Source organism: Neopusillimonas maritima (assembly GCF_003576595.1).
GTDB classification, from domain to species: domain Bacteria; phylum Pseudomonadota; class Gammaproteobacteria; order Burkholderiales; family Burkholderiaceae_B; genus Neopusillimonas; species Neopusillimonas maritima.
Window position 1 is genome coordinate 115,344 of record NZ_NQOU01000004.1, and the last position, 115,343, is coordinate 230,686.

A 115,343-nucleotide genomic window follows, 5' to 3' on the forward strand; every position below is an offset into this window, starting at 1 on the left:
GACAAATAAACGTAAGGCAGGGGATACACAACATGAGTGAAGAACAAGCGAAACAAGACAATGCTGCCGCCCCTTCGGAAGGCGGCTCCCTTATCGATCAGCTACTGGAAACCACCAAGGTAAGGCCCGGCGACGAATCCTACGCCATCACCAAACAGGGCATTCAAACCTTTATTTCCTCCCTGCTTGATCCTTCCCGCACAACCGACCGCATCACGGCCTCACTGGCCGACGACATGATTGCCGAGCTCGACAAAAAGCTCTGCGCCCAGGTCGATGAAATTCTCCACCACGCCGACTTCCAGCGCCTCGAGTCCTCGTGGCGCTCACTGAAGTTCCTGATCGATCGCACCAACTTCCGCGAGAACATCAAGATTCAGATCATGAACGTCAACAAAGACGATCTGCTCAGCGATTTCGAAGACTCGCCGGAAGTCACCAAGTCGGGCCTGTACAAGAATTGCTATACCGCAGAATTCGGCCAGTTTGGCGGCCAGCCTTTCGGCGCCATTATTGCCAACTATGAATTCGGCCCCGGATCATCCGACGTGAAACTGTTGCAATACTGCGCCAGCGTTGCCTCCATGAGCCATGCCCCTTTCATCGCTGCCGCCGGCGCGCAGTTCTTCGGCCTCGAAGATTTCTCGAAACTGCCCGACCTGAAAGACCTGTCGTCTATCTTTGAAATGCCGCAATACACCAAATGGAACGGCTTTCGCGAAAGTGAAGACGCACGCAACGTGGGGTTGGTACTGCCACACTTCCTGCTGCGTACCCCGTACGGTAACGACACCACTCCTTCAAAGAAATTCAACTACGAAGAAGATGTGTCAGCCGGCAGCGACGCTTTCTTATGGGGCAATGCGGCCTTTGCCTTTGCCTCACGCCTTACCGCCAGCTTTGCCGACTACCGCTGGTGCGCCAACATTATTGGCCCGCAAGGCGGCGGCACCGTAGGCGACTTGCCCATTTACAACTACGAAGCCATGGGCGAAATTCAAACCAAGATTCCTACCGAAGTGCTCATTTCGGAACGCCGGGAATTTGAATTGGCTGAGCAAGGCTTTATTGGTCTGGCCATGCGCAAGAACAGCGACAACGCGGCATTTTTCTCTGCCAACTCTTGCCAGAAGCCCAAATTCTTCGGGAATACAAAAGAAGGGAAAGAAGCCGAAACGAATTACAAACTGGGCACGCAGCTACCATACATTTTTGTGGTTAGCCGCCTTGCCCATTACATCAAGGTTTTGCAACGTGAAAACATCGGGACCTGGAAAGAGCGCGCCGACCTTGAAGGTGAACTCAACAACTGGATCCGGCAATACGTGGCAGACATGGATGCCCCTGGGCCTGAAGTACGCAGCCGTCGTCCTTTACGCACAGCACAAATCAGCGTTGAAGACGTTGAAGGAGACCCAGGCTGGTATCGCGTATCAATGCTGGTTCGCCCTCATTTCAAATATATGGGGGCATCGTTCACGCTGTCGTTGGTTGGCAAACTGGACAAAAAATAAAGTTGAAGCAAACTTGTATCAATCGCTCGTTCAACAGGCATAAAGGAGACCGAAAATGCCCATGCCAGGTTATCTGACACTTACTGGTCAGACGCAAGGAAAGATTGAAGGTAGTTGCACCATTCAAGGCCACGAGAACACCATTCTTGTACAGGCCGTCGACCACACAATTGAAATTCCCAAGTCGATCCAAACCGGCTTACCCACCGGCAAGCGCATTCATGGTCCGCTTACCATTACCAAGGAAATCGACAAATCGTCACCCAAGCTTTTTCAGGCCCTTACCTCGGGCGAGCAGCTTAACGACGCCAAACTTGAGTACTACCGTATTTCACCGCAAGGTAAAGAAGAGCTTTACTACACGGTTGAAATCAAGAACGCCATTATTACCTCGATGCACAAATTTGTTCCCATGTGCCTCGACCCGGCGAACAAGTCTATGGGACATATGGAGGCCGTTTCCTTCACTTACGAAACCATCATTGAAACATTCACGCCCGATGGTATCGAAGCCGAGGATTCCTGGAACCAACCTAAATCCTAAGGCCTTCAAAAAGCCGTTCGAACAAAGGGTGTTCGAACGGCTTTTTATTTTTAGGCCGGCTATACCAATTCTCAGAATAAAACAGCCGCCACCGGAGCATAGGCGTTACGAGGCGGTCTTTCTTCCGTCAACACGCAGTTACTTATCCGGAACACCCCATGCAAATTGTCGAGTTCAAATCACTGGTCGACCGTCTTAACCCGACGTGCCGCGACGCGCTTGAAAATGCCGCAGGAATTTGTCTGAATCGCACCCATTACGAAATCACGATCGAGCACATGCTGGTTCGTCTTATCGAAGATCCGCGAACCGACGTTCACTTAATACTCAAACAAGCCGGCATTGATCCAGGCCGCGCACAACGTGCGCTGGAGCAAGTGATTGAAAGCTTCAAAAGCGGTAACAGTGGTCGCCCGCAGTTCTCTGCTTTATTGCCCGACCTGTTCTCTGATGCATGGCTTATTGCCTCTGTCGATTTGTATGAAGGCACGATCCGTTCAGGCGCCTTATTCGCCGCCTTCGTTGCCCGGTCCTCGTTTTACGCCAGCGGAACCTATGCTTCGCTGCTGGCCGACCTTGATAAAAACAAAATCATCGAATTATTGGGCCAGGTCGCCAGCGCATCGAAAGAAAACGCAGAGGCCGTGGGAATGGGGGGCGGTCAAAGCGCGGCAGGAAGCACTGATGCAGCCCGGTCGGGATCGGCCATTGAACGCTTTTGCGAAGACTTCACGACAAAGGCCGCAAACGGCAAAATAGACCCGGTTTTCGGTCGCGATGCCGAAATTCGCCAGATGGTCGACATCCTTGCCCGCCGCCGCAAAAACAACCCCATTTGTGTCGGCGACCCCGGCGTGGGGAAAACCGCCGTCATTGAAGGGCTGGCGTTGCGCGTTACCGAGGGCGACGTCCCGGAAATCCTGCAAGGCGTCACCATTCTGGGCCTGGATATGGGCGCACTGGAAGCCGGTGCCGGCGTTAAAGGCGAATTTGAAAACCGTTTGCGCGGTGTCATCAACGAAATCAAGGCATCAACCAAACCCATCATTCTGTTTATCGACGAAGCCCACACCCTAATTGGTGCGGGCGGGTCGGCCGGTACCAGCGACGCAGCCAACCTATTGAAACCGGCGCTGGCCCGGGGCGAGTTGCGCACCATTGCCGCAACCACCTGGAGCGAATACAAAAAATACTTCGAGAAAGACGCCGCCCTTGCACGCCGTTTCGAACTGGTCAAACTAGACGAGCCAACCGTCAACATGGCGGTACAAATTCTGCGCGGGCTGAAAGACCGCTACGAACAAGTTCATAAAGTACTGATTCGAGACGACGCACTGGTCGCGGCCGCTGAGCTGTCGAACCGATACATCACCGGGCGCCAGCTTCCCGACAAGGCAATTGACTTGCTCGATACCGCGTGCGCGAGAATCAAAGTTAACCTTTCTTCAAAGCCGGACTTCATTGAAGATCGCGAACGCCAGTTGCAAATGCTGGAACGCGAGAAAAACGGGTTGCTGCGCGACGTTGAGAACCACGTTGAAATCAATCCAGATCGGCTAAAAGAAATCGACGATGAAATGACAGCGGTTCAAAGTGAACTCGATACTTTACAAGCCCGCTTCAATGAACAGTTTGACGCCGCCCGCAAAGTGCTTGATCTGCGCTTGCAGCGAGCCGACACAACCGATGTCAACGACGATCTTGAGCAACAACTAATTAAAGCCGAGCAACAGTTCGCCCAACTCCAAGCCAATGAAAAACTGATCTTTGTCGACGTCTCTCCCGACACCATCGCCAAGGTTGTCTCCGACCGCACCGGCGTACCGCTGGGCAAAATGATGCGCGACCAAGCCACGGCAGCGCTTACATTGGAAAGCACCCTGGGCGAACGTATCAAAGGGCAGGATTACGCGCTCGAAACGATTTCCGAGGTGCTTAAATCAGCGCGGTCGGGGCTGCAGGACCCCAATCAACCTATGGGAATTTTTCTGTTGGTCGGCCCTTCGGGTACGGGCAAAACGGAAACAGCGCTATCAGTCGCCGACACGATGTTTGGTGGCGAGCACTCGCTGGTCAACATCAACATGTCGGAGTTTCAGGAAAAGCACACCGTCAGCCGGCTTATCGGATCGCCACCAGGCTATGTGGGGTTCGGCGAAGGCGGCATTCTTACCGAGGCCGTGCGCCAGCGGCCCTACTCCGTTGTGTTGCTCGACGAAGTGGAAAAAGCCCATCTCGACGTCGTCAACCTCTTTTATCAGGTATTCGACAAGGGCGTGCTGTCGGATGGCGAGGGGCGCGAAATCAACTTCCGCAATACGGTTGTATTTTTAACCTCGAACCTGGCGCTTGATGTCATTACCGAACTCTGCGCAGGCGATGAACCGCCGCCGATGTCTGCGGTTCAGGCAGCCATTCGACCAATTCTGTCGAACCATTTCAAACCCGCGCTGCTGGCTCGCATGACAGTCGTGCCGTTTGTCACGCTGAAAGACGACGCCCTTCGCGGCATTGTGAGCCTGAAACTTGGCAAGTTGGCGGACCGCATGCAACGCAACAATAAAATCAAACTTGAAATCCCGGATGCCGTGGTTGACACCATTACCGCCCGTTGTACGGAAGTGGAAACGGGTGCGCGCAATATCGACTTCATTCTGCGGGGTAATATCATGCCCATGCTGTCCAACACGCTGCTTAAACATATGTCGGAAGCCAACGCGCTCTCGAAAGCACGATTGGAAGTAAATGAACAGGGCGAGTTTACCGCCACGTTCTCTTGAGGAAATCATGACAGATAAATGCGCCTGGATTATTAACCTGGGGGCGAACGATGCGCCGGCCCAGGCGGCGGCCATGCAGTTGGCCCAGTATGGGCTTACGCCCAAAGGGCAACGCTGGCCGACCGACAACGAAAACGCCTGGATGACCAGTGCGCAGGAAGCGGCCGAGGCGAATGCGGCGATTGTCATTTTGATTGGCTCCGCGCAAGAGTTGAGTAGCGAAAAAAAACGGCGTGATCTCGCCCTATTCCGGCTGTCATTGCAAGCACTGCAACGCAAGGCGGTCAACGGTCTGGCACTGGTCTCGGGCGAGCCCCTTCCCGGCAATGCGCCGGAGCGAGCGGGACTATTAACCGACTGGCTTACGCCGGCCGATGCCCGCTGGCCTGCCAAAGCGGTAGCTCGTGCTCACGCACCCGTTGCACCCAAATGGCCTGCCCGCCTTGGGCTTTATGCGCAAGAGCGCTTAGGCGTGTGGCTGGAAGTTCATCCCGCACCAAATGAGACATCATCTGGTGCGTTAGTAGGTGTTTCGGGCAACGAGGCAAGCATCAGTTTCCATGCCACAGGGCCGGCCGGCTCACTACCGGAGCGCAGCGTGAACGAATACGAATTACAAGGCCTCAAGTTCGATATCGGTAGCCTTGCGTTTGAGGCGTGGGGCTTGCAAAACACCCTTGGGCCGGAACAAAGTTATTACGTGCGCATTGAAGGCAAACCCAGCTACCTGGCTGTCGGTGCTTTACCTGAAGGGCAACTGGAAGAAGTTCACGTCATTTCACTGCTGTCATGAATATTGATGTTACGCCGCTGCTGACACCGATTTCAGAAAGCGCTCCGGCGGGCGAAGAAGCGCGCGCTACCGAAAGCTATGAAGCCATTGCCGCTGAAATAGAGAAGATGACCAGCCTGTCCGGGGCTTCTCCGATCGACTGGGCGCTGGTTGAACAACAAGGCACAAACTTGTTAAGCAGCCAAACAAAAGACTTCATGCTGGCTGCCTGGGTGAGTGCCGCGTGGATGGAGCGTCATGGCTTGCAAGGGCTTCAGGCCGGACTCGAACTGCAGGCAGGTCTCATCGAGACATTTTGGGAAACCGCCTTTCCCCCGGTTAAGCGTCTAAGAGGACGACGCAATGCCTTGTCGTGGTGGACCGAGCGTGCATCCAACTGGTTGGAAAACAACGAACTACCGGCTATTGATTCCGCTCTACACGCAAAAATGGTGGATGCAGCGACCCGTATGGATGGCGCTCTAGCGGAGCGCGATCCGGATGCCCCTCCATTGCTCACCTTCGTTCAGCAAATCAAAAGGCTAGACGTCATACCCGAAGCGGGCGCCGACAATAAGGCGAACGGCACGCCAACCGTTGAAACGAACCCAGCAGACAATACACCGTCAGACAACGCAAGCAACGCGGGCGCGGCTCCGGCAACCGCTTCTCAACATCCCGCCACCGCGCCGCATGCTTCCACCCCCGCCCTGCCCGACCAGTTGTCAACGCTCGATGATATCGTGCATGCGTTGCACCCCATTGCAGACGCTTTGGGCCATATCAGTGCCGCGCTGATCAACATCGACCGCTTCCAACCTCTCATTATCGAAATCAATCGCTTTGCCGCACGTGCCGCTTTATTGTCGGCACCGCCTGCGGTAAGCGGTGCCACCTCTTTAAATCCACCGCCCGCCCCCATCATGGACGCTTTTCAAACCATATGCGGCGCAGGCAATGCCGATGGCATAATCGAATTTTGTGAGTCGCGCATTCTAACGTTCCCGTTCTGGCTCGACCTGGATTACCAATCGGCGCGCGGCTATGAAATGATGGGCGAACAAGGCGCCCGAATGCGGCAGGCTGTCATCAAGAACACGCTCACCTTCACCGAGCGGCTACCTGGACTGGAACACCTGACGTTTTCCGACGGTACACCTTTCGCAAGCGATGAAACTCAGCAGTGGCTCCGCGACTGTCGTGCGCTTAATAGTGGCGCGACGGCGACCGACCCATTCGAAAAAACACAGCAAGAGGCGCGCGCTGCCACAAGCAACGGACAACATGACCAGGCAATGCAGCTTTATCAAGATCTGCTTCAATCAACCTTTAGCGGACGCGACCAGTTCCGCGCCCGTATTGCCCTGTTGGATTTATTCATGAGTGCAAACGGTAGCGCCGACCCCATGCCGTTAGCCCAACCCATTTTCCAAGACTGCAAAACAATGAACTTATTTCAGTGGGAGCCAATACTTGCCGGCAATGCTTTGCAAACCGTTTTGAAAGCCTGCAAACAAGCGTTGTCAAACTCCGCTGTTTTCGATGACACGCCGCGGCGCGAAAACTACCAGCGACTGCAACAAGAAACTTTGCAGCAACTTGCCCGCATCGACTTTCCCGCAGCGAGTCGTTTTTCGCGATAGCGTTAAACAGCCAATTACTTTTTTGACCTTACGTTTTCATTAATCTTTTTTATAGACATTAGGAGTACACGCAACATGCCGATGCCAGGCTACCTGACGCTCAGTGGTCAGACTCAAGGAAAAATTGAAGGGGGTTGTACGATTAAAGGCCACGAAGGAACCATTCTGGTTCAGGGGGTCGACCACACCATTGAAATCCCCAAATCCATTCAAACCGGCCTTCCCACCGGGCGCCGCATTCATGGGCCGTTAACCATTACCAAAGAAATTGACAAGGCTTCGCCCAAACTGTTTCAGGCTTTGACATCGGGCGAGCAACTTACCGATGCCAAGCTTGAGTACTACCGCATTTCTCCGCAGGGCAAAGAAGAGCTTTATTACACCGTTGAAATCAAAAACGCGGTCATCACGTCGATGCATAAGTATGTGCCCAATTGCCTGGACCCAGTCAACAAAAGCATGGGACACATGGAAGACGTCTCCTTTACGTATGAAACCATCATCGAAACCTTCACACCGAACGGTATCGAAGCACAAGATTCCTGGAATACGCCCAAGTCGTAACCTTAATACCAAGGGCGTTATCAAGGAAAACACGTAGTTGACGCCCTCTCATACCTGCGTTAATCTAAATCGTCAGTTAACCGTACTATTTGTTGCAGTTATCAGTACTATTCAAGCAAATTATTATAGAAGTAACTGCCTGTCCGTCGCGGTAGGCAGAGGAGACTCTTAGATGCAGGAAAAACAGCAGGATTCCGCTGTCCGGCAGTTCGACGCCATTGTTGTCGGGGCCGGGTTCGGCGGCGTATACGCCGTCTATAAGTTCCGCCAAATGGGCATGTCTGTACGTGTCCTGGAAGCGGGCGACGGTGTTGGAGGAACGTGGTATCACAATCGCTATCCCGGCGCCCGATGCGATATTGAATCGCTTGATTATTCCTTTTCGTTCTCAAACGAGCTGCAACAGGAATGGAACTGGTCGGAACGCTACGCAAGCCAACCTGAAATCCTGGCGTATATCAACCATGTCGTGGACCGCTTCGACCTGGCAAAAGATATACAGTTGAATACCCGCGTCACGGGGGCCACATTCAACGAAGAGTCGAACCGCTGGCTTATTACAACCGAGCAAGGCGAAACGTTCTCAGCCAAGTATGCAGTGATGGCCACCGGCGTTTTGTCGGTGCACCAGGTTCCCAATATGAAAGGCCTGGAAACCTTTGAGAAGCAATGGTTCCATACAGGCGATTGGCCAAAAGAAGGTGTGGATGTCAGTGGAAAACGGGTAGGCGTCATTGGGACTGGCTCGTCTGCGACTCAGCTTATTCCCATTGTTGCGCAAGACGCGCAACATTTATATGTATTCCAGCGCACACCCAACTACACCATGCCGGCGCAAAACCACCCCATGAAGCCGGATGTGGAAAAAGAATGGAAAGCCACCTACCCTGAACGCCGCAAGTTTGCGCGCCAGTCGGGCTTCGGCCACAACCAGGTCAGCAACCACCAATCGGGTAAAGAGGTTAGCAACGAAGAACGCCGGGCCGAACTGGAACGACGCTGGGACCTGGGTGGCCTTTACATGATGCGCGCCTTCAAGGATATTCTGACCGACCCCGAAGTGAATCATGAGGCGGCGGAGTTTGTGCGCAACAAAATCCGCAGTATTGTGAAAGATCCGGAAACGGCGGAAGCACTATGCCCCCCTGGAGAGCTTTACATCGGCACAAAACGTTTATGTTCAGGAACGCAATACTACGAAACGTTTAACCGCGACAACGTGTCGCTGGTTAATGTGCGCAAGAACGCCATCGACCGCATCACCCCGAAAGGCGTATTGCTGCAAGACGGCACGGAGTACGAACTGGATATGATTATTTTTGCCACCGGCTTCGACGCCATGACCGGCGCGATGAATCGTATCAATCCGGTGGGACGTAACGGCCGCCGGCTTAAAGACGAGTGGGCGGCGGGCCCGCGCACTTACCTGGGCATGACCGTGAACGGTTTTCCCAATATGTTCATCATCGCCGGCCCCGGCAGCCCGTCGGTGTTCAGCAATATGGTGACATCCATTGAGCAACACGTGGAATGGGTAACCGATTGCGCAAAATACATGGAGGCCCATAATATCGCCACCATTGAAGCCTCTGTCGAGGCTCAGGACACCTGGACGGAGCATGTAACAGAAGCCGCCAACCGAACGCTTTACGCCTACTCCAAAGACACGTGGTTTTATGGTTCAAACACACCCGGCAAACCCGTTGTGTTCATGCCGTATGTTGGCGGGGTTGGCAATTATTACCAACGTATTTTGAAAGTCGCGCAGGACGGCTACGAAGGTTACACACTTAGTCCGGCAACACAATCTTCCAACAAAGTAGCTTAGGCATCGTGCCATCAGGTTATCGCAACGATGGCGGTAACCCCTTTATAACCAAATCAGGATGAGACAATGAAGACAAAGCTTTTATCTAAATTGCTGTTAAGCGCCTGCCTGGCAGCGCCCATGGCCATGACCGCACACGCAGCGGAAGAAACCTACGAAATGCGGGTTGGCAATATTACGTCAAATGACGCGCAAGAGCGCAGCGGCCAGATTTTTATCGACCTGGTCGAGAAAAAATCGGGCGGCAAAATCAAAGGCAAGCTTTATTCAGGTGGTTCGCTGGGCAGTAACGACGAAGTGATGCGCGGCCTGCGACTGGGCTCCATTCAAGGCAACATCAACCCCAGCGGTTACCTGAGCCAGTTTGTAGCCCAGGCCGGTGTACTGACACTGCCATGGCTTTTCCCCGGCAAGAATGCGGAAGAGCAAATCGAAAACATCACCAATATCATGGAAGGCCAGGCCGGCGACAAGATCAAGGAGCTTGCCGACGAACGCGGCTTCCATGTGGTGTCTTTGTTTGGGTTGGGACCCAACCAAATCTATCTGCGCGAGTACGACAAGAGTAAAAGCGTAATGGAGAATCTGCAGGATAAACGGATTCGTACCATTGGTGGCCAAGAGCACACCCAAACCGTCAATGATTGGGGTGCACGCGCCATTCATATGTCCTTGCCCGAGGTCTACACCTCAATTCAGCAAGGCGTGCTGGACGGCTTCGACTTACCCGCCGCCGTAACAGTGCGGTTGAAATATCATGAGCAAGCACCTAACGTCCTGCTAACCAACCACATCGTGCTTACGCAATACATTGCGGTTAGTAAAGCCTGGTACGACTCTTTACCCGACGACCTGAAGAAAGCGGTTGATGAAGCCGGCAAAGAAACCGAGGCACTGGGAACTCAGGAGTACGTTGACGAGCAAAACGAAGCGCTTAACCTGTTGGCTTCAAATGACAAGTTCACCGTTATTGAGTTAACTGACGCCGACCGCGCCGCCCTTCAAAAACTGAACAAAGAAGGTGTGTGGGCCGAGGTGGCGAAGAACCCCGCCAAAGCGGAAATGCTCAAACTGCTTGAAGAAGATATCAAGAAACTGGCCAAGTAACGTTTTGGCATAATAGCGCCCCCTCTCCTGATCAGGTTTGGGGGCGTTCTTGACTCGCGTGCACCGGCGAGCGACATTATTGAACCCACTTCTTCATTTCGGACATTATCGTGACCCCATCCGACAACTCGGCACCGCCGTCATCACCAGGCCTATTCTCGCGCATCGACCGCGCATGCTTTGCCGTGCTTAAGTTTCTGGCCGGCCTAAGTTTCTTGCTGATGATTTTTTCCGTCTTTATCTCAGTTGCGTTGCGTGAGGTTGGGCTCATGCCCTATCCATGGGTTGAAGAAGTTTCGCGCTACCTGGTTGTATGGTCGGTTTTTCTAAGCGCCGCGGTTCTGGCCCGCCGCAACGAACATATCAGCATCGACGTCTTCTACGCGCATGTGTCCCGCCCCGTCCGCAAACTCATCAACATCGCTTCCGCACTATTGGGCGTTGTCCTTATCGGTTACTTCGCCTACATGGGCTGGGGTTTTTCATATACGGCATATCGCTTTAACGATATGAGCCTGAGCGGCTACATACCCGTTTGGCTGGCCTACGCAGCCATTCCTGTGGGCTTGGGGTTGACCGCGCTTGCCTATCTGTTGTGGGGGGTCGATATTCTCGGCAATCGTACAAACGAACCCGATTCCGCCACCGACATTATCAACATACAACAAGGCATTCAAAAATGATCTCCGTCGGCGCCACCCTTCTTGTTATCCTGCTGCTGATATTGGGCTTTCCTTTGTGGCTGGTTTTTCTGTCTGCAGGCTTTGCCCTGTTAACGTTAACGGGCGCAGGCATTCCACCCGACATGCTGGCTTCACGCATGTTCAGCAGCCTGAATGTCTATGCGTTACTGGCCGTGCCGGGTTTTATTTTTGCTGCCGAACTGATGGTGCGAGGCGGCATGTCGAACCGGCTCATTAACTGGGTAACCGTTTTGCTCGGCCGCGTTCCCGGGGGCGTACCCGTCACGACGATTGTAGCGAGCGAAGTTTTCGGGGCGATATCGGGGTCAAGCACCGCCACGGTGGCCGGTATCGGTAAGGTACTTTATCCAGGCTTAAGGCAAAGCGGTTACGGCGAGAATTTTTCGCTGGGCCTGATTACCTCAATGGGCGCGATTGCAGTCATTGTGCCGCCCAGCATCACCATGATTCTTTATGGGGCGGTCGCCTCCGTTTCAGTGGGCGACTTGTTTCTTGCGGGCATCGGCCCAGCCATATTAATCGGCATCCTGATTACGTTGTACTGCATCTGGTATGCCCTTCGCCACTCCATCACATCGGAAGCCGGAAAATGGGACGCCGCAGCCGTTTGGCGGGAAACCAAAAGTGCAGCCTGGACGCTGGGCGCACCCGTTATCATCTTTGGCGGCATCTATTCCGGATTTTTCACGCCGACCGAAGCCTCAATGGTGTTAAGCGTCTATGCATTAATCGTTACCACTTGCATTTATCGCGACCTGTCGTTCAAAGGCGTGTGGGAAGTGGCGGTTGAAGCTGCGCTGCTTACCGGAAAAATCTTCACTATTGTCGCCGCCGCGTCGGTCTTTTCGGTGGTTCTCGTCATTGAAAACATCCCCGACACCATGGTTGGAGCGCTCACCGGCTGGAACATGAGCCCATTCATGATTTTGCTGATGCTCAACCTGATTCTGTTGATTGCCGGTATGTTCATGGACCCCAACTCAGCCATCGTGGTGCTGGTTCCTTTGCTGCTGCCCATCGCCGTTGCCGCCGGAATCGACATGATTCATTTCGGCATCATCATGACGGTTAACCTGGCCATTGGCATGTTTACCCCGCCGTTTGGTTTGAACCTGTTTGTCAGTACCAGCATATTCAATGTTTCAGTAGGAAAAGTCGTACGTGGCGTTATTCCCTTTATTTTGGTTTACCTGGTTTCGTTACTTGTCATTTCCTACGTACCCGACATTTCCCTGTGGATTCCAAATGCGTTGAAATAGTGCAATAGCCGTCAACCAACTCTGAAACAGGTGCTTGTGCGCCTGTTTTTTTTCGTCGGAACAGCTTGACGCAAGGATAATTCATATTTAATATTCGACTAGTTAGTCGATTTATTATTTAAATCGTACCTGACAGGATTTAATATGAAAGTCCAAGAGAAGTGGATCCAGGCATTCGAAACTGTTTTCCGCAAATGCAAAGTCGAGCCCGGCGAAATCGTTCGCTTGCTGTGCGAAACGGAAAGCCGAAGCATCAACGTACAACTGGCTGAGCTTGCGTTGGCGCGCATGGGTGCGGTTCCCGTACAAATCACGGTACCTTCTCTGCCCGTTACCACACCCGTGCCCGTTCGCTCCACAGGCGCCTCGCATGTCGTTCAAAACATGCCGCCGGTAATCAACGCGCTATCGGGGCAGGGGTTGGTTGTCGATCTCACGGTAGAGGGCTTATTGCATTCACCTGAGTTACCCCATATTCTTGAATCCGGCGCACGTGTACTAATGGTCAGCAACGAGCACCCGGAAATACTCGAACGCCTCACCACCACGCTGGACCTGACCAAACCCGTTAAAAACGGCGTACGCATGCTGGCAAAAAGCAAATACATGCGAGTGTCTTCGGCTGCCGGAACGGCGCTCGACATCAACCTGGAGGGCGCCAAAGTCGGCGGCGTATGGGGCGGCGCCGACCGTCCTGGTCTTGTCCAGCATTGGCCGGGCGGCCTTTGCCTTGCATTTCCGTCCCGTGGGTCGGTAAATGGAAAGCTGGTACTGAACATCGGCGACGTTAACCTTACTTTCAAACGTTACCTGGAGACGCCGGTTACCCTGCATATCGAAAACGATTACATCACCCGCATTGAAGGCACCGGTCTTGATGCCGAACTGATGCGCAGTTACATGCAGGCCTGGCAAGACCGCGATGCCTACGCAGTAAGCCACGTAGGTTGGGGAATGAACCCACAGGCACGCTGGGATGCCCTGCAGATGTTCGACAAAAACGATACGAATGGCACCGAACTGCGCGCGTTCGCGGGCAACTTCTTGTATTCAACCGGCGCAAATGATGTGGCGGGGCGACACACACTGGGTCATTTCGACCTGCCCATGCGCAATTGCACCGTTGAATTGGACGGCGTGGTGATTGTTGATGAAGGCAAGCTATGCGACGTCTTCCAGTAAATACCGTGCCTACCTGGCTGGCATCGGGCCACAATCGAACGCCATTAATCCTGCTTCACGGCATGGGGTCCACTGCTAGTGTCTGGCTGCCGCAATTAGATGCATTTGGCCCATCGCGCCAGGTTATTGCCTGGACAATGCCCGGCTATGGCCAGTCGCCCATATTGCCCGCTTTAAGTTGGAGCAACCTGGCGGCTGCGCTGGCCAACATGCTGGACACTTTAAGCATCAACAAGGCACACATTCTGGGCCATTCAATCGGCGGCATGGTGGCACAAGAGTTCTATCATCATTTCCCCTGCCGCGTAGCCAGCCTGATACTCTCATCAACCAGCGCAGGTTTCGGCAGCGCCGACCCGGAATGGAAAGAGACATTTCTTCGCCAACGCACCGAGCCTTTGTCGCAATTCGAGAGCTTTGCCCAGGCCGCGCCGGTACTGCTCGACCACTTTCTGGGGCCAGGAACATCACCTGCAATGCGCAACCTTGCCACATTATCGGCACGCGCTATCGAGCGCGAGCGTTATATCGATTACATGCGTCTACTGGTCACGTTCGACCGCAAAACAGAACTGGGCAACATCACGGTTCCCACACTGCTGCTGGCCGGAGAACTGGACGACCAGGCGCCTCCTAAAGGCATGCAGCGCATGGCAAACCGACTGCCCAACGCAAGCCTGCACCAATTCCTGCAAACCAAGCACATGGCCAATCTGGAGTCGCCCGACGCATTCAACCGTGTCGTGACCGATTTTCTGGCCTCTATATGTACCTCAACATGCCGCAACGCGGCATAAGCAAAACACGCAACAGGATCCCTTTATGGACAGCAGCTACCTGAATGAATACGCCCACTCCGCCGACAGCAATGCCCTGTTCAACGGCGCCCCCCTTACCGGGCAGCAAAAAGAACTGATCGCCAAAGTAGATGAGTACGGCGTGAAATGGGCGGAACGCGCATTCAAACACGACCTTGAAGCCAGCTTCCCTACCGAGAATTACAACGACCTGAAAAACATGGGGTTCCTGGCCCTGTGCGTGCCCAAACGCCTGGGGGGACTGGGTGCCGACTACCGAACATATGCTTTGGTGGCGACGCGCATTTCATACTATTGCGCCAGCACGGCCAACACGTTCAACATGCATAATGCCAATTCGCTTTGGACCGCCGACATGGTGGATGCACTGGAACTCACATCCGAACAACGTGAAAGCCACGAGCACAATCGCACCATTCACTACAACAACATGCTCGAAGGCAAAATCTATTCACAACCTTTTTCGGAAGGCAGTGGGGCCGCGGCAGGCAAACACCCCTTCGGCACCATCACCACACGTTCAGGCGACGGCTGGATCATTAACGGCAAGAAGATTTTTGCATCGTTATCCGGCTCTGCAGACTACTACGGCGTGCTCTGTACTGAAGATATTCCTGGCGCCACGTTAGCCGACACCATGTTCATGGCCATTCCGGCCGATGCGCCCGGCGTATCGGTGGTGGGCGACTGGGACCCAATGGGCATGCGCGGAACCGTATCCCGTACCTTGATTTTCAAAGATGTGTTTGTGCCCGATACCGCACAACTGATGCCGCGCGGCGTATACATAAAAGCGGCCTCAAAATATCCGCATATGTTCATGACGCTCACCCCCACTTACATGGGGCTCGCTCAGGCAGCGTACGATTTCGCCGTTGCCTATTTGCGTGGTGAAGTCGCCGGCGTTAACGTTAAACGGCGCATGTACCCCACCAAACAATACAGCATCGCCGAAATGTACATTAAGCTGCAACAGGCGTGGGCTTTGTTCCACCGGGCCACCTCGGAATTCAAGCGCAGCCCCTCGCGTGAAGAACGCATGCGCGCCTACGCGTGTCAGTATACTGTTATGGAATATTGTGCTGAAATTTGCTCAGCGGCAGTGCGCGTATGCGGCGGTCAAGCCATGCTTAAAACCTTTCCGCTGGAACGCATGTATCGCGACAGCCGCTGCGGCGCGCTCATGCTGCCCTGGACATCTGAAATCTGCATCGATCGCCTGGGCCGAGGCCTGCTCTACAAGGAGGGTGAACGTGATGATTGAAGCCAAACCGGAGTTGCGTCACGCATTCGGGCGATTCGCTACCGGTATCGCCGTTGTCACTACACTGAATGAAGAGAACGAACCCTACGGGCTCACCATCAACTCGTTCGCTAGCGTCTCCATGGCTCCTCCCATGATTAGCTGGAATGTCATACGCGGCTCCACGGCACATAACACCATTTGCCAGACAAAGCGTTTTGTTATCAACATTCTGGCGAAAGAGCAACGCCATATTGCCCAGCAAATGACCGGCCCCATCGAGCACCGCTTTCATTGTTTGGCCTGTGAATGGTCCGACAGCGGCCTGCCGGTTATCCCCGGTGCCCTGGCCACATTCGTGTGCTCCACTCACGCCTTGGTCGAGGCGGGTGATCACGACATTGTGCTAGGTATTGTGAACGACTTTTCCCATCGCGACGGCGCCCCCCTCGTGTACTGGAAAGGGGAGTATGCTAGCGCCATGCACGATTCCGTATAAGACTTTATATTTAAAGTGTTGTTGTAAAACCTGATAACGTTATCCAAAACAAGGAGACACTCCATGCAACTGCGTTCCAAACTTCTGGCTTTGGCAGCCGGGCTTGCTTTCGCCGCCTCTGCCCAGGCCGACATCAAAATCGGTGTTATTTCGTCGGCAACCGGGCCGGTTTCATTAATTGGTATTCCGCAAAAGAACACGGTCGCTTTAATGCCAACCGAAATTGCGGGCGAAAAAGTGGAGTACATCACATTCGACGACGCCAGTGACCCCAGCAATACCGTCACACTCATCAAAAAACTGATTTCGGAAGAAAACATTGACGCTTTGGTAGGCCCCTCAAGCTCACCCAACGCAATGGCGGTTCTCGACTTCATCGCCGAAGCAAAAGTCCCCACCCTGGCGCCGGTAGGCACAATTGCAATTGTGCTTCCCATGGATGACAAACGCCGCTGGGTTTTCAAGACCACCCAGAACGACGGCCTGGTTGCCGACAAGCTCTTCAAGCACATGAAGGAAACAGGCAAGAAAACCGTTGGCTTCATTGGTACCGGCGATACTTTCGGGGAGACCTGGTACAAAGTTGCGCAAGACTACGCCAAAAAATACGGTATTGAAATCGTCGCCAACGAGCGCTTCAAGCGCCCCGATACATCGGTAACAGGCCAGGCTCTGAAAGTGCTATCGGCCAAACCCGATGCCGTGCTTATTGCTGCGCCCGGCGGCCCGGCCGTATTACCGCAGGCAACTCTCACCGACATGGGCTACAAGGGTACTTTCTATCAAACTCACGGCGCGGCTTTGAAAGAGTTCATCAAACTCGGCGGTAAAAAAGTTGAAGGTACGATTCTGGGCGGCAGCCTGATGCTGGCACCTGAAGACGCCCCCGACAGCAACCCCGCCAAGAAGGTCGCGCTTGAGTACATCAACGCATACAAAGACAAATACGGTGAAGTCCCGGCAACCTTCGGTGGCAACATGTACGATGCCGGCTTGCTGCTCGAACGAGCCGTGCCCGCCGCATTGAAGAAAGGCGAACCAGGCTCTGAGGCATTCCGTGTTGCCTTGCGCGACGAGCTGGAAAAAGTCAAAGACCTGGCCGGCACTCAAGGTGTTTACAACATGACACCGGAAGACCACAGCGGCTTTGACGAGCGTGGCGTTGAGCTGCTTACCATTGAGAACGGCGAATTCCAACTGGTTAAATAAGCACCAACCCTCCATCCGTTTTCTGCAGTTTCGGATCCGGCCGCCTCAGGCCGGATCCCCCTCCCAAGCCAACACCATGACTCACGCATCCAAGCTATTTGCGCTTCTATGCAATGCATACGGCGCGCCTCCACACATCCAAACAGTGGCTCTGCCCGCAGCGGCACCGCTGAGTGAAAACGACGTGCGTCTGCAAGTGCATTATGCAGCGTTCAATTTCACAGACCACCTTTTGGTTCAGGGTCGCTACCAAGACAAACCCGACATCCCCTTTGTCCCAGGACTCGATGCCGCAGGAGTGGTGCTGGAAGCCGGTGCAAACGTAACGCAATTCAAACCCGGCGATCAAGTCGTTTCAAGCGGCGTGGTTGGGGCCTGGGCATCGCAGCTGACCGCCCCGGCCCATCGATTGGTTCACATACCGCCCGGGTTAAGCCAGGCACATGCCGTGGCCTCAATCAATTCACATTTAACCGCATATCACGGCCTGGTCGATCGTGCCCAATTGAAAGCGGGGGAGCGCGTATTAGTGTTGGGCGCGAACGGCGCGGTAGGCAAAGCCTGTATTCAAATTGCAGAACATTTCGGCGCCCGTGTCGTGACCGTTGAACGCCACGACACAAACCAATTGGCAATCAAAGACCTCACCCACCCCACTACGGCAACAATAATCGATAAAACAGCGTTGAAAGCGGGAATCCGAACGGTACTGGGTCGCCACGGTGCCGACATCGTCGTCGACCCTGTTGGTGATTTCTACACCGAAGCGGCGGTGCGCAACCTGGCCTGGCGCGGCCGACTATTGATTGTGGGCTTTGCCGCCGGCGACATACCAAAAATTTCAACCAACTTGTTGCTGCTTAAAGGTGCATCTTTGGCAGGCGTTTATTGCGGCGGCCTGCTCTTTCAAGAGACACCATCGTTCACCCGCCAAATGGCCGACATGTTTCAGTTAATGGCAAACGGCGTGTTAACGCCATTGCCCTATGAAAGCATGCCGGCACACGACTTCAAACCAATATGGTCCCGCTTTTCCTGCGCCGAAAAAGGCAGCAAAATACTCCTTAACTTTCAAACCGAAACGGGCAATACAAATGAGCAGTGAAGAGTTAGACACGCTGATTGCAATTCAGAATCAACGCCCTGATGCCCCCTTCCGAAAGCTTGAGTTCGCCCCGGTTAGTATCGCACTGACCGCCCGCGAAGACGGCACCCAGCTGCTGATCAACCGGCAGCCCCTGGGCCCCCTGCCGGTTCAGCAGATTGGAGAGTATTTGCGCTTGCACGCCCGGAACCGGCCTGAGCAGGTCTTTCTGGCCGAGCCGGCAGCCGACGAGGGCAATTGGCACACATTAAGCTACGCGCAAGCGCTGGCTAAAGTGAATGCGTTATCGCAATGGTTATTGAATCAGTCTTTGCCCGCTGAACAGCCGATTTTTATCTTAAGCGAAAACAGTATTAATCAGGCGCTCTTGCAATTTGCCGCCATGCAGGTTGGCATTCCGGTCATGCCTTTGTCGGCCGCTTACAGCTTAATGTCAAAAACCTGCGGCAAAATTGCCGACCTCACACAGCGCTTTGTCCCCGCGCTTATTTACGCTGAAGAGGGTGAACGTTTTCAAACGGCTATTCAGGTCGCGCAAAAGCACGCGCCCCACGCCAAAGTTTTGTGCCATCGCCCCGGCCCAATTACCCAAGCCGCACAATTAAATGACGCATTCGCAACGACGCCGACAATCAAGGTTGATGAAGCCTTCAATAAGGTTAACCACGACACGATTGCACGGCTGTTGCTGACATCAGGATCCACAGGCAGCCCAAAAGCGGTCATCATGACGCAACGCAATATCATTGCCTCGGGCGTACTGTGGGACCAAGTCTGGCCTTTCCTGAAAACACAACCGCCCATTATGCTCGACTGGCTCCCATGGAACCACACGGCCGGCGCACACGGCGCGTTAGCCATGGTACTGCGCCATGGCGGCACGCTGTACCTGGACGACGGCAGGCCTGTACCCAAGCTCATCGACCGAACCATTCGACACCTTCGCGAGATTAAACCGAATGTCATGGTGAACGTACCGCGGGGGCTTGATATGCTGGTTGCGGCCATAGAAGAAAATCCCGAGGCCGCAAAAGATATTTTTACCAATCTGCAAATTATCGTTTACGGCGGGGCGGCGCTTTCCACTCAAACATTGCTGAAACTCGAGCAACTCAGCGCGCAGGCAACCGGTAAACGTATCCCTATTTCCGCTTCGCTGGGCTCAACCGAAACAACCATGCCCGCCACACTCATATGGTGGCCGCCCCAAATACTGGGCACGCTGGGCTTGCCGGCGCCAGGGGTCGAAGCCAAGCTGATTCCAAACGAGGATCGATACGAGATTCGTTTTCGCGGACCCAACATCACGCCCGGTTACTTCAATGACCTGCAGGCCAACGAAAAAAGTTTCGACGAAGAGGGGTTCTTGAAAACCGGGGACGCAGTGCAATGGGTGAACCCAAACGACCCTACCCAAGGCCTGGTGTATGCCGGACGCATGTCGGAAAACTTCAAGCTGACCAGCGGGACCTGGGTGTCGGTGGCCACCGTTCGCGGGCATTTATTGCCCCAGCTTCACCCCTTTGTTTCCGACGCGGTTCTAACCGGACACAACGCCGAACAACTGGGCGCCCTCCTTTTCCTGAATGCGCATCAAATCCGCAAACGTTTCCCGGAACTGAAAGATGCCACCGACCCAGCGCTTACAACCTACCCGCCGTTACTTGAACAACTGGCGCAAGGCATAGAGCGACACAACCAAAACTACCCGGGCAGCAGCACCCGAATCTGTCGCGCCTTGTTGCTCGATTCGCCACCCAGCATTGATGACAATGAAATCACCGACAAAGGCTACATTAATCAATCGGGTGTATTGAAAAAGCGTTCCCTCTCGGTAAAGCGGCTGTATGAATGCAAGGCCTCGGCGGGCGACTGCCTGGTTTGCAACTAGGGAGAAATAATGCACGAACCCGCACGCCTTTTCGGCACCCCCCTAAGCAACTACTACAACAAGGTGAAAATTGCTTTGATCGAATTGGAGCGCCCCTTCACGGAAGTACTGCATTTGCCTGGCGAACAATGGCCCGACAAGGGCAGCCCAAGCGGAAAAATTCCGTTCCTGGAAACCGCAGACGGCTTCATTTACGAGTCGCAGGCAATCGTCGAATACCTTGAGGACACGACACCGGACCACTCATGCTACCCTTCTTCCGCGACGGAAAAAGCACGTTGCCGGGAACTGACTCAAACGATTGAGTTGTACATTGAACTGCCCGCCCGCAGACTTTACCCCGCCGCTTTTTGGGGTCGCCCATTCCAGCAAAACCTGGCCGATGAGGTGCTTCAGGAAGTTTCGCATGGCTTGCGTATATTAGGCCGGCGCGCATTGTTTAGCCCATGGATTGGCGGCAACAACTTCACCCACGCCGACGCGGCCTCATGGACTCATTTAACAACCGTCAGCAACGCACTGCGTGCACTTAAACAGCCCGATGTTCTAAGCGAAGGAATACCCAACCTTCGCGATTACCTTAAGCACGCATTGACCCGCCCAAGTATCGAACGCGCTGACAACGACTTACGCCAGGCATGGCACAATCGCAACCAGAAAACGACTTCCTAATCTAACAGGCACAACATTATGGCGCGCACCCGAGCACTGGATTATGAAGACCGCAAGAAAGATATTCTGAAAGCGGCGGCGGTTCTATTTGCCCGCAAGGGTTATAGCGAAACCCTGCTGGAAGACATCGCGGAACAATGCGGCATGAAAAAATCGTCGCTTTATCATTATCACCGTTCAAAACACGCCATCCTGCATAGCCTGATCAGCTGGAAAATTGAAGACCTGGCCTGGAAGGTTGAAGCGGCGGTTGAGCAAGAGCAAAGCGCCGAAAAAAAACTGCGCGCGTTCACGCAAACCCTGGTCAGCGAATACATTCGCGTTCCGGAGGAGGTAACCGTGCTGCTCACGCAAATGCGCTATTTGAATCGTCCTGCAATGCGGTCGGTTATTGTTATTCAGGAACGCATTATCAACCGGGCGGTAATATTGATTCAAGCCTTGCGCCCCGATGTGGAAATGACCCGCAAAAAGGTCACTGCGCTGGCCATGATGTATTTTGGCATGACCAACTGGATCCACGTTTGGTACAAACCTTCAGGCTCCATTAAACCGGCAGATCTTTCTGCATTAATAGTGGATACGTTTGTGAATGGCGTACAGAATTTGCCGGTTGAGCAGTTGAACTAGCGCCCCTGCATACGCACCAGAAACTGGCGCCCGAGGCGGGTGGAAATTGCCAGACCAATAAGCGAACAGACGGCGGGAATTGTCCAGGCCATCGACCATCCGCCGGCCAGCGTGGCCACCCACGCAACCAACGGCGGCCCGGAAAACTGCCCCATTGCCATTCCTTGCTGCATCCAGCCCATGGTCGGCGCCAACGTACGACGCGAAGGGGCCAACTCCATCACCATGTAATACAAAGTGGCGGGAATCAGGCCGCCTGTCGCCGAAAACAAAACAATCAGCGCCAATTGCAACGCAGTGGGGATCGGAAAAGCAAAAGCCAGGAAGGCACACACACCCATGGCCACGAAAGCAAAGTTATTCAACCAGTGGGGCTTCCATCCACGGTGCAACAAACGTCCCGCCGAGAAACTGCCCACGGCATTGCCCGCAGCAATGACGGTTGTCATGGCACCCGCCATAAAGCCGGAAAACCCCGCTTCCACATAAATGGTAGGCATGAAGGCAACAATGGCCATCCATTGACCGGAATACACCGCGAAACATAAACCCAGAAACCAGACATTCAAAGAGCTCAGGGTTTCCATCGCCAGAGCGAAAAACGAAGGTTTCTTTTCTAGCGGCGTGCCCGGTTTCGAACTTTGTTTCTGTGCCTCTGGGGCGGGGTCGGGTGGAATCTTGCGCCACACTATATAAGCGACGGCCGCCGTCAATATCGACAAGATCCACCACAAGGCGCGCCATCCGCTTAAGCTTAGAATCAGCGAGCCGCCCAACAAGGCAATGACTGTCGCAATAGGCACATAGCCACCCCAAACTCCCAGAATACGGCTTAAAAACGCCGTGTCTACCAGGCGTCGAATCAATGCCGGAGCCGGCATGGTTACCATTAGAAAGCCCACCCCTTCCATCACGCGAAAACCCAGTACGGCAGTGCGCATATCAATGGTGGGTGCCAAAAACGAACCAATCGACAACAGTGTTAAGCCAATCAAGACACAGCGGCGCAAACCTATTTTTTCGGCAAACAAACCGACAATCAGGCCCAGAAACATACCCGCTGTTTGCACCATGGAAAGCAAAAAACCCGACTCCACCAGCGTCAGGCCCAATTGTGCCTGCAACACAGGCAAGGATGGAGGCAGCTTCCAAACATGTAAGCCGGCCACGACGCCGGCAATTACGACCAGATAAGCCAATCGGTTTGAAGCGCCGCTTGCGGGCGCGACGGTGGGAGTCATCATAAACGGTAGATAAATGAACGGGCATCAATAGACGCCACATTAAATCACAATGTCTTCATTTTGAATAAACGCTACAACAAACTTTGGCAATCGCGCCACAAAGGCGCATAATGTGGCACATTGAATAAATTGAGACAAAGTTTTTGTAGCTGGTTGTCATGCAGAACTCTTCAAATGCTTCAACCCGCCGGGAAACCGCCGCTTCCAGCCCCCCTGCCGCCGGCAACGGAAGCCTGAAATCAAAGCTTTTCCTGGTTTTTGTTATTGTTTTTATCGCAGCCAACCTGCGCACGGCCTCTATTGCGGTGGGGCCGGTCATCGAATCCATTCAGGCCAACCTGTCGCTGTCGGGCTCCGCGGTGGGTTTGCTTCTTACCCTACCCATTCTTTGCTACGGCGCATTTGCACCACTTGCGCCCAAAATGTTGCGCTATACGTCGGCCGAACATCTCATTCTTGTAGGTTGCATCATTTTCGCGTTCGGTTTGGTGCTACGCAGCCTGTTCGGCACCTTCGGCCTCTACTCCGGCACACTGATCGCCGGCGCCGGCACCAGCGTTGTCATGGTGGTGCTGCCCGCCATTATCAAGAAAAACTTTCCCGATAAAGCCGGCATGATGATGGGGTTTTATTCCACCGCGCTCTGTTTGGGCGCTACGATTGCCGCCGCATTCACGGTACCGCTTGAAAATGTGCCGGGAAGCGATTGGCGTTGGGCGCTGGGCTTTTGGACACTGCCGCTGATCGTCTCCATCTTCATGTGGGTACCCTACACAAAAGGACAAAAACCGAATACATCGCGGGCCCGCTCAGCGTCGCCCCGGCTTCGCAAATGCTGGCTGGCTTGGCAGGTCTCACTGTTTATGGGCATCCAGTCTTCAATCGCTTACTGTGTATTCGGCTGGCTGCCGGTGATGCTCATTGAACGCGGCATGACGGCCCTGGCTGCCGGTTTCATCTTGTCTATTACGCTGGGTGTGCAACTTATTACGTCGCTCACTGCACCCTGGATTGCCACACGTGGTAAAGACCAACGCGCTACGATTGCCGTCATGCTGTCAATGGCTGTGTTCGGGCTCATGACCACCATTTACGGGTCGATGAGCCTAATGTGGCTATGGGCCACTGTTTTGGGGCTGGGGCTGGGCGGCATGTTCAGCATTGCCCTGTCGCTACTCGTGTTGCGGGCACCCACCCCTCAGTTGGCAGCGTCGCTTTCCGGCATGGCACAGGGTGTGGGCTACATCGTGGCCGCCATCGGGCCGGTGATTGTCGGGCTTTTGCACGAGCTTACAGGTGGGTGGGACGCCGTTGCCGTGTTCTACCTGATCCTTGTGAGCGGCTCATGCTTTTTTGGTATGGGGGCCGGGCGCGCCAAATACGTTAGCTCGCCTGACTCAGACTCTTAAGCGCCACCTGCGGGTCGGCCGCTTGCTCAGGTTCAACCTCAATCGCCGATGAAATCAGCTTCCGGGCCGCCATATGATCGGCCGGCATATTTACCGACTCGGTACAAGTCAGTTTATTGTCGTCGAAATACAGTACAGAAAACTTATCGTCGGCAGGGTTGCCACGCACCAACCGCACATGCGAAGCATGGGGGACCCCGGCAATTTGAATTCGTACCCCCCCCTGGTCGGACCAAAACCAGGGCAAGGCGGTATAAGGCACTGGATCATCAAAAATAGCGCGTGCAGCACAACGCGCCTGGTCATTGGCATTCTGAACCGACTCCAGACGCAGGTGGCAATTCAGCGCCTGGTAGGGGAAGTTGGTGCAATCGCCAATGGCATAAATCGACTCATCGGATGTTTGCATGAAACGATTGACCAGAATACCGTTGTCGCACTCCAAACCCGCTTCCTGGGCTAATTCAACGTTGGGTACGGCACCGATACCCACCACGACCACATCGGCGTCATAGCGCGTATCCCCCACCCATGCCGCAGTGATTCGTCCGTCTTTCTCATCGACCTTATCGACCTTGGCGTCGAGCAAAATCTCAACCCCTTCACTACGGTGTTTGTGCAAAAGGTACTCTGAGACCTCAACCGAAACCGAACGGCCCAGTAGCCGGGGCGCCGCCTCCAGCACACTGACATTCTTACCCATGGCACGCGAAGTGGCGGCAATTTCCAGCCCAATGAACCCACCGCCGATCACCAATACATTGCGTGCATCGCCTATTTGCGCACGCAAACCGTTGGCATCGTCGATATTGCGCAAGGTAAACACATTTGAATAGCGGTTTTTATCGAAAAGGTCGTGCGCCCGCGCCCGCGTACCGATAGCCAAGACCAACACATCGTAGGAAAACGTATCGCCTGAATTCACCGAGATCGACTTTTCCTCACGATGAATCGCCGTAACGCAGCTATTCATGTGAATATTGATCTGGTTATCGGCGTAGAAACTGGCAGGCCGCAACCATGCGGGTTGTGGCTCAGCTTCCTTGATATAGGTTTTCGACAAAGGCGGACGCTGATACGGCAAATGTGTCTCTTCCGTGATCAGCGTAATCTCAACCGCTTGCTTGGTCTCCAATACCGACGCGCAGAACTGCGCCGCGGCGTGTCCACCTCCGGCCACAACAATTTTCTTCACAACTTTTTCCTTTCATTATCAGCTTCACGTTCGCCTATATGATGCTCACGCAAATAACGTTGGGTCGCCCTTTCCACTTCCGGCAAATTGGCATGCAAGCGCAAAAGCATATGGGTTAAGGCATCGGCCTCTTGCTGCGAAAGACACCCTATAAAAGCGCGTTGCCGCTCTAACGCAATGGCCTTGATTTGATTATGCTTTTGCCAACCCAGTTCGGTGAGGGTCGCGTAACGCACGCGCCCATCTTTCGGGTCGTGCGAAAACGTAATCAACCCCTTTTCATGCATGCTTTTAAAACAACGGCTCACGGAACCCTTATCCATACCGATCAGCTTGCACACCATGTTAACCGACACTTTTTCTTCAAGCGCGAGCATGACCAGAACACGCCATATTTCGATCCCCACACCGAAGTGGCGACGGTAAACCGCCGCCGCGCCGGACGCCAACTTGGTGGCGATGAAAGTAAAGTAAGCAGGGTGGTAGGTTTCCAGCTCGATACCTTGAGCTCGCGGGCCGGCGTTGTCGGCCGCCGGGCGCGCTTCCTTCTGTTTGACCAAGACCATTCCCTTCCTTGCTGAATCTATTGTTGCGATTCAGGCAAATATACCGTGATTTCATCACCGTCATCTGTTACGAACAATTGACAGCTTAAACGGCTGGTTTCCTGAACCGGGCTGGTGGTGCACTCCAGCATTTCCTCTTCCGGCGCCGATTTGGGGTCGAACTTGCCGACGTCTTTTTCGTCGACATAAACATGACAGGTCGCACACATAGCCGACCCACCGCACTCCCCAACAATACCATCCACACCGCCGTTTACGGCGGCTTGCATCAGGTTCACGCCCGGTGACACATCCAATTCCGTTACCGTGCCTTCAGCACTAATGTATTTAACAACAGCCACTTTTCTACCTTTCAAAAATCAACGTGGAACCAGCCGCACCGGCAAAGAGTCCAGCGCGCGCAATGTATTGTTCAAACGACGCGTAGGCTCGCCAATTTGTTCAATTCGCTTTACCTTGTTGGCCAGCGCAGTGAGAATCAACTCGCCCTCGAGGCGCGCAATGGCTTGCCCCACACAACCATGGATACCGGTTCCGAACGCCATGTGCCCGGTTGCCTTGCGGTCGATGTCGAACACATCGGGATTTTCCCATTTGCGTGGATCGCGATTCGCCGCCGCCAAAAAGAACAAGACCTTGTCATTCTCTTTCATGGGCGCACCGGCAAACTCAACATCGCGATTCACGGTGCGGAAAAACGTTTGAACCGAAGACTCAAAGCGCAGCGTTTCTTCAAATGCAGGCCGTGCACGTTTGGGTTCGGCCGCCAGTTTATCGTATTGCTCCGGAAACTGAGCAAAACAATATATTGCATTACCGATACCGTTCACCGTAGTGTCAACGCCTGCCGACAAGAAGGAACGTACCAGCATCGGCGCTTCTTCCAACGTAATCTCACCTGCGTCGGCTGCTTGGTAAATTTGATCTCCGAACCCGCCGGGGCGCAGTTCTTCACGCCGGCATTTGTTCATAATCCACTCGCGCACGGGCTCATACTTTTCAACTGCACGCTGAAAAATATGATTACGCGGCCCGAACGAGTTGAACACCATGTCGCCGTACAACAATAAAATTTCGCGCTCGTCGTCGGCCAGGCCAAGCGCATCCGGAAAGACTCGCAAGGGATACACTTTGGCCAAATCGTTCACCGCATCGATTTCCCCTTGCTCCAACAAGCGGTCGATCAATGCTTCCGCCTTCTCTTGAAAGTCGCCGCGAATCTGCTGCACGACCTTGGGCGACAGGATACGCGAGAGAATGGCCCGCGCCTTGGTGTGATCAGGTGGGTCTGCCTCCAGAATCAGGCTGGGCGGGCGAAACGGTTTTTCCACGCGGAAGTTGGCCAGCCCCACCCCGGCGGATGAAATAAAGTTTTCCCAATCACTGAGCCCGGCTTTTACCTGTTCGTAACGCGTGAACGCCCATAAGCCGTAGCTGTCCAGCCACACAGCCTCGCCTGCTTCACGCATTTGCTCGTGATACGGATAGGGCATGGTAAGGAAATCGTCGCCGAATGGGTCAATATCCAGGCGCGGAACGGAGTCCGGTGGTGTTGTGGTTGAAGTTGAGGTAGTCATTTTGTCTCCTGTCAGAATGGGCTGCATCTATTCCGCAACCGCAATGTAGCGGTCGAGAATGGTGGGGTTATTTATAAGCTCGGCTGTGCCGCTTTCATGAACAACCGCCCCGTGATCCAGCACCAGGGCACGCTGCGCAAACTTCAGCGCCTCTTGTACTTTTTGCTCTACTAAAACAATCGCCACATGCTGCTCCCGACTGAGCTTGTCGAAAGCATGCATCAATTCTTCACAAATAATGGGCGCCAGCCCTTCCAAAGGTTCATCGAGCAATAACAATTGCGGCTCGCCCAGTAAAGTTCGCGCCACCGACAGCATTTGTTGCTCGCCGCCCGACAAGGCCTGACCGCCATTGTTGCGACGCTCATAAAGACGGGGAAACAACTCATACGCTTTTTGCACCTCTGAACGCGGCCGGTTACGTAAACCTGCAATCAGGTTTTCCTCTACCGTAAGAGAGGGAAAAACGTCTCGTGTTTGCGGTACATAACCAATACCCCTTCGGGCACGTTCAACCGTGCTAAGGCGCGTAATATCATGCCCCTGCCAGTACACCGAACCCGCGCGATATTGAGTCAAATTCATCACGCTTTTCAACGTGGTGGATTTGCCCACACCATTGCGGCCCAACAAACACACCCGCTCGCCTGGCGCAACGGAAAACGACACTTCGTGCAAAACAGTCAGCGGACCGTATCCGGCTTCCAGCGCTTTAACCTCCAGGAGCATACTCATACTTGCGCCTCGCTTCCAAGATACACCTGTCGCACCACTTCGTTACGTCGAATTTCATCGGGCGTCCCGTCGGCCAGCACTGCGCCGTTTGCAAGCACCAAAATTCGTTGGGCAAAGCGAAAAACCAAATCCATATCATGCTCAATAATGACAACCGCCAAATCCGCCGGCAATTTATCCAATGCATCCAGAACCAGTTGCGCCTCGGAGCGCGGCACACCGGCCATCGGTTCATCAAGCAAAAGTACTTTCGGCTTCAAGGCCAGCGCCAATGCAATCTCAACCAGGCGTTGATCACCGTACGCCATCTCGGCAGGCGAGTGCCGGGCAACACGCGACAATTGCAAGTCGGCCAAAATGTGCTCGGCCTCCTCAATAACCGCCGTGTAGGCATTCTTGTTGCGCCACATATGCCCAATAGACCCATCGCGCTGATGAATGGCCAGCGCCACCTGGTCCAGCGCGGGGATGTCCGGCGCCAGGCGCGAAATCTGAAAGGTACGAATCAGGCCGTGACCCACCCGGCGATGGCTGGGCCACTCAGTGACGTTGACGCCGTTTAAATGAATGCGGCCGCTATCGGAACGCAATACCCCGCCAATTTGATTAACCAGCGTTGTTTTACCGGCGCCGTTAGGGCCGATAATCGCCATGCGCTCACCGGCGCTCAGCGCAAAGGTCACGTCATCGGTAACCGTCAGCCCGCCAAAAGCTTTGTTTAAATGCTCAACCTGCAGCACAGTCATGTGCCCCTCCCGATCAAAGAAAGCACGTTACGGCCAATGCGATTCATAAAACGGTTCAAGATCCCTTTGGGCAGGAATACGACCAACATGAGCAAGCCACCAATCACAAACAGCCAATGGAACGGGTTCGCCGTGGCGGCGTAGTGGTGAATAACTGAATATAAAGTCGTACCAATAATGGCGCCGTTCAAGGTACCCAATCCGCCCAGTACCAACATGACCAAAGCCTCTGCTGACAGTTCAAAGCCAAGGCTGTCAAGGCTCACCACTTGTGTCACCTGGGCGGACAGCGCACCGGCCACACCGGCAAAAAAGCCGGCAATCACATACAGACGCACCAAATGCGGATAGATCCGGGTGCCGTTTGCCGCCATACGCTCGCGGTTCTCGCGAATACCAACACAACACAAACCAAATGGCGAGCGCATAATCCGGCGCAGTACGGCATAGCAAACCAGCATTGCGATCATGCTGTACCAGTAACCGGTCACACCGAACATATCGAAGTTGAACTGCCCAAGAAGCGGTGAAATGTCGTAGCCCGTTAAGCCGTTATCACCGCCCGTTATCCCTTGAAAGCTATTGGCAAGGCTTTGCAGAATTAACGTAACGGCAATCGTTAACATCAGAAACGCCAACCCTTGGTAACGCACCAGGAAAAGACCGGATATAAAGGCAATCAGCGCACCCGAACCGGCCCCCACCAGCAAGCCAAGCAATGGATCGGGCGAAAAATGTTTGGCGAACAGACCCGCACTGTAAGCCCCCATGCCGAACATGGCGGCATGGCCTAATGTCGGCAAACCGGCGTAACCCGTTACCAAGTCCAGCGACATGACCAAAATGGCCATAATGGCGATATGGGTCAACATGAGAAGGCTGCCTGGTAAAAACCAATACAGCGCGAACATCACTACCAGTGCCAGGACATAGCCCAGCCAGGCAAAGCGTGCCCTGTTTGCACCGGCACCTAAGGAATATGAAGCAATAGGCATCAGTGTCTCCGCAAAATACCTTCAGGGCGCCAGGCTAAAAGCAGAATCATGGCGACATAAAAGAAAAACGTACCGAAGTCGGAAGCCAGATACCTTCCCGCGGTATCAATAACCCCCAGCACAAGCGCCGCAATCAGGGTTCCAGACACGCTGCCAAGCCCCCCTACCGATACCACGACCAACATCAGCACCAAATACTTCAAGGGATAATAGGGCTCCAGCGGCATCAGCTCCGCCCCCAGCGCCCCCCCAAGCGCGGCCAGACCGGCCCCGAAAGCGAAGGTGGCGCATTGAACCAAACGAATATTGATGCCCAGAGAGGACGACATGGGTGCGTTATCAACTGAAGCCCTGAGCCAGATACCGAATCGAGTCTTGGCGATGATGAGCCACAACAAAAGAACAACGACCAACCCCATTAAGATGACAAACACACGTTGCGTGGGCAAGGTCCGATCACCCAAAGACATGGAACCATCAAGCCACTCGGGCAATGGAATTAGCTGAATGTAAGGCCCGGCCAACAAGTTGGCCAGGGCAATAGCCGCAAACGTAAAACCGATCGTAAACAGCACCTGCTCCAGCTCAGTACGTTTGTACAGAAACCGGAAAACAAAGGTTTCAAGCAGTGCAGCCAAAACGACAGCAGCCAGAACGGCCAGCACCAAGGCAGCCAAAAACGGATAACCTTCCTCACGCACCAGCCAGGCAGCAACGTAACCACCGGCCATGGCAAAAGCCCCATGCGCAAGATTGATGAACCGCATCAGGCCCATCGTGACGGACAAGCCTACTGAGATGATGAAAAGCACCATCCCGTAGACAATGCCGTCTATCAGAATATTACTGAAGAGCTGCACGCCCGAACCCCTTGTTTCTACATTGTTATTACTTTTTCAGACCGTGGTCGGGCTGCATGCCGAAATTTTCGATCTCGGTATTCACAAGAATGTCGCCATCGCGCTCAACTTCGCGCAAATAGACGTTCTGAGTGATATGGCGGGTTTCGGGATCGATCTTGGCAGGGCCGCGAGGGCTTTCCCACTCATAGCCTTTAATCGCTTCAATGGCCTTGTCACCGTCTTTCTTGCCGTCAGTCGCTTCAACCATCTTGTGAATGATGTGCATGCCATCGTAGGCACCCACGGACGCATAGTTTTCCAGTGCATCGGCCGCCTGTGCTTTCATGGCCTTTTTGAATTCACGATTGGCGTCTGAGTCGTGCGCGGCCGAATAGTGAAACGCGGTCTTCAAACCCAGTGCGGCATCGCCGAACTTCTGCAAATCGAACTCATCCATTTCCGCAGTGCCAAGGAACTCGATTCCCGCTTCACGCAAACCGTTCTCGTTATAGGCATTCACGAAACCCAAACTGGGTGGGCCGCCAGGAAGAAAGACATAAACCGCTTCGGCACCCGATGCCTTGATACGCTGCGCAAACGGACTGAAGTCATTGGTATTAAGCGGCATGCGAATGCTTTCAACCACCTCGCCGCCCAAACGGGTGAACTCTTCCTTGAATGCGGTCTCCCCATCGACACCCGGCGCATAATCGCTTACGGCTGTGACCACTTTCTTAATACCTTGCTCGTGCGCCCAACGTGCAATAGGCACAGTCACCTGCCACAAGGTGTAGGAAGTTCTGACGAGATAATCGGATTTCGGGGTAATGGACGACGTAGCCGCATTAAAAATGACCGTGGGCGTTTTTGATTCCTGCACCAAAGGCGCAACCGCCATGGCATTGGGCGTAAACACGATACCGCCGAGATAATCGACACGATCGCTCACGATCAATTCCTGGGCGGCGGTTTTTACACCACTGGGATTCGGCCCACCGCTGTCACGATAAATGATTTCGATATCGTGGCCGGCAAACTTGCCCCCTTGCTGTTTCAAATAAGACTCGGCACCATCTTTGAATAACTTGCCATAGTGTGCAAACGGACCCGAGAAAGGGCCAATAATACCCACTTTAACCGTATCGGCGTGAGCAAAACCGGTGATAGAGGCGGCCATCAATGCGATGGCGCCCAAACGAAGCGCTTTCTTCATTTTGTCTCCTGATTTATTAATTTTCGTGCACAGGAAGTGCGCATAACAACGCCACTTTTCTGCCACTTGAAGATCAGTCTAAATTCAACTAGTTGGTATGTCAACTAGTTGAATCACCAACAAGTTGCAATCACAACATGTTGACATATCAAACAAATGGCGCGCACACTCGACGCCGACTGGACGCAATCAGGCACACCGCCTAATATGCCTATCATTGCCTGCACGCGAATTAAATACACATGGGTTTTACGCGATCACTTCAAACCGCCTGGCTAACCGAAGCGGTTCGTCTTTATGAAATCAAGAACGGCCGCTGTGAAGATGCACAGGAAACCCGACAAGCAATCACCCAAGGCAAAACACTGGAAGCGCGCCTGAGTATTCGCGCAAATGCGTTGGCCGAAAAGCTCTCGTTCACACCCAAGGCCAACGTCATTGCCTCACAAGCCCGCTGGGTGCTTTCCGGGCTGCTGTTACTGGGCATTTTGGGCGGCGTTTCAGCTGCCGTCAGCGCGCTGGGCAGCGGGCAGCAACCGGTGAACCTCTTGGTTGCCTTGCTGACCTTGCTTGGCCTGCACCTTGTCACCCTGGTGCTTTGGGTTATTTCACTACAAGTGGATACCGCCGGACCACCCGGCTTGGGCAAAGTATGGCTGGCCCTGACGCGCAAGCTGAATAAACAGGCAGACAACCGCCTGCTGGTGCAGGGGTTGACCAGCACACTGAATCGCACCGGGGCACTTAAACCCACCCTAAGCGTGGTGAGCCATGCCATTTGGGCAAGCCTGATGGTTGCCGTCATCCTTACGCTGCTTGTCCTGCTTTCCGCGAGGCAGTATCAATTCCAATGGGAAACCACCTTGCTGGGGTCGGGCGTTTTTTTGCAATTCACCCAAATACTGGGGTGGCTTCCCTCATTATTGGGCTTTGCAACGCCCGACTCAACCCTTATTGAGACCAGCATCGGCTCGCCCTCCCCGCTTGCCGATGCCGGCATCGTGTGGTCAAGCTGGTTAATCGGTTGCGTTTTGGTTTATGGCTTTATTCCGCGTGCCGCTCTTATGTTGATCTGCATGCGGTGGGCGCAGCGCAGTATTCGGCTCACGCCGATTGACACCACCTTACCCGGTTATATAAACCTGCGCCCACATCTTATGCCGGAAAGCCAGGTGATCGGCATCGACCGCCCTGCCCCGCAAACGCTCTCGCCCACGAAGCCGACCACCGCCGCCGCCTCTTTTGACCACACCAAACCCTTTGCCATATTGGGCCTGGAGTTAACCGTTGACACCCCCTGGCCGCCCATCGCTTTAGGGCAAACAGGAAGCGATTTGGGGCGTGTCGACTCACGCGAGCAGCGCAACCAGGTTTTGCAAACGTTAGAAGCACGCCGGCCTGAACAGATCATTACCGTGTGTGATGCCAGCCAAACACCCGACCGTGGCACTTTGCATTTCCTGCAACAGTTAGCCGCAGCCGGCTCAAACCTGTATGTTGTCGTGCAACCCAGTCAACCCGAAAACAATCGCGACTGGGTCTGGCAGGAACAGATAGAACACCTTCCCGCCAATTCAATACACATAAGCCCCAACCTGCAAACATTGCTCGGCACCCAAGCCAAGCAGCCCAATCATGCAAGCTAATTCAATCATTCCGCTCAAGCTGGCCGTTGTCGGGCACACCAATACAGGCAAAACGTCGTTACTGCGAACGCTGACGCGTGACCCAAATTTTGGGCAGGTTGACAATCGACCGGGCACAACACGGCACGTGGAAACGGTTAGCTTGCAGATTACGCCGGATATTGCAATTCAGCTTCTGGATACGCCGGGGCTTGAAGAAGCAATGGAACTCGGTGCACTCATCGACCAAATCAGCCCACCGGCAACGCGTATTGACGGGCCGGAGAGGATTCAACGCTTCCTTCAATCGACTGAAGGAGTGCAGCGCTTTGAACAGGAGGCACGCGTATTGCAGGGGCTGCTAACCTGCCAGGCAGGCTTATACGTTATAGATGCGCGCGACCCCGTTTTAAGCAAGCACAAGGAAGAATTGGCTATTTTGGCGCAGTGCGGTCGCCCACTGCTGCCCGTGCTTAATTTCATACATGCTCCCGGACAGCGCACCCATGAGTGGCGCCAGGCCTTGTCACGCTTGAACCTGCACGCAATCGTTGAGTTCGACACGGTGGCACCGGCACTGAACGGCGAAGACCAGTTATACGACAAGCTTGCCCTCTTGCTGGATTCATTTTCCAGTTTGTTGAAAAAAATAAAAGCCAGTGTCGCGGAGCAAAAGAAAAAGCGCCATGAAGATGCATTAATGCTCATCGCCGACCTGCTGATCGACGCCGCCGCTTTCCGGCTAACAGCGTCCCCCGATAAGAAAGAAATCGACGTGACCACCCAACAATTGCGGGACACCATCCGGCAACGCGAACAGCAATGCGTCGCGCTATTGCTTCAACGGTTCAACTTTCGCAGCGAAGACTACCTAGATCAGGCCTTACCACTGGAAGGGGAAAAATGGGGCATGGACTTATTCAGCCCCCAGGCCCTTAAAGATGCGGGTGTCGAGGTCGGCCTGGGTGCCGCAACAGGGGCTGCAGCCGGCTTTACGGTAGACCTGGTTACGGGCGGATTAAGCCTGGGCGCCGGAACGCTGGCCGGCGCCGCCGCAGGCGGTTTATGGCAAGGGGCCGAGCGATATGGCCGGCGCCTGTTGGAGCGTTTACGCGGTTACCGCGAAATCAGCCTGAACGACCAGGTCTTGCGCGTGCTGGCTGCACGGCAATTAACATTGCTTGGCGCACTGGAACGGCGCGGGCACGCGGCAACTCAACCGATAGAAATCAAGATGAATGAACACGCTATCGTACAAAACAAACAATTGCCCGATCCACTGCAAGAAGCCCGCGCCAACCCGGATTGGTCAAGCATGAGTGCAACGCACGAAAGCTCACCCAGACGCCGCCGACGCGTCACTGAACTAGCGCAGCAACTCGCACAGGAAGACTAATCGCGTTTCGGGCTGTTCAGCCCCGCCTGCACCGCAGGGCGCGCCTCGAATGCCCTCAATGCCCGAGAGACCTCAGGAAAATCAGCCATACCAAGCAGCTCACTTGCCTCATAAAAATGAACTGCGCTGCGAACCCACGGGAAGATGGCAATATCGACTAAAGAATAATCTTCACCCATTACCCACGGACGCCCGGTTAAACGCTGATTCAAAACATTCAGCAAACGACGTGACTCGCTGACATAGCGATCGCGTGGCCGCTTGTCTTCGTACTCTTTTCCGGCAAACTTGTGAAAGAACCCCACTTGACCAAACATGGGGCCGATACCGCCCATTTGGAACATCAACCATTGAATGGCGTGATAGCGCCCGGCCGGGTCTTGCGGAATCAACTTACCCGTTTTATCGGCCAGATACAGCAAAATCGCACCCGACTCAAACAAAGCCAGCGGCTTTCCGTCGGGGCCGTCCGGATCGATCATGGCCGGAATTTTGTTATTGGGGTTCAGCGACAAGAACTCAGGCGACAATTGGTCATTCTCCTGAAACCGAACCAGATGCGGTTCGTAAGGCAAACCCAGCTCTTCAAGCATAATGGACGCCTTGGCACCATTCGGTGTGGGCAGAGAATACAACTGAATCAGGTCGGGATGCTGCGCCGGCCACTTCTGGGTAATAGGAAAAGCAGATAAATCGTGCATGAATTTAGAAGCCTTGAAATGAATGTATTGAAACAACGATACAGCGTTAATATTCGGCTGAACGCCCGGTTAAAGCCACACCCATTCGTAACAAAGCGTGAGCCCCGGCGTCAAGCCAGCGAGTCCACCATGATACTTTCTCCCACACAAGGGGTGTAACGTGTTGGCTGCTTGACTTTATCTCCGCTTCCAAACGAAGCCGCAAATCGCGGGCAAAATCCTTGTCATCAATATAGACGTTGGCCTCCCTGGCCAATAACAAACTGAATGGATCCATATTGGCCGAACCAACCATCGCCCGGTCGTCGATCACTGCAACTTTGGCATGCAGATAACTTGGCAAGTACTCATAGATTTCGATACCTTGTGCCAGCAAAGTGCCATACATGCTCCGGCAGGCGCGAAACTGCAACGCGTACTCGGAGCGCCCCTGCAAAAGCAAACGCACGCAAACGCGCCGGGCTGCGGCGTCTTGCAAAGCCTTTTTCAAAGCCCTGCTCGGTAAAAAATAGGAATTGGCAATCAACACATACTGCGTCGCACGATTAATGGCGCTGATATAGGCATGTTCAATTAACTTGCGATAACGCACGTTGTCCCGAAAGAGTACCGCCGCGCGCAATGAACCCGCCCCCTTTTTGGCACGATCTGAAACGCCGCCCCTTCTACGGCGCCAGGAACGCAAACGCTTGTAAAAAGAGGCCCAGTTCTCGCGTTGGCGCCAAGCCATTTTGGCCCATAGTGCAACTTGGGCATCGCGCAAATCATTCACCACAGGGCCTTGAACCCGTACCGCAAAATCAAAACGCGGTTTCGGGCCATAACCATCGATAGGCACATCAACCAAATCATCGTGCACATTAATGCCGCCTACGAAGGCAAGCTCCTGGTCGATAACCACCACTTTGCGATGCAAACGCCGCAATCGGCGCAAACTGAAACGATACGAACCTATTCCGCGCGGTTCGGGCCGGTAAACGCGAAATTGAGCACCCATTGCCGAAAATCGGCGCTGTAACTCGGGAATATGCTCAAAGCTGCCAAAACCATCAACCACAACACGCACTTTTACGCCTCGCTCACAGGCCTGAGACAAATGGCGTAAAACACCATAACCCGTTTCATCAAGATTGAAGATATAGGTTTCAAGATGAACGCTATAGCAGGCTTGATCAATTTCCTCGCATAAAGCCGGGAAATAGGCCTGACCGTTCTGCAATAAAGCAATTTCATTGCCCTCACGCCAAAGGGCGAAATCAGCATAATGCCGGGCTCCTGAACGCAATCGCATAGCGCCTCCTTGCCCTTCAGGGTAATTCCAGTTCCGTCAGGATAGGGGCATGATCCGACAGCTGCGTCCAGGGCTTGCCATGCAGAACACGGGCGTGGCGCACCGCGAACCCGCGCTGATAAATACGGTCGAGACGAAACCAGGGAAAAACAGCAGGAAAAGTGCGCGGCGGCGGAGTCATGCGGGCCAGGCCGTTTACACCCAATTCACGGGATTTGCGCGGTAACGGATTATGGCTGCCGAACATGCGAAACGATTGGCCCAGGTTACGAAAGGACTCAGGCAAAGTAAGCGGCCCCGTTTGAGCGGCATGAGGCGCCACCGAAAACACTTCATAAAGGTTTAATTGTTTAACGAACATCGGTGCCAGACGATTGTTCCAGTCATTGAAGTCACCGGCGATAAGTAAAGGGGCGTGTGCAGGAACAAGACGTTTAATCCGGTCAACCAACGCCTGAGTCTGACGCGAGCGCCCTCCCGCGAACAAACCCAGATGAACAACGAAGCAATGCACATCTTGATCGTTAATAGACAAAATTGCGTGCAGCAAACCGCGTTGCTCCAAACGGTGATCCGAGACATCTTCGTTTTCATAATTCAATACCGGAAAACGCGACAGCAGCGCATTCCCATGATCGGTATGTTTACGAACCGCGTTGCAGCCGTAACATACCTGCATGTTTAACGCGGCTGCCAACGACTCGTGTTGCGCATCGAGTGTGGATTGACGCTGATTGCGGCCTTGAACTTCCTGCAGGAACAACAGATCGGGGCGCAAGCCGTAAAGCCCTAGCCGCAACTGCGACAATGACTCGCGGGCTCCCATGGCCGAACGCCCCTTATGAATGTTGTAACTGACAACTCTAAGTACGGACACGGCCAACCCCTTTGCGATTTACGACATCACGTTACACCCTTATGAAGGGCTTTCCACCTTACGCAAACGAATATGCAATTCGCGCAGTTGCTTTTCATCAACCGGCGACGGTGCCTGGGTAAGGAGGCATTGCGCACGTTGGGTTTTAGGGAAGGCAATAACGTCGCGAATTGATTCGGAGCCGGTCATCATGGTGACCAGCCGATCCAGACCGAACGCCACCCCACCATGCGGGGGCGCGCCGTATTGCAGGGCGTCGAGCAGGAAGCCAAATTTTTCCTGCGCTTCTTCCGGGCCGATATTCAAAGCACGGAACACCTTGCTTTGCACGTCGGCACGGTGAATACGCACGGAACCCCCGCCCACTTCCCAACCATTAAGTACCATATCGTACGCTTTGGCCAGCGCCGCACCAGGTTCGGATTCCAAGAGTTCTTCGTGACCGTCTTTCGGGCTGGTAAACGGATGGTGGGCGGCGAAATAGCGGCCCTCTTCAGTGTCGTACTCGAACATGGGAAAATCAACCACCCAAAGCGGCTTCCATCCACTTTCGAACAAACCGTTCTCTTTACCGAAATCACTGTGACCGATTTTCACGCGCAAAGCACCCATTGCATCGTTCACCACTTTGGTTTTATCTGCACCGAAGAAGATCAGATCACCCGATTGGGCGCCGGTGCGCTCAATAAGCGCCGTTAGCGCCTGCTGATGAATATTTTTCACGATAGGCGACTGCAAGCCTTCGGGAATCGCGGCCGCATCGTTAACCTTGATGTAAGCCAAGCCCTTGGCGCCATAGATGCCCACGAATCGTGTGTAAGCATCGATCTCACTGCGAGGCAGGCTGCCACCACCCCGCACCCGCATGGCCACGACACGGCAGGCCTCATCGTTCGCAGGAGCGGAGAAAACCTTGAACTCAACCTCTTTCATAATGTCGGAGATATCGGTGAACTCCAGCTTAACCCGCAGGTCTGGCTTGTCGGAACCGAAACGGCGCATCGCCTCGGCCCAGGTCATAGTGGGGAAGGATTCAGGCAAATCAACGTCTTGCACTGTCTTGAAGACATGACGCATCAAACCTTCGAATATCTCGCGAATTTGCTCTTCATTCAGGAAAGAGGTTTCGCAGTCGATCTGGGTGAACTCCGGCTGCCGGTCTGCGCGCAAGTCTTCGTCGCGAAAGCATTTGGTAATTTGGTAATAACGGTCAAACCCGGACACCATTAACATCTGCTTGAACAGCTGGGGCGACTGCGGCAAAGCAAAAAACTCGCCCGCATTCACGCGCGAAGGAACCAGGTAATCGCGCGCCCCTTCCGGTGTGCTTTTAGTCAACATCGGAGTTTCAATATCCACAAAACCCAGGTCATCCAGATAGCGGCGCACTGCCATTGAAACGCGATAGCGAAGCATTAGGTTGCGCTGCATTTGCGGGCGACGCAAATCGAGTACACGGTGAGTGAGTCGGGTGGTCTCTGAAAGATTTTCATCGTCCAGCTGAAACGGCGGTGTAACCGAGGCATTCAGGATTTCAATATCACGACACAAAATCTCAACGTCGCCCGAGGCCAGATCGGCATTGGTGGTGCCTTCAGGGCGCAAACGTACTAGACCGGTAAGCTTCAGGCAATATTCATTACGAATGCGCTCAGCGGTCGCGAACGCCTCTACGTTATCGGGATCCACCACAACCTGGGCCAGCCCTGCGCGGTCACGCAAGTCGATAAAAATTACGCCACCATGATCGCGACGACGATGCACCCAGCCAAACAAGGTGACGGTTTGGTCCAGTTGATCGCGACCAACCTCGCCGGTGTAGCAAGTACGCATGTGGGAATACTCCGTATTAATTCGTTTTGGTTTAATCAAGACTTCTTGTTTTCGGTGTCGGACGGCACGCTGCCCCCGGGTGCAACCACACCCATGGACACAATATACTTAAGCGCCGTGTCGACGCTCATGTTAAGTACATGAACATCGTCACGCGGCAGCATCAGAAAAAAACCTGATGTGGGATTAGGGGTGGTTGGCACATAAACACTCACATACCCCGGACCAAGCTTATCGGCCACCTCACCACCGGGCGCACCGGTTAAAAAAGCAATGGTCCAGGCGCCCTGACGGGGGTACTGGACCAGGACAGCTTCACGGAAGGCTTGCCCGCTGGGCGATAAAACAGTATCACTAACCTGTTTGACCGAATTATAAATGGAACGCACCAAAGGGATCCGACCCAGCAACCATTCCCAGCGTCCGACCAGGGCCTGGCCGATAAAATTGGCGCCGGCCAGCCCCGTTAAAAACACAACAACAATAACCAATAACAGTTGAAAGCCCGGGATGGCATAACCGAACAACGACTGAGACGTCAGAAACGCGGGCACCACGCTTTCCAGCGTTGTAAAGACCAGCGCCAAAACCCAGATCGTGATAACAAGCGGGATCCAAATCAGCAACCCGGTGACGAAATAACGTTTAAAGCCGCGCATAACCTTGCCTATCTCGGGCGCCTGGTGGCAAGCGAGTAAAGAAAATCAAGCCGCCGGGGTTGAAGTTGATGTGCCAGACGCCGATGAGCCCGAACCCGAGCTCTCGGATGCCGCCGCAGCACTTGCGGGCTTGGTTCCGTTATTGCGGAAATCCGTTACGTACCAGCCCGACCCTTTCAATTGAAAACCGGCAGCGGTGACCTGCTTGGCATAAGTTGATTTGCCGCAGGCAGGACAATCGGTTAACGGAGAGTCAGACATTTTCTGCAACACATCTTGCGCGTGACCGCAGTCTGTGCACCGATAAGCATAAATAGGCACGAGAACACCCCTAAGAAACAAGAATTGACGACTGAGCCAGCCAAACCGACAGATTTTAGCGGTTTTTGCCGATTTGCTCCTGTTCGACCCGTTACAAATAAAACGTGTCTCGACCTAGATGGGGTTTAAAGCGCCAATTGCAAGCAACCAAACAAAAGTTGCAGTATCCTAAGGGGTTCAAATCCTTTTTTTTAGGAACAGCGGGATGACGAGCCTGAACCCCCAACCCTATACGTTTTCACAACGCGCGCAAAAAATTACCAGCTCAACGATTCGTGAAATTCTTAAAGTCACTGAGCGACCGGAAATTATTTCTTTTGCCGGCGGGCTGCCCGCCCCTAAGGGCTTTCCTATCGACATAATTTACGCCGCTTATGAAAAGGTGTTGAACCATAACGGAAAGGCCGCGCTGCAATATGGGCCCACGGAAGGCTATCGCCCGCTGCGCGAATGGGTGGCGCAAGATTTGAAGCGTGTGGGGGCTCACGATGTCAATGTCGACCAGGTTCTGATCGTCTCCGGCTCGCAACAGGCGCTCGACCTGCTTGGAAAGCTCTTTATCGACCCCGGCAGCAAAGTATTGGTCGAGGCGCCCAGCTATCTTGGCGCGCTGCAATCGTTTTCGCTTTACGAACCAAACTACGTTGCGGTCCCAACCGACGACAAAGGCCTCATTCCGGAAGGCCTGACAGACGATCGCGTTGCACATGCCCGCTTCATCTACGCCCTGCCGAACTTCCAGAACCCAACAGGGCGCACTTTGAACCTGGAGCGTCGCAAAGCACTCGTGAAGCGCTGTGCCGAAGCAAACCTGCCCATTATTGAAGACGACCCATACGGCGACCTGCGTTACGCCGGCGAACCACTGCCCGGGTTATTAGGCCTGGGGCGGGAAGTTGGGGCTACCGTGATCCGGCTGGGCAGCTTTTCGAAAGTACTGGCGCCGGGCCTGCGTCTGGGCTATATCGTGGCGCCGGAAGCCATTATTGCCAAACTGGTGCAAATTAAACAGGCCACCGACCTGCATACGGCCACGCTAACCCAAATGGCGGTTTACGAAACAATCCACGAAGGTTTCCTGAACTTTCATTTGCCGGCGGTGCGTGAAATTTACAAAGAACAATGCGGCTATATGCTGGAAGCCATGCAAGAGTTTTTCCCTGCATCGGCCAAGTGGACACGCCCCGAAGGCGGGATGTTCATTTGGGTAACGCTGCCCGAACACATCGACGCCTACGAACTGCTTAGCCGCGCCATCAAGAAACATGTTGCATTTGTGCCGGGTGAACCGTTCTATGCCGGCGCCGAACCTGTGCGCAACACCTTACGCTTAAGTTTTGTCACCGTCTCAAAAGAACGGATTCGGGAAGGCATCGAAATTCTGGGCCGCCTTATCGCTGAAAGCGCGGTCAGCAAAGCAGCGTGAAAACCGGACGTGATCCGGGCCTGCCCGACCTGTCGGACATGCGTCACGACGACTGGGTCGCGCACTATTTGCCTGCTTCCTGGGGGCCGTATGCGCGCCTGTGCCGCCTCGACCGGCCAGTAGGAACTTGGCTAACCCTGCTGCCTTGCCTGGCCGCCTTGGTACAGGCCGCCGATGGCTGGCCCACCCTCTTCCGGCTGTTTATTTTCTCGCTGGGCGCGCTGCTCATGCGCGGCGTTGGTTGCACCATTAATGATATTTTCGATCGCGACATCGACAAAATGGTGGAGCGCACCCGTTTCCGGCCCCTAACCAGCGGCCAGATCACCCTTAAGCAAGCGCTTGTTTTTTTAGTTGCCCAATTGGTGGTGTGCGCCCTTTTATTGCTGGCTATTAACGAATACAGCCGGTGGCTGGCGCTGGCACTCGTCCCCATCGTGATTATCTACCCGCTGTGCAAGCGGTTCACTTATTGGCCGCAAGTTGTGCTGGGCATTGGCTTTAACTGGGGTATGTTAATGGCGTGGTCCGACACCCAAAACACGATCCCCCCGGCAGGCATTGCCCTTTGGGTGGGTGCGGTTCTATGGCAAGTGGGTTACGACACCATTTACGCTTATGTCGACGTCCATGACGACCTGAAACTCGGCGTGAAGTCGGCCGCCATGCGGTTCGCAGAACACGGTAAACTATGGATCAGCGGTATTTACGCCGTCACGCTGGCGCTGTGGATTTACAGTGGTTTTGCGCTGAATTTATCCTGGCCCTATTTTGTGATCATGGCGGTTATTGGCGCACACTTTGCCTGGCAAATGTATGTTTTCAGTATTTCACGCCCCGACCATAATTTCATGTTGTTCAGGTCGAATATGGTGGTCGGCGTGTTAATCATTGCGGCGTCGCTCGCAGGCACACTGCTTTAGCATTTAATTCATCATAAAACCGGCGGCCAGGCCAACACGCCTGGCGCCTAACAAAAAGGTTCGATTCATGCCCAGTTTTATCGAAGCACTGGCAACCTTTCTTTTTGCCGTTGCCATTATCCATACCTTTTCAGTTCCGGTTTTCGCCCGGCTGGCAAACAAAAACGGACCCCATTCAGGCCTTTGGCATATGTTGGCCGAGGTCGAAGCCGTATTCGGCGTATGGGCATTCGCGTTAGTTGTCTTCATGATTGTCAGTGTCGGCGCATCCGATGCCGTCAGCTATATCGACTCGCGAAACTTCACCGAGCCGGCTTTCGTCTTTGCCATTATGGTGGTGGCGGCCAGTAAACCGATCCTTGATTTAGTCGGTGTATCCGTTCGATACATTGCCCGACTCCTGCCCATGCGTATGGAAGTGGCCATGTTCTTCGTCACCATGTCGATCGTGCCACTGGCCGGCTCATTCATTACCGAGCCCGCCGCCATGACCTTGGCCGCCCTATTGTTGCGCGACGCTTACTTCCGTCGCTCTGGGCAGTCCGGTTTCAAGTACATGACGCTCGGTGTGTTGTTCGTTAACATTTCCATTGGCGGGGTGCTAACCGCTTATGCAGCCCCTCCCGTACTCATGGTGGCGTCCACTTTCGGCTGGGATACCGCCTACATGAGCACCCACTTCGGCTGGCGTGCCATTATTGCAGTCTTTATCAACGCCACCCTGCTTACCCTGATTGTGCGCAAGTACCTGGTTAGCAAGGAAATCGGCACAGGCCGTGGCGTTAACGAAGACGACGAAGGCTCCAACCGTCGCCCTCGTGCGCCACTTATCGTCATGGCCATTCACCTGGCCTTCCTGGTAGCCATTGTTCTTACTGCTCACCACCCAGCCATGTTCCTGGGCCTGCTGATGCTGTTTATCGGCTATGCCGAAGCGTACAAGCGTTTCCAGAACCAGTTGCTCATTAAAGAAGGCTTAATGGTTGGCTTCTTCCTGGCCGGCCTGGTTGTTCTGGGTGGCATGCAAAAATGGTGGCTGCAAGACCTGCTGGGCGGCCTTTCGCCCACCATACTGTTCTGGGGTGCAACGGCTTTAACGGCCCTTACCGACAACGCCGCACTGACGTATCTGGGTTCTTTGGTGGAAGGCACCAGCGACCTGTGGCGCTATATGCTGGTGGCGGGCGCGGTAACCGGCGGTGGCTTAACGGTGATTGCCAACGCCCCCAACCCGGCCGGCTTTGCCATTTTGAAAGGCACCTTTCCCGATGGCGCCATTTCGCCCTTGAAGTTGTTGCTGTCGGCACTGGTGCCGACGTTCATTGCCGCCTTCATGTTCCTGCTGCCGAATTCTTTCAGCTAATCGCTGAAGGGCGCGCGGGTTATTTGTTCGAACGGTCTTTGCGCAGCATGCGCACAAGCCACACAAAAAGTGTAATGGAACAAATCAAACCCGCGCCCAGCAGGGCAAGAACAATTACTTCACCGGTTGTCATTCAAGTACCCAGCCATCCCATTATTAAGGGCGCTACCACGAGGCGCCTTTTTCTTCATGCATTTTACGCACCATTGCGTTAAAAAAACGGTCGGCGAAAGCACCTTCACGAATCAACATAGCGGTTAGGTCGGCGCACCGTTGACGCACCTCATTCGCCAACACCGTTTCCTCACCCTGCATCGACGCCGCCTGACACTGAATTTCGGCCGCGCGTTGCACTGTCCAAAGCAAGAAGAATGCCGTTTCAACGGAACGTTCGCCCACCGCCACCCCGTGATTGCGCAGAACCAGCACATGCTTGCTTCCAAGGCTGCTTAGCATACGCGCCTTTTCATCGTCGAAAAGCGTAATCCCTTCAAAATCGTGATACGCCACACGACCGAACAACTGCGCACCATAAAAGTTATTGTGATCAAAGCCGGCTTGCTTTTGCGCTACAGCTGAAATAGGGGTCGTGTGCGTATGAATCAAGCACTGAATATCTTCGCGGGCACCATGCACTGCACTGTGAAGGGCAAAACCGGCGGGATTTGCATCGAACTCTGAAGGAACCGCCTTATTGCCTTCAAGATCGACTTTCAAAAGATTCGCCGGGGTGACTTCACTGTAATTTAGCCCGAAGGGATTCACCAGGTAATGATGGTCCGGCAGACGCAAGGAAATATGATTGAAGATCGTTTCCGTCCATCCAAAAAAATCCACCAACCGATAACAATAGGCAAGCTTTTCGCGCCGGTCCCACTCTTGGTCGGTGCAATCAATGGTTTGTTTCATGCTTGTCATGCGTTTACCACCTCTATTTCACGCTGTTGCCCTAAAAACCGCGCCATCGACACAATATCGCGCGTAACCGGCATGGCAATATCCATCAGGTCTGCCAACTCCATAAACGCATCGCCAATCGCCGCCAGTTCAAGTGTGATGCCCTTGTCGAAATCCTGCAGCATGGACGTTCGCACCGCACCCATGCCGGCCGCCAGCTCCATGAACGTATGAGGGTCATACTGAATTCGGGCCCCATACGCAGCAGCCACCGTTAACCCCTCGTGCAGGATCTTGATCGCAATACGCTTTAAACCAGGATCAGTGTAAATATCCTGCAGTGTGGCTCGCGCCACCACAGACAGTGGGTTGGACGTTAAATTGGCAATCATTTTGGCCCACAGCGGGTCGCGAATTTGGTCGGTTACCCGCGCTTCAATCCCACTGGCCTCGAACACTGTTTTTATTCGATCAAGTCGTGCTGAATACGTATTGTTCGGTTCACCAAAAATCAGCAGATGCGGTGTGGACGACTTCACCACCCCGGGTGCCGTCACTTCCGAAGTAATAAACACCACACATCCCACCACATGCTTGAGCGGAACCATCTTCGCCAGTTCGCCGCTTGAATCGAGCGCCTGCACCGTGCGGCCATCGAATTGCCCCCCGATACCGTGAAAGTACCACCACGGTACGCCATTCACCATAGGAACCACCACGGTATCCGGCCCGATAATAGGCTGCAAGTCGGGCAGAATTCGGGCCAACGACTGCGCTTTCGTACAAACAAAAATAATATCTTGCACGCCAAACTCGCCTGCCCGGCTGCTAGCCCGCACCGGAGCGAGGTGTTCGCCTTCAAGATCGGCAAGCGTAATCCCATTTGCGGTAATTGCCTTTAAGGCGGCGCCACGCGCCAACACATTTACAGAGACTCCGGCCATGGCCAGCCGTGCAGCAACCGTACAACCAATCGCGCCCGCACCGGCAACACATACCTTTAACGTTCCTGCATTTGCCATTTAACCTCCTTGGGCGTCGAATCGTTATTGTTCTAAAAATATTTTACTCTTGAAATATTCCGCCGCACCAACAAGATCGCTTAAACTTCTGACTTTAGGCGCATCACTTTGGATACACTTCCCGAAGGCTTTCTAAACGACCTGGAAACACAGGGCTGGGCCTATTGCGACACACTCATTTGCGACTCATTGCGGGCCCAGTTACTGGACATTGCGGGCCTGTTTTGGAAGCGTGGTCTTTTCCACGCCGCCCATATCGGCCATCTGGCCACAAAAAAGGCCGACCCGGTAATACGGGGCGACCAGATATGCTGGCTTGACGCACACATGCCACAGGCGGCCATACAGGATTTTCTGGCTTTCGCCACCCACCTGCAGAACACACTGAATGCGACTTACTTTCTGGGTTTACGCAGCCAGGAGTTTCACTTTGCCCATTACGAACCAGGCTTTGGCTATAAAAAACACCTGGATCAGCATCGTAACAACCCACACCGAAAGATCTCAGTCGTTTTATACCTGAACGAAAACTGGACGGCCGACGACGGCGGAGAGTTGTGCCTGTATGGACCCGAAAACACCCCGATTGAACAAGCCACCCGGCTTATTCCGGCGCCGGGCAGGCTTGTTGTCTTCCGCAGTGATTTGGTCTGGCATGAGGTCTTGCCGGGGCGCAAACCCCGTTGGAGTCTGACCGGCTGGCTGCGCGACGACTTTTTGCTATCAAACGGTTAGGTATGCGCGGCGCACCTCTTCGTTGTCGGCCAGCTCCTGCATGGAAGCCTGGTAGACCATCTGCCCTTTTTCAAGAACATAGGCACGATCGGACACCAACTCGGCAAAATGCATGTTCTGCTCAGAAAGCAAAATACTGACGCCGCGCTCTTTAAGCTCCATAATCATCTGCACCATCTGCTCAACAATCACCGGAGCAACCCCTTCGGAGGGCTCATCAAGCAGAACAAGAAAGGGATTGCCCATTAGCGCACGGGCGACCGTTAGCATTTGCTGTTCGCCACCGCTCATTCGCCCACCGGGGCGATGCGGCATTTCGCCCAAATTGGGAAACAGCTTGAACAGTTGCTCATGGGTCCACTCGGGTGCGGCGCTCCCGTCACTCCAGCTTCTGGGGGGCTGACGCCCTACCGACAAATTCTCCATCACCGTCAGGTCAGTGAAGATGCGGCGGTCTTCGGGCACGAAAGCCAACCCCAGGCGCGCGGCATGGTACGGTTCGGTTTTCGAGATATCGTGCCCCAGAAAGCGAATGTCGCCACGCCGCTTATCAAGCATCCCCATAATGGTTTTAAGCGTAGTGGATTTGCCGGCTCCATTGCGCCCCATCAGGGCAACCACCTCGCCGCGATTCACATGCAAATCAAACCCGAACAGAATTTGAGCCGCGCCATACCAGGCCTCCAGGCGCTTGGCCTCTAACAATATTTGCGCGCCGCTCATTCAGCCGACTCCTTTTGCAATGTTTTCTTTTCAAACGTTTTCCCGGTGCCGAAGTAGACTTCCTGTACCTTGGGATGGTCACGAATTTCGTCCGGCTTGCCTTCGGCAATGAGCCTTCCCCGCGCCAACACGATCATGCGATCTGCATAGGCAAAAACCACATCCATGCTGTGCTCCGTGAAAAGCACGGCCATATCGCGATCGATGACCAACTGCTTGGTCAGGGCCATAAGGTCGTTACGCTCTTTGGGGGCCATGCCCGCTGTTGGCTCGTCCATAAGCAATAACTTCGGATCATTGGCAATGGCAATCGCCAACTCCACCCGCTTGACGTCACCATAGGCCAGTTCGCTGCAAGGTCGATCGGCTTGTTCGGCCATACCCACCTGCGCCAACAAATCCATGGCTTCCTGCCGCTTGTGGCCGGTAGCGCGCCGCCAGGTGGCAAGCAAGAGGTTATCTGACGACAGCAACGCAAGCTGCACGTTCTCGACCACGGTAAACGAAGAAAAGGTGGCGGCGATCTGAAATGTACGGCCCACACCCATGCGCCAGATATCTCGCGGCGGCATACCAATGAGCTCTTTACCATTGAGCTTGATGGAACCCCGATCTGCTTTCAACTGCCCATTCACCATATTGAAAGTGGTGGACTTGCCTGCACCGTTGGGCCCGATTAAAGCCAGCAACTCGCCTGAATGCAATTCGAAATTAATACCATCAACGGCTTTTACCCCGCCGAACGATTTACCTAAACCGGTTACTGATAACAAACTCATGATGCCCTCCCGGCTTGCGCTGACCCAGCCGGCTTACGACTGAAATGCTCAACCACTTGTTTAATGGTTCCGGCAATACCCAGCGGGAACAGCAGCACCAGAATCAGGATAATGCCGCCCAACATGGCGCGCCAGAAATCGGTGTTGCGCGCCACCGTATCATGCAGCCACGTAAACGACACCGCGCCCACAATCGGCCCCATCAAGTTCTGCATACCACCCAGCAACACCATGACCAGGCCGTCGATCGAGCGGTTTACATAAAGTGTCTCGGGCGCAATACTTCCTTTCGAAAAGGCAAACAGTGACCCTGCCAGACCCGCCACAATACCGCCGTAAACAAAGCCGTACCAGTGAATTCGCTTCACATTGATGCCAATTGCATCGGCACGCAGCGGCGAGTCTCGACCGGCCCGCATGGCGTAACCAAACGGCGAGAACAACACACGTCGCAACCACAATATCCCCACCAGGGTGAGCCCCAATGTCAGGTAGTAATAAGTGGTTTTATCCGACAACCATTCCGACGGCCACACACCGGTTAAGCCGTTACTGCCGCCGGTAAAGTCATCCCACTGGAACACAACCGCCCACACAATCTGGGCGACGGCCAGTGTCAACATGGCCAGGTACACGCCACTTAGGCGAACTGCGAACCAGCCGAAAATAAGCGCGCCAATGCCGGCAACAACCGGCCCTAAGACCAGTGCAAGTTCCATGGGGACGCCCAACGTTTTAACCAGCAACGCCGCACCGTAAGCCCCCAAACCAAAGTAAGCCGCATGGCCGAACGAGTGCATGCCGCCCGGACCCATAATGAAATACAAACTGGTGGCGAAAAGGCTTGCTATGAGAATGTCATTCAGCAGTACGGTGAGGTACGGGAAATCCGAGAAAATTTCAGGCGTTGCAACCAGGAACAATACCAAAATAGCCGCGCCGATTTTGAAAGCTTTACTGGCTGGAATCAACGGCATCTCCCCCGCATTGGCATTATGCCCTGCGGAAGGCGCCCTGCCCAGCAAACCCCATGGTCGGATGATCAACACGACCGCCATCACCAGGAATTCAACCACCAGCGTTAGCTTCGAGAATGAAATCTCGAAGCCGAATATTTCGACCAAACCCAGCCACATACAGATAGCTTTAAGCTCGGCAATTAATAACGCAGCAATGTAAGCACCGGTGATGGAACCCATGCCACCCACCACCACGATGACAAAAGCGGCGCCAATAATATGGATATCCATTTCAAGGTTGGCCGGCTCACGCGGCAGTTGCAAAGCGCCGCCCAGTGCAGCCAAAGCAGCGCCCAAGGCAAATACCGCCGTAAACAACCAGGCTTGGTTCACCCCTAACGCACTGACCATAGAGCGATCTTGCGTTGCTGCGCGTACCAGCGTGCCCCATTTTGTGCGTGTTAACAATAACCACAACAAACCCAGGAACACGGGGCCCACGGCAATCAGGAACAAGTCATATTCGGGAAACTGCCGGCCCAAAATTTCAACGGCGCCTTCCAGGCCCGGCGCACGCGGGCCAAGCAGTTCTTCCGGCCCCCAGAACCATAAAACGGCATCGCGCACCATTAAGGCAACGGCAAACGTGGCCAGCAACTGGAACAATTCCGGCGCGTGATAAATACGACGTAACAGGAAAATTTCAATCAGTGCGCCAAAGACGCCCACCAGGATCGCCGCCAAAACAATGGCCGGCCAAAAGCCCAGCGAATCTTCCAAATGCATCACCAACGAATACGCAACATATATACCGACCATATAAAATGAGCCGTGTGCGAAGTTAACGATGCGGGTAACACCAAAAATCAATGACAACCCTGCGGCGACCAGAAAAAGCGACGACGCGCCTGCCAGGCCGTTCAGTAGCTGAACCAAAAATCCTGAGAAATCCATGGGAACCTGCTGCTGGTTAGATCAAATGGGCGGGGACACCGGCTTGAAAGGCGCCCCCGCATCTAGGACGGTCTTTTAGCCGTCTTTACGCAATTGCTTGACAACGTCGTCGGGCGGCTGCAACTCTTCACCCGGAATGTATTCGCCTTCAGGCATCACGCCGCGGTTATTTTCCACTGCCAACTTGCCTACGTGAATTCCCATGGTCGACTGGTTATCAAGTTCACGGAACTTAACCGGGCCAAACGGTGTCACGAACTCCAGTCCCTTGAAAGCCTTGATCAGCGCTTCCGTGTCGGTTGAGCCGGCTTTTTCAATACCTGCAGCCAGCGCCATAACCGTGGAATAACCAATCACCGAATTCAAGCGCGGATAGTCATCGTACTTTTCTTCGTAGGCCTTGATGAACGCATCATGCTCCGGCGTATCAATTGATGTATAGGGATAGCCGGTGACAATCCAGCCGTCCGGCGCATCAGCACGCAGTGGGTCGAGGTATTCAGGCTCGCCCGTCAGCAAGCTCACAACAGTGCGTCCTTCGAACAAACCCCGTGTTTTGCCTTCGCGCGCAAACTTGGTGAGGTCAGGCCCGAACAATACGTTGAAAATTGCATCGGGCTTGGCATCAGCCAGTGCCTGTACAGCCGGTCCTGGATCAAGGCGACCAAAAGGCGGCGCCTGTTCAGCAACGAACTCGACATCGGGTTGCAAACGCTTTAGCTCAGCCTTGAATGACGCGACAGCGGCCTGACCGTATTCATAGTTAGGGTAAATGAGCGCCCAGCGCTTCTTGTTTGCAGCTGCCGCAGCAGGCGCAACGGACGCGGCCAATGCGTGAGTACCTGCACGCAAGCGGTAGGTGTAACGGTTGCCGTTATCCCACACCACTTTGTCACTTAACGGGCCCGAAGCCAGGAAGAAACGTTCACGCTGCTTGGCAAAGTCGGTTACGGCCAAACCAACGTGCGATAGCGTCACGCCGGCCAGAATATCGACGTTATCCCGTGAAATCAGTTCCTCGGCAATTCGCACAGCATCGCCGGCATTGGCGTTGTCGTCGCGAAAAATGGTTTCCAGCTTCTTACCCAACACGCCGCCTTTTGCATTGACCTGCTCTTGCGCCAGCTCCCACCCTTTTTTATAGGGCTCCAAGTTGGCCGGCAACGTTTTATAGCTGTTGATTTCACCAATAAGAATGGTGTCTTTCTCTGCGGCGGCGTGGCCTGAGTAGGCCGCTAACCCGACTGTCATCGCTGCGGCAACAGTCATTTGTTTGAATAACTTCATCACTTATCTCCCGATAGCTCTTCATGAGCCGGTTAGGCATGTAATACAGCACTACACAACTGACTTCATTAATGCACACAACCATCGCAGGCCGCGTCGTACAACAGTTTCGGGCCACCTTAAATGTAGCGGCTACCGAAAATAATTGTAGTGAGCACTAAAGACAAAAAAATACTAAGGGAAATAAATGCGTGGCGCAATGTGGGTTTTTCCCACCTTTTTAACTTTTCTGATTAAAGTATGTAATTATTTGTAACGTTCAGTGCAGGGAATTTTGCACGTGATGCCTTAGATTGAACACATGATATCGGCGCCCGACGCAGCAATGCCCGCTTTATCCTTTGCCCAGGCCACTTCCATATCGCGCGGCAGGGTCACACCGTTTTTAACCGCCAACACTTCCGCCATAATGCTCACTGCAATTTCAGAGGGTGTTTTGCTACCGATAAAAATGCCGATAGGGCCGCGCAAACGCTGCAACGACGCTTCGGTTTGATCGAAATGCTCAATCATGCGCTGACGGCGCGCCGTATTATTGCTACGCGAGCCGATCGCCCCAATGTAGAACGCCTCGGTCTCCAATGCTTCCAGCAAGGCCAGATCGTCCAGCTTCGGGTCGTGCGTTAAGGCAATAATGCACGAGCGCCGATCGGCCTTGAACGCCGTAACGACATCGTCGGGCATGTCAGACACCACTTTAACCCCCGGCACCGACCAACTCCCACGATACTCCTCGCGCGGATCGCATACCGTCACATCAAACCCATTGAACAAAGCCATGGTGGCAAGATATTCCGTCAGTTGGCCCGCGCCAATCAGCAACATGCGGTAAGCCGGGCCAAAAGTATTGACCAGCACAGCATCATCAATTAACAAAGCTTGCGGCAACTCGGCGGGCGCTATATGCACTTGCCCCGTTGCCAACTCAACTTGACGACGCATTAAATGCCCGGTTTCCAGTTGCGTGATTAATGTGGTCAGCGCCTGGGCGTCGGCGTCGAACTCAAGCAGAAGCTCAAGGGTTCCTCCGCACGGCAAGCCAAACCGGTGAGCTTCATCGGCCTTAATGCCATATTTCAGAAAACGGGGCGGCCCGTGCGGCATTTCCTCTTGCTCAGGATTGCCTGCATATGCTTGCGAAAACCGGAAAACCAGATCGTCTTCAATGCAACCACCCGACACAGACCCCACCACTGAGCCGTCTTCGCACATGGCCATAATGGATCCAACCGGGCGGGGTGATGACCCCCAGGTGCGCACAACCGTTGCCAGCAACGCCCGCTTGCCCGATTGGCGCCAATCACGCAATGCGCGCAAAACAACCAGATCCAGATTCTCCATGCTTTCACCTGCTACCAATACATTTTTTACGGCTTAACAAACTTCAGCGTCATGCGGTCGCTCTCGCCAATGGCCAGGTATTTGTCGCGATTCGCTTCTTTATTGCGCAAACTGGGGGGCAAGGCCCAAACACCGCCAGGGTGATCGGCCGTATCTTTTGGATTCGCATTTACCTCGGACTTTTCAGCCAGACGAAAACCCACGCTTTCAGCCATTTTGATGACATACGACTCATGCATGTAGCCCGAACTTGCCGTGGCGTCTTGCTCACGATCTTCAGGCAAACGGTGCTCAACCACGCCGAAAACACCGCCGGGTTTCAAAGCGGTATAGGCACTGCGGAAAATATCACGCATGACCGGCTCGCCATAACTCATCCAGTTATGCAAATTGCGAAACGTCAATACCATATCGGCAGAACCGGGCTTGGCATACTGAAGCTGCTCGGGCGGCTCGAAAACCGTGACCTTGGCTCGATCGAAAAGGGCTGGCTTACTTGCGAGTTTTTCCTGGAAAACAGCCGCATAGCGCCGATAATTCGCGCGGCTTGATTCAGGGTTATAAACCCCTGCAATATATTGACCTTTGTCGCGCAAATACGGCGCCAGAATTTCGGTATACCAGCCGCCGCCGGGGGTTAACTCCACCACTGTCATATTGGGTTGAATACCGAAGAACATCAGCGTTTCGTATGGGTTGCGCCAAGCATCACGCGCGGTGTTCTTTTCCAGGCGCTGGTCGCTGTTAACGGCAGCTTTCAACGCGGTGTCGGCATACGCAGGTGCGCTGAACACCAGCCCGGCAACAAAGGGCAACACGGCCAATAACCACTTTCTCATTTTGCTTCTTTTCCCATTGGTTTTCCTATCAAAACAACTATACACCCAGACTTACACCTGGAGCACTGTTTCGCATTGGTGCGCCGCCTGCAAAAGCAATGCATCGCCCCCTTTTAACCCGGCCAGCTGCAACCCCACCGGAAAGCCCTCGGCATCGCGCCCGCAAGGTAAGGAAATTGCCGGCACCCCGGTTAAATTGAACGGCAGTGTCAAACGCGTCAAAACCGATCGCAGCGGTATGGATTTCCCATGACTTTCCAGCACCGCCTGCGGATCACACGCACCGGTTACGGTGGTGGGGGTCACAATGGCATCCGCCCCATTCAGTAAAGGAGCCTCAAGTGCCTCGGCCAGCACGCGGCGCAAACGCTGCGCCTTAATATAATCAATAGCACGAATAAACTGGCCCGCTTCAAGACGGGTGCGCACTTCCCGACCCATGACATGCGCCTGCTGCAAGCCCAACTCTTCGTGTGCCTGTGTGGCTTCCGACGCCATCGTGAAATGCTGCAAAGTGGGTGACATATCGAGCGCCGGCAACACACCACGTTCAATTTTCACGCCCGCCGACTCAAGACGCGCCAGCGCTGACTCGAACGCGGTCAGCACACTCGGCTCGATCAGATCAAAACTGTAATTGGTGGGGCAAAACAGCCTCAGCTGAGAAGCACTGCCAAATTGCAAAGGTTGCCAATACGACTGTGCGTCGTGCCCTGACATTATCGCCGTGACCCAGGCGGCATCAACCGTTGTATGAGCGAACACCCCCACGTGGTCTAGGGACCACGCCAATGGCACTAAGTCTTCGCGCGAAACGAGGTCGTAAGAGCCTTTGTAACCCACCACGCCGCACATCGCCGCCGGCATGCGCGCCGAGCCGGCGGTATCCGTGCCCAAGGCAATATCCGCCATCCCCGTTGCCAAAGCCACGGCCGAACCTCCGCTGGAGCCACCCGGCGAACGGGTCGAATCCTGTGGATGTCCCACCGAACCGTAATGCGGGTTGTCAGACACTCCGCCATAACAAAGTTCATGCAGATTGGTCATGCCAATAACAATCGCTCCGGCAGATTCAAGGGCGACAACACAAGGCGCACTTTCTTGCGGCACAACCGATGCCAGAGACTCAGAGCCGGCCCGCATCGGCAAACCCGCCACCGGAATGCAATCTTTCACCGCCACCACAACACCCGCCATCGGGCCACAATGCCGACCGGCTTGAATCTGCCGCTGTAATTCTTGCGCTTTGGTCAGCGCCCCCTCATGATCAACAAACAAAAACGCATTCAAGTCAGACCGCGCCTTGATACGGTCGAGGCAAGCCTGAACATGCTCAACCGGATCCAGCCGGCCCTCTTTAATGCGGGCCACATGTGCCGCCAAACGACCTTTCTTGATCAACTCATCTGCTTGAGTGCCACCCGCAACACGCGCCCGAAACAAGTCAGACCTTGCACCGGCCTGGGGTAAACCAAAAGGGTCGCTGGCGCGGCAAGACAATGCCGCGAGCTTGTCGTTATCAGAAAGGTTACGCTCAATACGCGCACACCAATCATCCAACCGGTCGCTATGATGCAGTTGATAAAACTCTGATGCGGCAGCAATATAGCGACGTAATGCGTCTGCTCGTTCCAATGGTGCCTGGCCAGCCATACGGGGTCTCCTGATATCGTTTTAGGTAGCGACCAAAGCGTTACACAATCAGGAACGGCTTTCAAGTCTTATCAACAGGCCTGGCGCTCCAGTATGCCGGCAAAGCCGTGCGCCACTTGCAATAGAAACGCATCATCGCCGCACGGTGCCGCTATTTGCAAGCCAACCGGAAAGCCGTCGGCATCGGTACCGCAGGGAATTGAAATAGCGGGCATTCCTGTTAAGTTAAAAGGCATGGTTAGCCGCGTTAACGCCGGGTGAATCGGCAATGACGTACCCCCAACGTCGATATGGCGCGCCAGTTTGGGCGCCCCCACCGGCACGGTTGGCGTGAGCAATACACGGGGGCCATCCAGTAATGTCGTTAAAGACTGGCGTAACTGGTTACGTAAGCGCTGCGCCTTAATGTAATCAACCGCCCTGATAAATTGACCGGCCTCAAGGCGTGTTCGCACTTCCTCGCCCAAACCCTCGGGATGCAAAAGCGCCCGATCAAGGTGCAACTGACCTGCCTCGGCACACAGCGTCATGAACTGAAGTGTGGGCGCCAAATCAAGCTCGGGCACAGTGGCGCGCAATACATCCACACCTTCATTACGTAACTGTTCAACTACATTGTTAAAGGCCTTGGCCACGCCCGGATCGAGAATATCGAAAAAAAAGTTCTCGGGAATCACAACCTGCACATTCGGCAACGCCAACGGTTGCGCCAGCCGCGGTGCCGTGCACGCAGACCCCGTCATAATGTCGGTGAGTACAGCCGCTTGTTCCACTGTTTTTGCAAAAACGCCGACATGGTCAAGCGACCATCCCAACGGCAACATGCCATCGCACGAAATCAAACCATAACTGGGTTTGAATCCAACAATGCCGCACAAGGCAGCCGGCATACGCACTGAACCGGCGGTGTCGGTGCCCAAAGCCGCATCCGCCATGCCGGTTGCCACCGCCACCGCCGACCCCCCGCTGGAACCGCCGGGGACCCGCTCTGGGTCGGCAGGATGACCCACCCGGCCAACATGCGGATTATCGGTTGTCGCGCCATAGGCAAGTTCATGCATGGTTGTCATCCCCAGCACAATCGCCCCTGCCGCCTCCAGACGCGTAACACACGGTGCGCTGCTATCCGGGGTAAACGCCGGTATTGCCCGCGTTCCCGACGTCATCGGCATACCCTGCACTTCAAAGCAATCTTTAATCGCCAGCGTCACCCCGGCCAAGACACCCTCCTGTTGCGATCGCGAACGAAACGCGTCAACCAAACGGGCTTTTTCGTAAGCCGACTCCGCCGCAATATGCTGAAAAGCATTCAATTCGGGACGCGACTGAATCTGCGCCAAGCCTTGTTCAACATTATTGACGGCGCTGAAAGACGATGCGTCGAGGCCGAACGCACGCTGCGCCAACGACTCAACGCCCAACGTGGCGGTCGCGCACACGCCGGCGCGTGCCGATGTCGGCAAACCAATCGGGTCGGCATCATAAAAACAAGCCGCCGAGCTGATTCGCTGCATGTCAGGCAAGTGCATACCCAAACGCGCCACCCAAGCCGGCTGTTGTTCCGGATGGGCCACATCGAAAAGCTGCGTTGCGCTTGAAACATAATCCCCAAGCGTTTTGAGATCGAAGGGAACGCGGGTCATGCGATGTGTCTCCTGAATAAAGCCGCCTGGATTAAGCAGCGCCGTTCGCACTTAATAAAGCGAAGGTTTCAATCACTGAAGCCGGATCGGCGATGCCCTTGCCTGCAATATCATGAGCAGAACCATGACCAACACTGGAAAAGCGCACAGGTGTGCCAATAGTAAGCGCACTGGCACGCAAAGGGCTCAACAGTTTGATTGGAATATGGCCCTGATCATGAAACGGAGCCAGGTACACATCGTGACGGCGATGCGCAAGCAAAACATCGGCACCCACCGGCCCGCTAACGACATAACCTTGGTCAATTAAACGTTGCACCATGGGTACCGCAATACACTCATCTTCCCGGCCAAACAAGCCCCCCTCGCCGGCATGAGGGTTAATTCCCATAACAGCCAGATGCGGCGCTTGCACACCCAAACCTTTTGTTGCCTCGATTGCCGCAACAGCCGCACTTTCAAACAGTTCCGGTGTCATTCTGGCCAGGGCAGACTGTACACTTTCATGCAGAGTGACATGGGCAATACGTAACCCACCCGCGACCAGCATAAGAAAGACTTTATCGGCGGGGGTACCGGTTAAGCGGGCAATTAGCCCCGGATAACCGGAAAACGCAATACCGGCCTGATGAACGGCGGTTTCAGAATGAGGGCAACCAATAACGGCTTCAACCCGGCCGCTTTGGGCCAGTTCAACCGCTTTACACACGTATGCAACGGTTGCCTCGCCGGCTGCAGCCGAAACCTCGCCGGGCTTAAAACAGGCGGCAGACAAAGCCTGCACCGGCTCATAAACCAGACACCTCTCAGTTGAAGCCTCCCCTTTGCACCATTGGGAGAAACTTAGAAGCGCGCAATCCTTATCGTATTGCGTCAGGTAATGCGCAATCACATGCGCATCCCCAACCAACACAGGCTGCGCACCCCGCCCTTGCAGCGACAAAGCGGCTTTCACCGCAATTTCAGGCCCAATCCCGTTGGGGTCGCCAATCGCAATCGCAATACAAGGGTTCATCTACGTCTCATGGTTACAGGGGAATCGCCAACAGGGTGTCAATCGCAATACTGTCGCAAACCACCTGGCGTTTTTCAATGGCCAGTTCGCTGCCTTGTATCAATAACTGGTCAACGTACTTACCTGATGCAAACAAGCTCATTTCACCCGTACGCATCGTTCGGGTAACCAGAAATGGCGTTTCCGCTTGGATGGTTCTTTCGCCAACACTATTAATCAATGGTGTTCCAACGATATGCCTGTAGCGATGGCGCTCATATATGTTGGCCTCCCGCAGGGCATTCACACGATCATGCAACATATTTCGGCTATCGGCATAAATAAGAACTGCAGGCCTTTGCTTTTGATAATTTTCAGCTGTCGTAATTTTGTACAGACATTGCTCAGTAAAAAAACGTGGCCATATCTCGAGATTATCCTCATCGAGGCTGGCGACGTAGCGAGCATTTAACTGACTCAGCTCATTGATATGTACTTGTGTAGCGCTCATAATTCCGACGACATGACAAAAGCATCGCAATAAAAACTGTTGCCGGGTAGATCCCTGAGCTGCATGAAATCCTTTCGAGCCGCATTAACCATTGCCGGAACGCCACATACATATACATCAACGCTCTCCAGGCTTGCAAAATCGTCCATAACCGCGTTGTGCACCAAACCTTCGCGGTCGACACCATTTTTCTCTTCAGACAGCACGGGAACAAACGTAAAATTAGGAAAGCGGCTCGCCCACTTTTGCGCGAGGCTGGCCAAATAGATATCCACCTTTCGGCGCCCACCCCAATATAAATACACGGGTACTGAGGGGAAGCCCGATTTCATAAGCGTTTCGATGATTGACTTAACTGGTGCAAACCCGGTTCCGCTTACAACAAACAACAACGGCTTGCTAATCTCTCGAAGATAGAAACTGCCAAGAGGAAGCTCTATACTAAGGTAATCACCAACGCACGCCGTTTCCTCAAGATAAGAAGAGAACGCCCCTCCGGGAACGTGTCTTACATGCAATTGAACAGAATCCGTTTGATGCGAAGGGCTTGCCATCGAGTAACTTCGAAAACCGCCTTCTTGTAGTTGGATATTAAGGTACTGCCCCGCTTTAAATTTCACCCTAACACCCGCGGGAAAGCGCAAACTCAGAATACTGACGTCGTCAGTAACTCGATCAAGTTTGTAAAGTTTGGCGCGGACTTTCTTGACCGCATCGGGATCCATACGGTCAATGGATGTCACTTGAATTGTTAAATCGGTTTCAGCCCGGGCCTGACAAAATAAAGTCCAGCCATTCGATCTCTCTTCGTCAGTCAGAGCACCCGGCTCCCTGTCAAACGCAATGCTGCCTTCTTTAACAACACCTTTGCAACTCCCGCACACGCCATTACGGCACGAATAAGGTAACGCGTATCCAGCCCGCTTGGCCGATTCGAGAATTGTTTGACCGCTCTCGCACTCAAAAACAATATCCGTACCATCAACGATCACTTTAGTCATGAGCCTTGCTTATTCCTTGCACAAACATCTTACAAAGGGATGGCCAGCAAAGTATCAATGCTAATACTGTCGCAAACCACTACACGCTTCTTGAGTCGAATCCCCGAAGCTGTTCGGACTAACTCATCAACATATTTCCCGGTTGCGAACATGCTGATTTCGCCACCCCGCATGATGCGACTTACAAAAAACGCGGTTTCGCAAGCGATCACTTCCTGACCGTCTTCGATAAGCGGCATGCCGATTAAATGGCGGTAGCGATGGCTTTCGTATATGTTCGCCTCTCTAAGGGCACTAATGCGGTCGCTGAGCATCCCTTTACTATTGGCGTATATCAACCCGGCGGGCCGACCAGCCTCATAATTTTCAACGGTGGTCACCTTGTACAGGCAATGATCAATAAAAAAGTTTGGCCACGCCTCAAGCCGGTCACCGTCTATGCATGCGGCATAAGCGGTATTAAACTTGTTAATTTCTTCAAAAATAGATTCACTCATGCGTTAAAGCCCCATATGACTTCTATAAGCGTGCCAGAACCCTCGCACCGATGTTTCCGTCGCACGATAATCTGCGCTTTCAATATTGACCCCCCCCATTTGCACGACGCTATATTGGTCGGAGGCACATTGAATGCCTCTTTGAACGAAACCGCCAACCGCTCCATCCTCCATCGATACAAACCCTGAAGCACCAATCAAATTGGACTGCTTTAGCCGCATTTCTTCTAGTTCGGCACTATCGTCTTCAAAACCGATGTATGTCCAGTTCAGCTCGGTTGACTCAACGCCTTTTGGAAGAATTTGCCGAACCGCGATGCTATTTTGAATTTGCTGCAAAACAAACCCTGGAAATACCGACAATATCTGCAAGGTGACGCCATCACCGAACTCATCCACACCTTCAAGCAAGCTGGGGTCCGCTAACCGATAATCATCTTTATCTGATCTAAGCTTTTCTTTCTGATATTCCTCACTTTCGGAACTCTTTTTATCAATGACCGAGTAACTTACGTGATGAGCGCCGGTATCACTAACGATAACCCCACCTCGTTGAGATAAACGATTGATTTTGAATGTCGTGAAAAACACATGCAACAAGCTCGCATGGTAAGTATCTTTTACATTTTCAAAGTACAGCTTCCAATTGTTGGGAAGCATTTGTTTAAATTTTCCCAATACACGAATCGGCTTATGCAACACTCGTTCGATTCGACCCAGAATTTCCTCACCCAGATAATCCTCAATTGAAGGTACATCTTCATCCAGACTACCAAACACAATTCCGCAAACAGTGGCAACACGCAGTTTGCGCGGATCATAGTGTTCTTTCTGAAAGTCTGCAGGCATTCCACCTTTTCCGCCAACCCCATTCTGAAAAGCGATTCCTTTGAGGCTACCGGATAAGTCATAACTCCAGGCATGGTAAACACATGTCAATTCAGACGCGTTCCCACTATCAGTGATCGCTATAAGCGCTCCTCGATGAGCACATCTATTTTCAAAGGCATAAATTTCGCCATCCTGGTCCCTCGTAACCACAACCGGCATTTCACCTACAAAAGTAGTGATGTAATCACCAGCATTGGGAATCTCAGCCTCAAGACACAAATACCCCCAGGTAGGCCCCTGATAAATCTTTTCCTGTTCTTGCCTCAAGATCTCGGGATGCTGATATACCCAGTAAGGAATGTGAGACGTATCTTCATCCCACTTCAGGCTCGTATGATTGTTTTCAAACTCTAATTTGTTCATTTACGACTCTGCTCAACAATTTATCAACATGCCTCAGTGACAAACTTGGTAACAACGTAGCCATCGAAAGTTTCTGTCCCACCTTCGCTACCAATGCCACTATCTTTGACGCCGCCCAAAGGTGTTTCTGCCAACGCTATACCAAAGTGATTAACGTTGACCATGCCCGCCTCAAGGTTTGTCGACATAAAACTGGCTCGTTTTAAAGATTTTGTGAAAACGTATGACGCCAAACCATACGGAAGGCTATTTGCTCGCCTGAGCACGTCGTCAATCGTGTCAAAATGCGTAATCGGAACAACGGGGCCAAATGGTTCATTGACCATAATGTCAGCATCATCACTTACATCAGCTAAAACCGTAGGGCTGAAAAAATAGCCTTTCTCAAAATTTGCGGGCTGAGCTGCGACAACCTGTGCACCACGTTTTGTCGCGTCGTCGACCAAATGCTGCATTGCTTCGACACGACGCCGATGCGCCAACGGCCCCATCTTTGTGGCTGGGTCCAGTCCATCACCAACGCGCAAATCCGCTATTGCACTGCAAAATTTATCAATAAAACTTTGATAAACCGGCTTTTGAATGTAAAAACGACTAGGCGCAATACATACTTGACCAGCATTTCGCATTTTCAAACTCACCAACAGTGCAACTGCAGCGTCAATATCTGCATCGTCGAATACGACAACCGGTGAATGACCTCCCAACTCCATGGTGATCCGTTTCATGTGTGCACCGGCCAACGACGCCAAGTGTTTACCCACAGGAACCGACCCAGTGAACGAAACCTTCCGAACGATTGGCGAAGTAAGCAAATGCTGTGACACTTCCGGTGGGTTACCCCACACAATATTGAGACAACCTGGCGGCAGGCCAGCATCTTCAAATATCTGCGCAAGCGCAACAACCGCACTAGGCGCATCTTCCGGCCCTTTTAGAACCAGAGTGCAACCTGCCCCCAAGGCAGCAACCATTTTGCGTATCGCTTGGTTGTAGGGAAAGTTCCATGGAGTGAAAGCAACACAAACCCCTACGGGCTCTTTCGTCACGAACTGCCTGACCCCCTCAACCCTTGGCGGAATAGTGCGCCCATATATCCGCCGGCATTCCTCAGCATGCCATTCAGCTTGTTCTGCACAGTTCAAAATCTCTATCCGTGCTTCTGCCAAAGGCTTACCCATATCAAGGGTTATATTGCGCGCTATTTCATCGACCCGTTCACGTGTTAATTCGGCCACCTTGCGCAATATTTTTGACCGCTCGAGAGGAGAGGAACGACGCCACGACTGATATGCCTTATGTGCTGCACCAAGTGCCAAATCCAGATCCTTAGCCGTCGCCGTTGGCAACTTTCCGATCACCTCCTCAGTAGCCGGATTCACGACGTCCAGGCAATCCCTTTGATCAGCACCAATAAAATGGCCATCGATATACAACGAAAGTTCTGTGTACATATTTAATCCCTGGTTTTAAAGGAACACAGAGCCACCGTCGACTGCCAAAGTCTGTCCGGTAATGAATCCAGCGGCATCCGAGATCAGGAAGTTGAGTGCGCCCGTCAAGTCCTCAGGAACTTGATCTCGTTGAATCGAACGCGAAAGCTTGCGCGTTACGTCACCCATTTGCGAATGCAGGTCGTTTTTCAACACACCATCAGACAGCGTAAAACCTGGCGCAATTGCATTGACAGTAATACCTGCACCACCCAGCTCGCGGGCCAGCGAACGGGTAAAGGCAATGACCGCACCCTTGCTCGCAACATAATGCGACATATTAGGAGGCCCTTTAATGGGGACAGTGGACGCAATATTAACGATCCTCCCCCAACTGTTCTCACGCATGGATGGAGCCACTGCTTTAGCGCATATGAACGGACCCAGAGTATTGACCTCCATCACCCTCATCCATTCCTCATTTGAGATCTCCTCGAATGGACGCAAGGTCAAATTGGTAAAGAGCCCTGCATTGTTTACTAACGCATCGATTCGCCCGAATTTCACCAACGACTGCTTAACCATATTGTTAACATCATCGCTATTGACAACATCGACCTTTACACCAAGCGCATCGCTGCCCTGATCAATAAGACTGTTTGCCGCCTCTTCACTTCCGTTCAAGTCTGCAATAACGATCTTGTGGCCCTCTGACGACAAACTTTGCGCGAATTTGAACCCAATACCACTTGCACCGCCCGTAACAATCACTACTTTTGAACTTTCTTTCATTTTCTTAACTCAAATTAATGCTCTTTGATCGAATGGTTAAACCTGATGAGACGGTATATGCACAACGAACTCATCTATATCGCCTGACATAACAAGTTGACAGGACAGACGACTAGTCTCTTTGCGCTCACTCGCGGCACTTTCGATCATTTCCACTTCAACATCCGCGATCGGCGGCACCAAATGTGTCGATGCCGGATCGACAAAAACGTGACAGGTCGCACACATTGCAGAGCCACCACACTCCGCCACAATGCCGTCAACTGAATTGGAAACTGCGGCTTGCATAACGGTGACCCCCGGTGCAACCTCAATAACGTCTCGGCTACCATCGGGTTGAACATAAGTTACTTTTGTCATATCTCTCTTCTTGCTGAATCAGTAATAAGAAATGGTGCTGCTCTATAGCGCTACTACACGTGCCGGGATTTGCTTGAATCCTCGGACGGTGTTGTTGTAATGTCGCACGGGTTCGCCCATCAGTTCGATTGAACGTACTTTTTTCGCGAACGCACGCAGAAGGATATCGCCCTCTAATCGCGCCATCATTTGGCCCGCACACCCATGGATACCAGTTCCAAACCCGATGTGACCCGTTGCTTTTCTTGACACATCGAACTTATCGGGGTCTGTCCAGCGCCGGGGATCCCTATTTGCAGAGCCAACAAACACGCAAATTTTCTGGTTCGCATCCATTTCTATGCCCGCCACCTCTACCGGCTTGGTGGTTGTCCGATAAAATGAATGAAAAGTCGGCTCGAACCGAATGACTTCCTCAATCGCCTGCCGAGCCAACTGCGGGTTTTCTCTGAGAACTTCGTATTGGTCGGGATACTTGGCGAAACAAAGCATTGCATTGCAAAGCGTAAATACGGTGGTATCAAGCCCTGCAGAAAGCAGCGTGCGTACCAGCATTCCTGCTTCTTCATGGGTTATTTCTCCCGCATCCGCCGCTTTATAAAGGTCAGAACCCAAACCATTGGGAGTCAGATTTTCTCTTTGGCATACATTGTTGATCCACTTCACCGACTCTTCAGCTTTAGCCAAGCGAGAAGTGAAGCGCTCATTCATAGGGCCAAATCCGTTGAACACCATATCACCATAAGGCAGTAAATTCTCCCTTCCCTCGGCAGGTAATCCAACCGCATCTGCAAATACTTTGAGCGGGTAAGCTTCACTAAAATCTTTTGCGGCGTCGAAATGTCCCATTTGAATAATCTTGTCTACCAAAGCGTCAGCTTCAGCCTCGAACGTTTCGCGCAATCTTCCAATCGACGCTGGCGATAATACTCTGGCCACAACCTTACGCGTTCTTGCGTGATGAGGTGGATCAGCCTCCAAGATAATGCTCGGTTTGCGCCATGGCTTTTCAGTATTGAAGTTAGTTAGCCCCACCCCTGCGCCGGAGCAAAATGTATGCGCATCAGACAAGACTGCATGCACCTCATCGTGTCGGCCTAGCGCATAAGCACCGTAGCGCTCCAGCAACACAACGGGCCCAGCTTCTCGAAGCTGCTCATAATAAGGATAAGGATCAATCAGAACCTCCTCCGCGTATGGATCAAAATCAGTAACGGGTACTGTATCCTTTGTAAAAGTGGCCAAACTAACCATGCGTTCGTCTCCTCCTAGCTGAATAACTTCCGCAGCACTTTGCGTTAAGCATTCGCACTACCATTGCCTATTTATTGCGCACAAGTTTAGGGAAGGATATACTTGCCGTCAAAGAAATCGATCATTTTGTGCGCATAGCGAATAAAGGCGAGGACGTGGCTAAGTCAACTCATCACAACGACGTAAACACCCAACAAGATACCCATCTCCCAAAAGACAGATCAAATGAAGATAAAGAGTACGTCGCCGGGCTCGAAAAAGGCCTTTCAATCATCGAGGCTTTCGGTATTAAAAACACGCCCCTTACGTTGAGTGAAGCTGCCGAGATTACTGGCCATTCACGTGCCTCGGCCAGAAGGTCTCTATTAACCCTACAAAAATTAGGTTATGTGGAATGCGACGACAAGCTGTTCCGTCTTGCACCCCGGGTACTTAGGCTCGGCCATGCTTATTTAACATCAACCGCTTTAGCACGCACAATTCAGCCCACACTTGAAGCAATTAGCGAACGGACGAATGAGTCGAGCTCCTTTGCCGTTCTGGATGGTTCCGACGCCGTGTTCGTGGCAAGAGCAGCAACCCGCAGAAGCCTTTCAAACGGATTGGGACTTGGTTCGAGACTGCCTGCCTACTGTGCGGCAACTGGTAGGGTATTGCTAGCAGACCTTGACCCCGACGAAGCAAAAACCCGCCTCGAGCGAAAGCCTCGTCAGAAGCTCACGCCCAATACGCGCATCGACATCCCCACGTTAATGTCATACTTGAATGAAGTACGAAGAGTCGGCTACGCGATCAGTGATGAGGAACTGGAGCTGGGTGTCCGATCACTTGCTGTACCGGTTAGAGACCAAAAAGGCCAAACCATTGGATCAATCAGCATCGTCAGCTCGACGTCAAGACGAAGCCTTGAGAACATGATCGAAAACCTGCTGCCCGAACTTGAAAGAGCACGGTGGATGGTTGCATCGTTGATCTAATAAGTATCTTACACACCAAGAAGGGTTTTAAGCCTGTCGGCGTCAGACAATAACTCTGAACTTGAACCCTCAAAAACAATCATACCTTTGACCATAATCAGGTTTCGTGTACTGATTTCTGTAATCGCCTCAAAATTCTTGTCAACGATTATCGTCGCGATACCAGACTCTCGAATAGCTGCTATGATCCGCCAAATTTCCTTGGCAATTAAGGGCGCCAATCCTTCAGTAGCTTCATCCAGAATTAACAAATCCGGGTTAGTCATCAAGGCTCGCCCAATACTCAGCATTTGTTGCTCCCCCCCCGATAACTGAGCGCCACCATTACTCAGCCGCTCCCTTAATCGCGGAAAAGAGTCTAGAACCCTGTCATAAGTCCAGTCAAGACGCCCATCTGATCCCGGACGCGCTCCGAGCAATAGATTCTCTTTCACCGACAAGTTGGGAAAGATACCACGCCCTTCAGGAACGTAGGCTATCCCCATGCATGCTACCTTATAGGTAGGCATACTCTTGCCTGACCTACCCTTAACAAAAACCTCTCCCTCCCGCGGCCGCACCACACCAACCAAACTTTTTATCAACGTGGATTTACCCATACCGTTGCGGCCCATCAGCCCAACGGTTTCACCACGCGAGATCGTGAAGTCTATCCCGTGCAAAATATGGCTCTGGCCATAATATGAATGAATTCCATGAGCACTCACTAATGCTTCTGACATATTGCATCAACCTTTAGTGTCCGAAATAAGCTTGCTGAACCTCGGCGCTGGCACGTACCCGATCGGGCGTGTCCGTCATCAGGACAGATCCATTTACCATCACCGTAATAATGTCTGCAATGGCAAATACGGCATCCATATCATGCTCCACCAGCAAAATACCATGTGTCTTTACAAGCTTTTTAAGCAGATCGATCATTTGAAAAGACTCTTCCGAACCCATTCCTGCGAGCGGCTCATCGAGCAACAAAACGCTCGGTTGCGTCGCAAGAACAATCGCTAACTCAAGCTGCCTTTGCTCACCATGAGATAATGCACTGGCAACCCGGCTTTCATAACCCTCTAATCCTGTTTCCCAAATCGCTTTCTCAGCAAGATTCTTATAGGGCTCATAATTGCTCGCGCTAGAAAAAACGGCGCCTAAGCGGGGCTCACGAGATTGCGCGGCCAAACGACAATTCTCCAGCACCGTAAACGTCGGAAAGATATTGGTTTTCTGATAGCTGCGACCAATTCCCAGCAGAGAACGCTCATTTGGTTGCAAATGTGTCACATCGAGATTACCCAAAAACACCGAGCCACTTGAGCAGGTTAAGTCGCCGGACAACATATTGATCAGGGTCGATTTTCCAGCACCATTCGGGCCGAGAATCGCATGCGTTTTACCTTTATAAACAGACAACGACACATTGTCGTTCGCAACCAGACCCCCAAAATGCTTGGATACATTTTCTGCTCTTAGCAACACATCGTTCATTACGCTTTCCCAACAAGTGCTTTAAACCGGCTGGGTAACGAAGCCAATCCACCCGGCAAGAACAAAACAAATAATACAATCGTTATGCCAAGCCACAGTTGCCACCAATCGGTATATGTCATGAAAACGTCTTTAAGCAAAATGAAGGCGAACGCCCCCACTATGCCGCCAACAAATTGACCCATACCACCAAATATCAACATAAGCAGGACATCTGCCGATTTATGCCAGGACAAAAGCTCCGGATTAACACCGTAACTTTGGGCAGCAAACAAGTAACCAGCCAAAGAAGCAAAAACGCTTGCAATGACAAAAACAATCAACTTATAACGAAAAACAGGAAAACCAATTGACAGCATTCGATGCTCATTTATTTTTATACCCTGCACCGCGCGCCCTAAAGGTGACCTCAAGAAAAACCACAATAAAACAACAGAGAAAAACAGCGCTGCCAAAATGAAGTAATACATGGTCAGAGGGTTTTCCAAATCCAGCAAAACCCAATTACCTATTTCCAACGTAGGCCGCGCATAGAGATTCAAACCATCCGTACTTCCACCAATGGCTGGAACATCATGCACAAGAAAATAAAACACTTGCGCAAATGCCAAAGTCACCATGATGAAATAAATGCCCTTGGTCCTTAAAACAAACAAGCCAACGATAAAGGAAAGTACTGCTGCGGCGATCAGCGCAACGGGCAACGTGATCCAAAAACTGTCGGTAACTTGATAATGAGTGGAAAGGAGCGCAAACGCATATGCGCCTACTCCAAACCATGCCGCATGCCCAAAGCTGATTAAACCCGCGTACCCCACCAGCAAATCCAGGCTGACTGCAAATAACGCTAGTATCACGATTCGGGACACCATGTCATTGTAGAAATCAAACCCAAGCGTCGGGAACAACAATAAAGCGATAAACATCACCGCCAAAAGCACATATTTATTTTTGCTTTCTACCATCAGTCTCACCGCTTAAAAATTCCGTCAGGTCGCCACAATAAAACCATGGCCATAATTATGTAGGTCAGCATCCCCGCTACACTCGGGAAAAACACGCTGCCAAAAGTGTCTGCAAATGCAATGACCATAGCCGCAAACAAGGCACCCCAAACAGAACCGATTCCCCCTATCACAACCACGACAAAACTTACAATCAACACTTCCATGCCCATCCCTGGCGCAACCGCCGAGGCCGGCGCGTTGATCATGCCCGCGAACGCGGCAAGCCCTACCCCGAGAGAAAACACGAGACGATTGACCATGCTGATATTGACTCCCAGAACTTCAGCCATACCACTATTTGTCGCCCCCGCTCGAATCATCGACCCGATGCGCGTTCGGTTAATTAATATATACATACCAATGGCGACCAAAACGCACACCCCGGACATAAACAGGCGATAGAACGGGTAAGACATAATGTCTCCGAGCGGTATGGAGAAATTCAGCCAAGCGGGGACATCAATGGAGTGAACTTCGTCACCGACGAAAATGCTGCGCAGCTCTTCAAATATCAAAATCAAGCCATAGCTCAAGAGAACCTGCTCAAGGTGATCTCTTTTATAAAGGTGCTTAAATAATGCCCACTCCAGAAGGGCGCCAATGATGACGCTTAAAATTGCCCCCAATATTACTGCGACGAAAAAATTTCCTGTAAGGCCAGTTATGGTGAACGCAAAATATGCACCCATCATATAGAAACTGCCATGCGCAATATTAATAACGCCCATCACACCAAATATAAGCGTAAGGCCACTTGCTATTAGAAACAAAAGCAATCCATACTGAATTGCGTTCAATGCCTGGATTAATAGTGACCCTAACAATATATCCATAATAGATTCTTCGATTTTTAATCGGGTGTTTCAAGCAAACAAAAAGACAAACGACCGCCGTTTTAAGACGACCGCTTGTCAAGGAGTAGCCGTTAAGATGTTACCGTTTGCAATCAGGGGAAGGGTCAGCCAGCGCTTCCACAGCAATACCCACCATGACATTCTGATCACCACGTGCTTCACGAATATACATATTCATGACAGGGTTATGTGATTTGGAAAATGACAGGGGCCCGCGAGGACTATCAAGCTTAGCGTTTTCCATCGCGCGAATCATGTCTTCTTTCTTGGAGGTATCCCCGTTGACTGCCTCAAGGCCCGCGATGAACAACTGCGCAGAATCATAACCCTGTACCGCAAACACATCAGGGGTTTCGCCATGGGCCTTCTTGTATGCCTCGATAAAGGCCTGATTTTTGGGGTTATCCAATCCATCGGCGTAATGCAATGCCGTCAGCATCCCCTGTGCAGAACTTCCTTGCGCCTCGAGCGTACCCTCTGTGAGGAATGCACCATATAAAGGGATCTTGTCTTTCAAGCCCGATGCTTCGTAGTCTTTTGTTAATTTCACCTGAGCAGCGCCTGCCACAAATGCATAAACAGCATCGGGTTGAAGTGTTGCAATTTCCGTGAGCAATGGCTGGAACTCAGTATTGGGGAAAGGAAGAGACAGATGCTTCAGCACCTTACCGCCACCCGCCTCGAAGGCTTCCTTGAAGCCCGCTGTTTGCTCGTCTCCGGCTGCGTAATTCCACGCCAAAGAAACAGCGGTTTTATGTTTTTGAGCCATTAATGCACCAACAGCATAGCCAGCTTGCCAATTAGAGAAAGAAGCTCTGAAGATGTTTGGTGAACATAAGGCGCCGGTTAACTCGTTTGCGCCAGCATTGGGAATAATCATTAGCGCACCCGTGTTCTTGGCCACGCGCGCCATCGTTAACGCAACACCAGAATGCACCGTACCCACAAGTACATCGACATTGTCGCGACGGATCAATTTATTGGCGTTCTCGTTTGCCTTCGCAGGAGCCGACTCATCGTCCAACTCAACATACTCGATGGTCCGGCCTGCGATTTTTCCACCCTTCTGATCAATCGCCAGCTTAAAACCATTAGTAATATTTTGACCCAACTCGGCGAACGTCCCGGAATATGGCAACATCAGCCCGACTTTCACGTCGTCGGCAGCATACGCCCCAACAGACGTGCAAGTCAGTGCAACTGCTGCTAGCAAACGTAATGAAAATTTGCGTCGCATAAATGTGTCTCCTCAATTTATTAAGTTCAATACCGCTAATCGCCCTCAAATAGTGTCTATTCTTGTAGTGCTTCTATCGTATAGCTCGTGCTTCAGGGGGCGCTAACAGGTTCAAAGTGTATGTTTCGCCACTTTTTAGTGTCAACGATTTCGGAACATTTATGCGCTATGCGAACAATCTTATGTGGCATCCTCCTCGATTTTGTTCATCTCAGTTTTCACAACCGCTACCTCGGTCCATGCAGAGCCCTGTACTCCAAACGGTTGCGTAACCGGCTGCGGCGTTAAGTTAGTAGCCAATCGCAACATGTCGGGTCGCGAATAATGCCCCGCCGAATCGCATGCATACTTCAGGAACACTATTTCAGATAAGTCCACATCGGCAACCAGGATGGTTTCGTCATCGGTATTCGGCCCGGCCAACATACGTCCGGTTGGCGACACAATCGCGCTCCAGCCACCGCCCGTGCGAATCATGTCCGGCTGGTCAACCAAGTCAAGCCGCTTGAGCACCTCATCATCAATCCGCGAACTGGCATTCACCACAAAGCATTGCCCCGCCCAGGCATGGTAGCGTGCCGCCGTTTCCACTACGTTGTTAAAGAAACCGGAATTGGGATCGTGCGTGAGCGCCGAAATACCGGGCCAGCACCCGATATGAATTTGCTGGCGCTGGCTAATGAGCGCATAACGCGCAAGATCCATGGTGTGTTCCCAACAAATCAACCCACCCATTCGGCCAATATCCGTATCGAATACGGGAAGATCGGAGCCATCCCCGCGGCCCCAGATAGTGCGCTCAACGTGCGTGGGCTGCAGTTTGCGATGCCGCCCCATAATGGCACCGGTGCGATCGAAATACAGTTGGGTGTTGTACAGCGTACCGCCATCGCGTTCCGATACGCCCAGCACCACATACACACCGGCACGTCGGGCCGCCGCGCCGATGCGGTCGGTGGCTTCGGTACCTACTTCAACACTATTTGTGAAAAGCTCGTAATACAGTGGCGCACCCCGCGTAGGCGTATGCGTCCAGATCCAGAACGGATAACCAGGCACAAAGGTTTCGGGAAATGCCACCAAGTCCGCGCCCTGCTCGGCCGACTCCTCAATTAAGCGACATGCCTTTTCAATTGACGCTTCCCGGTTCAGGAATACCGATGCCGCATGCACTGCCGCCGCACGAAATTTCGGAAAAGTATCAGCCATTTTGCCTCCTTTTGAATTAGCACCGTGCTATACATTGCACGCGTTTTATAACAATACTGCACTAGCATATAACCCATTTGAGAAACTTAAACAAGATTATGAGCACAACCATTACGGCTGCGGTGAGTCGCATTACCGGGCAACCCTTTTCACTTGAAACGCTTGAGCTTGAAGACCCGCGCGACAACGAAGTGCTGGTTCGCATTGTGGCAACCGGCATTTGCCACAGCGACTTGCACATGCGCAACGCGCCCGACCGTGTGCCCAAGCCTATTGTGCTGGGCCATGAGGGCGCGGGGGTGGTAGAGCGTGTTGGAAAATCGGTAAAGAAAGTGCAGCCAGGTGATCACGTGGTGATTACATTCGACTCATGCGGCGCGTGTCCCAATTGCACCCAAGGCCATGCAGCCTACTGCCAGTTCCTGCGTCGACACGCTTTTTCCGGCGCGCGCGCCGATGGCTCCACCGCACTAAGCTGCAACGGCGAAGTGATTCACAGTCATTTTTTCGGCCAGTCGTCGTTTGCCGGCTATAGCATCTGCACAGAGCGTAATGTCGTTCCGGTTGACCGCACGTTGCCATTATCATTGCTTGGCCCGCTAGGCTGCGGTATTCAAACGGGCGCAGGGGCGATGATTAACTCACTTAAAGTAGGTGCAGGCGATCGCGTCGCCGTGCTGGGTAGCGGCTCTGTTGGGTTGGCCGGTGTTATGGCCGCCCATGTGGCGGGTGCCGCCACCATTGTGGCGGTTGACCTGCAGGCGAATCGGCTGGCATTAGCCGAACAATTAGGCGCAACCCACACGTTAAAGAGCACCGACGGCGACCTGCTGAGCCAACTACAAGCCATTGCCCCACAGGGATTCAATGCCATCCTCGACACCACCGGCCATGACGGCCTAATTAAGCAAGCGGTGGCAGCACTGGCCGCCTTTGGTGTATGCGGTTTGGTGAATACTGTTTCTGGGGCTGACATTCACGCCAATATTCTTGACCTAGTGCGCGGCGGTCGCTCGGTACGAGGCATCCACCAAGGTGACAGCGTGCCCGAAATCTTTATTCCGAAGCTTATAGAACTGTTCAAGCAAGGCCGCTTTCCGTTCGACAAACTCATTCGCTTTTATGACTTTGCCGACATTAACCAGGCCATGGCAGACATGCATGCCGGCACCACCATCAAACCGGTTATCCGCATCAGCCCCGAGCCGTGATCAAAGCCAGCATTTTCTGAAAAAACGGATGTTCAGGATCGGCAAAGGCATTCATGACATCGAAATGATTCGCCCCCGGAACAGCGTAACGCTCCAGCCGACGATCGGGGCTTTCAAACGTTGACACATATAAGTCGGACTGCGCATTGAAAGCGTCCGACTCCGCCTGACCGCACACCACCAGTTGCGGCGCATTGCTGCGTAGCGGCAGATTCACCGGGCTGATCGCCGTTGCTTCTTCTGCATCCATACGCAATACATCATTTAACGGAATATCGACCAGCGGCCGCAAATCATGCAAGCCCGAAACCGGAACCCCCCCAAGAAACAAACTGGAAGGCAGGTTAGAGTCGTACGATGCCCAATCGGTGGCCATCATCATGGCGGTTAAATGCCCACCCGCCGAATGGCCGGATACAAACAACTTGCGCGATACGCCCAGCGCCTCAGCATTGCGCCAGATCCAGGCCATCGCCACCCTCACTTGCTGCACGATGTCGGTCATGCGCACATTCGGGCAAAAATCATAATTGATGGTAATGCACGACACGCCGCGCGCCACAAATGGTTCGGCCACGTAGCTATAAAACGATTTATCGCCCTTATGCCAATAACCGCCATGAATAAAAATCAATGTCGGGGCGTGTAAGCCGTTGTCGGCAAGAAAGCAGTCGAGCGTGCCACGGCTACCATGCCCGTATGACACGTCCAGCAGGCAACGCGCCTTTTCCCGAAATACTGCGCTTCGTTCACCCCAGGCCGGCCGGTAATTCACTTCCGCCCGCAAGATATCGAGTCCATAGCCGTTTTGATCGTATTCAATCTTGTCGACGTGCATTTTGCCCGTGCTCCCAGTCAAACCACTGCTTTGCTTCAAAGGCTGCATTCTACCGTCCCCTGATGCGGTTGCGCCAAACCGGCCACGATACGCTTAAAAGTACGGAAACCTGATTAAATTATTTCAATATAACTATAACGACTAGGTAAGGTAATGATTAGCACTGGTTATTCAAGCCATCTGATGCAAGGATATAAACCGCTCCAAAGTAATTTGGAAGTCATTGATATTAATAACTACATTCGGAGATGTTTCATGCCCTCTTTTCTTGGTAAACGATTAACCATCGGTACCGCAGCACTGGCCGTTGTCGGCTCATTGTTTGCTTCCGCCGTGCAGGCCGATGAAATCAAGGTTGGCCTATTAAGCCAGTATTCCGGTACCTACTCATGGTGGGGCCAGGAGTATGACCGTGGCGTGGAAATGTTCATGGCCGAAACCGGCGGAAAAGTCGGTGACCACACCATTGTCATCGAGAAGCGCGATGAAGGGGGTGTGAACCCGCAGCGCGCCCGTCAGTTGGCTCAAGAACTTGTTATTCGCGACAAGGTTCAATACCTAACCGGCGGCGTATTTACCCCCACGGTTATGGGTACCGCCGATGTCGTTGACCAAACCAAAACGCCTTACGTATTCATTAACGGCGCGACTTCCAGCATTACCGACAAAACCCCGTATTTTGTCCGGGTCGGCTACACCTCCTGGGCGTACTGTGTGCCGCTCATGAAATGGGCTTACGAACAAGGCGCCCGTGAAGCCGTCTCTGTCACGGCCGACTACGCGCCCGGCACCGATATTGCCAACGCGTTCGACACCGCTTTTACCGAGCAAGGCGGCAAGATTCTGGAAAACATCAAAGTGCCACTGGGTACCACCGACTTCTCAACGTACTTGCAACGCGTCGCCGACTCCGGTGTTAAACACGTGTTCATGTTCATGCCGGTCGGGCCGATGTCTGCAGGTTTCATCAAGGCATTCCAGGCACGTGGCCTGGGCGACGAAGGCATTACGCTGTATGCCGGTGCTGAAACCCAGGAATCCGACCTGCCCGCCATTGGCAAGTCGGCAGCGGGCATCATCACAGCACTGAACTACTCGCCTTACCTCGATACCCCCAAAAACAAAGACTTCGTCAAACGCTATAAAGCTCAGTTCGGCCCCGACGCCATCCCCAGCCTGGCCTCGATGGGTGCTTACGATGCCATGCACGTTATTGCTGAAATGATCAAGGCAACCGACGGCAAGAGAGACGGCGAAGCGGCCATGGCCGCCATTAAAGGCTATAGCTGGGAAAGCCCTCGCGGCCCTGTTTCAATCGACCCTGAAACACGTGAAATCACGCAAAACATCTACATTCGCGAAGTCAAACCGGTTGAAGGCGGCTTAATGGGTAACGTTCCCATCTTCACCTACGAAAATGTCGTAGAACCCTGGCATGCAATGCAAAAGAAATAAACCATGCCGTAACTGCGGCCCCGAAAAACTGGGGTCGCAGCCTGCCTACCGCTTTCCCCCCGACGCCCAGTCCAACGAGTCGCTCCATGCCAAACGCGCTTTCCACTTTCCTTATCCTAACGATCGATGGCGTTTCATACGGGATGATGCTCTTCCTTATCTCGGTGGGGCTCACCATTACGCTTGGCGTGATGCGCGTTGTCAACCTAACCCACTCCGCGTTTGCCATGATTGGTGGATTCATTGCGCTGTGGTTAATGCAAACAACCGGCATGCATTTTTTTGCGGCACTGCCGTTAAGTGTCGTCGCCACCATGGCTATCAGCCTGGCCATGGAGCGCACCCTGTATCAATGGGTCTATAAGTCGAACCCACTGGGGCAACTGCTCATGACCATCGGCATGACTTTCGTCATTACCGCGCTGGTTAAAAACCTTGCCGGCCCCCAGATACAAACCATTACGCTACCCCCTTCGTTGATTGGCCAGTTGTCGTTCGGCGACATGAGCATTTCCACTTATCGCTTGTTCGTGTTGGGTACAAGCGTGGCGGTTGCAGCAGCGTTATGGCTATGTCTTGAGTACACCACTTTCGGCGCGCGCTTGCGCGCGGCCGTTGATAACCCTCGCATGGCACGCTGCGTCGGCATTAACGTGCCGCTTGTGTTTTCCGTAACATTCGCCATCGGCTGCGGCCTGGCTGCATTGGGTGGCGCCGTTGGCACACAAATGTTACCGCTCGAACCCTACTACGGCTTGAAATACCTTGTTCTGGTACTCATCGTTGTGGCAGTGGGCGGCCTGGGCAGCTTGAAAGGCTCCCTGTATTCAGCACTCCTGCTGGGTTTTATTGACACCATGGGGCGCTATTACATCCCCGCACTGGGTGGATTCATTATTTATCTTGCCGTCCTGGCCATCCTGCTGGCCCGTCCGCGCGGCCTTGTCGGCCGTGCCGGCTAACCCGGAATTGCAAACGACATCATGAACACTCAATCGAACAGAAACCTGGTGGTCGGCGCATTCCGCCGCCAACGATACAACCTGGCCGATGTCGCGCTGGTCGCCGCCGCCATTCTTACCTTGATTTTCGGCGAATACTATTTAGCGCTGGCGGCCATGGTGGTCATTATGGCGATTTTTGCGCTGTCGCTCGACCTGGCTCAAGGGTATGGCGGAGTGGAATCGTTAGGGCACGCGGCATTCTTCGGCGTCGGCGCCTATGCAGCGGCGCTTTACGCACTTCATGTTTCCTCAGAGCCCATCAGTGGCTTGCTGGTTGGTGCCATCGCCGCCGGATTGGCGGGCTTGCTCTCGGGGTTTGCCGTACTGCGCACCCAGGGCTTAACGCAATTGATGCTTACCCTGGCGGTAGCCAGCTTATTGTATGAACTGGCCAACGTAGCCAAATCGATTACAAACGGCGACGACGGCCTCACCGGCTACGATGTCGACCCCGTGCTGGGCCTGTTCCAATTCGACATTTTTGGTTTTACGGGTTTTGTTTACGCCTGCGTTGTATTGCTACTCGTTTACGCACTGTTGAAAAAATTGGTGAACGCGTCTATTGGCCAAACCGCGCAAGGTATTCGGGAAAACCAAATCCGCATGCGCATGCTGGGCGTACCGGTTGAGCGCCGGCTTTGGCTGCTTTACACCATTTCAGCGGCTATCGCCGGCATTGCCGGGGCCTTGTCGGCACAAATCAACCGCATCGTCGGCCTTGATTCCCTGGCCTTTACGTTGTCGGCCAACGTGCTGGTGATGCTTGCCCTGGGCGGGCCCGGCCGCTTGTACGGCGCCATTTTCGGGGCCATTCTGTTTGTGCTGCTATCGGATCGCGCGGCGGCAATCGACCCAACCAACTGGTTAGCGGTTCTGGGCATTGTCTTGATTCTGATCGTGCGTTACGCCCCCGACGGCCTGGCCGGACTGGTATCCCGCACCGTCGGCAAAAGGAGCGCAAAATGACAGCTGCACTTGAGCTTCAAGGATTAAGCAAAGCGTTCGGGCAACTCCAGGTCACACAGAATGTGAGCTTAAAGCTGGAAAAAGGGGCACGCCATGCCCTGATCGGACCCAACGGTGCAGGCAAAAGCACGCTGGTCCATCAAATTACCGGTTTGCTACACCCATCCAAAGGACACATTCTGCTTAACGGCACCGACATCACCCGCTTGTCACCCGAGAAGCGCGTAAAAATGGGCCTCGCGCGCACATTCCAAATCAATTCCCTATTCAACCACCTTACCGTCGGCGAAAATATTGGCTTGGCTTTAACCGCCCGCGAAGGGCGCGATGCACGTCTGTTCGGCAGCATCACCCAGTCGGCAGAACTGATGGATGAGGCCGCGCAACTGCTGTACTCACTCGGTTTGCTGGCATTGGCGCACAAAACGGTAACCGACCTCGCATACGGTCAAAGGCGGCTGATCGAGATCGCCCTGGCATTGGCACTGAAGCCCAGCGTACTTCTGCTCGACGAACCGGTCGCCGGCGTCCCCTCAACGGAAGGCGCGCGTTTGTTCGACCTGCTCGAACGCCTGCCACAAGACGTCGCGGTGCTGGTCATTGAACACGACATGGACCTGGTCTTCCGGTTCGCGCAACGCATTACCGTACTGGTTGAAGGCGCTGTGCTCGTCGAAGGGACGGTTAAAGAAGTGCGAAGCGATCCGCGTGTTCGCGCCGTTTACCTGGGAGAACGCCACCATGGCTGAGCTATTGAAAGTCAATGATTTACATGCCGGATACGGCGAAACCGTGGTGATTGAAGGACTCTCTTTAAGCTTGCAGGAAGGCGAAGCATTGAGCATTCTGGGTCGTAACGGTGTGGGCAAATCCACGCTGCTTAACACCCTTATGGGTCTGACCACACAGCACTCCGGCACCCTTCAGTATTTAGGTAAAGACATCGGCAAAGTGCCCAGCCACGAACGTGCAACCTCGGGCCTGGGGCTCGTCCCCCAGGAAAGGGAAATTTTTCCCTCGCTTACCGTCCATGAGAACCTGCGTGTCGCCCAACAGCCGGGGGAGTGGGATGCCGCCCGCATTTACGAGCTATTTCCACGTTTGGCCGAACGCCGGCGCAATATGGGCAACCAGCTTTCGGGCGGCGAACAACAAATGCTGGCTATTGGCCGCGCCCTTATCGGTAACCCCCGTGTTCTGTTGCTCGACGAGCCTTTTGAAGGATTGGCACCCATTATTGTCGACGGACTGGTTGATGCTTTCCGTAAACTGCGCCAAAACTCACGTATGGGAATCATTTTGGTTGAGCAACATGCCGAGCTGGCGCTTGAATTAACCGAGCGCGCCATTGTGCTGGATCGCGGCATGATTCGTTGGGAAGGTCCAAGCCGACATCTGTTGCGCGAGCCCGATCAACTGGCTGAACTGATTGGCCTTGGGGCTGAGTAACCGCTCATTGAGCCACCATTGCAAAAGCCATGGATTCCGACACAAACTGCATTGTCATCAAACACGTCGGTTTAATTGGGTTTGGCGAAGCCGGCACCCTCCTCGGCCGCGGATTGGCGGCTGCAGGTTTAAGTGTTCGCGCATATGATATTAAATTCTGCGCAGCTGATCTGCGTTTGGCGTCGGCCGAAAAAGCCACGCCTACGGGGGTCACCTTGGTCTACACCCCCGAGAAAGCAATAGAGAATGCCGACCTGATTATCTCGGCGGTCACCGCCGGTTCCGCCGCCCAGGTCGCTGAGCACATCGGGCCACGCCTCGGCCCGCACCAATTCTTTCTGGATATCAACTCGGTATCGCCTGCTACCAAGCGCCACGACCAACAAGCCGTGCAGGCGAACGGAGCCCACTATGTTGAAGCGGCCGTGATGGCGCCAATTCCACCCTATGGGCTTCAGGTTCCCATGTTGTTGGGCGGCGATCATGCACATTCCTTGTCAAAGGCACTGAATACCTTGGGCATGCGGACCCGTGCGGTGTCGGAAGAAATCGGTATTGCCTCGGCAATAAAAATGTGCCGAAGCGTCATAATTAAAGGCATGGAAGCCTTAACAATGGAATGCCTGGCTGCGGCGCGAGCCTATAACGCTGAAAAGGAGGTGCTGGCTTCGCTGGACGAAACCTACCCGAACATGGGGTGGGCCGACCAACTACCGCACTATCTGATTAGCCGTATCGCCGAACACGGTGAACGTCGGGCCGCTGAAATGCGAGAAGTGGCGCACACCCTTTCCGAAGCCCAAATACAACCCACAATGGCTCTAGCCGCCGCGCAAACCCACCAGGCAACTGCCGACCAGGTAAAACAAAAAGGTATGCGGTATAACAAAGAAGAACGCTTTAACTGGCCCACGTTTGTAGACCAGTTAAAGCGTTAACGTGCATTTGGCACCCGCCGCGTTTTCATGAAGTCTTCAAAAGACTGGCCACGCATCATGGCATAGACTTCTAAATTGGTTTTTTTCACCACACGCGCAAACTTTTCCAACACAAAGAAGTTCACACCGTGCTGAACCAACCCAAGCCAATCCTCATTCCGAATCAACGTTTTTTCTTCGTCGGTTAAACCCGCTTCAGTCATTAAAGCATCGGGGTCTTGCAGGTAGCGTTCACGCCATTCCGCTTTGATCATGTGCCAGAAGAACCGATTAATATTCAAACGACGGTTGCAGGTGCGAATGTCGAACGCATACGTGCCTTCGATGTTTTCAATGCCTTTTAGTTGTGGATTCATGACTCGCCCCCTTAAGCCATAACGCTTTGATTCGACCCAACCGCAGACGAAGTGGTTTCTTCTTCACCCTCGTACACCACGACTGTCATGGCCGTGGTGGTGGCCAGATAATAGTTTTGATGAATCTTGCGAATTTTTTCGGGCATGGCCCCGCGCATAGCCAGCCACATAATTTGCTCCACACTTTCCGCCCCGCCCAGGCGAACATAATCGGCGTGGGTTAACTCTGTGAGTTTTTCAGGGTTGTGCTGCAAAAGTGCCAGGAACTCCTGATCCCACTCTTCATTGTTAAAGCCCGTACGCTCCCCATGAATTTGATGTGACAAACCGCCGGTTCCCACGACGACAACCCGCAAATCCTCCGGATAAGACTCAATCGCACGACGCAATGCCTTGCCCAGCTTGTAGCAGCGGCGCGGTGTAGGCAGCGGATACTGCAACACATTCACCGCAATGGGTACCACCACACCGGGCCAGTCGGGCTCGTGTGGCCACATAAGAGGCAGCGGCGACGCGCAACCGTGGTCAATCGGTTTGTTTTGGGTAATAGTGAGGTCGAACTCATCGTTCACCAGCGATTCGGCAATATGCGCCTGCAAATCGACATTGCCGCGAATGTGCGGCAAATTGCGCAAACCTGCGCCCTCGTCGGCAATAGGAAACCTTTCACCCACACCCAGGGTGAACGTGGGATACATATCGAAGAAAAACGTGGTGGCGTGATCGTTGTAGATAAACACCAAGACGTCGGCCTTGTTGTCTTCAAGCCATTTGGCAACGGGTTTATAGCCATCGAACAAGGGTTTCCAGGCAGGATCTTCCTGCTTGCCCTTGTCGTAAGCAACGCCAATAGTAGGTACGTGCGACGTACCAATACAACCAATAATCTTCGCCATGACCGTTCCTGCCGAAAGAGAGTTTTTCCTAAAAATCCATTCTACTTTTGGGATCCAAAATTAGCAATTATTTTTTGATAATCTGGTATTAATGCTAATTTGGGATCCCAAATTGGATTCCATATAATAATTCAACTACCCCCTTAAACCACTGCTTTTCTTTATTGATAACGGATCATGAACACTCACTCAACCGTTGTTGTTCAACTACGGGAAATGGTGCTTAGCGGCGAGTTGGCCCCCGGCGAGCGCGTAACCGAGGCCGAGCTGGCAACCCGTCTGGGCGTTTCCCGCACGCCAGTTCGCCAGGCTCTGCCTGCTTTAGCGCAAGAAGGATTGCTGGTGTCCGCGGGTAAACGAGGCTATTCCGTTCGCGCTTTCACCACCCAGAACAGCATTGAAGCGGTGCGTGTTCGCGCCCTGCTTGAAGGCTTCGCAGCCCGTCATGTCGCAGAAAAAGGTGTATCGGCCACCGTGCTGTCGGCCCTTAAAGCCTGCCTGGCCGAAGGCGATGCTTTATTCACGCAACGGCAACTGCAAGACGACGACGAACTGCGTTATGCACAAATGAATGCACGGTTCCATGCGCTGATAACGGAAGCGGCCAACATGCCGCTTCTTGAAAACCTGACCGAACGCTGCAATGTGGTGCCGTTCACTGCACCCTTAAGCGTTGCCTTTTCAAACACCAATAAAGAGCGCATGTTCGACTTCCTGTTTTATGCACATCGGCAGCACCACGCCATTGTGGATGCCATTGAAGCCGGCCAGGGCGACCGCGCCGAATTTTTATTTCGCGAACATGCGCATACGCAGGAACAAAGCTTGATGATGAATAATGGTTAGAAAGCGCTTTGCTCAAGGGGCTTCGCACCGCACGATGCCGCTAACACCACTTCTACAACTACTCAAAATATTGAGTTGACGCGATAGAATGGCTGGATAATTTTCAAATAGACAAGAGATACCACATGGACTATCTGATTCAGCTCGCTGTTGACCCTACTGTCTGGGTGGCGTTGGCTACCTTGATCACAATGGAAGTTGTGCTCGGTATTGATAACCTTATTTTTATTTCTATTCTTACAAATAAGCTTCCCAAGCACCAACAGGCCAGAGCGCGACGGATCGGTATAGGTCTGGCGCTGATCTTACGGCTGGGCCTTTTGGGCACGGTAGCCTGGATCGTACAGCTCACCGAGCCAGTGGTTGAGCTTTTCGGCAAAGGTTTCTCGTGGAAAGACATGATTCTGATTGCCGGCGGCCTTTTCTTACTCTGGAAGGCCACCAAAGAAATCCATCATAACGTTGACCGGGAGCCGGAAGGCGACATGTTCGAAGGAAAGCCGGCCAAGAATGCCGCGGTCATGACCTTCACTTCTGCAATTAGCCAAATCTTGCTGTTGGACCTGGTCTTCTCAATCGACAGTATTATCACTGCCGTCGGGATGACAGAACATATACCTATCATGGTCATTGCCGTGATAGTGGCCGTAACCGTCATGCTTCTGGCCGCCAATCCTTTGGCCCGGTTCATTCAAAACAACCCAACCATCGTGATGCTGGCTTTGGGCTTTTTAATGATGATTGGTATGACTTTGATTGCCGAAGGCTTTGGTGTCCACGTTCCCAAAGGCTATATCTATGCGGCAATGGCCTTCTCTGCAGCTATCGAAGGCCTGAACATGCTGGCGCGACGCTCAAGGCGAAAACAAGTTACATAAAATATAAAGCCTTGTTTTCCAGCCCCTTTTTATGCCAACGGCACTCTCTTCATCAGACGACAAAAAGGCCCGATAAAACACTGTTTTTCGGGCCTTCGTTTACGTTTCCGTATTTGGCAATCCCTAGAACGGAATATCGTCGTCCATATCGGCCAAATTCGCTGCCGGTGCCGCTTGAGGTGCTGCCGGACGTGGCTGTTGCTGTGCGGGGCGCTGCGCACGCGGGCTGCTTTCACCACCAAAATCGCTACTGGAATCACCGCCGTCGCGGCCGCCCAGCATTTGCATTTGTTCGGCCACAATTTCAGTGCTGTAACGATCGGCGCCGGTTTCTTTGTCTTGAAACTTGCGGGTTTTGATGCGGCCTTCAACGTAGACGGCTCGGCCTTTTTTAAGATATTCGCCGGCAATTTCAGCCAGACGGTTGTAGAACACCACACGGTGCCATTCCGTTTCTTCGCGTTTTTCACCCGAATTGCGGTCTTTCCATTGCGAAGTGGTAGCCAGCGAAATATTGCAAATTGCCACGCCATCGGGGCTGTAACGTACTTCGGGGTCGCGCCCCAGGTTGCCCACCAGAATTACTTTGTTTACTGAAGCCATTTGTTCACCCCCAATCAATAAAATTCGTTCACATTCATTATCGTTCAATTCAAAGCCGGAAAATCAATCGGCCCGAAGAACTACCAAGGCATATTTTTATCCCGCTCAGGCATCTTTCAAGGGCTGCATGCCACGTGCCACCCCATACCAAATCAGCGCCAGTACCGCGCACACCAGGAACACATAAGATGCTCCTGCGTATGTAATGACCAAGCCACCCAGCGACGCGCCGATAAACACGCCCAAGGCCTGCGACATATTGTAAAAGCCCAGCGCCAATCCTTTGAAATCGGGCGGTGCCACACGGGATACCAATGAAGGCTGTAGCGCTTCAAGCACATTAAACGCGATAAAGAAACCCACCAATGCCGCCACCATGAACAACAACTGCTCGCTGGCCCAGGGCATCAGCAACAGGGTTACCGCCAAGCCTAAGACCGACCATTGCAGCGCGGCTTTATGCGCCTTACGGGTTTCAGTATAGAAAACTGCCGGCACCATGAAAACAAAAGACAGCAGAATAACCGGCAAATACACCTGCCACAATTGCGCCGACCCATAGCCACCCAGGCCGGCAAGCACGGTGGGCACTACAATAAACAAGGCCATCAGAATAAAGTGCAGGCAAAACACACCCAGATTCAAACGCAATAAATCGGCATGGCGCAGCACATCAACAGGCTTGACCCGAACCAAAGGCGGCGCCGCCCGGGGCGCGGAAGGCACCACAAAAGCGGCCACAAGCAGGCACACAAAACCCAGCAGGCTAATGACCCAAAACAGGCCCGACAAACCAAACTGGCCCACCACCACCGGCGACAAAACCAGCGACACGGCGAACGACAAACCAATGGACGCCCCCACCATGGCCATGGCGCGGGTCCGCACTTCGGGCCGTGTAGCATCGGCCACCCAGGCGGTAATCGCGGCCGACACCGCCCCCAGGCCCTGCAAAATGCGACCGGCAATAATCCAGTTAATGTCGGAAGCCATCGCGCAGATGACCCCGCCGGCAATGAACAGCACCATACCGGCCACCACAACAGAACGACGGCCAAAGCGATCGGACGCCATACCCAGCGGTATTTGCATAATGGCTTGCGTGAGCCCATAGGCGCCCAAAGCCAGCCCTACTTTGGTGGCGTCGTTCCCGCCAGGAATCGACAGTGCCGCCACCGCGAAAACGGGGGTTAACAAGAACAAACCCAGCATGCGCGACGCAAACAGCAAAGCCAACGAGAAACTGGCTTTACGTTCGACAGGCGTTAGCTTGAGCTTGACCCGGGTTTCATTAACGGCGCCGACGCCGGAGTTACTCATAACGTTTCTTTGAAAACAAATTCAGTTCACACAATCAAAAGCAATACAGACCGTGCTCAAAAGAGCGCAGCGCGTTATAGTAGCAAGTTAGCCTTTTGAAAGACTTTCTACTGAAAACATGGACGCCATTCGCATCCGCGGTGCCCGCACGCACAACCTCAAAAACATCTCGCTCGACCTGCCCCGCCACAAACTGGTGGTGATTACCGGCCTGTCGGGCTCGGGCAAGTCTTCGCTGGCGTTCGACACCTTATATGCAGAAGGCCAACGACGCTATGTGGAAAGCTTGTCGGCCTACGCACGGCAATTTCTGCAATTAATGGACAAACCCGATGTTGACTTGATTGAGGGCTTGTCGCCGGCCATTTCCATTGAACAAAAAGCCGCAGGCCACAACCCGCGTTCTACGGTTGGCACCATTACAGAAATTCATGATTACCTGCGCCTATTGTACGCGCGAGTGGGCACCCCCTTCTGCCCCGACCATGGGTTACCGTTACAGGCGCAAAGTGTGAGCCAAATGGTCGACAAGGTCATGGACTGGGCTGCAGGTACGCGGTTGGCCATTTTGGCCCCGCTGGCGCGGGCTCGCAAAGGCAGTTTTGAAGACGAATGCGCAAGCTTGCAGGCGCAAGGGTTTGTGCGCTTGCGTGTCGATGGCGAAATGGTGGAAATCGACCGCCTCGAACCCCTTAAGAAAACTGAAAAACATAGCATCGACGTCGTCATCGACCGCTTGCGTGTAAAACCGGAAAGCCGCCAACGTTTGGCCGAAAGTTTTGAAACGGCGCTTTCAATTACCGATGGCCGAGTCGTGGCACTGAATATGGACACCGAGGAAGAAGTGGCGTTTTCCAGTCGCTACGCTTGCCCGGTATGCAGCTACAGCCTAACGGAACTGGAGCCTCGTCTTTTCAGTTTCAACAACCCGGTGGGAGCCTGCCCACGTTGCGACGGCTTGGGCCATGTGGATTTTTTCGATCCCAAACGCGTGGTGGCCTTTCCGGAATTAAGCCTGGCGGGCGGCGCCATTGCCGGCTGGGACCGCCGCAACGCTTTCACGCACGCCTTGCTTACCAGCCTGGCGGCCCACTACGAATTCGATATCGACGCCCCATTTGAATCGCTGGATGAAAAGACACGCGAACGCATCTTATACGGTTCCGGCGACGAGGAAATCCCCTTTATTTACCTGAATGAAAAAGGCCGCAGCACGGTCAAAAAACACACTTTTGAAGGTGTGATTCCCAACCTGGAGCGCCGCTGGCGCGAAACCGATTCGTCGGTGGTGCGCGAAGAACTGGCCAAGTCGCGTCATACGCGCAGTTGCCCCGATTGCCACGGATCCCGTTTACGTGCAGAGGCGCGCAACGTGCTCATTGGCAACGAACCAGGTCCACAGGAGCGGGTGGGGCGTGCCATTTACGAAGTGGAAGCGCTTTCATTAAAAGATTGCCTAATTTGGTTCCAGCAACTCGAATTACATGGCGCCAAGAAAGAAATTGCCGAACGCATTATTCGTGAGATTGAGGCACGCCTGACCTTTTTGAACAATGTCGGGCTCACCTATCTTTCGCTCGACCGCAGCGCCGACACCATTTCCGGGGGCGAGGCCCAGCGCATTCGCTTGGCCAGCCAGATTGGCTCGGGCTTAACGGGTGTAATGTATGTGCTGGACGAACCTTCCATTGGTTTGCACCAACGCGATAACGACCGCCTGATTCAAACTCTGCAACATCTGCGCGACCTGGGCAATAGTGTGATTGTGGTCGAGCACGATGAAGACATGATCCGCAGCGCCGATTTTGTGGTGGATATGGGCCCGGGTGCCGGTGAACAGGGCGGGCGCATCGTCGCGCAGGGAACACCTGTCAAACTGCTGGGAAATACCGACTCACTGACCGCCCAATACCTGACCGGCGCCCTGAGCATTGCCATGCCGGAGCGTCGTCCGGTTACCGACGAATTGGCCCAACTGGTTTTGAAAGGTTGCACCGGCAACAACCTGAAGTCGGTTGACCTGAGCATTCCCGCCGGTCGGCTGGTGTGTATTACCGGCGTGTCGGGTTCGGGCAAATCCACGCTAATTAACGACACGCTCGCGGTGGCGGTGGCCGGCGCCCTGCACCGGGCCCAGGCCGAGCCCGCACCCCATGCGTCACTGGAGGGTCTTTCCCATTTCGACAAAATCATTAACGTCGACCAAAGCCCCATCGGCCGCACGCCGCGTAGTAACCCGGCAACCTACACCGGCATGTTCACTCCAATTCGCGAACTGTTTGCCGGCGTTCCAGAGGCCCGCGCACGCGGTTACGACCCCGGCCGTTTCTCGTTCAATGTGAAAGGGGGGCGTTGCGAAGCCTGCCAAGGCGATGGCGTCGTGAAAGTGGAAATGCACTTTCTGCCCGACATGTATGTGCCCTGCGACACCTGTGAAGGAAAACGCTACAACCGCGAAACGCTGGATATTCGCTACCGCGGCAGAAACATCAGCGAAGTGTTGAACCTCACCGTGGCCCAGGCCCTGGATTATTTCGAAGCCGTTCCCTCTATTGCCCGCAAGCTCAACACCTTAATGGATGTAGGATTGTCGTATATCAGGCTGGGCCAAAGCGCCACCACGCTTTCAGGGGGCGAAGCGCAACGCGTGAAACTCTCGCTGGAACTGTCGCGCCGCAGTACGGGCAAAACCCTTTATATTCTCGACGAACCCACCACCGGCCTGCATTTTCACGACATTGCTCTGTTGCTTAAAGTGTTGCAACAACTGGTCGACGCAGGCAACACAGTCATTGTGATTGAACACAATCTCGACGTCATCAAAACAGCTGACTGGGTTGTTGACATGGGGCCCGAAGGGGGCGACGGCGGCGGCCAAATTGTGGCGCAAGGTACGCCGGAAGACATCGCCGCCAACGAGAACAGTTATACGGGCCGCTATCTGGCCACCGTACTAAATCGGGAAACCGTGTAAGATCGCGTCAGCGGCTCAGGCATAGCCGCCCTGTTGTTGCGGCTTACCCCGTACCTCTACGTTACCCATTGCGAATTCCACCCCACACACTATGAGTGCTTCCAAACCCGTCTGGCATGTCGTCAAAAAATCAAAAACGCATGGCAATGGCATTTTTGCCGCCCGCAAAATTCCCGAAGGCACAAACATTCTGGAATACGAAGGCAAGCGCATTACGCATGAAAAAGCCGACGAACTGCACCCCACCAACCCCGACGATCCCTTCCACACTTTTTTCTTTTCTCTAAGCTGTGGCAAGGTGATTGACGGTGGCCAAAAAGGGAACGACGCCAAATGGTTTAACCATTCGTGCGGCCCCAATTGCGAAGCGCAGGAAAACCAAAAAGGCACAAAAGTTTATATCGTGGCGCTGCGCGATATTAAAAAAGGCGAAGAGCTTACCTACGATTATGGGTTAGTGCTGGATGGTCGCATTACCAAAAAGCGGCGCAATGAATACAAATGCCTGTGCGGCACCCCGGAATGCCGGGGCACCATGCTGGCTTTAAAGAAAAAAGCAGCTAAAAAAACAAAAAAGGCAGAGAAAGCCAGCAAAGCACCTGCCTAGCCAGGCGCTTACAAATCAGACAACGCCGGCCGGAAAGCAACTTTATTTGAACGCCGTCTCGATAAAACTGCGCAATTTACGTGAATGCAGCCTTTCGGGCGGCATGTCGCGCAAGCTTTCCAGCGCCTGAATGCCAATTTGCAGATGCTGCCCCACTTGGCGACGATAAAACTCGCTGGCCATACCCGGCAGTTTCAGCTCGCCATGCAGCGGTTTATCGGAGACACACAACAAAGTGCCGTAAGGCACCCGAAAACGAAACCCATTCGCCGCAATGGTGGCTGACTCCATGTCGAGCGCAATGGCACGCGATTGCGACAACTTCAATACCGGCTCGTTCTGGTCGCGCAGCTCCCAGTTACGGTTATCGGTTGTGGCTACCGTGCCGGTTCGCATAATGCGCTTGAGCTCCCAGCCCGATAGCCCGGCAACTTCGGCCACAGCACCTTCCAGCGCCACTTGAATTTCAGCCAGCGGCGGCACCGGTACCCAAATCGGCAAGTCTTCGTCCAGCACATGGTCTTGGCGTACATAGCCATGGGCCAGCACGTAATCACCCAGGCGCTGGGTTGTGCGCAGGCCCGCACAATGCCCCAGCATTATCCAGGCGGAAGACCGTAAAACCGCCACGTGGTCGGTAATGGTTTTGGCGTTGGAAGGGCCCACGCCAATGTTAATAAGCGTAATGCCTGTATTGTTTTTGCGCAGCAAATGATAAGACGGCATTTGTGGCATACGCGCCGGGCGCTCGCCGGTGGGCTGCCGGCCTTTTCCCGCCAGGGTTACCACGTTGCCGGGCTCGATCAGTGCGGTGTAATCACCCTCTTCACGCGCCAGCATACCTTTAGCCCATTGGCAAAATTCGTCTATATAAAACTGGTAGTTGGTAAACAACACATAACTTTGAAAATACTCGGGCCGTGTGGCCGTGTAGTGCTGCAAGCGATGCAGGGAGTAATCAATGCGAGGGGCGGTAAACGGCGCCAGTGGTTCGGGGTCGCCCCGCCGCCCGCGCCAAGTGCCATTCACAATGGCATCGTCTGTGACCGCCAAATCGGGCACATCGAAGTGGTCGCGCAATTCGCCCCCCACCGAGTCGGCATAAATACCTTCCACATAATGGCCTTCGGGGAAAGCAAAGTGCAACGGAATGGAGGTGTCTGACTCCCCCACTTCCACACCGACGCCATGGTTGCGAATCAACAAATGAATTTGTTCGCGTAGATAACGTTCAAACAAGCGCGGCTGGGTGATCGTGGTCATGTAGGTACCGGGCTCAACCACATAGCCATATGACAAACGGCTATCCACCCCTTGATATGTTGATACCTTGATGCGAATGGCCGGGTAGTAGGCGCGCACCCGTTGCCCCTCAGGCAACTTGCCGGCGGCATAATAATCGAACGCCTCGCGAATAAAAGCCGTGTTGCGCTCGTAAATTTCCACCAAACGCTCGTAAGCTGCGTGGGCATCATGAAATGCGGTGAATGGAATGAGCTGGGGCAAGCCCAACGGTGATATCGCACTGCCACCCGGTGAATCCGACATACCTACTCCTGTGCAATCTGGTCCATAAACGACGCCAGCGCCGTATCTTTGGCCGTGACCCCACCTGCATCGTGCGTGGCCAGTGTCACGGTGACGCGATTGTATACGTTGAACCATTCAGGATGATGACCGGCCTGCTCGGCCTGCATGGCCACCCGGGTCATGAATCCGAAAGCGGCATTGAAATCATCGAATTTGAACGTTTTTTGAATTGCATCGCGCCCTTCCACGGCAGACCAGCCCTGCAAGGTTTCAATTGCGGCCGACGCGCCGATAAGATCTGAAGACTTGGCCATAGCGTTCCACTCCACTTTGAAGGTTTAACGATTAAATATGCTGAAAACCTTGAACTATAAGTTCAAGCTTATTCAACTTTCAACTGGTTGAGCGACTGCAGCGGACAGTCCATACTATGCATGTGAACACAAACCGGAGCATGACTCAACGGTCATGTGCACCTGCAACACAAAGGATAAAAAATGACACAACGAACACAATGCGAGCAACTGCACGTTGCCAATTTACTGCACCAATTCATCGAGCAGGAAGCGCTGCCCGGCACCGACGTTTCGTCCGACGACTTCTGGAAGGGATTCAACGCCATTGTGCACGACCTGGCACCGAAGAACCGCGCCTTGTTGGCCGAGCGCGATCGAATCCAGGCAGAAATGGACGCCTGGTACCGGAAAAACCCCGGCCCCATCAAAGATATGGCCGCATACAAGGCATTCCTGAAAGAAATTGGCTATTTGAAAGACGCCCCGGCTAATGTGAAGGTGAACACCACCAATATCGACGCGGAGTTCAGCGAACAGGCCGGGCCGCAACTGGTGGTGCCCATTACCAACGCCCGTTACGCATTGAATGCGGCCAACGCCCGTTGGGGCAGCCTGTACGACGCCCTGTACGGCACCGACGCTATTTCCGAAGATAACGGCGCAACCCGCTCGGGCGGCTACAACCCCGTGCGCGGCGACAAGGTCATTGAATACGGTCGCCGCTTTCTGGATGAAACCATTCCACTGTCGCCGGGGTCGCACGCCAATGCCACCGCCTACCAGGTGAACAACGGCCAACTGCAGGTAACCCTTGAAAACGGCGAAAACACCACGTTGAAAGACGCATCATCCCTGTTGGGCTACCGAGGTAACGCGTCTGCACCCGAGGCGCTGGTATTCCGCCATAACGGCCTGCACTTCGAAATTCAAATCGACAAAAACAACCCCATTGGCAAACAAGACAAAGCCGGGGTGAAAGACATCCTGATGGAGTCCGCACTCACCACCATTATGGACTGCGAAGACTCGGTGGCAACGGTGGATGCCGAAGACAAGGTACTGGCCTATCGCAACTGGCTGGGCCTGATGCAGGGCAATCTAACCGAAGAGGTCGCCAAAGGCGATAAAACCTTTACACGCGCCCTGAATCCCGACCGTGAATACACCGACTTGCAAGGCAACACGCAAACGCTGGCCGCGCGTTCCATGATGCTGGTACGTAACGTAGGCCACCTCATGACCAACCCGGCCATTCTGGATAAAGACGGCAACGAGGTGCCCGAAGGCATTATGGACGCGGTAGTCACGTCGCTGATTGCCGTGCACGACCTGAAACGCAAGGGCAATTCACGCAAGGGCTCGGTGTATATCGTGAAGCCTAAAATGCACGGCCCCGACGAAGTGGCGTTTTCAAGCGAACTGTTCGGCCGCGTTGAAAAACTGCTGGGCATGGCGCCCAACACCCTGAAAATGGGCATTATGGATGAAGAGCGCCGCACCAGCGTGAACCTAAAAGCCTGCATTGCCGCCGCCAACGAACGGGTTGCGTTCATTAATACCGGCTTTCTTGACCGCACCGGCGACGAAATCCATACGTCAATGGAAGCCGGCCCGATGATCCGCAAAGGCGAAATGAAGCCAACCGACTGGATTAACGCTTACGAGCACAACAACGTTCAGGTAGGACTAGAATGCGGTTTGCGCGGCCGGGCACAAATCGGCAAGGGCATGTGGGCCATGCCCGACAAAATGGCCGACATGCTGGTACAGAAAATTGGCCAATTGAAAGCCGGCGGTAATACGGCCTGGGTCCCTTCACCCACTGCCGCCACACTGCACGCATTGCACTATCACCAAGTTAGCGTGCACGATATTCAGTCGGGCATGGAAGGGAAGAACGACCCCACCCTGCTCGACAAAATCCTGTCGGTACCCGTGGCCACCAACACGAATTGGTCGAACGAAGAAAAGCAGCAAGAGCTCGACAACAACGCCCAGGGCATTCTGGGTTACGTCGTACGCTGGATCGACCAGGGCGTGGGGTGCTCGAAAGTACCCGACATCCACAATGTGGGGCTAATGGAAGACCGCGCCACCCTGCGTATTTCCAGTCAGCATATTGCAAACTGGTTGCGCCATGGTATTGTCACCAAGGATCAGGTCATGGAAACCATGAAACGTATGGCTGCCGTGGTCGATAAGCAAAACGAAGCAGACCCTTACTACAAACCGATGGCCGGAAATTTCGACACATCGGCCGCTTTCAAGGCCGCGTGCGACTTGGTATTCAAAGGGCTGGAACAGCCCAACGGCTATACCGAGCCTTTGCTGCACCAGTGGCGGCTCGAGGTGAAGAAGGCCTGAAACACAAAAGGGAAACAATTCGATGGGCACAGCCTTCAAAGAGTACGCTAACTACGACGCTTTAGGGCTGGCCGAATTAATCGCCGCCAAAACCGTCAGCCCGCAAGAGGTGCTTGAGGCTGCGCTATATCGAATTTACCGGGTGTACCCACGCAAGTTGAGTCACGCATGCTGGAAAACAACCTCCCCTCAAGCGCCAGCCATGTCGGTACCAATGGGGTTTTCCTCAAGTGGTTTGCCGATTGGCGCACAATTTACAGCGGCTTATGGACGTGAAGATGTCTTACTGGCACTGGCTGCACAAATAGAGCAGGCCCACCCATGGCGCCATCACCGCGCGCCGATATGGGGTTAACGCAAAAGCACTAATTGCGCAACGGCATCGGGGCCGCACCATACAATGGCATTCTGATCATATTCGCGGCCCAGCTCACGTGCCTGGGCCAAACTCAAACCCGGCACTAACACACTATCCTCAACCGGCCAGACATGGTCGGGATCAATTCCACCAGCGTGCAGAACGGGCTTGCCACACCGCTGCAATTGATCAAGCAGTCGTTCCTGAAAGCCCGCGTTTTCGGCCAACGAAAACTGCCGGCCCAATGGATTGAAGGCAGTCATAAAGGCGGCGCAATCTACACCGTACTGCGCGTAAATTTGGAGAAGACAAGTGCTGGCCTGACCTATTTTCAAGACACAAGGGGGCGTGGAGTAAATTGTGTACTCGGCCTGGCGATACGCTTGCAGCACAGATTGCTTGATCACGCTTGCCACGATGGCACCTCCATACCCCTGAACCTAGGCAAGACTGGTGGGTAGCGGCACACGATCAATATGCTCAATTTCCGCCCTGGCCAGTTTCTCCATTAACCGACACCGCACCTCAAGATGTTCTGGGTTGTGCCATTCATTTGTAAACTCACCGGGATCAGCCTGCAGGTCGTAGAGCTCTCCCCACTCAACCCCATGAAACACACTTAATCGCCATCGGCCATCGAAAATCGTGTGAACACGCGGCGGGCCGCCAAGCCCGGGGTGCGTACGCTGATGGTCATATTGAATAAAAACCGTGTCCCGCTCTTTGTGCTTTTCCCCTTGCGCAACAGATAATAAAGAACGCCCCTGCATGCCCGCGAACGGCACAATTTCCGCACGATCCAGAATCGTAGACGGAATATCAATGGTCGACCCCAATGCATGTGTGCGCAGGCCTTTGCTTTTATTTGCAGGGTCACTCCATATAAACGGCACCCGCAAAATATCGCGATACTGCTCAGCGCCTTTCAAAAGCAAACGATGATCACCCAAATGATCTCCGTGATCCGACGTAAACAGGATCACTGTGTTTTCGCGTTCACCCGCGTCATCAAGCGCCTTCAGCAGGCGGCCCACGGCATCGTCGATCATGGAAATCATTCCGCACGTGAGGGCTCTTGCCTCCAAGGCTTCTTGCTTGGACACACCAATGGTATTCATGCCGTTCAACAAGGCATTCCCGGAATCGCGCACCTTATACAAGGCCTCCACATGGGGAGGCGGCACCCAGTCTTCATTTTCAAAAGCCTCAGGCACCTGCATGTCTTCGGGTCGATACATATCCCAGTACCGACCAGGAGGATTAAACGGATGATGCGGGTCGGGGAAAGACACCATCAGAAAAAACGGTTGCTCGGCGGCTTGTTGCTTTATAAAAGCTTCGGCACGTTCAGCAATATAGCTGGTAGGATACAACGCCTCGGGCAGAGCAGTTCGAACCGCCTGCGGGCACACATAGTCGTGAGGCAACTGGTTGTCCGGGCCCAATAAACTCGCCGCCTCGGGCTCACGTTCCAGTAGCCATTGCTTGAAATCGCCGCCAACGCCGTCGCCGTGCCCTGTTACCAGGTCAACATGGTCAAACCCGTAAAACGGCGTTTGTACCCGCGGGTTTTCCTTTGACCAAAAATCAGGCTCTTCGTTGCGATAACACTCAGCCGTCAAATGTTCCCGAACCGCCTGGCTTAAGTTTTCGGGCGGCATATGGTAGTTCTCGGGCGGGGCCGACTGCTCGAGCACCACCGGTGCACCCACAAAGTTCTGCAAATGGCTTTTTCCAACCAGCCCGGTGGCATAGCCCGCTTCGCGCAACAACTCAACAAACGTAACCTGCTGCATGGATAACGGGATGCCGTTGGCCCGCACACCATGAACGGAAGGCATGCGGCCGGTCATTAAACTGGCGCGGTTCGGCATGCAAACCGGACTCGCCACATAAAACTCGTCGAACAAGGCGCCCTGTTCGGCCAGGCTGTCGATATGCGGCGTGCGCAGCACGGGGTGCCCGTAACATCCCAGATGATCAGCACGATGCTGATCGGTCATTATCAAAATAAAGTTAGGTTTTTTCTTTTGTGTCATGAGTTGAATACCGTTTTCGGCTTGTAAACAAAATGCTCCAGGAGCAACACTGCGATGGCGAAACACAAGGTCACCACTGCGATGACTGAAGCAAAGCTTTCCGGGTAAACCGTTTTAGGCAGCAGCAGCGCAACACCCAGGAACAAGTACAAAGCACGTCGTAAAAGAAGAAGCGGCTGACCGAGATAACCGACAACACATGCAGTAACCAGCCACACACCCGCGGTCGCACGCGTCACCGCCAAAACAATGTCAAGAGATGAGCCATTCAGTATCAAGGCGGGGTTGGCGACAAAAATAAACGGCAAAATGTACGCCGACCAGGCCAACCTGCTTGCTTCAAGCGCCGTTTTCATGGGTGGGGTTCCCGCCAGCCCCGCAGCGGCAAATGAGGCAATGGCAACCGGTGGCGTAATCATTGACATCATGCCGAAATAAAGCACAAACAAGTGCGCCGCAATCGGGTCAATGCCCAACGCAACCAAGGGTGCGGCCACCAACGTTGACAGCAACGCATACACGCCCACCGTCGGCATACCCATGCCCAGCACAATACATATCAGCGCGGCCAACACCAACAGCCCCACCAGGTTACCGCCACCTATGTCGACAATGGCTTCGGTAATTTTGAAAAGAATGCCCGATGTATTCAGCGCACCGATAACAATGCCGGCACCTGCCGCGATCAAAATGATACCCACTGATGCAACAGCGGTGTCGCGTACCGCAGCGGAAAGATGGGCGATTGAAGGCCGCTTTCCGCGTACACCAAACACACACAAAGCCAAGAACAGGCTGGCCGTTGCAATTAAAGCCGCATACTCGGGGCGCCAGGCAAAACTGAATAGCCCCAAAATAAGCACCACGAACGGCATGACAAACAGCCATCCGTAACGCAGCTCTGAAAGCGGGTTCGGCCGCTCTTGTTTGGGTAACCCTTTGATGCCGTCGCGTGCGGCGATAAGGTCAACCTGCAAATACAGCGCCAGGTAATACAAAAATGATGGGATAAGCGCGGCCAGCACAACCACGGAATACTCTACCTTCAAGGTGGCGGCCATTAGAAATGCCGCCGCGCCCATAACGGGCGGCACCAACTGCCCGCCGGTTGACGCCACGGCCTCCAGGCCGGCCGCCGTCTCCGCTTTGTATCCCGCCTTGCGGGACATGGGAATGGTGATCATGCCGGTGGAAATGACATTGGCGACAGCCGACCCGGAAATGGCACCAAACAAACCGGATGCCGTCACCGCAATTTTGGCTGACCCGCCGCGTGAACCGCCAAACAGCGCCGCTGACAAGTTTGAGAAAAACTGGCCTCCTCCGGTTGCCTGCAGCACAGCCCCCATGAACACAAAGGTAATGACGACGCTGCCGACAATCACCAGCGGCGCACCCAGGATATTCCCTTCAAGGTACGCCATTTTGTATAGAAAGGAATCAAGCCGGAACGGCCGTCCGGAAATCGCATCGGGCAAGCTCGTTGCAAAATAGGCCAGCAAAATTGACGCAATAATGATCAACGCCAGCGAAAGCCCGGCTGAACGCCTGACACCCTCAATCAACACCACAATAACCACGGCGCCAAGAAACTGGCCAAACCAGTTGAAGTCATACAAATTCGCCTGATCAATCAATACTTCAAAATCAAACGAAATAAACAGCGAAGCCAGAATCCCCGCCAGCGCAAGCGGTGTATCGATGAGCCAGGAAAGTTTGGGCCGATTTGGAAACAGCGGATGAGTGATAAACACCACTGCAGTCGCAAGGGCAATAAGAACGTAAAGGTATTGGCCTTTATAGAGGTTCAAACCCATAACGCGCTGAAAATTGATTGCCCACAAAATGGCGAGCAGAACGAGAACGAACCCAAGGGCACTGACGATTTTAGTTTTCATTAATACGGCTCCAAAGCGGTCGCCGCCCTTTTTCCATGCCAAAAGGGGGCAACCAGACGGCACACTGGCTTAATTCCAGGTGCCCTGCTCCGTGTAATACTTGATCGCGCCGGGGTGATACGGAACCGGTAGCGCGCTTTGACCCATTAACTTGGGATCCAGCGCCTTGAACTCACCGGCGGAAGCCGCAAGCTTTTGACCATTTTCCGCAATGGCTTTGACCACTTTGTAAACGGTTTCGTCATCGACACGGCTGTCGGTTAACACCACAAAAGGCACCCGAATGATGTTGGTTGGCTCAAGAATGCCTGGATAGCTACCGGCAGGCGCAGTGGCAATCATAGCCCCCGGTGTGTAGTTATCGAGGGCGGCCTGTGCAGCCTCATCGTTCGGCAACGAGAGAACCCGAATACCCACCACCGCATCGGCTTGTTGTATGATGCCCGCGCTGACGCTGAACGTGGTTGCATCCAACCCGCCGTCAACCAGTTCATTCACCGACTGCACCCCGTTCTGTACCGGCACCGGAGTGACATCGTCGTAACTTAAACCGGCGGCAGCCAGCGATGCCGTCATGAAGGCCGCCACATTCGCCTGCGACTTAAACGCCGAAGCCACGCGCTTCCCTTTCAGGGCCTGAAAAGTGTCGATCTTGGCGTCTTTACGCACGAAAACACCCATTTCGAGCGGGTAAACGACAGCGGCAACACGAATGGAATCATATTTACGCCCTTTATAGGGCCCTTTACCGTCTTTCGCCGTTACCGCAGCCACAATATTGGCAAACGCGAAGTCGAACTCACCGGCACTCATGGCGGGAATAATGGCCGTGGGCCCACCCTGCGGAACAACGGTGAACGAAAGATCGAGGGCATCACCCACAACGTCGGCAATCGCGGCGCCCGAAGCATACGCCACAGACCCTTGCGGGTTTGTGCCGATGCTTAAGGTTTGAGCGTGGGAGGCCGCACTGAACGCAAAAAGTGAAACCAAAGCACAAGCCGTGCCTATTTTTGAAAAAAATTGACTCATCATGTCTCCTACCATTTTCATTATTTCAACAGGGTGAACGATTCACTCAAGTTGTCTTAGTGGTAAGTTTATGCGAGTAATAGAGCAATAAAAGTGATATTTTTACTATTTAGATGAATTTTTTGTCATGTAAGTTGCGAGCACGACGTAGACATAGTTCGCGCACAAGCTGCAGCATTTCTTCACTGACGCGACTCAGCCCAGGCTCGGAACGTGTGGTAATACCCACCGCGCCTTCGGTACCGGCCAAGTCAACCGGCACTTCTCGCAGCACCCCGGCATCCAGATCGGCCTGCAAGACGCCGCGGGGAAAAATCCACAAAGCATCTGAAATCGACACGAAGGCGCGGCCGAACTCCACAGACAATGTCTCAATCACATTAGGCAGGTCTGCAATGCCACGGCTTAGAAAAAAACGATCGATTTCAGGGCGTATAACCGTCCCCAGCGGAGGCATCACCAAGGGATACTCGGTAATTTGCTCCAGGGTCACCCCGCCTGCAATCCGAAACACCGGATGATCCGGACGTGCCGCCAATGCCATGGTTTCGTAATACAAGCGTTCGAAGTGCAGACCTCTCATCTCATCGATTTCCGCGAACCGGCCCACAACAAAATCAATTTCCGCCAAACGCAATTGCATCAGTAACTGGCGATTGGTTTGCGTGACGATTCTTACCTGAATATCCGGATGCCGGGCTTTGAACCGCGCCACGGCCTCAGGCAAAATATTAACGGCAACGTTAGGCAACGCGCCCAACAAAACCGCACGGCGCGCATGCTGATCGCTTTGCGCGATCATGTCGATTCCTTGCCGCAAGGCGGTTAAGCTGGCGCTGGCATAACGATAAAAAATTTCGCCTGAGGGCGTCAAGGTTACGCCTGCGCGATTACGCTCCAGCAAACGATCCCCCACGTCCTCTTCAAGCTGACGCAAGCTTTTGGACGCTGCCGAATGGGTAATTGCCAATTCGTCAGCCGCCTTTGCCAAACTGCCCTTGCGGACAATTTCAACAAACAGAATCAGATGGCGCTGGTTAATTCGTTGATGCATGGCATCAAACACGTAAGATCACTTGCGGATCAACCCGACAAGCTCATCAAGCCATGACAGCATCAAGTCGATTTCATCCGCCTCAATATTCAGTGCCGGCATAAACCGCAACAGCTCCGGGCGCGGCGCATTCAATAACAAGCCTTCCGGTGCACGATCGCGGGCCGCCGCCACAATGGCCGGCCCGTCTCCTTTACCCAAACGCAGTGCCCGCAGCAAACCAAGACCCCGCTCGCCCTGCATGCCCCATTTTTCCGATAAGGCCATCAGGCCGTTGGAAAGCTGTTCTGCGCGAGCGTTCGCGGCTTCAAGAAAACCGGGCGCGGACACCGTGTCGAACACTGCAATGCCCGCAGCGGCCATCAGCGGGTTCCCGTTATAAGTGCCGCCCTGGTCTCCGTGCTCAAAGCAGGAAACCGCCTCACGCGCGCACAGAGCCGCCAGCGGAACACCGCCCCCAATACCTTTTGCAAGCGTCATGATGTCCGGTTCGATATCAAAATGCTGGTACGCAAAAAGTTTGCCCGTACGACCCATACCGGTTTGCACTTCATCCACAATAAGAAGCATATCGTGCTGACGCGTGAGTTCGCGCAAATCCTTCATGAACTGCACGCTAGCGGGTATAACGCCGGCCTCGCCCTGAACCGGCTCCAGCATCACAGCCACAGTCTGGTCGTCGATAAGGGACCGCACCGAATCCAGATCATTCAATTCCGCTTTCGGAAAGCCATCGACCTGAGGGGCAAACATCGTGTCCCAGCCCGGCTTGCCGGACGCCGACATGGTGGCCAACGTACGCCCATGAAATCCATGATTGAACGTGATTATTTTGTAAGCACCGGGTTTATTCAAGCGCCCCCATTTACGGGCCAGCTTAATGGCACCCTCATTTGCTTCGCCGCCGCTATTGGCGAAAAACACGCGATCGAAACATGAAGCGCCGGTAATGCGCTTTGCCAAATCAATGGAAGGCTGATTGTAAAAAGCGGGGGACGGGTTAATCAGTTCAGCGGCCTGCTGCTGAAGCGCCTTGACCAAAGGCTCCGGACAATGCCCCAGGCAGTTCACCGCCCACCCTTGCAGAAAATCAAGGTAGCGCTTACCTGTATGGTCTTCAAGCCAGGAACCTTGCCCTTTGGTGAAAATAAGGTCAGGACGGGCAGTAATTTCCATCAGCGTATTCACGCCGGCACGATCAAATTCCATAGGGCTTCCCGAAAAATGAAGAAAGAAACAGGCTTAGCAGCGCCGTCACGGCACCAGATAAAGAATAAGCGTGAATTTTAACGCACCGCTATGGGTCTGGCCGTTATCCTTTCAACCGGGCAACGAAAATGAATGACGTATTACGTTCTGCGCCGCAACGTTGCTAATAGCTGGGGGCCGAACACGTTCAACGCCAGCCCGCCCAGAATGACTAGGCCCCCAATCCATTGCAATACGGTTAAATGTTCGTCGAGCAAAAGCGTAGCAGACGTTAGCCCCACGAAAGGCACGAGCAGGCTAAGCGGCGCCACGCGATTAGCCGGATGCCGGCTAAGTAACCAGCTCCATAAACCAAAGCCCAGGGTGGTTGAAATAAGGGCCAGATAAATCAGCGCACCGTAACCTTTCAGGCCCATATTCTGCAAACTGTACAAAATAAGTTCCGGACCCTCGACAAAATACGACAAGACGGCAAACGGCAACGGAGACACGATGGTGCCCCAGATCACCAAACTAAGCATGTCCACCTTGCCCACGGTTTTCACCACAATATTCGCCACCGCCCAGCTTAACGAAGCCAGGACAGTCAGAAAAAAGCCAATTAGCGTAACGTGGCCGGATGTTTCACCCAAGGCAATCAGCATCAAGCCGAAAGCGGCGACAATCATCCCGATAACATTGTGGCGCCCAACCGACTCGCCCAATACAGCAGCCGCAATCAGCACGGTAAAAAACGCCTGAGCGTTCAAAATAACCGATGCCATGGCGGCCGAAACACCCATCGCCATGGCCGAAAACAACAAGCCAAACTGGAGAAAGCCGATCGTAAATCCGAAATAAAAAAGCGACCGCCAGGGCATGGCAGGCCGCTTGAAAAACGGAATAAAAATCGCCACCAGCAGGAAACGCAAAGCGCCCAGCAAAAAAGGGGGGATTTCTTGAAGCCCTACTTTTATAACAACAAAGTTCAAGCCCCAGGCAACAATTACCACCAGGGCCAGAAGTGCATCCTTAAGCGGCACACTTCCCCCTGTATCGGTAACCTGACGGCCAGTACCGCACTAACCCACGTCCACTACTGGAATACCGGTGCGCTGCCGTAAGCTCCGCCGCCAGTGCCATAGTTCGCACCCTCAATCTCAATTTCAACCGACTCAAGGTCAACATTCGACACACCGCCTTTGTAATGCATCACAGTAGACGGGAACATCATAACCAGCGCCACCATAAGTAACTGAATACAAATAAACGGTATCGAACCCCAGTATATCTGGCCGGTGGTGACTTTCTTGATAGTTTGGCCGGTAAGCTTGTCTTGATAATCTTCCTTGGGCGCAACCGAACGCAGATAAAACAGTGCAAACCCGAATGGGGGGTGCATGAACGACGTTTGCATATTCAGCGCCAGCAAGACACCAAACCAGATCAAATCAATACCAATTGCTTCGGCGGCCGGCCCGAGCAGCGGCACAATAATAAACGCCAGCTCGAAAAAGTCGAGGAAGAAGGCCATGACGAACACAAAAATGCTCACAATAACCAGGAAACCGATTTCACCGCCCGGCAAACCAACCAGCAAGTGTTCAACCCATAAGTCACCGTTAACGCCACGGAACGTTAAAGCAAATACCGTGGAACCCACCAGGATGAAAATAACGAATGCCGCCAGCTTGGTGGTTGTTTCCATGGCCTGCTTCAGCAGGCTCCAGCTTAAACGTTTGCGCAACAAGGCCATAACAATGGCCCCTACCGCGCCCATGGCACCGCCTTCTGTGGGGGTGGCCACACCCAAAAAGATGGTACCTAGCACAAGGAAAATCAGTGCCAACGGGGGAATCATGACAAATGTGACACGTTCGGCAATTTGCGATAACCAGCCCAGTTTCAATAGATTGTTCAGGGCGGCGATCACAAAGGCCACTGCGCCGCCAATAAGCGTACCCACCACAACGGTCTCATCAATGGGGGCCGTCTCCGACAACACCACCTGGCACGCAAAATAAGACGCCACAGTGGAAACCACCAACAACACCAGCAGCGACGGCACACCATGACTGCCGTTCGGCTCGATAAAGGTACGCCCTTCTTTGGGAATAGCTGGTGCGCGTTTCGGCTTTATCAAGGCAAGAATCAGAATATAGGCAATGTAAAGACTCACCGTCATGATGGCCGGTACCATTGCGCCGCGATACATATCACCAATTGAACGACCCAATTGGTCGGCCAGCACAATCAGCACAATCGACGGTGGAATAATTTGCGATAACGTGCCTGAAGCCGCAATAACCCCAGTGGCCAGGGAACGATCGTACCCATAGCGCAACATAATCGGCAACGAGATCAAACCCATGGAAATGACCGATGCCGACACGACGCCCGTCGTTGCCCCCAGCAACGCACCCACCACAACGACCGCAATGGCCAGGCCGCCGCGCAAGGGGCCAAACAATTGACCAATGGTTTCAAGCAAGTCCTCCGCCATACCGGAGCGTTCAAGAATGAGCCCCATAAAGGTAAAAAACGGAATCGCAAGCAAGGTATCGTTGGAAATAATCCCAAAAATTCGCTGGGGCAACGCCTGGAAGAATGCCGGTTCGAAAAGCCCCAGCTCGACACCCAGCAAACCAAATAGCAAACCGTGGCCCGCCAACGTGAATGCAACCGGAAACCCCAGAAGCAGCAAAAGAATCAGGGAAGCAAACATGACCGGGGCCATGTTGGCAATTAGAAACTCAATCATCAACAATCCTCAGTCTGTTATTTTGTTTTAGCCTGTGCATTGGCTGCAATTTCGTCAGCCAATCGCTCTTCAGCGGTTTTCGACCCTTCCGGTCGATTTGGATTCGGGCATTGCCCGGCCAGAAAGCCCACACACTTAATCAAATGAGACACGCCGGCTGCCGACAACAACAGGAACCCCAAGGGAATCAGCGCTTTTACCGGCCAACGAATGAGGCCGCCTGCATTGGACGATGTCTCGTGCAGCAGGTAGGAATCCACTGCCTGGGGGACGGACAGCAACAATATGTAAATGCACACGGGCAAAAACAACACCAGAATGCCGAAAATGTCGATTTTGACCTGGGTTCGCTCCGACAAGCGTGCATTAATAATATCGACACGCACATGGCCGTTTTTTAACAGGGTGTAGCCCGATGCCAACAGAAAAATGGCTCCGAACATATACCACTGCAACTCCAGCCATGCATTCGAACTCATATCGAAGGCTTTTCGAAACACCGCATTCGTTGCACTGACAATCACCACTATCAGGATGACCCAGGACACCGACCGGCCCACAAACGTGTTAACCCCGTCGAGAAAACGGGAAAGGGCGAGCAAACCGCGCATAACTACTCCTTGAACAACTCGCGTACAACTTGATTTTCGTGAACTTAATCTTCGTGAATCTGGCGCCATGGGGTGGCCCGGCGTTCCAGCCACACCAGCGCGCCGTATAGCACAACACCCATTACGCCCAGAATGAACAGAGCGGCAAACACGCGTACTGTGTCGAAAACCCCTTGCGCACTCATAATGACGTAGCCCAAACCCTTTTGCGACGACACAAACTCACCCACAATGGCACCCACCAGCGCCAGCGACATCGCCACTTTCATGCCGGCCACAACCGAAGGCAAGGCGCAGGGCAACTTCACCTTGAAAAAGAAATCCCAGGAGGAACCTTTCAAAACACGACCAAGGTCGGTGACGTCTTGGGGCACGGAACGCAAACCATGTACGGTGTCAACAATAATGGCAAAAACGGCAATGAGAAATGCAATGGCCACTTTCGGCTCGGCGCCCGTCCCCATCCACACGACAAAAAGCGGGGCCAGCGCCACTTTGGGCACACTGTTGAAACCAATGATAAGGGGATATAAAAAACGTTCAAACAAGCGCGAACTCACCAAGGCAACGGCAATAAGGACGCCGCCCAGAACCGCAAAAATAAAACCCAACACGGTAATCCAGAGCGTATACAGGGTTTGCTCGGCATACCAGGCCGCTTCGTTGTATAGCTCGGCGAGAATATCCGTTGGCAAAGGCAACATGATTTCGCGCACTTCAAAAACACGGCAAATCACTTCCCACACGATCAGAACGACCACCAGGGAGAATAAGCCTGCCGCACCCGCTTTCAGATTATTCGTTCCAATCATCACGCCCTCTTATCGCCGTTTAAATCCATCTTGTCGAACAACTCGCGGATATGGGATACATACTTGCCGAATTCGGGGGTTTCACGCACCGACAACGGTCGAGGGCGGGGCAAATCCACTTCAATGACTTCCATGAGACGACCCGGGCGAGGCGACAACACCATGACGATATCCCCCAAAAAAACCGCTTCGGAAATACCGTGTGTGACGAACAGAATCGTGTTCTGTGTTTCCATCCAGATGCGCTGCAGCTCAAAATTCATTTGGTCACGCGTAAAAGCGTCAAGCGCACCAAAAGGCTCATCCATGAGTAACAACGTAGGGTCGTCAACTAATGCCCGGCATATGGCGGCACGCTGACGCATGCCGCCCGAAAGCTCTCGCGGGTAGCTGCTCCCGAAATCCTGCAGTCCGGTCAGTTCAAGCAAGTGGTCAACCTTGTCCTGATACTCGCTTACACGCTTTTTGGCAAACTCAATGGGCAGCAAAAGATTTTTGCGAATGGTGCGCCACTCAAGCAAGGCATCACGCTGAAACACCATACCAATACCGTCGGGTGGACGCCCCACCACCGGTTTGCCGTTCACGTCAAGGTCACCAGCCGTAATATCCTCGAGGCCGGCCACACAACGCAAGAACGTACTTTTCCCACAACCGCTGGGTCCCAAAATACTAACGAACTGACCGGAAGGAATTTCTATGCTGATTCCATCGAGCGCGAGCACCCCGCGCTCTCCGGAATACTGTTTCTGCACTTTACGTGCACTGACAGCAGACAAACTCATTTTTTGATCATCCCATCGTACTGACCGGGTTTAACCATATCGGTAACGTAGAAATCAGTTGCGGGCAGGCCCTTTTCAATCAAGCCAACCTTGGTCAGCGTTTGCACGGCCTCTTCCCATTCAGCGGGAATGGGCTGACCCATGCGAAAACCTTCCACCGGCTTGCCGAAATAAGGCTTCAAGGCGTCGATTTGGCCACGCAATACGGCTTTATCCAGGCGTGCCTGCGGACGGGCAGCCAGAATAGCCTCAACCCCCTCGTCCTCATGGCCATTCATAATATATTCCCAAGCACGCGCAGTGACACTGGCAAACTTGGAAATGTCTTCACCACGGGTTTTCAATTTCGCCTCGCTGGCCAAAATGCCAAAACTGGGCATATTCAAACCATAATCGGCAAACGGAATCGAATTCGAGGGGCGTTGTTTTTGAACGAAAGGCAACACAAAAGGAATCGTGGACACCACCGCGTCAGCGCGATCAACCGCATAAGTGGTGACCTTGCCTGCTGCTTCAACGTTCAACAACTCAACATCATCACGCGTTAAGCCACCGGCAGCCAGAAAGCCTTCCATAAAAGGCGCTTCCAAAGACCCTGCGGTGTACACCAACTTCTTGCCTTTCAGGTCGGCCGGACCTTTCATGCCGGAATCTTTCGGCACCAGCACCCCAATATCGTTACGACGCACAAAAGGCGCAACCGCCTTCACGGGAAGACCCTTATCGCGTGCAATCATCATGGGAGCCAAAGCCGCATGGCCGGCATCGAAGTTGTCGCTGGAGCCAATAATTTGAACCGTCGTAACAGAACCATTACCGTCTTCGAAATAAATATCAAGACCTGCCTCTTCATACCAACCTTTCTGATCGGCCAAGTGGAAAGCGGCATGATTACCCCAAGGAGTCCAGTCGAGCCGGACTTTGAACGGCTCAGCCTGCACCGCCGTTGCAGCAAACATACACGCGGCAACCCCAGTTAAAGTACGAACCCAAGACTTTGCTAATAATTTTTTCATTGTGAACCTCATATTTGGTTAAGACAGACCTGCTACGGGTTACTGCTCGTCGGGTACTACTCTTCTTTTCCGCCCCCAAACAAACGTTTAATACGTGCCCAAAGCACGCCCATAAACATTTTGAAGGGGCTGAACTCAGCCTGTGGCAATGGTGCATCGCTACCTTCAGGCTGGCTTAGACGCAACGACACATTGCGCCCAAAATCAGCAATCATTCGCTTCACGAAATCCTGTACCAGACCGGAACGGGAAAACTGTGCCAGCGGGCCCTGCAGGGAATACAGCAAATCCACATCAACACGTGCACGATCATCGGCAACCGACGTAACGCGATAGCCGACATCCCCCTTGGCGCGGGACTGACTCAGAGAGTCTTGACCGGCACCGCGCAAGACCGCCGACATATTGGATTCATCGCGCTCCAGCGTTGCCGCGCCCTTGAAGGCCGCATTCATGGGGCCGAATTTAATGGCAATGCGCCCTTTCACTTCGTTGCCTTCCTGCGACTCAATCACGGCGCCCGGCAAACACGCAGCCACCGCCTTCAGGTCGGACATGAATTCCCAAACTTTTACGGCGGGGAAATCGACATTGAACCCACTCTTGACGCTGGTTCCTTTACCTGGCGCAGATGTCGCTGCGCCGGAGGCCGCGCCCGACCCGGCCGGTGCCGCGTCGGCGCCGTTAGCCACAGCCTTGGCTTCACGCTGAATACTTTTTGCCTCGAAGCCACTGAATGTTTTGGGAGCGTCGGTTTCAGGAGGCAACGCAGCCTTGCCTTGCGCCGCGGCTCGACGCATCGCATCTACTTGCTCGTTTGGCTCATCGCGGAAGTGCTTCAACACGGACAACACTGAAGCTGTAATGCCCTGATAACCGGTGCATCGGCAAATATTGCCGGATAATTCGATACGTACACGCTCTTCGTCGGCATCAGGCAAACGCAACACAATGTCACGCGACGTTGCAAGCATACCGGGAGTACAGAAACCGCATTGCAACGCGTGATTGGTATTAAACGCATCACGCAGTTTCAACATGATGGGATCGGTATCGTAACCCTCGATCGTTGTAATCTGGCGCCCTTCGCACGCCGCCGCAAACGTAATACAGGACCGAACCGGCTTACCGTCAATCAATACGGTACACGCTCCGCAAACTCCATGCTCACAACTTAAATTGGTACCGGTCAGGCGCAAGTCATCGCGCAAAAAATCACCCAGGTGAGTGCGGGCGAGCACCTCTCGCGACACCTTGCGGCCATTTACTTCAATATTCAACTGGGACATAACTTCCTTCCTTTACTCACCCAATGCCCGGCGCAGGCAGCGTTCAATAACCGTCATGAACAAACGGCGATCACCGGCTGTTTTTTCGGGCGCAATGTCTTTTACCGCCTCTGCAATTGCTTCGGGCGTTGCGGCCGCCAACCCTTCTTGTGCCACTTTGGCCGACAAGTCCGGCAACAATTGAGGCGCTCCACCCAACGCACCAACGACAATACGCGCTGTACGGGTTGAGGGATCGAAATACGCGGCGCAACTGGCCTCGGCAAATTCACCGGTTTTACGGCAGAACTTGTAATAACCCCAACGCGTCTGCTCGGTTTTTTCCGGGACATACACGGCCGAGATCAATTCATCGGGTTGCAGATCAACTGCATAAGCACCCAACATGAATTCAGGCATGGTGCTGCGACGGGAACCCTTGGCCGATGTCAATTCAAGCTCGGCGCCCAATGCACTGGTTGCCAACACCCAATCGGCCGCCGGGTCGGCGTGAGCGATACTGCCGGCTATCGTGCCGCGATTTCGCACAGCGCGATACGCAATAACACCTGCCACATCTTGCAGCATGTGCCCGCGCAACTCGGCAAAGACGCCATCTTCGATCTCGGCATGTGTTACGGCTGCACCCACACGAATACGGCCGCCGTTTTTACTCACCGTCCGCCAATCGGCAATGCCGGAAACGTCGACCACTTTCTGCGGACGCGCCAGGCGCAAATTCAACATAGGCCCTAACGACTGACTGCCTCCCATGGCCTTCGTGCTGCCATCAGAATCTTCCAATAGAGACAACGCCTCTTTGGCCTCGCTTACGCGGACGTAATCAAATTTTGCTGCTTTCATACCGTAGCCCCTGCTGTCACGTTGGGACGAGAAATCGACTCTTTTTCTTTACTTTGTTCCAGTGCATCCAACACATGATGCGGCGTCAACGGCGTATGGGCGAACTCAACACCATATGCCCGCAATGCATCGTTGACCGCACCAAACAAGACGGCGGGCGGCGCAATGGCCCCGCCTTCACCCATCCCTTTGGCGCCGAACTCCGTATGCGGCGACGGCGTTTCGAAGTGATCAATACGGATATTGGGCACTTCAGTGGCACCCGGCATGATGTAGTCAGCCAGGGTTGAAGCCAGCGGCTGACCCTGTTCGTCATAGGGCATCTCTTCGTAGAACGCGGTACCAATGCCTTGAGCAATACCCCCAATGGTTTGGCCTTCGACCACCAACGGGTTCACAATCGTGCCGCAATCTTCGACCACTACGTAGTCCAGAATCTCAACCGCGCCGGTGGCTGGATCGACCGCCACCACGGCGGCCTGGCTGCAATAGGTGAAGCTGCCGGTGTCTACTTTGGGTCGATAACCCACGCTGACTTCCAGCCCTTCGGCGTCCACATCTGCAGGCAACTTCTGCGGATTGATATACCAGGCATTGGTAATGTCGGCGATGGCAACGCGCTTGTCACCTGCGCATGCGTAACCGTCTTCCAACGTGACTTCGTCTGCCGTCACACCCAACAAATGCGCACCGATCTTCTTCACACGCGGCAGCAACTGCTTGCACGCCTTGGATACGGCACCGCCTGACATGACCAGCGAACGCGAAGCGTAGGTACCCGATGAATAAGGGGTTTGTCCGGTATCACCATGCACCAGCTTGATACGATTGATATCGATACTGAGAATTTCATTGGCAATCTGGGCAAACGTTGTTTCCATACCTTGCCCGTGGGAGTGCACGCCCACCCGCAGCTCCGCACCGCCGTCGGGAGTGAGCTTGACCGATGCCTGATCGAACCCGGGAATAACAGGCGTACCCCAGGCGGCAAACACCGACGTGCCGTGTGCCGACTGTTCGGTATATGTTGCAACACCCAGGCCAATCAGGCGTCCATCCGGCTCGCCTTTCTTCTGACGCTCACGCACCGCATCAACATTGATCATTTCCAGCGCCCGGCGCAGGCTGGCGGGATAGTCGCCGCTGTCCAGGTGCTTATTCGTGACATTTACATAAGGCATTTGTTCGGGCTGCACCAAATTATCCAGGCGCACTTCCCAAGGCTCGCGCCCCACTTCCCGAGCCAATGCGTCCAGGGTAAGCTCGATGGCAAAACAAACACCGGTGCGCGCCACGCCGCGATACGGCAAAAAGCCGGGCTTATTGGTTGCCACGCAACGCGTTTGGCATCGATACCCCCTGAAAGCATACGGGCCCGGTATGTTGCCCAAGGCCTGACCTGTTTCCAGGCCCACTGTGAACGGCCAAACAGAATACGCGCCGCCACTGATGGTAACTTTGGCATCCAGCGCCAACAACCGGCCCTGCTTGTCGGCATAGGCGGTCATTTCATAATAGTGTTCACGCGTATTGGCACCGGCAATCAAGTGTTCACGGCGGTCTTCCAGATAGCGGAACGGCCGCTTGTAAGTTTTTGCCAGCCAGGCAACACAGAGTTCTTCCTGCTGCAAAATGCACTTGTAGCCGAAACCGCCGCCCACATCGGGGGAAATCACGCGTACTTGCTCTTGCGGCAAATCGAGGAACTCGGCAATGCCGGTACGAATCAGGTGAGGCACCTGAGTGGCGGTATACACCACCAATTGGCTATTCTGATTGTCCCAATAGGCCAGCACGGCAATGCCTTCCATCGGCAGCATGCATTGGCGGGACAAGTCAATTTCACGCTTAACGACCACCTCGGCCTTGGCAGCCAGGTCGTCGAAATTATTGTTGGCATTCAATGTAACGAACACATTGTCTTTCCAACCCTCATGCATGAAGTCAGAGGTTGCCGCTTCCGCGGCTTTCACGTCAACGTAAACAGGCAGTTCGTCGTAATCAACTTCTACCATCTCGGCCAAATCTTCAGCTTCGGCGCGGGTGGGTGCAAAGGTCATGGCGACAGGCTCACCCACAAAGCGCACGCGGTCATCGGCCAGCGGCGGCTGTGCCGACACCTGGTAAGTGGGCAACGTGGAATCGGCCACAATATCTTTGGCATCAGGCATGGAAGCACGCAAGAATACTTGCCCTTGTGCCTCTTCGGCAATTCGAACGTCGGTGATACGCGCATGCGCCAGCGGGCTGCGCAGAAACGCGACTTCGCATAACCCGGGCATGGCCATATTGCCGATGAAATTACCCTTGCCGTGCAAATGCCGGGCGTCTTCTTTGCGTGGAATTCGTGCACCGACACCCTGTGGCTTTACGCCGGGTTTTATGTGATGTGAAACTGTCATACTCATACCTGCCTGTAAATCATGAATCGCTGAACGTAAAGACACCAAATGCGCGGACACGCCGACTTCGCGCGCCGCGCATTGGTGCCTATCGGGTTACGAACGCTTCAACACCTCACTGTATGTGAAGTTATCGAGTGCGTTTTCAGCAACACGGAACCAGCTCGCCTCGGCTTCCTGGAATTTCTTCCACTCGGGATAGATCTTGGCGAAATCCGGATTTTCTTCCGACAACTCGCCCCACAACTCTTGCGACGCTTTGTAAGCGGCTTCCATCACATCTTTGGGGAAGTACTTCAACTGTGCGCCACCGGCAATGAGGGAACGCAAAGCGGGCGGGTTCTTGGCATCGTATGCGGCCAACATGCGCAGCGCCTGTTCGTTAGCAGCGGCTTCAAACGCAGCCTTGAACTCGGCGGGCAATTTTTCCCAGGCTTCCGTATTCACCATCGTGGTAATGGAAGCACTGCCTTCCCACCAGCCGGGTGAGTAGTAAAACGGCGCAACTTTGTTCAGACCCAGGCGTTCGTCATCGTATGGGCCAATCCACTCGGCTGCGTCGATCGTGCCTTTTTCCAGAGAGGGGTAAATATCGCTGGGCGGAATCTGCTGGGGAACCGCACCCAGCTTTTGCAGCACCATGCCGCCGATACCACCGACACGAATCTTCAGACCATCAAGATCTTTCAAAGACTTGATTTCCTTGCGATACCAGCCGCCCATTTGCACGCCCACGTTGCCGGTAACAAAGTTGGTAATGCCGTACTGGCCATACATTTCGCGCAGTTTTTCCATGCCGCCGCCGAACTGGATCCAGGCATTGTGCTGACGCGCATTCATGCCAAACGACAAACCGGTATCGAACGCAATCGCGGTGTTCGTGCCAATGTGCGCGGTAGCCAGAACGTGGTTACATTCAACCGTACCGTTACTGACCGCTTCCATGTTTTGGGCGTAAGGCACGATTTCACCGCCCGGAAAGGCGCGAATTTCAAATTTTCCGCCTGTCAGCTCGCCTACACGGCGGCAAAGCTCATCGGCGGAACCGTAAAGTGCATCCAGACTTTTCGGCCAGCCGGTGGACATACGCCAGCGCACGGTGGGCGCATTCTGCGCTACGGCGGGAAGGCCGACTGCGGCCAGACCGGCACCGGTTGCCGCGGCTGCCTGGGTTAAAAAGCGACGTCTTTGCATGTACAGCTCCTTTTGGGTTTGTTATGTGTGAGACAGACAAACTGCTTCGGCCCGGCGCGGGCCTGAGAAACTTTTGCGCAGGATGGTGTGTCTCGACCTGCTGGCCTGAAAATGCCGTTGAACCGATTTTGATTGCCAAGAATCACAAACCGGTCGCGACAGAATCAGGTTATTTGTTAGTATGCTGATCAATGCTTAAAAGTGTCAACGAGGGTTAATACGGAGACTTGACCATTTATCGGATTTTTCAGGGAATATCCTAATAGGCTGGTGTAAACCCCTATTTGTCGTAAAATAAATATACAGCATACTGATTATATTGAAATATTAAAACGCAAAAGGCACATCATGAATTGGATCAAGATTGCAACAGTCGGACAAATTGAAGAAGACGAATCTTTGGGCGTAGAGTTGGAAGGCAAACAGTTGGCGGTACACCACACTGAAGGCGAATACTTCGTGACCGACAACATCTGCACTCACCAATTCGCGCTGTTGTCCGACGGCTTTATTGAAGACGGCTGTGTGGAATGCCCCTTGCATCAAGCCATGTTCGACCTTCGCACTGGCGAGCCGAAATCCGCACCTGCAACCGAGCCCGTCAAAGTGTATGAAGTCAAAGTCGAGGGCGATGAGATTCTGGTAAACCTTTAACCTGGCGCCACGCATAGTAACCTAAGTGGTTTGCAAAGGCTTAAAAGGGTTTGAATATGACTGAAACACTCTCCTCTATTCTGATTGTCGGTGCCGGACAAGCCGCCGCTGTGGCAGCGGCAACGCTGCGCGACCAGGGCTTTGAAGGCAAAATCACCCTTATTGGCGACGAAACGCACGCCCCTTACGAACGGCCGCCATTGTCGAAAGATGTCTTGGCGGCCACACCGGAAAACGAACCGGCAATCGACGTCAAACCAATCGATTTCTACAGCATCGCCGATATCGATTTGCGCCTGGGCCTGAGAGTGGAGTCAATCGATCCGGTTGCAGGCACAGCAGAGCTGTCGGACAACTCGCAAGTGATGTTCGACCAATGCTTGTTAACAACCGGCGGTACCGCCCGTTTTATCGAAGCGTTTCCAGAAGATGCCCCCGGCGTGTTCTATTTAAGAACGCTCGACGATGCGCATGCCCTTCGCACCGCCTTGAAATACAGCAAACATCTGGCCGTCATCGGCGGCGGGTTCCTGGGGCTTGAAGTGGCTTCAACCGCCCACAAAATGGGGGTGGCGGTATCAGTTATTGAGGCCACCGACCGTGTTCTGAGCCGTGTTGCTCCGCCTACATTTTCCGACTGGCTGCAACAACGTATTGTGCACACCGGCCTGTCGCTCCATCTGGGCAATGCGCCGGCCTCGATTACGCCGCCTACCGACATCAAGGCGTCGTGGGATATCCGCCTGCCTGACGAACACCACATTGTGGCCGACACAGTCATGGTGTCTGTGGGCCTATCAGCCAATAGCGCCCTTGCACGTCAAGGGGGACTGGATATCGACCCCAACAATGGCGGCATCCTGGTGAATGAGCAATGCCAAACAAGCCAGGCGAATGTTTATGCCGCCGGCGATTGCACCAGCCAAATTCGCGGCAACGCAGCACAGGCTTCGCGCCTTGAGTCTTGGCAGAACGCCAATGAACAGGCACGCATCGCGGCCACGCACATGCTGGGCAAAGATCCGGCACCCGCCGCCTACCCATGGTTCTGGACGGATCAGTTTGGCTGCAACATTCAGATGCTGGGGCTGCCGGAACCCGATTTAAATTACGTTATTCGCGGCGAACTGGATCCGAAAGCCGAAACGCCGAAATTCATCATGCTGGGGCTGAGGAACGACGTTCCGCGCTATGCCATCGCAGTCAATGCAGGCGGCGACTTGCGAGCGCTGCGCACGCTGTTCGAAAAAGGCGTGTGTATCAACCCCAACGAATTTACCGACACATCCGTCACTGCACGCGCTTTCGCCAAAAGCGCGACGGCGGCCCACAATGCGGGCCAGCCAAACTGATTTCACAGGAGATCTTCCATGTATCAATCTCAAACCGTGATCGGGCAAACACTGGGGTCCAAAGACGGCGCCCTGGAAAGTTATGCCTGGCCTGAAAACGACCTGCATTACATTCCAGACTGGGTCTACACCAGTAAAGAAATTTACGACCGCGAAATGGCGTTGATTTTCCGCGGCGACACGTGGAACTTCGTTGCCCTGGAAGCCGAAATTCCCAACCACGGCGACTACAAACGTTCCTACGTAGGCGACACACCCGTTGTGGTGTCCCGTGCGGAAGACGGCTCGATTCATGTTTTTGAAAACCGTTGCGCCCACCGTGGGGCGGAGTTCTGCCGTGAGAGCAAAGGCAACGCAAAAGAGTTCGTTTGCCCTTACCACCAGTGGTCGTACACCCTAACTGGCGACCTGCAAGGCGTGCCCTTCAAACGCGGCGTAAACAAACAGGGCGGCATGCCGCGTGACTTCCGCAATGAAGACCACGGCCTGCGCAAGCTGCACGTCACCACCTTGAACGGCGTCGTTTTTGCCTCGTATTCCGACAAAGTCGAGCCACTTGAAGAATACCTGAGTCCGGAAATCCTGGAAGACTTTAAGGTCACCTTCACAGGCAAGCCATTGAAAATTCTGGGCTACTACCGCAATGAATTGCCCTGTAACTGGAAGATGTACCACGAGAACCTGAAAGACCCTTATCACGCAACTCTGCTGCACTCGTTCCTGGTGGTCTTCGGTTTATTGGTGGCGGGTAATAAATCCATGATGTTTGCCGACAAGGTGCACGGGCGGCATGGCATTATGGGCTCGGCCAAATCCGACGATTTGTACGCCGATGTGAACCCGGAAACCAAAAAGGAAATGCGCTCTTTCCATGAGGGCCTGAAACTGCAGGACGAGCGTTTCCTGCACTTCGTTAAAGAGTTCGACTCCCC

Annotated in this window: 108 protein-coding genes (2 of these 108 cut by a window edge); 44 read left to right on the forward strand and 64 right to left on the reverse strand. The window is 53.6% G+C overall.

Annotated features, from left to right (window positions below):
- From tssB to CJO09_RS11040, 20 genes are all read left to right on the forward strand, one after another.
- Positions 1 to 9 carry the final stretch of a type VI secretion system contractile sheath small subunit gene (gene tssB / locus CJO09_RS10945; RefSeq protein WP_114420391.1) on the forward strand. The gene continues 480 nt to the left of window position 1, outside the view, so the window shows 9 of its 489 coding nt (coding positions 481-489); the start codon falls outside the window, past its left edge; the stop codon is at positions 7 to 9.
- 23 nt (positions 10 to 32) lie between these two features.
- Complete coding sequence (gene tssC / locus CJO09_RS10950; protein ID WP_114420390.1) at positions 33 to 1,514, forward strand: type VI secretion system contractile sheath large subunit; 1,482 nt, start codon at positions 33 to 35, stop codon at positions 1,512 to 1,514.
- A 55-nt stretch (positions 1,515 to 1,569) separates the two neighbouring features.
- Positions 1,570 to 2,058, forward strand: a complete 489-nt coding sequence (locus CJO09_RS10955; RefSeq protein ID WP_114420389.1) for an Hcp family type VI secretion system effector — start codon at positions 1,570 to 1,572, stop codon at positions 2,056 to 2,058.
- A 158-nt stretch (positions 2,059 to 2,216) separates the two neighbouring features.
- Positions 2,217 to 4,838 carry a type VI secretion system ATPase TssH gene (tssH, locus tag CJO09_RS10960; protein WP_119442375.1) on the forward strand — a complete coding sequence of 874 codons (2,622 nt, stop codon included), beginning with the start codon at positions 2,217 to 2,219 and terminating at the stop codon, positions 4,836 to 4,838.
- Positions 4,839 to 4,845: 7 nt separating this feature from the next.
- On the forward strand, positions 4,846 to 5,631 hold the full coding sequence (locus CJO09_RS10965; protein ID WP_119442376.1) for a hypothetical protein: 786 nt from the start codon (positions 4,846 to 4,848) through the stop codon (positions 5,629 to 5,631).
- Positions 5,628 to 7,253, forward strand: a complete 1,626-nt coding sequence (gene tssA / locus CJO09_RS10970; RefSeq protein WP_119442377.1) for a type VI secretion system protein TssA — start codon at positions 5,628 to 5,630, stop codon at positions 7,251 to 7,253. The genes CJO09_RS10965 and tssA overlap by 4 nt, the downstream gene beginning before the upstream one ends.
- A 75-nt stretch (positions 7,254 to 7,328) precedes the next feature.
- On the forward strand, positions 7,329 to 7,817 hold the full coding sequence (locus tag CJO09_RS10975) for an Hcp family type VI secretion system effector (RefSeq protein WP_114420385.1): 489 nt from the start codon (positions 7,329 to 7,331) through the stop codon (positions 7,815 to 7,817).
- Positions 7,818 to 7,989: 172 nt separating this feature from the next.
- On the forward strand, positions 7,990 to 9,645 hold the full coding sequence (locus CJO09_RS10980) for a flavin-containing monooxygenase (protein ID WP_119442378.1): 1,656 nt from the start codon (positions 7,990 to 7,992) through the stop codon (positions 9,643 to 9,645).
- Positions 9,646 to 9,711: 66 nt separating this feature from the next.
- A complete protein-coding gene (locus CJO09_RS10985) occupies positions 9,712 to 10,752 on the forward strand; it encodes a TRAP transporter substrate-binding protein (RefSeq protein WP_114420383.1) in 1,041 nt (346 codons plus the stop codon).
- Positions 10,753 to 10,862: 110 nt separating this feature from the next.
- A complete protein-coding gene (locus CJO09_RS10990; protein ID WP_119442379.1) occupies positions 10,863 to 11,435 on the forward strand; it encodes a TRAP transporter small permease in 573 nt (190 codons plus the stop codon).
- Positions 11,432 to 12,715 (forward strand): TRAP transporter large permease, encoded by a 1,284-nt coding sequence (locus tag CJO09_RS10995; RefSeq protein WP_119442380.1) that lies wholly within the window; start codon positions 11,432 to 11,434, stop codon positions 12,713 to 12,715. The genes CJO09_RS10990 and CJO09_RS10995 overlap by 4 nt, the downstream gene beginning before the upstream one ends.
- 144 nt (positions 12,716 to 12,859) lie before the next feature.
- Entirely contained in the window at positions 12,860 to 13,897 is a 1,038-nt protein-coding gene (locus CJO09_RS11000) for a 2,5-dihydroxypyridine 5,6-dioxygenase NicX family protein (protein ID WP_119442381.1), read from the forward strand.
- The gene (locus CJO09_RS11005; protein WP_119442382.1) at positions 13,879 to 14,694 is read left to right on the forward strand and encodes an alpha/beta fold hydrolase; all 816 of its coding nucleotides are present in this window, start codon (positions 13,879 to 13,881) and stop codon (positions 14,692 to 14,694) included. Before CJO09_RS11000 ends, CJO09_RS11005 begins: the two co-directional genes overlap by 19 nt.
- 25 nt (positions 14,695 to 14,719) lie before the next feature.
- On the forward strand, positions 14,720 to 15,979 hold the full coding sequence (locus CJO09_RS11010) for an acyl-CoA dehydrogenase family protein (protein WP_119442383.1): 1,260 nt from the start codon (positions 14,720 to 14,722) through the stop codon (positions 15,977 to 15,979).
- Positions 15,972 to 16,457 carry a flavin reductase family protein gene (locus CJO09_RS11015; protein WP_114420377.1) on the forward strand — a complete coding sequence of 162 codons (486 nt, stop codon included), beginning with the start codon at positions 15,972 to 15,974 and terminating at the stop codon, positions 16,455 to 16,457. Before CJO09_RS11010 ends, CJO09_RS11015 begins: the two co-directional genes overlap by 8 nt.
- A 63-nt stretch (positions 16,458 to 16,520) precedes the next feature.
- Complete coding sequence (locus tag CJO09_RS11020; RefSeq protein WP_114420376.1) at positions 16,521 to 17,666, forward strand: ABC transporter substrate-binding protein; 1,146 nt, start codon at positions 16,521 to 16,523, stop codon at positions 17,664 to 17,666.
- A gap of 76 nt (positions 17,667 to 17,742) precedes the next feature.
- On the forward strand, positions 17,743 to 18,771 hold the full coding sequence (locus tag CJO09_RS11025; protein WP_119442384.1) for an NADPH:quinone oxidoreductase family protein: 1,029 nt from the start codon (positions 17,743 to 17,745) through the stop codon (positions 18,769 to 18,771).
- Positions 18,761 to 20,662: an AMP-binding protein gene (locus CJO09_RS11030; protein ID WP_158582748.1), complete on the forward strand. Its 1,902-nt coding sequence runs from the start codon at positions 18,761 to 18,763 to the stop codon at positions 20,660 to 20,662. Before CJO09_RS11025 ends, CJO09_RS11030 begins: the two co-directional genes overlap by 11 nt.
- Before the next feature lie 9 nt (positions 20,663 to 20,671).
- Complete coding sequence (locus tag CJO09_RS11035; protein WP_119442386.1) at positions 20,672 to 21,334, forward strand: glutathione S-transferase family protein; 663 nt, start codon at positions 20,672 to 20,674, stop codon at positions 21,332 to 21,334.
- 18 nt (positions 21,335 to 21,352) lie between these two features.
- Positions 21,353 to 21,964, forward strand: a complete 612-nt coding sequence (locus CJO09_RS11040) for a TetR/AcrR family transcriptional regulator (RefSeq protein ID WP_114420372.1) — start codon at positions 21,353 to 21,355, stop codon at positions 21,962 to 21,964.
- Here the strand turns inward: CJO09_RS11040 and CJO09_RS11045 are convergent.
- Positions 21,961 to 23,208 (reverse strand): MFS transporter, encoded by a 1,248-nt coding sequence (locus CJO09_RS11045; protein ID WP_245961310.1) that lies wholly within the window; start codon positions 23,206 to 23,208, stop codon positions 21,961 to 21,963. The two genes, CJO09_RS11040 and CJO09_RS11045, sit on opposite strands and share 4 nt — an antisense overlap.
- Positions 23,209 to 23,366: 158 nt before the next feature.
- Here CJO09_RS11045 and CJO09_RS11050 point away from each other — a divergent pair, with 158 nt between their 5' ends.
- Positions 23,367 to 24,617, forward strand: a complete 1,251-nt coding sequence (locus tag CJO09_RS11050; RefSeq protein WP_119442388.1) for a CynX/NimT family MFS transporter — start codon at positions 23,367 to 23,369, stop codon at positions 24,615 to 24,617.
- On the opposite strand, the gene CJO09_RS11055 is transcribed toward CJO09_RS11050, so the two are convergent.
- The 9 genes from CJO09_RS11055 to CJO09_RS11095 all read right to left on the reverse strand — a co-directional run bounded on the left by CJO09_RS11055 (position 24,592) and on the right by CJO09_RS11095 (position 32,486).
- Positions 24,592 to 25,812, reverse strand: coding sequence for an NAD(P)/FAD-dependent oxidoreductase (locus tag CJO09_RS11055; protein ID WP_119442389.1), 1,221 nt, complete (start codon positions 25,810 to 25,812; stop codon positions 24,592 to 24,594). The genes CJO09_RS11050 and CJO09_RS11055 overlap by 26 nt on opposite strands.
- Complete coding sequence (locus CJO09_RS11060) at positions 25,809 to 26,378, reverse strand: MarR family winged helix-turn-helix transcriptional regulator (RefSeq protein WP_119442390.1); 570 nt, start codon at positions 26,376 to 26,378, stop codon at positions 25,809 to 25,811. The genes CJO09_RS11055 and CJO09_RS11060 overlap by 4 nt, the downstream gene beginning before the upstream one ends.
- A 17-nt stretch (positions 26,379 to 26,395) precedes the next feature.
- Positions 26,396 to 26,719, reverse strand: coding sequence for a 2Fe-2S iron-sulfur cluster-binding protein (locus CJO09_RS11065; RefSeq protein ID WP_119442391.1), 324 nt, complete (start codon positions 26,717 to 26,719; stop codon positions 26,396 to 26,398).
- Positions 26,720 to 26,737: 18 nt separating this feature from the next.
- Positions 26,738 to 27,955 (reverse strand): cytochrome P450, encoded by a 1,218-nt coding sequence (locus CJO09_RS11070; protein WP_119442392.1) that lies wholly within the window; start codon positions 27,953 to 27,955, stop codon positions 26,738 to 26,740.
- Positions 27,956 to 27,982: 27 nt separating this feature from the next.
- Positions 27,983 to 28,690, reverse strand: coding sequence for an ABC transporter ATP-binding protein (locus CJO09_RS11075; RefSeq protein ID WP_119442393.1), 708 nt, complete (start codon positions 28,688 to 28,690; stop codon positions 27,983 to 27,985).
- Positions 28,687 to 29,436, reverse strand: coding sequence for an ABC transporter ATP-binding protein (locus CJO09_RS11080; RefSeq protein ID WP_119442394.1), 750 nt, complete (start codon positions 29,434 to 29,436; stop codon positions 28,687 to 28,689). Before CJO09_RS11080 ends, CJO09_RS11075 begins: the two co-directional genes overlap by 4 nt.
- Positions 29,433 to 30,431, reverse strand: coding sequence for a branched-chain amino acid ABC transporter permease (locus tag CJO09_RS11085; protein WP_119442395.1), 999 nt, complete (start codon positions 30,429 to 30,431; stop codon positions 29,433 to 29,435). The genes CJO09_RS11080 and CJO09_RS11085 overlap by 4 nt, the downstream gene beginning before the upstream one ends.
- A complete protein-coding gene (locus CJO09_RS11090) occupies positions 30,431 to 31,246 on the reverse strand; it encodes a branched-chain amino acid ABC transporter permease (protein WP_245961321.1) in 816 nt (271 codons plus the stop codon). Before CJO09_RS11090 ends, CJO09_RS11085 begins: the two co-directional genes overlap by 1 nt.
- A 73-nt stretch (positions 31,247 to 31,319) precedes the next feature.
- Positions 31,320 to 32,486: an ABC transporter substrate-binding protein gene (locus tag CJO09_RS11095; protein WP_119442397.1), complete on the reverse strand. Its 1,167-nt coding sequence runs from the start codon at positions 32,484 to 32,486 to the stop codon at positions 31,320 to 31,322.
- A 242-nt stretch (positions 32,487 to 32,728) separates the two neighbouring features.
- Between CJO09_RS11095 and CJO09_RS11100 the strand changes: the two genes are divergently transcribed.
- Both CJO09_RS11100 and CJO09_RS11105 read left to right on the forward strand, forming a co-directional pair.
- Positions 32,729 to 34,132 (forward strand): DUF2868 domain-containing protein, encoded by a 1,404-nt coding sequence (locus CJO09_RS11100; protein WP_119442398.1) that lies wholly within the window; start codon positions 32,729 to 32,731, stop codon positions 34,130 to 34,132.
- The gene (locus CJO09_RS11105) at positions 34,122 to 35,507 is read left to right on the forward strand and encodes a DUF3482 domain-containing protein (protein ID WP_119442399.1); all 1,386 of its coding nucleotides are present in this window, start codon (positions 34,122 to 34,124) and stop codon (positions 35,505 to 35,507) included. The genes CJO09_RS11100 and CJO09_RS11105 overlap by 11 nt, the downstream gene beginning before the upstream one ends.
- On the opposite strand, the gene CJO09_RS11110 is transcribed toward CJO09_RS11105, so the two are convergent.
- The 6 genes from CJO09_RS11110 to CJO09_RS11135 are packed head-to-tail and all read right to left on the reverse strand — an operon-like array spanning position 35,504 to position 41,189.
- Positions 35,504 to 36,208, reverse strand: coding sequence for a glutathione S-transferase N-terminal domain-containing protein (locus tag CJO09_RS11110; RefSeq protein ID WP_119442400.1), 705 nt, complete (start codon positions 36,206 to 36,208; stop codon positions 35,504 to 35,506). The genes CJO09_RS11105 and CJO09_RS11110 overlap by 4 nt on opposite strands.
- A 46-nt stretch (positions 36,209 to 36,254) precedes the next feature.
- Positions 36,255 to 37,499 (reverse strand): cardiolipin synthase ClsB, encoded by a 1,245-nt coding sequence (clsB, locus tag CJO09_RS11115; protein ID WP_119442401.1) that lies wholly within the window; start codon positions 37,497 to 37,499, stop codon positions 36,255 to 36,257.
- 16 nt (positions 37,500 to 37,515) lie between these two features.
- Positions 37,516 to 38,376, reverse strand: a complete 861-nt coding sequence (locus CJO09_RS11120; RefSeq protein ID WP_114420356.1) for an endonuclease/exonuclease/phosphatase family protein — start codon at positions 38,374 to 38,376, stop codon at positions 37,516 to 37,518.
- Positions 38,377 to 38,415: 39 nt separating this feature from the next.
- Positions 38,416 to 40,209, reverse strand: coding sequence for an aspartate--tRNA ligase (aspS, locus tag CJO09_RS11125; RefSeq protein ID WP_119442402.1), 1,794 nt, complete (start codon positions 40,207 to 40,209; stop codon positions 38,416 to 38,418).
- 35 nt (positions 40,210 to 40,244) lie between these two features.
- Positions 40,245 to 40,868 carry a DUF502 domain-containing protein gene (locus CJO09_RS11130; RefSeq protein ID WP_119442403.1) on the reverse strand — a complete coding sequence of 208 codons (624 nt, stop codon included), beginning with the start codon at positions 40,866 to 40,868 and terminating at the stop codon, positions 40,245 to 40,247.
- 45 nt (positions 40,869 to 40,913) lie between these two features.
- Complete coding sequence (locus tag CJO09_RS11135) at positions 40,914 to 41,189, reverse strand: FmdB family zinc ribbon protein (protein WP_119442404.1); 276 nt, start codon at positions 41,187 to 41,189, stop codon at positions 40,914 to 40,916.
- 205 nt (positions 41,190 to 41,394) lie between these two features.
- Here CJO09_RS11135 and CJO09_RS11140 point away from each other — a divergent pair, with 205 nt between their 5' ends.
- The 3 genes from CJO09_RS11140 (at position 41,395) to CJO09_RS11150 (ending at position 44,901) form a co-directional block, all read left to right on the forward strand.
- Entirely contained in the window at positions 41,395 to 42,615 is a 1,221-nt protein-coding gene (locus tag CJO09_RS11140) for an aminotransferase-like domain-containing protein (protein ID WP_119442405.1), read from the forward strand.
- A 38-nt stretch (positions 42,616 to 42,653) separates the two neighbouring features.
- Entirely contained in the window at positions 42,654 to 43,538 is an 885-nt protein-coding gene (gene ubiA / locus CJO09_RS11145) for a 4-hydroxybenzoate octaprenyltransferase (protein ID WP_114420513.1), read from the forward strand.
- A gap of 67 nt (positions 43,539 to 43,605) precedes the next feature.
- On the forward strand, positions 43,606 to 44,901 hold the full coding sequence (locus CJO09_RS11150) for a putative Na+/H+ antiporter (protein ID WP_119442406.1): 1,296 nt from the start codon (positions 43,606 to 43,608) through the stop codon (positions 44,899 to 44,901).
- A gap of 165 nt (positions 44,902 to 45,066) precedes the next feature.
- On the opposite strand, the gene CJO09_RS11155 is transcribed toward CJO09_RS11150, so the two are convergent.
- Entirely contained in the window at positions 45,067 to 45,819 is a 753-nt protein-coding gene (locus tag CJO09_RS11155; RefSeq protein ID WP_119442407.1) for a class II aldolase/adducin family protein, read from the reverse strand.
- On the reverse strand, positions 45,816 to 46,820 hold the full coding sequence (locus CJO09_RS11160) for a ketopantoate reductase family protein (RefSeq protein WP_119442408.1): 1,005 nt from the start codon (positions 46,818 to 46,820) through the stop codon (positions 45,816 to 45,818). The genes CJO09_RS11155 and CJO09_RS11160 overlap by 4 nt, the downstream gene beginning before the upstream one ends.
- A gap of 108 nt (positions 46,821 to 46,928) precedes the next feature.
- Here CJO09_RS11160 and CJO09_RS11165 point away from each other — a divergent pair, with 108 nt between their 5' ends.
- The gene (locus tag CJO09_RS11165) at positions 46,929 to 47,555 is read left to right on the forward strand and encodes a 2OG-Fe(II) oxygenase (RefSeq protein WP_119442409.1); all 627 of its coding nucleotides are present in this window, start codon (positions 46,929 to 46,931) and stop codon (positions 47,553 to 47,555) included.
- Here the strand turns inward: CJO09_RS11165 and CJO09_RS11170 are convergent.
- The 17 genes from CJO09_RS11170 to CJO09_RS11250 all read right to left on the reverse strand — a co-directional run bounded on the left by CJO09_RS11170 (position 47,544) and on the right by CJO09_RS11250 (position 65,829).
- Positions 47,544 to 48,278 (reverse strand): ABC transporter ATP-binding protein, encoded by a 735-nt coding sequence (locus CJO09_RS11170; protein WP_119442410.1) that lies wholly within the window; start codon positions 48,276 to 48,278, stop codon positions 47,544 to 47,546. The two genes, CJO09_RS11165 and CJO09_RS11170, sit on opposite strands and share 12 nt — an antisense overlap.
- The gene (locus CJO09_RS11175; protein ID WP_114420344.1) at positions 48,275 to 49,057 is read right to left on the reverse strand and encodes an ABC transporter ATP-binding protein; all 783 of its coding nucleotides are present in this window, start codon (positions 49,055 to 49,057) and stop codon (positions 48,275 to 48,277) included. The genes CJO09_RS11170 and CJO09_RS11175 overlap by 4 nt, the downstream gene beginning before the upstream one ends.
- Positions 49,054 to 50,970, reverse strand: coding sequence for an ABC transporter permease (locus tag CJO09_RS11180; RefSeq protein ID WP_119442411.1), 1,917 nt, complete (start codon positions 50,968 to 50,970; stop codon positions 49,054 to 49,056). The genes CJO09_RS11175 and CJO09_RS11180 overlap by 4 nt, the downstream gene beginning before the upstream one ends.
- 75 nt (positions 50,971 to 51,045) lie before the next feature.
- Positions 51,046 to 52,257, reverse strand: a complete 1,212-nt coding sequence (locus tag CJO09_RS11185) for an ABC transporter substrate-binding protein (RefSeq protein ID WP_119442412.1) — start codon at positions 52,255 to 52,257, stop codon at positions 51,046 to 51,048.
- Positions 52,258 to 52,545: 288 nt separating this feature from the next.
- Entirely contained in the window at positions 52,546 to 53,598 is a 1,053-nt protein-coding gene (locus CJO09_RS11190; RefSeq protein WP_119442413.1) for an XdhC family protein, read from the reverse strand.
- A gap of 26 nt (positions 53,599 to 53,624) precedes the next feature.
- The gene (locus CJO09_RS11195) at positions 53,625 to 54,437 is read right to left on the reverse strand and encodes a class I SAM-dependent methyltransferase (protein ID WP_119442414.1); all 813 of its coding nucleotides are present in this window, start codon (positions 54,435 to 54,437) and stop codon (positions 53,625 to 53,627) included.
- Positions 54,438 to 54,488: 51 nt separating this feature from the next.
- A complete protein-coding gene (locus CJO09_RS11200; RefSeq protein WP_119442415.1) occupies positions 54,489 to 56,090 on the reverse strand; it encodes an amidase in 1,602 nt (533 codons plus the stop codon).
- A 71-nt stretch (positions 56,091 to 56,161) separates the two neighbouring features.
- Positions 56,162 to 57,733 carry an amidase gene (locus CJO09_RS11205; protein ID WP_119442416.1) on the reverse strand — a complete coding sequence of 524 codons (1,572 nt, stop codon included), beginning with the start codon at positions 57,731 to 57,733 and terminating at the stop codon, positions 56,162 to 56,164.
- Between the two features lie 31 nt (positions 57,734 to 57,764).
- Positions 57,765 to 58,748, reverse strand: coding sequence for a PdxA family dehydrogenase (locus CJO09_RS11210; RefSeq protein WP_119442417.1), 984 nt, complete (start codon positions 58,746 to 58,748; stop codon positions 57,765 to 57,767).
- A 13-nt stretch (positions 58,749 to 58,761) separates the two neighbouring features.
- Positions 58,762 to 59,238 carry an aromatic-ring-hydroxylating dioxygenase subunit beta gene (locus tag CJO09_RS11215; protein ID WP_119442418.1) on the reverse strand — a complete coding sequence of 159 codons (477 nt, stop codon included), beginning with the start codon at positions 59,236 to 59,238 and terminating at the stop codon, positions 58,762 to 58,764.
- Complete coding sequence (locus tag CJO09_RS11220; RefSeq protein WP_119442419.1) at positions 59,235 to 60,239, reverse strand: 2Fe-2S iron-sulfur cluster-binding protein; 1,005 nt, start codon at positions 60,237 to 60,239, stop codon at positions 59,235 to 59,237. The genes CJO09_RS11215 and CJO09_RS11220 overlap by 4 nt, the downstream gene beginning before the upstream one ends.
- 29 nt (positions 60,240 to 60,268) lie before the next feature.
- Positions 60,269 to 60,736, reverse strand: a complete 468-nt coding sequence (locus CJO09_RS11225; RefSeq protein ID WP_119442420.1) for an aromatic-ring-hydroxylating dioxygenase subunit beta — start codon at positions 60,734 to 60,736, stop codon at positions 60,269 to 60,271.
- 3 nt (positions 60,737 to 60,739) lie between these two features.
- Positions 60,740 to 61,990, reverse strand: coding sequence for an aromatic ring-hydroxylating dioxygenase subunit alpha (locus CJO09_RS11230; protein ID WP_119442421.1), 1,251 nt, complete (start codon positions 61,988 to 61,990; stop codon positions 60,740 to 60,742).
- A gap of 23 nt (positions 61,991 to 62,013) precedes the next feature.
- The gene (locus CJO09_RS11235) at positions 62,014 to 63,444 is read right to left on the reverse strand and encodes an NAD-dependent succinate-semialdehyde dehydrogenase (RefSeq protein WP_119442422.1); all 1,431 of its coding nucleotides are present in this window, start codon (positions 63,442 to 63,444) and stop codon (positions 62,014 to 62,016) included.
- 15 nt (positions 63,445 to 63,459) lie between these two features.
- On the reverse strand, positions 63,460 to 64,215 hold the full coding sequence (locus tag CJO09_RS11240; protein WP_119442423.1) for an SDR family NAD(P)-dependent oxidoreductase: 756 nt from the start codon (positions 64,213 to 64,215) through the stop codon (positions 63,460 to 63,462).
- 36 nt (positions 64,216 to 64,251) lie between these two features.
- Positions 64,252 to 64,575 carry a 2Fe-2S iron-sulfur cluster-binding protein gene (locus CJO09_RS11245; protein ID WP_119442424.1) on the reverse strand — a complete coding sequence of 108 codons (324 nt, stop codon included), beginning with the start codon at positions 64,573 to 64,575 and terminating at the stop codon, positions 64,252 to 64,254.
- Between the two features lie 42 nt (positions 64,576 to 64,617).
- Positions 64,618 to 65,829: a cytochrome P450 gene (locus CJO09_RS11250; protein WP_119442425.1), complete on the reverse strand. Its 1,212-nt coding sequence runs from the start codon at positions 65,827 to 65,829 to the stop codon at positions 64,618 to 64,620.
- Positions 65,830 to 65,984: 155 nt separating this feature from the next.
- On the opposite strand from CJO09_RS11250, the gene CJO09_RS11255 reads away from it, so the two are divergent.
- Positions 65,985 to 66,806, forward strand: coding sequence for an IclR family transcriptional regulator domain-containing protein (locus tag CJO09_RS11255; RefSeq protein WP_119442567.1), 822 nt, complete (start codon positions 65,985 to 65,987; stop codon positions 66,804 to 66,806).
- An 8-nt stretch (positions 66,807 to 66,814) separates the two neighbouring features.
- On the opposite strand, the gene CJO09_RS11260 is transcribed toward CJO09_RS11255, so the two are convergent.
- The 6 genes from CJO09_RS11260 to CJO09_RS11285 form a co-directional block, all read right to left on the reverse strand.
- Entirely contained in the window at positions 66,815 to 67,528 is a 714-nt protein-coding gene (locus CJO09_RS11260) for an ABC transporter ATP-binding protein (protein ID WP_119442426.1), read from the reverse strand.
- Between the two features lie 13 nt (positions 67,529 to 67,541).
- Positions 67,542 to 68,285: an ABC transporter ATP-binding protein gene (locus tag CJO09_RS11265; protein WP_119442427.1), complete on the reverse strand. Its 744-nt coding sequence runs from the start codon at positions 68,283 to 68,285 to the stop codon at positions 67,542 to 67,544.
- Complete coding sequence (locus CJO09_RS11270; RefSeq protein WP_119442428.1) at positions 68,285 to 69,250, reverse strand: branched-chain amino acid ABC transporter permease; 966 nt, start codon at positions 69,248 to 69,250, stop codon at positions 68,285 to 68,287. The genes CJO09_RS11265 and CJO09_RS11270 overlap by 1 nt, the downstream gene beginning before the upstream one ends.
- A 5-nt stretch (positions 69,251 to 69,255) precedes the next feature.
- The gene (locus tag CJO09_RS11275; RefSeq protein WP_119442429.1) at positions 69,256 to 70,125 is read right to left on the reverse strand and encodes a branched-chain amino acid ABC transporter permease; all 870 of its coding nucleotides are present in this window, start codon (positions 70,123 to 70,125) and stop codon (positions 69,256 to 69,258) included.
- Positions 70,126 to 70,225: 100 nt separating this feature from the next.
- A complete protein-coding gene (locus CJO09_RS11280; protein WP_119442430.1) occupies positions 70,226 to 71,383 on the reverse strand; it encodes an ABC transporter substrate-binding protein in 1,158 nt (385 codons plus the stop codon).
- Positions 71,384 to 71,563: 180 nt separating this feature from the next.
- Positions 71,564 to 72,592, reverse strand: a complete 1,029-nt coding sequence (locus CJO09_RS11285; RefSeq protein WP_119442431.1) for a carbon-nitrogen hydrolase family protein — start codon at positions 72,590 to 72,592, stop codon at positions 71,564 to 71,566.
- Between the two features lie 98 nt (positions 72,593 to 72,690).
- Here CJO09_RS11285 and CJO09_RS11290 point away from each other — a divergent pair, with 98 nt between their 5' ends.
- Positions 72,691 to 73,803: an NAD(P)-dependent alcohol dehydrogenase gene (locus CJO09_RS11290; protein ID WP_119442432.1), complete on the forward strand. Its 1,113-nt coding sequence runs from the start codon at positions 72,691 to 72,693 to the stop codon at positions 73,801 to 73,803.
- Here the strand turns inward: CJO09_RS11290 and CJO09_RS11295 are convergent.
- Complete coding sequence (locus CJO09_RS11295; RefSeq protein WP_119442433.1) at positions 73,787 to 74,689, reverse strand: alpha/beta hydrolase; 903 nt, start codon at positions 74,687 to 74,689, stop codon at positions 73,787 to 73,789. The genes CJO09_RS11290 and CJO09_RS11295 overlap by 17 nt on opposite strands.
- Positions 74,690 to 74,896: 207 nt before the next feature.
- Here CJO09_RS11295 and CJO09_RS11300 point away from each other — a divergent pair, with 207 nt between their 5' ends.
- From CJO09_RS11300 to CJO09_RS11325, 6 genes are all read left to right on the forward strand, one after another.
- Complete coding sequence (locus CJO09_RS11300; protein ID WP_119442434.1) at positions 74,897 to 76,096, forward strand: ABC transporter substrate-binding protein; 1,200 nt, start codon at positions 74,897 to 74,899, stop codon at positions 76,094 to 76,096.
- Positions 76,097 to 76,182: 86 nt separating this feature from the next.
- The gene (locus CJO09_RS11305) at positions 76,183 to 77,058 is read left to right on the forward strand and encodes a branched-chain amino acid ABC transporter permease (protein WP_119442435.1); all 876 of its coding nucleotides are present in this window, start codon (positions 76,183 to 76,185) and stop codon (positions 77,056 to 77,058) included.
- 21 nt (positions 77,059 to 77,079) lie between these two features.
- Entirely contained in the window at positions 77,080 to 78,066 is a 987-nt protein-coding gene (locus CJO09_RS11310; RefSeq protein ID WP_119442436.1) for a branched-chain amino acid ABC transporter permease, read from the forward strand.
- Entirely contained in the window at positions 78,063 to 78,815 is a 753-nt protein-coding gene (locus CJO09_RS11315; protein WP_119442437.1) for an ABC transporter ATP-binding protein, read from the forward strand. The genes CJO09_RS11310 and CJO09_RS11315 overlap by 4 nt, the downstream gene beginning before the upstream one ends.
- Complete coding sequence (locus tag CJO09_RS11320; RefSeq protein WP_119442438.1) at positions 78,808 to 79,515, forward strand: ABC transporter ATP-binding protein; 708 nt, start codon at positions 78,808 to 78,810, stop codon at positions 79,513 to 79,515. Before CJO09_RS11315 ends, CJO09_RS11320 begins: the two co-directional genes overlap by 8 nt.
- Positions 79,516 to 79,544: 29 nt before the next feature.
- Positions 79,545 to 80,453 carry an NAD(P)-dependent oxidoreductase gene (locus CJO09_RS11325; protein ID WP_119442439.1) on the forward strand — a complete coding sequence of 303 codons (909 nt, stop codon included), beginning with the start codon at positions 79,545 to 79,547 and terminating at the stop codon, positions 80,451 to 80,453.
- Here CJO09_RS11325 and CJO09_RS11330 read toward each other — a convergent pair.
- Positions 80,450 to 80,809 carry a protocatechuate 3,4-dioxygenase gene (locus CJO09_RS11330; protein ID WP_119442440.1) on the reverse strand — a complete coding sequence of 120 codons (360 nt, stop codon included), beginning with the start codon at positions 80,807 to 80,809 and terminating at the stop codon, positions 80,450 to 80,452. The two genes, CJO09_RS11325 and CJO09_RS11330, sit on opposite strands and share 4 nt — an antisense overlap.
- Before the next feature lie 11 nt (positions 80,810 to 80,820).
- Positions 80,821 to 81,705, reverse strand: coding sequence for a gallate dioxygenase (locus CJO09_RS11335; protein ID WP_119442441.1), 885 nt, complete (start codon positions 81,703 to 81,705; stop codon positions 80,821 to 80,823).
- A 177-nt stretch (positions 81,706 to 81,882) separates the two neighbouring features.
- Here CJO09_RS11335 and CJO09_RS11340 point away from each other — a divergent pair, with 177 nt between their 5' ends.
- Together CJO09_RS11340 and CJO09_RS11345 are read left to right on the forward strand one after the other, a co-directional pair.
- Positions 81,883 to 82,551 carry a GntR family transcriptional regulator gene (locus CJO09_RS11340; RefSeq protein ID WP_119442442.1) on the forward strand — a complete coding sequence of 223 codons (669 nt, stop codon included), beginning with the start codon at positions 81,883 to 81,885 and terminating at the stop codon, positions 82,549 to 82,551.
- Between the two features lie 125 nt (positions 82,552 to 82,676).
- Positions 82,677 to 83,429, forward strand: a complete 753-nt coding sequence (locus CJO09_RS11345; protein ID WP_119442443.1) for a TerC family protein — start codon at positions 82,677 to 82,679, stop codon at positions 83,427 to 83,429.
- A gap of 123 nt (positions 83,430 to 83,552) precedes the next feature.
- Here the strand turns inward: CJO09_RS11345 and ssb are convergent, their stop codons facing one another.
- Entirely contained in the window at positions 83,553 to 84,032 is a 480-nt protein-coding gene (gene ssb, locus CJO09_RS11350; RefSeq protein ID WP_114420512.1) for a single-stranded DNA-binding protein, read from the reverse strand.
- A gap of 105 nt (positions 84,033 to 84,137) precedes the next feature.
- Positions 84,138 to 85,352, reverse strand: a complete 1,215-nt coding sequence (locus CJO09_RS11355) for an MFS transporter (RefSeq protein ID WP_119442444.1) — start codon at positions 85,350 to 85,352, stop codon at positions 84,138 to 84,140.
- Positions 85,353 to 85,470: 118 nt separating this feature from the next.
- On the opposite strand from CJO09_RS11355, the gene uvrA reads away from it, so the two are divergent.
- Positions 85,471 to 88,326, forward strand: coding sequence for an excinuclease ABC subunit UvrA (gene uvrA / locus CJO09_RS11360; RefSeq protein ID WP_119442445.1), 2,856 nt, complete (start codon positions 85,471 to 85,473; stop codon positions 88,324 to 88,326).
- 91 nt (positions 88,327 to 88,417) lie between these two features.
- Positions 88,418 to 88,933 (forward strand): SET domain-containing protein, encoded by a 516-nt coding sequence (locus tag CJO09_RS11365; RefSeq protein ID WP_119442446.1) that lies wholly within the window; start codon positions 88,418 to 88,420, stop codon positions 88,931 to 88,933.
- Positions 88,934 to 88,975: 42 nt separating this feature from the next.
- Here the strand turns inward: CJO09_RS11365 and CJO09_RS11370 are convergent, their stop codons facing one another.
- Complete coding sequence (locus CJO09_RS11370) at positions 88,976 to 90,481, reverse strand: AMP nucleosidase (RefSeq protein ID WP_119442447.1); 1,506 nt, start codon at positions 90,479 to 90,481, stop codon at positions 88,976 to 88,978.
- A gap of 2 nt (positions 90,482 to 90,483) precedes the next feature.
- On the reverse strand, positions 90,484 to 90,777 hold the full coding sequence (locus tag CJO09_RS11375) for a 4a-hydroxytetrahydrobiopterin dehydratase (protein WP_114420312.1): 294 nt from the start codon (positions 90,775 to 90,777) through the stop codon (positions 90,484 to 90,486).
- A gap of 183 nt (positions 90,778 to 90,960) precedes the next feature.
- Here CJO09_RS11375 and CJO09_RS11380 point away from each other — a divergent pair, with 183 nt between their 5' ends.
- Positions 90,961 to 93,123 carry a malate synthase G gene (locus CJO09_RS11380; RefSeq protein WP_119442448.1) on the forward strand — a complete coding sequence of 721 codons (2,163 nt, stop codon included), beginning with the start codon at positions 90,961 to 90,963 and terminating at the stop codon, positions 93,121 to 93,123.
- A gap of 22 nt (positions 93,124 to 93,145) precedes the next feature.
- Positions 93,146 to 93,478: an amidase family protein gene (locus CJO09_RS15950; RefSeq protein WP_119442449.1), complete on the forward strand. Its 333-nt coding sequence runs from the start codon at positions 93,146 to 93,148 to the stop codon at positions 93,476 to 93,478.
- Here the strand turns inward: CJO09_RS15950 and CJO09_RS11390 are convergent.
- The 16 genes from CJO09_RS11390 to dctP form a co-directional block, all read right to left on the reverse strand.
- Positions 93,475 to 93,897: a DUF3293 domain-containing protein gene (locus tag CJO09_RS11390; protein ID WP_119442450.1), complete on the reverse strand. Its 423-nt coding sequence runs from the start codon at positions 93,895 to 93,897 to the stop codon at positions 93,475 to 93,477. The two genes, CJO09_RS15950 and CJO09_RS11390, sit on opposite strands and share 4 nt — an antisense overlap.
- Before the next feature lie 24 nt (positions 93,898 to 93,921).
- Positions 93,922 to 95,520 carry a sulfatase family protein gene (locus tag CJO09_RS11395; protein ID WP_119442451.1) on the reverse strand — a complete coding sequence of 533 codons (1,599 nt, stop codon included), beginning with the start codon at positions 95,518 to 95,520 and terminating at the stop codon, positions 93,922 to 93,924.
- The gene (locus CJO09_RS11400; RefSeq protein ID WP_119442452.1) at positions 95,517 to 97,418 is read right to left on the reverse strand and encodes a TRAP transporter permease; all 1,902 of its coding nucleotides are present in this window, start codon (positions 97,416 to 97,418) and stop codon (positions 95,517 to 95,519) included. The genes CJO09_RS11395 and CJO09_RS11400 overlap by 4 nt, the downstream gene beginning before the upstream one ends.
- A gap of 69 nt (positions 97,419 to 97,487) precedes the next feature.
- On the reverse strand, positions 97,488 to 98,450 hold the full coding sequence (locus CJO09_RS11405) for a TAXI family TRAP transporter solute-binding subunit (protein ID WP_218961062.1): 963 nt from the start codon (positions 98,448 to 98,450) through the stop codon (positions 97,488 to 97,490).
- A 109-nt stretch (positions 98,451 to 98,559) separates the two neighbouring features.
- Positions 98,560 to 99,504: a pca operon transcription factor PcaQ gene (gene pcaQ / locus CJO09_RS11410; protein ID WP_147404921.1), complete on the reverse strand. Its 945-nt coding sequence runs from the start codon at positions 99,502 to 99,504 to the stop codon at positions 98,560 to 98,562.
- 18 nt (positions 99,505 to 99,522) lie between these two features.
- Positions 99,523 to 100,713, reverse strand: a complete 1,191-nt coding sequence (locus tag CJO09_RS11415; RefSeq protein ID WP_119442455.1) for an acetylornithine transaminase — start codon at positions 100,711 to 100,713, stop codon at positions 99,523 to 99,525.
- A gap of 140 nt (positions 100,714 to 100,853) precedes the next feature.
- Complete coding sequence (locus CJO09_RS11420) at positions 100,854 to 101,735, reverse strand: EamA family transporter (protein ID WP_119442456.1); 882 nt, start codon at positions 101,733 to 101,735, stop codon at positions 100,854 to 100,856.
- Between the two features lie 53 nt (positions 101,736 to 101,788).
- Positions 101,789 to 103,450, reverse strand: coding sequence for a TRAP transporter large permease (locus CJO09_RS11425; protein ID WP_119442568.1), 1,662 nt, complete (start codon positions 103,448 to 103,450; stop codon positions 101,789 to 101,791).
- A 20-nt stretch (positions 103,451 to 103,470) separates the two neighbouring features.
- The gene (locus tag CJO09_RS11430) at positions 103,471 to 104,064 is read right to left on the reverse strand and encodes a TRAP transporter small permease subunit (protein ID WP_119442457.1); all 594 of its coding nucleotides are present in this window, start codon (positions 104,062 to 104,064) and stop codon (positions 103,471 to 103,473) included.
- Between the two features lie 44 nt (positions 104,065 to 104,108).
- Positions 104,109 to 104,876, reverse strand: coding sequence for an ABC transporter permease (locus CJO09_RS11435; RefSeq protein ID WP_119442458.1), 768 nt, complete (start codon positions 104,874 to 104,876; stop codon positions 104,109 to 104,111).
- Positions 104,876 to 105,661: an ABC transporter ATP-binding protein gene (locus CJO09_RS11440; protein ID WP_119442459.1), complete on the reverse strand. Its 786-nt coding sequence runs from the start codon at positions 105,659 to 105,661 to the stop codon at positions 104,876 to 104,878. The genes CJO09_RS11435 and CJO09_RS11440 overlap by 1 nt, the downstream gene beginning before the upstream one ends.
- The gene (locus CJO09_RS11445) at positions 105,658 to 106,677 is read right to left on the reverse strand and encodes an ABC transporter substrate-binding protein (protein WP_114420303.1); all 1,020 of its coding nucleotides are present in this window, start codon (positions 106,675 to 106,677) and stop codon (positions 105,658 to 105,660) included. The genes CJO09_RS11440 and CJO09_RS11445 overlap by 4 nt, the downstream gene beginning before the upstream one ends.
- A gap of 56 nt (positions 106,678 to 106,733) precedes the next feature.
- On the reverse strand, positions 106,734 to 107,966 hold the full coding sequence (locus CJO09_RS11450) for a xanthine dehydrogenase family Fe-S subunit (RefSeq protein ID WP_119442460.1): 1,233 nt from the start codon (positions 107,964 to 107,966) through the stop codon (positions 106,734 to 106,736).
- Between the two features lie 12 nt (positions 107,967 to 107,978).
- Complete coding sequence (locus tag CJO09_RS11455; RefSeq protein WP_119442461.1) at positions 107,979 to 108,809, reverse strand: FAD binding domain-containing protein; 831 nt, start codon at positions 108,807 to 108,809, stop codon at positions 107,979 to 107,981.
- On the reverse strand, positions 108,806 to 111,211 hold the full coding sequence (locus tag CJO09_RS11460; protein WP_119442462.1) for a xanthine dehydrogenase family protein molybdopterin-binding subunit: 2,406 nt from the start codon (positions 111,209 to 111,211) through the stop codon (positions 108,806 to 108,808). The genes CJO09_RS11455 and CJO09_RS11460 overlap by 4 nt, the downstream gene beginning before the upstream one ends.
- Positions 111,212 to 111,307: 96 nt before the next feature.
- Complete coding sequence (gene dctP / locus CJO09_RS11465) at positions 111,308 to 112,405, reverse strand: TRAP transporter substrate-binding protein DctP (protein ID WP_119442463.1); 1,098 nt, start codon at positions 112,403 to 112,405, stop codon at positions 111,308 to 111,310.
- A gap of 348 nt (positions 112,406 to 112,753) precedes the next feature.
- Here dctP and CJO09_RS11470 point away from each other — a divergent pair, with 348 nt between their 5' ends.
- The 3 genes in view from CJO09_RS11470 to CJO09_RS11480 are tightly spaced (at most 56 nt apart) and all read left to right on the forward strand, a layout consistent with a single transcriptional unit that may run on beyond the window.
- Entirely contained in the window at positions 112,754 to 113,059 is a 306-nt protein-coding gene (locus CJO09_RS11470; RefSeq protein WP_119442464.1) for a non-heme iron oxygenase ferredoxin subunit, read from the forward strand.
- Between the two features lie 56 nt (positions 113,060 to 113,115).
- The gene (locus CJO09_RS11475) at positions 113,116 to 114,411 is read left to right on the forward strand and encodes an NAD(P)/FAD-dependent oxidoreductase (RefSeq protein ID WP_119442465.1); all 1,296 of its coding nucleotides are present in this window, start codon (positions 113,116 to 113,118) and stop codon (positions 114,409 to 114,411) included.
- Between the two features lie 18 nt (positions 114,412 to 114,429).
- Positions 114,430 to 115,343 carry the 5' portion of an aromatic ring-hydroxylating dioxygenase subunit alpha gene (locus CJO09_RS11480; protein ID WP_119442466.1) on the forward strand. Its footprint extends 376 nt past the window's final position, so only the first 914 of its 1,290 coding nucleotides appear in the window; it begins with the start codon at positions 114,430 to 114,432; its stop codon lies beyond the right edge, outside the window.

Excerpts from the sequence above, each read along its gene's own strand:
- tssC (WP_114420390.1), top strand. The coding sequence starts at position 33 with ATGAGTGAAGAACAAGCGAAACAAGACAATGCTGCCGCCCCTTCGGAA.
- CJO09_RS10955 (WP_114420389.1), top strand. The coding sequence starts at position 1,570 with ATGCCCATGCCAGGTTATCTGACACTTACTGGTCAGACGCAAGGAAAG.
- tssH (WP_119442375.1), top strand. The coding sequence starts at position 2,217 with ATGCAAATTGTCGAGTTCAAATCACTGGTCGACCGTCTTAACCCGACG.
- CJO09_RS10965 (WP_119442376.1), top strand. The coding sequence starts at position 4,846 with ATGACAGATAAATGCGCCTGGATTATTAACCTGGGGGCGAACGATGCG.
- tssA (WP_119442377.1), top strand. The coding sequence starts at position 5,628 with ATGAATATTGATGTTACGCCGCTGCTGACACCGATTTCAGAAAGCGCT.
- CJO09_RS10975 (WP_114420385.1), top strand. The coding sequence starts at position 7,329 with ATGCCGATGCCAGGCTACCTGACGCTCAGTGGTCAGACTCAAGGAAAA.
- CJO09_RS10980 (WP_119442378.1), top strand. The coding sequence starts at position 7,990 with ATGCAGGAAAAACAGCAGGATTCCGCTGTCCGGCAGTTCGACGCCATT.
- CJO09_RS10985 (WP_114420383.1), top strand. The coding sequence starts at position 9,712 with ATGAAGACAAAGCTTTTATCTAAATTGCTGTTAAGCGCCTGCCTGGCA.
- CJO09_RS10995 (WP_119442380.1), top strand. The coding sequence starts at position 11,432 with ATGATCTCCGTCGGCGCCACCCTTCTTGTTATCCTGCTGCTGATATTG.
- CJO09_RS11000 (WP_119442381.1), top strand. The coding sequence starts at position 12,860 with ATGAAAGTCCAAGAGAAGTGGATCCAGGCATTCGAAACTGTTTTCCGC.
- CJO09_RS11005 (WP_119442382.1), top strand. The coding sequence starts at position 13,879 with ATGCGACGTCTTCCAGTAAATACCGTGCCTACCTGGCTGGCATCGGGC.
- CJO09_RS11010 (WP_119442383.1), top strand. The coding sequence starts at position 14,720 with ATGGACAGCAGCTACCTGAATGAATACGCCCACTCCGCCGACAGCAAT.
- CJO09_RS11015 (WP_114420377.1), top strand. The coding sequence starts at position 15,972 with ATGATTGAAGCCAAACCGGAGTTGCGTCACGCATTCGGGCGATTCGCT.
- CJO09_RS11020 (WP_114420376.1), top strand. The coding sequence starts at position 16,521 with ATGCAACTGCGTTCCAAACTTCTGGCTTTGGCAGCCGGGCTTGCTTTC.
- CJO09_RS11025 (WP_119442384.1), top strand. The coding sequence starts at position 17,743 with ATGACTCACGCATCCAAGCTATTTGCGCTTCTATGCAATGCATACGGC.
- CJO09_RS11030 (WP_158582748.1), top strand. The coding sequence starts at position 18,761 with ATGAGCAGTGAAGAGTTAGACACGCTGATTGCAATTCAGAATCAACGC.
- CJO09_RS11035 (WP_119442386.1), top strand. The coding sequence starts at position 20,672 with ATGCACGAACCCGCACGCCTTTTCGGCACCCCCCTAAGCAACTACTAC.
- CJO09_RS11040 (WP_114420372.1), top strand. The coding sequence starts at position 21,353 with ATGGCGCGCACCCGAGCACTGGATTATGAAGACCGCAAGAAAGATATT.
- CJO09_RS11045 (WP_245961310.1), bottom strand. The coding sequence starts at position 23,208 with ATGATGACTCCCACCGTCGCGCCCGCAAGCGGCGCTTCAAACCGATTG.
- CJO09_RS11050 (WP_119442388.1), top strand. The coding sequence starts at position 23,367 with ATGCAGAACTCTTCAAATGCTTCAACCCGCCGGGAAACCGCCGCTTCC.
- CJO09_RS11060 (WP_119442390.1), bottom strand. The coding sequence starts at position 26,378 with ATGGTCTTGGTCAAACAGAAGGAAGCGCGCCCGGCGGCCGACAACGCC.
- CJO09_RS11070 (WP_119442392.1), bottom strand. The coding sequence starts at position 27,955 with ATGACTACCTCAACTTCAACCACAACACCACCGGACTCCGTTCCGCGC.
- CJO09_RS11075 (WP_119442393.1), bottom strand. The coding sequence starts at position 28,690 with ATGAGTATGCTCCTGGAGGTTAAAGCGCTGGAAGCCGGATACGGTCCG.
- CJO09_RS11080 (WP_119442394.1), bottom strand. The coding sequence starts at position 29,436 with ATGACTGTGCTGCAGGTTGAGCATTTAAACAAAGCTTTTGGCGGGCTG.
- CJO09_RS11085 (WP_119442395.1), bottom strand. The coding sequence starts at position 30,431 with ATGCCTATTGCTTCATATTCCTTAGGTGCCGGTGCAAACAGGGCACGC.
- CJO09_RS11090 (WP_245961321.1), bottom strand. The coding sequence starts at position 31,246 with ATGGTGCTTTTCATCATCTCAGTAGGCTTGTCCGTCACGATGGGCCTG.
- CJO09_RS11095 (WP_119442397.1), bottom strand. The coding sequence starts at position 32,486 with ATGAAGAAAGCGCTTCGTTTGGGCGCCATCGCATTGATGGCCGCCTCT.
- CJO09_RS11100 (WP_119442398.1), top strand. The coding sequence starts at position 32,729 with ATGGGTTTTACGCGATCACTTCAAACCGCCTGGCTAACCGAAGCGGTT.
- CJO09_RS11105 (WP_119442399.1), top strand. The coding sequence starts at position 34,122 with ATGCAAGCTAATTCAATCATTCCGCTCAAGCTGGCCGTTGTCGGGCAC.
- CJO09_RS11110 (WP_119442400.1), bottom strand. The coding sequence starts at position 36,208 with ATGCACGATTTATCTGCTTTTCCTATTACCCAGAAGTGGCCGGCGCAG.
- clsB (WP_119442401.1), bottom strand. The coding sequence starts at position 37,499 with ATGCGATTGCGTTCAGGAGCCCGGCATTATGCTGATTTCGCCCTTTGG.
- aspS (WP_119442402.1), bottom strand. The coding sequence starts at position 40,209 with ATGCGTACTTGCTACACCGGCGAGGTTGGTCGCGATCAACTGGACCAA.
- CJO09_RS11130 (WP_119442403.1), bottom strand. The coding sequence starts at position 40,868 with ATGCGCGGCTTTAAACGTTATTTCGTCACCGGGTTGCTGATTTGGATC.
- CJO09_RS11140 (WP_119442405.1), top strand. The coding sequence starts at position 41,395 with ATGACGAGCCTGAACCCCCAACCCTATACGTTTTCACAACGCGCGCAA.
- ubiA (WP_114420513.1), top strand. The coding sequence starts at position 42,654 with ATGCGTCACGACGACTGGGTCGCGCACTATTTGCCTGCTTCCTGGGGG.
- CJO09_RS11150 (WP_119442406.1), top strand. The coding sequence starts at position 43,606 with ATGCCCAGTTTTATCGAAGCACTGGCAACCTTTCTTTTTGCCGTTGCC.
- CJO09_RS11155 (WP_119442407.1), bottom strand. The coding sequence starts at position 45,819 with ATGACAAGCATGAAACAAACCATTGATTGCACCGACCAAGAGTGGGAC.
- CJO09_RS11160 (WP_119442408.1), bottom strand. The coding sequence starts at position 46,820 with ATGGCAAATGCAGGAACGTTAAAGGTATGTGTTGCCGGTGCGGGCGCG.
- CJO09_RS11170 (WP_119442410.1), bottom strand. The coding sequence starts at position 48,278 with ATGAGCGGCGCGCAAATATTGTTAGAGGCCAAGCGCCTGGAGGCCTGG.
- CJO09_RS11175 (WP_114420344.1), bottom strand. The coding sequence starts at position 49,057 with ATGAGTTTGTTATCAGTAACCGGTTTAGGTAAATCGTTCGGCGGGGTA.
- CJO09_RS11180 (WP_119442411.1), bottom strand. The coding sequence starts at position 50,970 with ATGGATTTCTCAGGATTTTTGGTTCAGCTACTGAACGGCCTGGCAGGC.
- CJO09_RS11185 (WP_119442412.1), bottom strand. The coding sequence starts at position 52,257 with ATGAAGTTATTCAAACAAATGACTGTTGCCGCAGCGATGACAGTCGGG.
- CJO09_RS11190 (WP_119442413.1), bottom strand. The coding sequence starts at position 53,598 with ATGGAGAATCTGGATCTGGTTGTTTTGCGCGCATTGCGTGATTGGCGC.
- CJO09_RS11195 (WP_119442414.1), bottom strand. The coding sequence starts at position 54,437 with ATGAGAAAGTGGTTATTGGCCGTGTTGCCCTTTGTTGCCGGGCTGGTG.
- CJO09_RS11200 (WP_119442415.1), bottom strand. The coding sequence starts at position 56,090 with ATGGCTGGCCAGGCACCATTGGAACGAGCAGACGCATTACGTCGCTAT.
- CJO09_RS11205 (WP_119442416.1), bottom strand. The coding sequence starts at position 57,733 with ATGACCCGCGTTCCCTTCGATCTCAAAACGCTTGGGGATTATGTTTCA.
- CJO09_RS11210 (WP_119442417.1), bottom strand. The coding sequence starts at position 58,748 with ATGAACCCTTGTATTGCGATTGCGATTGGCGACCCCAACGGGATTGGG.
- CJO09_RS11215 (WP_119442418.1), bottom strand. The coding sequence starts at position 59,238 with ATGAGCGCTACACAAGTACATATCAATGAGCTGAGTCAGTTAAATGCT.
- CJO09_RS11220 (WP_119442419.1), bottom strand. The coding sequence starts at position 60,239 with ATGACTAAAGTGATCGTTGATGGTACGGATATTGTTTTTGAGTGCGAG.
- CJO09_RS11225 (WP_119442420.1), bottom strand. The coding sequence starts at position 60,736 with ATGAGTGAATCTATTTTTGAAGAAATTAACAAGTTTAATACCGCTTAT.
- CJO09_RS11230 (WP_119442421.1), bottom strand. The coding sequence starts at position 61,990 with ATGAACAAATTAGAGTTTGAAAACAATCATACGAGCCTGAAGTGGGAT.
- CJO09_RS11235 (WP_119442422.1), bottom strand. The coding sequence starts at position 63,444 with ATGTACACAGAACTTTCGTTGTATATCGATGGCCATTTTATTGGTGCT.
- CJO09_RS11240 (WP_119442423.1), bottom strand. The coding sequence starts at position 64,215 with ATGAAAGAAAGTTCAAAAGTAGTGATTGTTACGGGCGGTGCAAGTGGT.
- CJO09_RS11245 (WP_119442424.1), bottom strand. The coding sequence starts at position 64,575 with ATGACAAAAGTAACTTATGTTCAACCCGATGGTAGCCGAGACGTTATT.
- CJO09_RS11250 (WP_119442425.1), bottom strand. The coding sequence starts at position 65,829 with ATGGTTAGTTTGGCCACTTTTACAAAGGATACAGTACCCGTTACTGAT.
- CJO09_RS11260 (WP_119442426.1), bottom strand. The coding sequence starts at position 67,528 with ATGTCAGAAGCATTAGTGAGTGCTCATGGAATTCATTCATATTATGGC.
- CJO09_RS11265 (WP_119442427.1), bottom strand. The coding sequence starts at position 68,285 with ATGAACGATGTGTTGCTAAGAGCAGAAAATGTATCCAAGCATTTTGGG.
- CJO09_RS11270 (WP_119442428.1), bottom strand. The coding sequence starts at position 69,250 with ATGGTAGAAAGCAAAAATAAATATGTGCTTTTGGCGGTGATGTTTATC.
- CJO09_RS11275 (WP_119442429.1), bottom strand. The coding sequence starts at position 70,125 with ATGGATATATTGTTAGGGTCACTATTAATCCAGGCATTGAACGCAATT.
- CJO09_RS11280 (WP_119442430.1), bottom strand. The coding sequence starts at position 71,383 with ATGCGACGCAAATTTTCATTACGTTTGCTAGCAGCAGTTGCACTGACT.
- CJO09_RS11285 (WP_119442431.1), bottom strand. The coding sequence starts at position 72,592 with ATGGCTGATACTTTTCCGAAATTTCGTGCGGCGGCAGTGCATGCGGCA.
- CJO09_RS11290 (WP_119442432.1), top strand. The coding sequence starts at position 72,691 with ATGAGCACAACCATTACGGCTGCGGTGAGTCGCATTACCGGGCAACCC.
- CJO09_RS11295 (WP_119442433.1), bottom strand. The coding sequence starts at position 74,689 with ATGCAGCCTTTGAAGCAAAGCAGTGGTTTGACTGGGAGCACGGGCAAA.
- CJO09_RS11300 (WP_119442434.1), top strand. The coding sequence starts at position 74,897 with ATGCCCTCTTTTCTTGGTAAACGATTAACCATCGGTACCGCAGCACTG.
- CJO09_RS11305 (WP_119442435.1), top strand. The coding sequence starts at position 76,183 with ATGCCAAACGCGCTTTCCACTTTCCTTATCCTAACGATCGATGGCGTT.
- CJO09_RS11310 (WP_119442436.1), top strand. The coding sequence starts at position 77,080 with ATGAACACTCAATCGAACAGAAACCTGGTGGTCGGCGCATTCCGCCGC.
- CJO09_RS11315 (WP_119442437.1), top strand. The coding sequence starts at position 78,063 with ATGACAGCTGCACTTGAGCTTCAAGGATTAAGCAAAGCGTTCGGGCAA.
- CJO09_RS11320 (WP_119442438.1), top strand. The coding sequence starts at position 78,808 with ATGGCTGAGCTATTGAAAGTCAATGATTTACATGCCGGATACGGCGAA.
- CJO09_RS11325 (WP_119442439.1), top strand. The coding sequence starts at position 79,545 with ATGGATTCCGACACAAACTGCATTGTCATCAAACACGTCGGTTTAATT.
- CJO09_RS11330 (WP_119442440.1), bottom strand. The coding sequence starts at position 80,809 with ATGAATCCACAACTAAAAGGCATTGAAAACATCGAAGGCACGTATGCG.
- CJO09_RS11335 (WP_119442441.1), bottom strand. The coding sequence starts at position 81,705 with ATGGCGAAGATTATTGGTTGTATTGGTACGTCGCACGTACCTACTATT.
- CJO09_RS11340 (WP_119442442.1), top strand. The coding sequence starts at position 81,883 with ATGAACACTCACTCAACCGTTGTTGTTCAACTACGGGAAATGGTGCTT.
- CJO09_RS11345 (WP_119442443.1), top strand. The coding sequence starts at position 82,677 with ATGGACTATCTGATTCAGCTCGCTGTTGACCCTACTGTCTGGGTGGCG.
- ssb (WP_114420512.1), bottom strand. The coding sequence starts at position 84,032 with ATGGCTTCAGTAAACAAAGTAATTCTGGTGGGCAACCTGGGGCGCGAC.
- CJO09_RS11355 (WP_119442444.1), bottom strand. The coding sequence starts at position 85,352 with ATGAGTAACTCCGGCGTCGGCGCCGTTAATGAAACCCGGGTCAAGCTC.
- uvrA (WP_119442445.1), top strand. The coding sequence starts at position 85,471 with ATGGACGCCATTCGCATCCGCGGTGCCCGCACGCACAACCTCAAAAAC.
- CJO09_RS11365 (WP_119442446.1), top strand. The coding sequence starts at position 88,418 with ATGAGTGCTTCCAAACCCGTCTGGCATGTCGTCAAAAAATCAAAAACG.
- CJO09_RS11370 (WP_119442447.1), bottom strand. The coding sequence starts at position 90,481 with ATGTCGGATTCACCGGGTGGCAGTGCGATATCACCGTTGGGCTTGCCC.
- CJO09_RS11375 (WP_114420312.1), bottom strand. The coding sequence starts at position 90,777 with ATGGCCAAGTCTTCAGATCTTATCGGCGCGTCGGCCGCAATTGAAACC.
- CJO09_RS11380 (WP_119442448.1), top strand. The coding sequence starts at position 90,961 with ATGACACAACGAACACAATGCGAGCAACTGCACGTTGCCAATTTACTG.
- CJO09_RS15950 (WP_119442449.1), top strand. The coding sequence starts at position 93,146 with ATGGGCACAGCCTTCAAAGAGTACGCTAACTACGACGCTTTAGGGCTG.
- CJO09_RS11395 (WP_119442451.1), bottom strand. The coding sequence starts at position 95,520 with ATGACACAAAAGAAAAAACCTAACTTTATTTTGATAATGACCGATCAG.
- CJO09_RS11400 (WP_119442452.1), bottom strand. The coding sequence starts at position 97,418 with ATGAAAACTAAAATCGTCAGTGCCCTTGGGTTCGTTCTCGTTCTGCTC.
- CJO09_RS11405 (WP_218961062.1), bottom strand. The coding sequence starts at position 98,450 with ATGAGTCAATTTTTTTCAAAAATAGGCACGGCTTGTGCTTTGGTTTCA.
- pcaQ (WP_147404921.1), bottom strand. The coding sequence starts at position 99,504 with ATGCATCAACGAATTAACCAGCGCCATCTGATTCTGTTTGTTGAAATT.
- CJO09_RS11415 (WP_119442455.1), bottom strand. The coding sequence starts at position 100,713 with ATGGAATTTGATCGTGCCGGCGTGAATACGCTGATGGAAATTACTGCC.
- CJO09_RS11430 (WP_119442457.1), bottom strand. The coding sequence starts at position 104,064 with ATGCGCGGTTTGCTCGCCCTTTCCCGTTTTCTCGACGGGGTTAACACG.
- CJO09_RS11435 (WP_119442458.1), bottom strand. The coding sequence starts at position 104,876 with ATGATTGGAACGAATAATCTGAAAGCGGGTGCGGCAGGCTTATTCTCC.
- CJO09_RS11440 (WP_119442459.1), bottom strand. The coding sequence starts at position 105,661 with ATGAGTTTGTCTGCTGTCAGTGCACGTAAAGTGCAGAAACAGTATTCC.
- CJO09_RS11445 (WP_114420303.1), bottom strand. The coding sequence starts at position 106,677 with ATGAAAAAATTATTAGCAAAGTCTTGGGTTCGTACTTTAACTGGGGTT.
- CJO09_RS11450 (WP_119442460.1), bottom strand. The coding sequence starts at position 107,966 with ATGTCCCAGTTGAATATTGAAGTAAATGGCCGCAAGGTGTCGCGAGAG.
- CJO09_RS11455 (WP_119442461.1), bottom strand. The coding sequence starts at position 108,809 with ATGAAAGCAGCAAAATTTGATTACGTCCGCGTAAGCGAGGCCAAAGAG.
- CJO09_RS11460 (WP_119442462.1), bottom strand. The coding sequence starts at position 111,211 with ATGACAGTTTCACATCACATAAAACCCGGCGTAAAGCCACAGGGTGTC.
- dctP (WP_119442463.1), bottom strand. The coding sequence starts at position 112,405 with ATGCAAAGACGTCGCTTTTTAACCCAGGCAGCCGCGGCAACCGGTGCC.
- CJO09_RS11470 (WP_119442464.1), top strand. The coding sequence starts at position 112,754 with ATGAATTGGATCAAGATTGCAACAGTCGGACAAATTGAAGAAGACGAA.
- CJO09_RS11475 (WP_119442465.1), top strand. The coding sequence starts at position 113,116 with ATGACTGAAACACTCTCCTCTATTCTGATTGTCGGTGCCGGACAAGCC.